This is a genomic window from Massilibacteroides sp. (assembly GCF_028705895.1).
Taxonomy (GTDB): domain Bacteria; phylum Bacteroidota; class Bacteroidia; order Bacteroidales; family Tannerellaceae; genus Massilibacteroides.
The window spans coordinates 1-115,343 of sequence record NZ_JAQWCQ010000002.1 but is presented as its reverse complement, the minus strand read 5'-3'; the positions used below and the strand labels follow the sequence as shown (position 1 = coordinate 115,343).

Genomic DNA, 115,343 nt, shown 5'->3' with positions numbered 1-115,343 from the left:
AGAATCCGACATTAGAGACAGTCTTCTTGGTCGTTTTTCATCTTCGGCTATAAATGAATCTATAAGTTGATGATGTTCAAGTTTCGCCGTTTCAGGTTCTTCGGATTTCGTTTGTTTGGACATTGACCAATAGATATAATCTGAAGAAACAGAAGAATTAAGCAACAGATCATTCAAATCAGAAGAAGTAGAAGTCTGCTGGCTCGACAAGAATTCTTCTATCAAGCCAAAAGCGTCTGTTCGTTCTTCTTCTTTTACCATTGTAATAGACGATTGATGAGGTAGTTTATCTTCAATCAAAAGAAATAATTTTCGTCTATCAGGGATGGATATAGCTAATCTTTTTAATTCGGATGGGAAAATCGGATCGTTAAGGACCGCCAGATTCTTCAGGTATAATATCTTAGCAACAGAAAAACACGGATAACGATCGACAATCTGTTTTAGACGAACTAATGTTTCATCCGTAAACAATGAAGCATCTTCTATAAGCTGATATGGAAAAGAAGTTTCCATTTACCAATTAGCTACTGTGGCATTATAAATCTGATCGGCTAATTCTTCTATAATCTCCTGGCAAAGTTCGTCTTGTACGTCCTGAGGCATCTGGTCATTTTGAAAAGTACGGTAGGCTGAAAAAGTTTGCTCAAAGTCTTCTTCGGGACTTACTTGATTTTGATAACGGACACGGATTGTAATTGTCAACTGTGTTTCCGATGCATAAGCATCTTCTTTTACGGCCAACTGCGAAAAAGCATAACCCGTAATTTCTCCTTCTAAAGACAGATCGCCATTATCGGGAGTGATTTGCAAACGTGTTTGTCGGATATATTTATCTTTTAGACCTTCAGTGAAAGACTGAGCCAAGGGAGGATACACCAAAGGGGCTTGATTCGGAAAATCACGAATTGTAATAGATTTAACTTTGGTATAATCAATCGAAGCCCCATTAAAGGTATAAGAGATTGAACATCCAGCCAAAATCAACAGGAAAAACATAAAAAAAGCGACTATATTCGTTTTATTTTGCATCGTCTTTAATTTATTCAAGGTTGTATTCTTTGATTTTTCGATACAAAGTACGTTCAGAAATTTTAAGTTCTGCAGCCGCACTTTTTCTTCTTCCATTATATTTTTCTAATGTTCTTCGAATCATTTCCTTTTCTGCATCTTCTAAAGAAAGGGTTTCTTCAACTGTTTCCGCCTCTTGGATCACATGATCCATATGATGTACTTTAGGGTGATGAGTATGGTGCGTAAAATTGGGTTCGTCTTCTTTTGTTGTTACGGCAATACTGCCCGACATAAGACCATGAACTAATTCTTTTAATTCGTTCACATCCTTTTTCATATCAAAAAGCACTTGATATAGTATTTCCCGTTCACTATTAAACATTTTATAGTCGGATGCGTTTTTCACTAAAACAGGCAATTTCTCTACTTGAGAATCAGGAAGATATTGTTTCAGAGTATCAGATGTAATTGTCCGTTCTTCTTCTATGACCGAAATACGCTCTGTCAAGTTCTTTAGTTCTCTGACATTGCCCGGCCATCGGTAAGATTGCAACAATTGTTTGGCATCATCACTTAGTTTAATGGCAGGCATACGATATTTTTCAGCACAATCACCTGCAAACTTGCGAAATAAAAGATAAATATCATCGGGACGCTCACGCAGGGATGGCACCATTATAGGCACAGTACTTAAACGATAAAACAAATCTTCTCTGAATTTACCCTCGGCAACGGCTTGTGTAAGATTAACATTCGTTGCTGCAACAATACGTACATTTGTCTTCAGGACTTTTGAAGAACCGACTTTAATAAATTCACCGGATTCCAATACACGAAGCAGTCGTGCTTGCGTAGGAATGGGCAACTCCCCTACTTCGTCCAAGAAAATAGTTCCTCCATCTGCGACTTCAAAATATCCCTTCCTGTCAGCTAACGCCCCGGTAAACGATCCTTTTTCGTGACCAAACAATTCTGAGTCTATTGTTCCTTCTGGGATAGCGCCACAGTTTACGGCAATATATTGTCCGTGCTTTCTTGCACTATTTAGATGTATAATCTGCGGAAAACTCTCTTTACCAACCCCACTCTCACCGGTTATCAACACCGACAGATCTGTTGGAGCCACCTGTAATGCCACATCAATCGCCCTATTTAAAAGAGGACTGTTTCCTATGATTCCAAAACGCTGCTTAATTTGTTGTACGTCGATCTTCATTTTGATAATACATCCTATTAAAAGTCCTGTTAAGCCACAAAATTACGAATCTTAATTCATAAATCCACTATTTACACGCGAATCTACTTTTGAGGGATATTTTTAGCGTTATACGTTGCTTCATAAAGATAGCTTGCTAAATCTTCGTCATCAAGATTTTGAATCTCTTCTACCGAAATCAGATTACCAATATAGACATCTGCTATTTTACCCCGTTTATTAAATGCTTCTGCAGGAATACGCAATGTCCTTATTCGCCAGTCGATCCGGCCTAACCAATAGAAAAAGCCTGTATTATAAAAATCAAAAAAAACAGGACAAATAGGAACTTTGGCTTTTTTTATTAGTTTAACCACACTATGAGTCCAAGCTAAGTCTTTTATTCTCTTTTCTTTTTTATTATAAAATGAAATTGCTCCTGCAGGGAAAAAGCCTACAGGTGAACCATGCCTCAGCCTGCTTAAAGATTCTCTAACTCCATTTACATTCTGAAGATTAGCTCCTTCTTTTTTAGAATCAGGCTTAACAGAAATAAAGTTATCTTCCATAGCTCCGATATTCTCCAGAACTCCGTTAACCATTACTTTAAAATCAGGTCGGATTGAGGCAAAGATATCAATCAGAATTATTCCGTCTAACGAACCAATGGGATGATTAGATATAGTAGCAAAAGCTCCTTTCGGAAGTTGGCCCAGAATTTCCTTATTATGTACGACATACTTGAGATCAATCAAAGGATCAGACAATAAAGCAGACGTAAACTCAGATCCACGCAAATGACAATTCCGGCTATGAACCTTATTCACTTTTTCAACACAAAATATTTTCAAGAACCAATTACCTAAAAAACGCCCTATCGTCGTGTTGAAAAAAGAACTGAGCTTTTGCAGATCATTAATATCAACAACAGTTTTTTTCATAAGCAAATTATTTCAAAAAAGCCGCACACATTTTTTCATGCCTATTCATTACGAATATCAGCACAAGATTAAGTACGATTATTTCATAGAGAAAATAAATCCAGACATGTCCGGTCAATACAATAATGAACATTACGATTGTGCGTCCATTAAATGTAAGCAAATCAATATATGGCATCAATGCTAAACTTCTCGAACGAAAATTTTGTCTTATATTGTCAGGGATATCATCTCCGAATTGAGCAGACAATTGCGCCAGCATTTTCTGCAAACAAGGAGTTGCTTTTACCTGTAGATAGGTATATCCTATATAAAGAAGATAAAAAGTCTTGTTTATACCCGGCTTCATAGCTTTATGTTTCTCCTTTACTTGTTGTAAGGATTGAAACTCCGATCCTTTTTCTTTACTAATAAAAAACAAATGTAATGTTTTATAATAATCTGTTATATTAGCCTGAATCAAATGAGATAATCCGGATAATACGGCAAGGCCAAAGAACCACGCGGTATCGTAAATATTCATCAGACGAAGCGCAAAACCAATATAGATAGAAGTAAACCATATATCGCCGGCCATTCCGTCTAAAATACGACCTATTGCTGATTTTATGCCTGTCATTCTGGCTAATTGACCATCTACACAATCCAGAATATTAGCAAAAACAAGGAGTAGAATACCGATTATAGTATATACTATATTGTTTACATAAAAGAAATACCCTACGACTCCACCTACAAAAATGGATATGATCGTAATGACATTAGGAGTTATCCCTGTATCTTTCAAAAGCCGTGCAATACGAAATCCGATAGGACGATAAAAAACACGATCAACTTTATTTTCTGTTTCAATTGATTTTAGCGACGCTTCGTACTCTTTATTAATATCTCCCATCAAATTAATTCTTTTATTTGTATAAATATCCTCCGTCAACTACGACGACTTCTCCGTTAAAATAAGTATTTTCTATCAACATAAGGAAAACATTCCCTATTTCTTCCGGTTTACAAAACCTTCCTACAGCTATTTTCGACTCAATATTTTTGCGGATTTCAGCAGGTTTCGTTTTCTGCCATTCGGTATCTACAAATCCCGGAGCAACCGCGTTCACTCTCAAATCATACGGAACTAAAAACTTCACCAGATTCTTAACCAAAGAATGTACGGCTGTTTTTGAGACACCATAAGCTAACGAAACGGAATGAGGCTCTATCCCCATCAAAGAACCGGTAAAGACAACAGAACCTCCTGCGTTTATCTTTCCTATTATTTTTTGTAAAAGAAAAACAGGGAAATGTACATTCGCAAAGAAAACTCTTTCCCAGTCTTTAAGTGTTATTTCTTCAAAAGTGTCGCGACAGGTAATTCCGGCATTTAAGATCAATGCATCAATCCTGAGATCATAATCTTCAATATATTTATCTATCTGCCCTATCGAGTCTGGCATTGTAATATCCGCTTGAAGAAGACGAGTCTCAACCTTATAATCCTTTAGAAGGGCAACAGCCGTATCTTCAGCGGACTTGTGGTCTGTAGAATAAGTCAGGATCAGATTATATCCTTTTTGTGCCAGCGTAGTAGCAATTGCACGTCCTATTCCTTTTGTCCCTCCAGTAATTAACGCAACTCTCTTCATAAAGCGTTATTCCACACTATGTTTAACCGTTACCGGCTTAGCTTTTTGTTGAAGCTTTAAATTTGCCTCGTAAGAATCGTGAATTGCTTTTTTTAGTGTGGATGAAGAGACACCTGTCCCGTAAGGAAAATAGAACACCTGTACACCTAAATCCTTCAGGTAATCATATTTACCGAACCAATCATCCCCTACAACAAATGCATCAATATTTAGCTTTTTCACAATTTCGGTATGATCCAAAGAGTGTTGGGGTATTACAATATCAGGAGTCTTTAATGCTTCTATTATCTGAAGTCTTTCATTGAAAGGGATAATAGGAGCTGCTTTATATGACGAAACTAATTCGTCCGTACTTACTCCTACTATCAAAATATCAGCTAAACTACGGGCATAATTGATCATTCGCAAATGATTATAATGAAACATATCAAATGTACCCGAAGTATATACAATCGTCTTATCCTTAAACATACAAATAGTATCGTTATAATTTATGATACAAACTTACACATTCTTTTTTTACAAAAAAAAATTAAGCTTCATCGTCTTTCGTCAAATCCAACTTCTCGTTATCACCGCCTTTATCAAAATACTGTTTACGTAAAGGGTTGGCTGTAGCTTCTTTATAAGCTATTCTACATCTGTACACATCCATCGCAGTATAGAGTGCCTGTCTGAATGAAACTTCTGATGCAATATTTTTTCCGGCAATATCATAAGCTGTACCATGAGCCGGAGATGTACGGACAATCGGCAATCCGGCAGTAAAATTAACGCCTTCTTCCATTGCCAGCGTTTTAAACGGTGCCAATCCCTGATCATGATACATAGCAAGAACACCGTCAAACTCTTCGTACATAGACGAGCCAAAAAAACCGTCGGCCGGATAAGGACCAAACGACATTACTCCTTTAGATTCGGCCTCTTGCATTGCAGGCAATATAACGGTCTCTTCCTCATTACCGATTAATCCTCTATCTCCGGCATGAGGATTTAAAGACAAAACCGCAATACGAGGTTTTATTACTCCAAAATCCTGAATTAATGATTTATTAAAAACCAGAAGTTTATCAACGATCGTTTCTTTATCAACTTTTTTCACGACTTCCGATAAAGGAATATGTCCTGTAACAAGGGCTACACGAAGCTCTTCTTTCATCAGAATCATCAATGCATTTGTCCCATTCTGATTGAAACATTTTTCAAGATATTCCGTATGTCCTGGAAAAGTAAAGTCGTCATTCTGAATATTATTTTTGTTGATCGGAGCTGTTACGAGAACATCAATCAGGCCTTTTTTCAGATCTGAGACTGCAGTTTCGAGCGCTTTATATGCAGCTTCTCCAGCAACTTTGGTTGACTGCGCTAATTCTACTTTAGTTTCATCATCAACACAATTTATAATATTCAACCTGTTTTCGCCAGCATCTTCCGCATTGGATATCACATTCATATTAACCGGTGCCAGATCCAGAGCTTTTCTATGATAAGCTGCTATTTTAGAAGAGCCATAAATGATAGGTGTACATAATTCTGCCACCCTATTATCTGAAAAAGTTTTTAAAATAACCTCATAACCAATACCATTAATATCGCCATGCGTTATCCCAACTTTAATTAGCCTGTTGTCCATCAATATTATCGTTTAATTGCTTTTTTTCTCATCCAACGATTTGTCAAGTGAGATATTAAATTCATCTTGTAAACGTAAGGTATATAGAGACGCCTCTCCGCGTCTGATAACATTTCTTTTATCAGATTCGGGCGCATATACAAAAACTTCAGCCACTATTACCTTATTATTTTTTTCATCTAAACGTGTCAAACTCACAAATGGTCCTCCCATCATATCTCCTACCATTTTCCATAGGCCTCTTGTTACTCCCGCATATTTTCCAAGGAATGTAATAGCCTTATAATCAATCGGAGCTCTTAATTCTGTTGCCATAAATGAATTGGGGTAGGCTCCCGGCAGATTTTCCCGTAATACAGAATCTCTTTTATTAATCAGATAATCCACAGTAAATGTGTTTTTATCTGAATATGGGAAGGAATAAACAACCACGTCCATCCTACTCGATGTTGCATTGTTGGATGTCCAGAAAAAATCCGTTGTATCACGGAATGATGTCATATCTGAAGGCACATTCAAACGTATCCCAAATTTAGCTTCTAATTTTTCCATTACAGGAACACTGTATTTTTCTTCAACAACGCTGAGTGCTCTTTTCATCTCCACTTTAGTAAAGAAGTCAACAATAGCATCGGGTTGATTCTGTAAAAAATCGATAAGCATTTTTTCATCTGGTGAAGAGACTTTCAAAACCACTTGATTCTGAGCCCATTTATTCACTTCATGATTTAAAGATACTTTTGTATATGTTGAAGCATTAATATTTATAATAACAATATTTTTTGCATATTGCAGAATACCATCAAAATGTTGAGGAATTATCTTGGTCAACTTCATAGCCGGTTCAGGGCGTGGTAAGAATGGAATTGGTGCCCCCATATTTTTCTGTAGTGCAGCTCCAACTTCATTATCCCAATATTTTTGATTCATTACAACTACTGCTTCATAAGGCCAACCTGTTCCTTGTGGTAAAACTAAACCTGAAGAATTACACCCTCCTAAAAACAGAATTAAAAGTAATGTGTTAATTAGCAAATAATGTGTTTTCATATTTATTCGATTTATATTTTACAAATATACTTTTTTTAATTAACAAAGATTAGATTCATCAGCTCTCTTTTGCGCTTGAGAGCATTCCACATGCCGCAAAAATATCTTCTCCCCGCGAAGATCTTATTGTACAGACAACACCTTTAGAATTCAACATGTCACGAAACTTCATCATTTTATTCATGTCAGGACTTGTCAAATCGACATTAGGAATAGCGTGAAAGCGTATCAGGTTCACGCGACATGGAATGCCCCGTAGCAAAGCAGCAAGTTCGTCAGCATGGCGAGAAGTATCATTAAGATCATTAAAAACAATATATTCAAAAGAGACTCTTCGTTGATGAGCAAAATCATATTTTCTAATCAAATCTATTACTTCATGCGAAGGATACGCCTTCTCAACCGGCATAAGATTAAGTCTTTCATTTGGAAATGGAGAATGAAGGCTCACGGCTAAGTGACAATCGCTTTCATCGAGAAATTGTTTTAAGCCTTTGGTTATACCTATTGTAGAAACGGTAATACGCTTTGGACTCCATGCATAACCATATGAAGAGGTTAGAATTTCCAGGACTTTAAATAATTCGTCTGTATTATCTAAAGGTTCACCCATTCCCATAAAAACCAGGTTTGTTAATTTTTCAGCATCAGGTACCGATCTGATCTGATTCATAATTTCATTGGATGTAAGATTTGCAGTAAATCCTTGTTTACCAGTCATACAAAACAAACAATTCATTTTACATCCCACCTGAGATGACACACACAAGGTTGCACGATCATCTGTCGGAATATATACAGTCTCAACGGTACGTTTTTTATTAACTTCAAAAAGGTATTTAACTGTTCCATCAATAGACTTCATTGAATGAACAGGCTCTGACACACCAACTTGATATAGTTCTTCCAGCTTAGTCCTGTTTGCCAATGAAATATTTGTCATATCTGAGATCAAAGATACTTTTTTCTTATAAAGCCAATCGGCAATCTGACCTGCAGCATAAACAGGCAATCCAACTTCGGAAACAATATTTTTTAGTTCTGACAAAGTTTTACCCAATAAAAACTTTTTTTCATCCATACCTTTAATTCCTATTTAGACAGACAAAGTTAAAAAAAACTGCCGCACATTTCTGCACGGCAGTCTTAATATCCTATTTATCTTTCGAATTAATAGAAGCGAATACGATTATCTTTTATTTCAGACATTTTCACAAGTTCCGCTGATAAACCATAGCCAATTCTATAAAGATTCGCCTGATTCAATTCTTCTATCAAATTTTTCTCATTATATTCTTCTGCGCTTTTTTCTCTATTATAGACCTTAAAGATATATACGCCATTCGTTCCTGCAACAGGTGCGTTCAATTCATTTATTTTTGCTAATGAAATATAAGCATTTAACTTAGGTTCAACACCCATACCTGCAATACTTCTCGTCGCAAAATTTATGAACTTAACAGTGTCAACAGCATTTCCTGTTACTCCGGCATATGCTTCTAATGAAGTAAAATTCTTTGAAGTAAGATCTTCTACAATTTTTTCACCTTTCTTCTGTATAGCTAATTCTCTTTTTAACTCTGCAGATAGAGAATTCAAGGATCTATAACCTTCTTTTAGTTTTCCCTGAACGGCTGCAACAACAAATCTATTATCACACTCGAAAATTTCGGACATATTACCTTTATCGTGTTCAAAGGCCCAACGTATTACCGGGCGACTATTTTGAATAAATCCTAAAGTCTGATCTTTAGCTGTTACCGTCACATTAGACGTTAAACTATAACCGGCTTCTTTTGCAGCTTCATCTAATTTGTCAGCTTTATTATTCTTTGCAACAAACTGATTCAAATCATTATATATATTACTATATGTTTTAGAACTTGGTGTTACCGTAAATTCAACATTAGCCAACTTATATTTTTCAACTGAAGAAGTTTTTTCGAGCACTTTAATAATATGTATTCCGTATAGACTTTCAACAATGCTTACTGAGTTTACCGGCAAAGAAAAGACTGCATTTTTAAACTCTTCATTTATATTACTCAATGCTGCAATTTCAGTAAACCAACCTAACTCACCATTGTTTTGAGCAGAATTAGTATCCAGCGAGTATTCTTTTGCCAATTCTCCAAAATTACCTCCTTTATCAAGAACTGTTTTCAAGCTATCAGCCTGAGCTGTTGACGTTGTAGCTAACATGATATGAGCTACTTTTACGGAATCTGGAGCTACAGTTTTATCAACAAATTTCATGAAGCGATATTTATTATCTTGGAAATCAATGTCCGACACGGTTCCGACTTCTGAAGTATTAACAAAAACTTTGGCTTTGGAATCAAGGCTCTTATTACTAACAAAAGCATTAACATAAGGAGTTTCAGATGCATCGTTTACAATATCGGCAACTTTATCTGAAGTGATCAACTCCTCACGAAGTTTTTCCGCTTCTCCTTTCGCTTTGTCATAATCTTCCTGACTTGGCGTAATATCTACTGATATATATTTAATAACACGTCCTTCGTCTTGTTTATATGCCTCTTTTCGTTGTTCGTACATTTTTTTAACCTCACTATCCGAAACAACTACAGCAGAGTCCGGAATAGTACTATAAGATTGATGCGTATATAAAATATCTGAATTTTCAGCTTTAGACTCAAACAGGTCTTTTGCATCTAACACATTAGCAGAAATAGTTTTTGCTAATAATGTACTAACTTTATTATTCAAAGCCTGCTGTTTGATATTCTTTTCCCAAAACAACCAAAAGTTTTTTGCCTGAATCAACTGTCCCTGTTGGTCTGCCGGGAATGTAGCAATATTATCATCATCTATTGTTTTAAGAAAATTCAATAAAGCTGCTTTATCAAAAGTTTTCGTTTCAGGATTTTGAAACATTGGCATTTGTTGAATCATCGGAGATACATTTTCCCCTTGTACCATATCAAACAACTCCTCAGGAGTTACGGTTATACCAATTTTTGAAGTAAGTTCTTTTAATAATGTTTCTTGTGTGATAGATTGAAACACTGATTCGCGTACCTGACTCATCAACTCTTCGGATAAATTATTCGAACCGGTCTGCATTTTATACACCTCAGTCATTTCATCCACTCGCGCCTGATAATCATGAATACTGATTACTTCTCCATTAATTTCGGCAATTTTTTCTTGAGATTGTCTAAAAAAGGTTGATCCGGAATTTAAGAAGTCTCCAATAATGAAGGCGAACAAAGCCACTCCGACAACAACAACCAAAAGTCCGGCCTTGTTTCTAATTTTTTCAAGCGTAGCCATTTATATTATTTGTTTTTTAAAGTTTATATTCTCCATTTTAAGCGCACGAAGATACAAAAAAAGAATTTATTATCTCTTTTATTCTATTTTTTTTAGCCGATGGTTAATCGACAGGCAATACAAGAGTCGAATCAGCAACTTCCGTCGTAGTATCAGAAGCCATTTCGTTCACAGGTAAAATGGCTTGTGAATCAAACACATTATATTTTGTCATATCTTGATTAGACTCGAAACCAATTCCAGTGATAATTTTATCTTCTCGTTCAACCCGGATATATTCATCTGAGTAAAATCTGCCGGCTTTCTGATCCCAAAAAAGATGATCCGTATCAAACTTCTCTCCTTTTAAACTTAGAACTTTCACATTTCCAATCAGTTCCCACAAATCCTTCTTTACATAACGATAAATGGTATCTGCTTTAATACTTGCATCTTTATTAAATAAAGAATCGAAACGTTCCAGGTATGCTCCTTTTGGAAACAACCAATAAGGTTCTTCTGCTTTATCATACACATACCATTCTTTAGCAATTATTTTATAGCGGATAACTCCTGAATCAGAGATTAATTCTGTAATATCTGTTGCTTTCATTGTATAAGTCGTTTCGGGATCAAAAACGACCTCAACAACTTCTGTTTTTTCTTTTCCACAAGAAAGCAGAAATAAAAGAAGCATAACAACTAATGTTATATTAGCTGTTATGCTTTGTGCATTATTCGTTTTACAAAGAAAACGCATTCTATACTTTTATATTATCTTACAACAGTACGTTCACCGATCCAACCTCCGATTGTGACAGCTTTACCTTTTTCCAAATCAGGATGCATGAAAATCTCTTCTGTAGAAGGGAAATAAGCACGATAAGTAGAAATCAGAGCAGAAGCATCAGCAGCACACGAAGAATCAACTTGTTTTGCTTTTTCGAATTTATCCACAGCAGCATAATAAACAGTTTTCTTCAACACCGCATCATTAGGATAAATTGAGCCGGCAGTTGCTGCATACATTTTACCGATTAATAAATAGGCATTTCCATAATTCGGATTGTTTTCTAAGGCTTTCAAACAGTATTGTCTTGCTTTTGAATAGCTATTCTGTTCAAAGCTCAACAATGCGATCAGATAGTAATCATCCGCTTTGGCTAATGCGTCAGTTTCCAAACTTGCCGCTTCTTCAAAGAATGAAATAGCTGCATTATAGTCTTTCTTTTTTACAGCTTGTTTACCAAGTCCTACAGCAGATTCTGCCGAAGGTTCTTTTGCATGAACATAACCGGATGCGGCAAAATAAGCTTCAATTTCCTGACAACGTACTCTGCGAAGCAAAGAGATCGTTTCCTTAAGAAACTCTATATTATCTTTATTCTGTTCTACTTTATCGGCATATAGATTCTGCAACAGATCGCAATCCGCAGCACCACTTCCTGCAAAGCTTGCATCAATACTACTTTTAAATGTAGTTAAAGCAGTTATTTCCTTTTCGTTATTGGCAGCTTTGGCCGCTTCTAACTGTGCTTCCAGAATTCCTGTAGATTTCAGATAGTTCTCAACAAACTCGCCCTTCTTTTCAGGATCAGCAATGAGTCGTTGATGTGAGGCAAACATGAAAAGATTTACGGCCAAAGGTTCAGTCTTTTGTCCAAATTCATCTACAACTTCTTTAAGCCAGCCATACATCATATTAAAGTCGGCATTTTCTCCTGCTAATTTCACATAGTCCTGCGCTTTACGAGAAACAATCCAATCTTTTCCATAACGACGATCATCCCCGAAATATTTTACGCGTTGATCATAAACAGCCATAAGTTTATTAAGATATTCAGTTTTTTTTGCCGGGTCTTTCTCATTTAAAAACTGCCATTCTACGATACGAACACCATAAAGATAGATGTCTTTAGTTGCTGCCGGACATTCATTATAAGCGATCTGCCAAGGTTCTAAAGCACTCTTGTAATCACCTGATTTAGCATAAGGGCCAAACAAGCTTATATTGGTTATACAACGAATACTATCTTCTCCTGAACCAAATCGGGTTCCATTATCGACTCCTTTTTGAGCGAAAGCACCGGACACAGATAACAGTAATCCGGTTGCCAATAATACTACTTTCGTTTTCATATTTTTTCTTTGAGTTTTAATTTTCTGTTATTTTAATTTGAATTTATAGAACCATTGTTCGTTGAACGTGTAGTTTACTGTTATTTTGAAGTATTGTTCATCGATCATGGATCTTGCCTGAGGCTTAATTCTCATATACTCAAACGAGAGATTCAAGAACGAACGGTTATCTATCAAAGGCAATCCAAATCCTATACTTGCTCCATAATCATCATATCCATTATCGTTTGTCCCTAAAGTGTTTGCATTAACTTTTTGATAAGAATTACCATAGTGAACACCCGCACGGTATCTTATACGTTTAAAAAAGGAACGTTCCATATAACCGGGAATAAACTCAATCCCTCCCGCTACACGATAACGATTATTGAACAAATCCGTTTCATCTCCAAAGGTAGCTTTATCCCATTCTTCGTAAAGAAAATCCAGCCCGGCTGTCAGTTTATTCTGTTTCACATACGATAATCCGAAACCATATGAAGCAGGAATATCGAAAACGGAATTAGACAACGTATCGATCGTCAGCACGGAACCTTCGAGAACCGAGTTATAAACCTTTGTATTCAATTTATTCGAAGGAGTATAAGCCAACCCGAATGTCATTTGTTCGGTTTTACTTAACGGATGTGTGTATTGAATACCTAAATCCAGTTTCAAATCATTCACTTTTATCTCCTGTTTCTTTTCTATCCCTAATGCCGACGTAGATGAAGGAAAGCTCAATAAGCTACTATGCGTAACGGAACCAAAAAGATAACCAACATTTGCACCAACTGAAAGACGCTTCTTCCATATATCCATAGACAGGCCGGCGTAGATATCGTTTAATCCTCCTTTGCCGGTAAAATTGTTAACAAATGTTTCCCCCTCAACTGTCTCTACATGGTTAAAATCATATCCGACATATGAAAAGGGTAAGATTCCGGCACTCATTGCCAACCTGTTTGTTATCGGAAATTGCAATGCGATATATTCGACATTACCATTCTTGTTTTTTTGTTTATTGGTTCCGTCATCAAACCAGGATAGCTGTCCGTAAACACCAAAATCAAAGAGAAATGTCATTGTATCAATGGCACTATATGATGCCGGATTCATGGGGTTTATTTGTTTGGACGATCTTAGTCCATAGCCAATTCCGCCCATAGCTCGTCCTGCTCCAAACGACTTATTTCCTAACTCTCCATAACCATAACGTGTATAAGGAGAATTCGTATTGTTCTGAGCAAATAAGGAGAACTGGACGAATAAAAAGCAGGTTATGATAAATACCTTATTAATTTTCAACATTATACTCTAAGATTCTATTTAATCCTGTCAACACTAAATTAATGTCTGCAAAGATGGAATTTTTTAATCGTCTTTCAAAATAATTCGAATGCCCTCCTGTTAAAAAAACCAAAAGAGAAGGGGATTTCCTTCGATAGTCTTCAATATAGCTATTCATTTCATATATAATACCATTTACTACCCCGGACTGAATCGAACTCACAGTATCAAAACCAATGGGTGGGATATCTTCTGTCTCTTTCACTAAGGGCAGCTGACTTGTATAATAATTTAATGCCTTGAAACGGGTTGTCATGCCCGGAGAGATCGACCCTCCGAGATAAACTCCTAAGGCATTGATAAAGTCATATGTAATAGCCGTTCCGGCATCAATAACAAGGATATCTCGTCCGGGATGCAGATAATTTGCACCTACAACTGCCGCAATGCGATCTTTGCCTAAAGTAGCCGGTGTTTTATATGTATTTATTATAGGTAAACGGGTTGTTTCATCTAAAAAAATAAAACGTTCAAGCCGTCCTTTCAGGTAGTTATTCAACTCGTCATCAACGGCTATCACAGTAGAAAGGATTCCCTGCGTTAATTGATATTTGTCAAACAACGGCATCAACGTCTGCTCTTCCAGTGTTTTATATTGAAGGTATTCTACTATTCTTTCATCGCTATAAACAGCAACTTTAGAGGATGAATTTCCTTGTTCTATTATAAGATTCACTTACTGTTAGATTATTTTGGCTACAAAGAAACATAAAAATAGTGACATAAAAAGAAGGATAACTTTTTCTTTTACTAAAAAACAATCAAAAACAAATCTCAATTAGCACACAGTAAAATTTAAAGGCGCCTCAGCAAACAAGTTGAGGCGCCTGGAAACGAAAGTTGAGGCGCCTCAACTTTCGTTTCCAGGCGCCTTAAAATTTTCTTATATCCAAAATTTCAAAAAGGTTCTTTCTTTTCTTCGGAATAAATCATGCGAACAAATACATAACTTCGTAATGGGAAGTAAACGAAAAAGATTAACTTTGCCACTTCTTATTTTTTATAAAAGACTTTTGTAAAAGACAATACATCAATAAAATATTACTAACGTGGCAGATACAAAGTACATCTTCGTTACAGGCGGTGTGGTTTCATCCTTAGGGAAAGGTATAATTTCCGCATCATTGGGAAAACTTCTTCAATCCAGAGGATATAAGGTTACGATCCAGAAATTTGATCCCTATATCAATATTGATCCGGGAACTCTTAATCCATATGAGCACGGGGAATGTTATGTGACAGTTGACGGTCATGAAGCAGATTTAGACTTAGGGCATTACGAACGATTTCTGAATGTTCCGACAACAAGAGCCAACAACATCACGACGGGACGCATATACCAAAGTGTGATTAATAAAGAGCGCAAGGGTGATTATTTAGGAAAAACCGTACAGGTAATTCCGCATATCACTGACGAAATAAAAAGAAATGTAAAACTTTTGGGCTCAAAATACAAATTTGACTTTGTAATCACAGAGATTGGAGGAACTGTAGGTGATATTGAATCGTTACCTTTTATAGAAAGTGTACGTCAGTTAAAATGGGAGTTAGGAAAAAATTGTCTTTGCATTCACTTAACCTATGTTCCTTATATTGCCGCCGCCAAGGAATACAAAACAAAACCTACGCAACATTCCGTTAAACAATTACAGGAGTTAGGTATTCAGCCGGATATTTTGGTATTGCGTACTGAACATGGGCTAAAGAAAGATATTTTACACAAGGTAGCTCTTTTCTGTAATGTTGCAGAAGATGCAGTGGTACAGTCTATAGATGTACCGACAATCTACGAAGTGCCACTCGTGTTGCAAAAACAAAATATGGACGTTACCGTTCTGAAAAAAATGGGATTGGAAGTAGGGCCTACTCCGGAGTTAACACAGTGGAAAGAGTTTCTACAAAAGAAAACTGCCGCAAAAGAAACGGTAAAGATAGGTTTGGTAGGAAAATATGTAGAACTTCAGGATGCATACAAATCAATTGACGAATCATTACTTCAGGCTGCAATATATAATGACCGGATTCTGGATCTGCGTCTTATTCATTCTGAAAAATTATCAGAAGAGAACGCAGCCGAACTCCTTTCGGATTTAGATGGAATATTGATTGCACCAGGTTTCGGACAGCGAGGTATTGAAGGAAAATTTGCAGCAATCAAATATGCAAGAGAGAACGACAAACCTTGTTTGGGAATCTGTCTGGGTATGCAGTGCATGGTGATAGAATTTGCGAGAAATGTATTAGGGCTTAAAGATGCCAATTCGACTGAGATGGAGCCGAACACACCTTATAAAGTGATAGACATGATGGAAGAACAGAAGAATATCACGAACATGGGAGGTTCCATGCGACTCGGAGCTTACGAATGTGTTCTTAAAAAAGGCTCAAAAGCTTTTCAGGCATACAAGAAAGCGCGTATTGAGGAAAGACATAGACACCGGTTTGAATTTAACGGAAGTTATAAAGAACAATTTGAAGAAGCCGGCATGATGTGTACAGGTGAAAACCCGGAAACCAAATTAGTAGAGGTAATTGAGATACCGAAACTCAAATGGTTTATCGGAGTCCAATTCCATCCTGAATACAGTAGCACCGTAGAAAACCCTAACCCGTTATTTGTAAGCTTTGTTAAAGCTGCGATTGAGAATAAATAAAAATCAGATAAATGGATAAAAACACAATTACCGGATTTGTATTGATTGGAATACTGCTTTTTGCGTTCACCTGGTTTAACCAGCCATCGCCGGAGCAGATCGAAGCCCAACAAAGATATAATGATTCTATTGCCAAGATAGAATTACAAAAACAACTTGAAGAACAAAAAAAATCAACAACATCTTCTTTGCCGTTAGAAGACACGTCTCTTCCTGACTCAGCAAAGGCCGCCCTTTTGGAGCAATCTTTTGGTGTGTTTTCTAAAGCAATGAGCGGGACGAATGAGACAATCACGTTGGAAAACGAATTGTTGGAAGTAAAGTTTAACACGAAAGGCGGAAACTTAGCCTATGCTCGTTTAAAGGAATATGACACCTATGATTCGTTACCTCTTGTTTTGTTTGATGAAACACAAACCTCATTGAACATTGCTTTAATAACGGCAGCGAATAAAGTAGTCAACACTTCGGATTTGCACTTTAAGCCGATCAAAGGTAGTGATCCGCATAGCTTGACAATGCGGTTAGAAGCAGGTGAAGGTTCATACCTCGATTTCATCTATACTCTCCCGGCGAATGAATACAGAATGGGATTTTCGGTTGAGAGCAAAGGGCTGAACGGAGTTCTGTCGCCAAGTACAAATGCATTAGAGATGTCCTGGCAACAATCTGCCCGTCAATTGGAAAAGGGACGTAAATATGAAGACAGATACACTGCCTTATATTATAAATATATGGATGACAAGGTGAAAAACCTGAGTGAGACCGGCAGTGACAACGAAAAGATTCCTGAACAAATAAAGTGGATTGCATACAAAAACAAGTTTTTCTCCACAGTATTGATTTCATCGGATGGCTTTGAATCAGTTGTTCTGGATTCCAGAGCAGTAGAAGATCCGGGCGTTCTGATGAAATTTGCATCATCGATGTCGGTTCCTTTCGACCTGCAAGGAAATACAGCCACCTCTTTACAATATTATATAGGGCCAAACAAATATGGTTTGTTACACTCATATGACAAGGGGCTCTCTTCTGACGAAAGGTTGAATCTTGAACGACTTGTTCCACTTGGAGCCAGTGTATTTCGTTATGTAAATAAATATTTCATTATACCGATATTTGACTTCTTAGGTCAGCATTTAAGCAGCTACGGATTAATAATCTTCCTGTTAACATTGATTGTAAAGATCGTACTTCTGCCATTGACCTATAAGTCTTATATGTCCTCAGCGAAAATGCGTGTACTTCGCCCTCAGGTTGAAGAATTAAACGCAAAATATCCGGGTCAGGAAAATGCGATGGAACGACAGAAAGCGACAATGGAACTCTATAGCCGTGCCGGAGCAAGCCCGATGAGTGGTTGCGTACCAATGCTTCTGCAGATGCCAATTTTGATTGCATTGTTTATGTTCTTCCCGTCAGCTATTGAGCTTCGTCATGAAAGTTTCCTTTGGGCAAGTGATTTATCTACGTACGATGCCATAGTCAGTTGGGATGCGCAGATTCCTATTATTTCTACTTATTTCGGAAACCATATCAGTTTATTCTGTTTATTAATGGTTATCGTAAACTTAGTTTACACCAAGTTTAACATGGAAATGAGTAACACAGGGCAACAACAAATGCCCGGGATGAAGGCTATGATGTATATGATGCCTTTGATGTTATTGGTATTCTTCAATCAATATGCATCAGGTCTGAACTATTATTATTTCATTTCAACATTGATGACTGTTGGTCAGACTCTTCTTTTCCGTTATACAATTAACGAAGAAAAACTTTTGGCTAAATTAGAAGAGAACAAAAAGAAACCAATGAAAAAATCCGGTTTCATGAAACGTCTTGAAGATGCGCAAAAGATGCAGGAGGAGCAATTACGAAAACAAAAAGAACAACGTAAACGTAAATAATATCATTTTATCAACAGGTCAGAACCGTCATTCGAGCTATTAACGAATGACGGTTTTTTGTTTTGTCGATCTCCCGAATATTAAAGCCGAACAGCCGAACAGACATCTAATGTTTCCGAAAGAGTTAACAAATCATACCACAGAAACGACAAAAGAGGTATATACACTCATCAGATAACAAAATCCCCCCTACTACTTTACATAAGCTATCCTATTAGCTTACTTGTAAATTTTACTTTTACACTCAAAATATTGTTAACAGTTAATACTAATAGAACTTTAATAAAAAGTGTTAGCCTCTAATAATATCGAAAGAATGTAATTTTATTCAACTTAAATCAATTCTTTATGGAAGAAAAATGTCGTACATTTTCTTTGTACAACCTATCTCGTGGTATTGTGCAAATGGTAATTGTTGCAACTCTTCTGCTTGTGTACAGCCTTCCGGCCATGGCGCAAACAGGGATGAAAGTAAAAGGAGTGGTCACCTCCGGAGCTGATGGTTTACCATTAATCGGTGTAAATGTGGTACAAAAAGGAACGACGAATGGTACAGTCACAGATTTTGACGGTAACTATGAGTTAACCATTCCTGCAAATGCCGAAATTGAGTTTTCCTATATCGGCTATCTAAACCAATCAATCAGAGTTCAATCCGGGCAAAGCACTTACAATGTTATTTTAAATGAAGACTCTCAATCTTTAGAAGAGGTTGTTGTAGTTGGTTATGGCGTTCAGAAAAAGAAACTCATAACCGGTGCAACAGTACAGGTTAGCGGAGATAACCTACAAAAACTAAGCACAACAAGTGCATTATCGGCTTTACAAAGTCAGACTCCGGGAGTTAATATCACACAGAGCTCCGGTCAGCCGGGTGAAGGCTTCAAAGTGACCATTCGTGGTTTAGGTACGGTGGGTAACTCCGGACCTCTTTATGTTATTGACGGAGTAGCAGGTGGTGACATCAACACACTTAACCCGTCTGACATTGAATCAATCGACGTATTAAAAGATGCTGCATCAGCAGCTATTTACGGAGCACGTGCAGCAAACGGTGTTATTCTTGTTACGACCAAACAAGGTAAAGCAGGTAAAACATCACTGTCTTACGATGGATACTTAGGATTCCAATATCTGGCAAAGACAGCCGATTTGTTGAATGCAAAAGAGTATATGACAATCGTTGATGAAATCCGTTTCAACGAAGGAAATGCCATGTACGACTGGGAAAATCAGCTTCCTTCCGATATCTACAATTCGATTATGGATGGTTCATGGCAAGGAACAAATTGGCTCGATGAAATTTATAATGAAGCTGCTCCTACTCAAAACCATGCAATTAATCTTACAGGTGGTAACGATCAGTCTAAATTTTCCATTGGTTTTTCTTATGCATCACAAGAAGGTATTTTAGGAAAACCGGTTCAATCAGATTACGAACGTTATACAGCTCGTATTAATTCAGACCACGTCCTATTGAAAGGAAATGGTTTTGATATAATTAAAATTGGTGAAACATTAAATTTTAATTATAACAACAAGTCAGGTATTGCAATCGGTGATATTTACTGGAATTCTATCCATGATATATTAATTGGTAACCCGCTATTACCGGCTTATGACTCAGAAGGAAATTATTACGATTATGATGATAAGGTCGCTGATGGTTGGAATTTTGACGGAAACACAGGTAACCCTTTAGCAGAAATGGCTTTATCAAGTAAAGGATTAAACAGATCTGATAATTACGGACTTCAGACAAGTGCTTATGTAGAAATACAGCCAATCAAAAATCTTGTATTTAAATCTCAGTTTGGTTTTAAGATGAGTGCATCACGTTATCGTTCATATGACGGCATACGTCATTTGTCTAACACCAACAACGTAACGATGGATAACACAGTACAGAATGCAAGTTCCGGTCATAACTGGACATTGGATAATACTGTTGCCTATAGCTTTAACCTTGAAGACTTACATCATTTCGACGTAGTAGTCGGACAATCTATGGAAAAATGGGGAATGGGTGCAAATGTGGAAGCTACCGGAAGAAACTCAATCTTCCCAGGTTCTTTAGATTATGCATGGGTTGATAACACTAAACCAACAGAATTATCTCAACGCAATGCTTCGGGCAGTCCATGGGGTGAAGGAGCAATCGCGTCATTCTTTGGTCGTGTAAACTACAACTACAAAGAAACTTATATGGCTTCTGCAACATTAAGAGCGGATGGTTCATCCAACTTCTCCAAAGGGAATCGTTGGGGTTATTTCCCTTCAGTTTCCGCAGGTTGGGTTGTATCAAATGAGGCATTCCTTGAGAACACAAAGGATTGGCTTGACTTCTTCAAATTAAGAGCAAGCTGGGGTCAGAACGGTAATGCAGATATCAGTAATTTCCAATACTTATCTACTATTGCATTCGACACAAGCAATGGCTATTACTTCTCTTCAGATAAAAAAACACAGACAGTCGGAGGTTATGCAGATATTCTTGCGAACCCTGACGTTACCTGGGAAACATCCGAACAGTTAAATATCGGTTTTGATTCTCGTTTTCTAAACGGACGACTTGGTCTTGTTTTTGATTGGTACACGAAAAAGACCAAAGACTGGTTGGTTGCAGCACCGATTCCTGCCGTATGGGGACTGAATGCACCTTATGTAAATGGTGGAGATGTTGAAAACAAGGGTATAGAAGTTGCATTAAACTGGAACGACAATATCGGAGACTTCTCTTATGGCGCAACAGTAAATTTTGCACATAATAAGAATGAAGTAACCCGTATTGAGAATACGGAACAGATCATTCACGGGGCAAGTAATGTATTAAGCCAAGGTACAACAGAGATGTATCGCGCTCAAAAAGGGTATCCAATTGGTTATTTCTATGGATACAAAACAGCCGGTGTATTCCAGAATTGGGATCAGGTAAACAACACCACAGCTAAATATGCAGGAGCTCAACCAGGAGACCTGATCTTTGTTGACACAAACAATGATAACCAGATAAATGAAGAGGATCGTACACAAATTGGTGATCCCAACCCTGATTATACGTTAGGTTTAAACCTAAATTTCGGTTACATGGGTTTCGATTTAAATATAACCGGTACAGGCGCATTTGGACATCAGATTGCAAAATCTTATCGTTCATTCGCAGACTCTCCTCTACAGAATTATACGACTGCTATCTTCGGACGTTGGACGGGTGAAGGCAGTTCGAATAAATTGCCTCGTTTAACTTCCGGTAGTCATACAAACTGGCAGAATATTTCTGACATCTACATTGAAGATGCCGACTATTTAAGAATTCAGAATATCACGTTAGGTTATGACTTCAAAAAGTTATTCCCTGCAATGCCTCTTGGACAAGCTCGCTTGTATCTGACTGCTCAGAATCTATTTACGTTTACCGGTTATTCCGGTATGGACCCGGAAGTTGGTTACGGAGGTGACACAAGCGGTGACGGAAAATGGGCTAAAGGTATAGATGTAGGTTTTTATCCTGCTCCAAGAACCTATCTGGTTGGTGTTAATCTAAAATTTTAATGAAGTATGAAAAAGATAATATATTTTTTAGCGGCAACATTTGCTTTTGCAGGTTGTGACAGTTTCTTAGATACGGATAGCTACACGAAAAAGAACACGAGTAATTATCCACAGACTGCAGATGACGCGATCCAAATGGTTACCGGTGTTTATGCAACGATGAATAAGGCCATGGAGAACGTACAAAACACGTATTTTTATGCTGCAGAATTAGCATCTGACGATCGTTTTGGCGGAGGCGGTGAGAATGATAAAGACATGCAGGTTCTTGATCACCTGTTATACACAAACATGGATCGATTTCAGACATACTGGTCAACACGTTATTCCGGTATCAATCGCGCCAATATGGCTTTAGCTAATTTAGACAAGGTAGAAGATGAAACTTTGCGGAATCAATTAATGGGTGAAGTTTTGATTCTGAGAGCCTTTTTCAATAATGAATTAGTCGAAATGTTCGGGAATATTCCATTGATTACCAATGTCCCAGCATCCGTTGATGAAGCGATTAATTATCCGGCTCAATCTTCTACTGATGACGTCTATGCTTTTATTGCAAGTGATTTAAAGAAAGCCATCGAAATTATGCCTTCAAAGCCTTGGAGAGAAGTTGTTTCCGGACAAGGACATCTCACTAAGTGGACGGCAGAAGCCTTATTAGCACGTGTGTTTTTATTCTATACAGGTTTTTACGGAAAAGATGCACTTCCTTTAATGGCCGAAGATGGAACGATCTCGGGTTCATTAACAAAAGCTGAAGTAATTACCGGTCTGGAAGATTGTATTGCCAATAGCGGACATGACCTTGTTCCTGATTTCCGCAGCTTATGGCCATATACAAACAAGGTTTCCAAACCGGATTATCCTTACGCAAGCGATGCACCGGATTGGATAAAAGACGGAGATAATGATGAGCAGGTTTTTGCGATTAAATGTTCTCATATGGCAGACTGGAGTACAACGATCGGATATTCAAACCAATACATGTTACATTTTGCGATTCGTAGCACGGGAGCAGGTGATCAGTATAAAAAACTTTTCCCATTCGGACAAGGATGGGGAGCAGGTCCGGTAAGTCCTAAATTATGGAACGAATGGAAAGCGGCCGAGCCTACTGATATCCGCCGTGAAGCATCTATTCTTGATGGCTCTGCTACGGAAGATTATGTGTATGGAGGTGACAAACAAATGGAAGAAACAGGTTTCTGGCAAAAGAAAATCATTGCTACTACTGCAGCTAAATCACGAAACGCAGATGGTATCGATGAATTATATAATAGCTTTACCTCATCTACAGAATATTATGGTGATGGAAAAGATGACGATTTCCAATTAGGACATGAAGTAGATGTTAATGTGATTCGTTTTGCAGATGTATTGCTTATGCATTCAGAACTGACACAAACTGCTGATGGCATGAATCGTGTCCGTGCAAGAGCGGGACTTCCGGCTGTTACTTATTCTGAGCAGGCATTACGAAATGAACGTCGTTGGGAGTTAGCCTTTGAAGGAACTCGCTGGAGTGATATCAGAAGATGGGGAATCGCAACGGAAGCACTTAGCAAACAAGTGGGAAGTACGATCTGGAATCGTGGTGTAGTAACATCTATGAAAGATCAAGGTGCAGGATATGCAGCCCGTTACGAAGCCACGAAAGGTTTTATGCCAATTCCTTCAACTGAGATAGAATTGTCTGGTGGTGTATTGAAACAGAATTCGGGCTGGGATGCATCAGCCTTATTTGTAAGTTGGAATGAATAGTTCATGTTAAACTTTAAATGTAATTGTTATGAGAAAGATATTTTTTATTTATTTCGTTCTGCTAAATAGTTGTCTTATTTTTGCTTTAGAAGAAAATGAAAGTAAAAGAAACAATCATGAGATATTAAAAGAGAGCAGTAATTCCAAAGTATCCTCAGTTAATCAATCACAGATAACCCTTGCAGTAACAGCAACAAATATAGATGGTGGACAGCTTGTTTTGAGAGGAAGTAATGGGGTATATGCAATTTCGAGTAATGCTTCAGGTCCTGTAGCTTACTATACTATTAATGCAGGGACTTATACGGTTTATGATATTAAAACGTCAACTTGTGAAGGGACTATCTATGTATCGTGTAATGGAACTCAAATTAATAATGGTTCAGTTGTTACTTTTACAACAGGTGGACATATAGGTTTTTATTGTAATTAAAAATATGATTATGAGAAAAGTAGTATATTCAATATTAAGCATGTTTTTCTTGATGGTATCTTGTGACCCAATGGAAGACAGGAATACCCTATCGGGAGCATTAACCGCAGATCAGATACAGGTCACAGCAATACCTCAAGTAATTGAAGGTAAGAATTCAAACTATATTGATCTGAATAGTGATGGAGTTGGCGTACTTTCATCATGGGATTATGGAAGTGGTATAACTGCAAAAACAAAGACAACTGTTCAGTTAGTATTGCAAGGAGAAAATCAGATCAAGTTTATGGGTCGAAACCATGACGGTTCAATGATTGAGAAGATATTGACCGTACAAGTGGATACATTGATCGATGTGCCTGCTGAGTGGGGATATTTCTGTGGTTCGGGAGAAAAAGTATGGACATGGGATGATACTCAACCTGAAGACGCAAATGAGAGTACTGGCCCAACCGTTTGGGGTAATGGTGGCTACAAAGGGAACGTTACTCCCGGATGGTGGAAAGTTGGATTAGATGGGATTGATAAGCAAGCTGCCGGTGAAGGTAAAGGAGCTGAAATGATATTTGCTGTTTCCGGTTCCAAGCTAACCATAAACAAAACAGATGGTACATCCGAATCCGGAACATTCTCTTTCGATATGACCAACCAGACATTAGATGATGGTGGCGCTGTTTGGGCAAAAGGAAAGTTGAGCACAAAGACGGTAAGCATGTTATGTGGTATTGCTCCGAATGAAGGAAATGTAAGAGTGTACGAATATGATATTTTAAGTCTGGATGATGATAAAATGGCATTAGCTCGTCCTGAACCGGGACAAGGCTCTTGGGGTACTGCTTGGTTCTGGATGTTTAAAGCTAAGTAAGTGAACAATTCTGAATGTAAGAAAGAATGGCGGATCTTATGGATTCGCCTTTCTTTTTCTTTATTTTGCATATAATATGATTGGCTTATGTACAAATATGTAGGAATTTTATTTTGCATCCTTCTGTTTTCGTGTCAAAGTGAGAAGAAAAAATTTGAGATTAACGGAGAAGTTATTGGAAAAGGATATGAAAACGAGATTATTTATCTTGTACCCTTAAAAGGAGCAACTGCTGAAACGGTTGACTCTACCTACATAAAAAACGGAAGATTTCACTTTTCCGTTAGTCTTGACTCTTCGGATATTCGAATTATCAGAACAAGACCAATTCTCCGACTAAAACTTGAGGAGCTATTAGTTGTAACAGAAGCCGGAACCGTACAAGTTGTTCTGGACTCGGTTAGCCGTGCTAAAGGTACGCCTCTGAATAATCTTTTGCAGGAGTGGAAAGAAAAAAAAACCGAATCTGACAGAAAACGAAATGAATTAAGTTTCACGAGAAGCGAAAACAAAGATTCAGTAGCCTTAAAGAAGGATTTATTAAAAACAGAGCGGAATTTTTCTGAATATAATTATAGTTTTGTAAAGGAGAATAAGAACAACATAGTAGGTCAATTCGTTTTTGGAATAACTAAAGGACTCTTTTCTCCGGAAGAACTACAGGACATAGAAGAACTCTAAAGCACAGAAAACAGTGGTCGGAAATCAGGATGAAATACGGATTGGAGGATTATTTGAATTAGCATTAATACTTATACTGGGAGTTTCCTGTCTCCTGTTTTTTCTGTATGTCATTCCTTACCATCTGCTTTATGAAGAGCAAATGCAGTTATTTCTGTTTTCATCGGACTACTTTTTATCTTACTTCTCCAAGCCGGGGTGGTTAGCCTGTTATATTGGAGATTTTCTCACCCAGTTCTATTATATAAAAGGCGGAGGTGCTATCGTAATCTCAGGAGTCTTAGGTGTAGTCTTGTTGATGCTATTTCTTGTTTTTTCACGCGTAGGAAAGCGAGATAGCTGGCTATATATCGTCCTTCCCGTTCTCGCATTATGGTTCTTACATACTGAAACAAACTACAGACTTTCATCTACAATCGCATTTTTCTTAGCTCTTTTCTTTTTTTTACTCTATTCATTGATACAAAAACAACACAAAGCAGGAATAACAGGTTTACTACTTTCCATCTTTTTGTATTCATTTATCGGCAGTCATTTTCTCACATTTATCTTCCTGGTCGTTATTTTCGATCTTTCCAAACGGCGTTATTCTTCTTTTCCATATTGGCTATTCTTAGTTGTCATTGGAATATGTTGTCCTTTATTCTGCAGAGAATATTATTTATTAACTGTCAGGCAAGCTTTTCTTTATCCGATGAATACTCTTTACGGTTTTCTGCCCTCTCTTTTTTTAGTCGGTTTGTTTATGATATATATTTTATCTTCGGACAACAAATCATTTCGTTACCAACAAAAAGAATCAGGCATTCTGCTTCTGTTTACGGTCGCTTTTATGGCCGGTATATTTCTAAACATTAATCAAACCCGGGAGAAACTTCTCTCTTTAGATATTGAAACCTATTCCGAAAACTGGGAGAAAGTGTCAAGAAAAGCAGAATCTTACCAAATGAAAAATCCGGTCGCTACTTATTTTACAAATATTGCCTGGATGAAACAAGGAATACTACCGGACAAATTATTATCCTGCTATCAACCATTCAGTGAAGGAATGTTTATCCCTGTTGGTCCGCATAGTAATCCGCTTGAAATCACATTCAGTGGAGAAATCTATTATCAATTAGGGGATATGAATATGGCACAACATTCTACAATGTTAGCCATGACATTCTCTCCTCAAAGCCGAAGTGCGCGTTTAATAAAACGGTTAGCCGAAATCAATTTAGTGATAGGTGATACTGCTGCAGTAAACAAATATCTGAGGATCTTGGATAAGACCTTGTTTTACACAAGTTATGCAAGTAATATGCGAACCATAATGGAGGAAGGAGAGCAGAATCCCTGGCTTATGCAAAAACGGTCTTTGATAGCCACCTACGATACGTTGAGAACAGCCGCAGATGCTACCGCTTCCTTAACGATGTTAATAGAAAGCAATCCATCTAACAAAGCCGCATTAGATTATTTACTTTGTTATCATTTACTGAATAAAAACATTCCATCATTTATGGAGGCTTTTGATAAATGGTACAAAGAAAAAGAATATCCTCTGCCGAAATTTTATAGTGAAGCCTTGTTAATTGGCTTAGCCCAAAAGAAAGTTTCCGCCAAAACATTAGAATCTTACCATATTCCAAACGAGCTTACCGCGACTTTTATGACTTATACAAAACGTTATCAGGAAGCTGAAGGAAACGGTGTAGGTTTACAAAAGGATTATGGGGATACGTATTGGTTTTATTATCATTATGCACAAAAGAAAAAATGATGAAAAAGTGGATTATACATATACTTCTGTTTGTTTTCGTTTTCTCTGCTTGCGAACGTCCTTCTTCTATCGTAGAAAGTGATGCCCTACCTCCTATTTATCCGGATTATACGAATATTGTAATTCCCGTGAATATAGCTCCATTAAATTTTTTACTACGTGACAGTGTTGAGAGTACTGAAATAGTCATAGAAGGTAAAAATAATTCGTTCACCATGTATGAAGACGAGATCGTACAGTTTTCAGAAAAGAAATGGAAACGATTGGTTACATCAGAATCAGGGAACAAAATAACAATACGAATTACAGCCAAATCAAATGGGAAATGGATTCGTTATGCCCCGTTCTACTGGAAAATAGTTCCGGACAAGCTTGATCCGTATTTAAGTTACCGGCTAATCGAACCCGGATACGAAGTATGGAATAAGATACAACTTTGCGAACGCCGTATTGAAACATTTGACGAATGTGTTTTAGCAGACAATAACCTCACCGACGGGAGTTGCATGAATTGTCATATTTACGGAAATCAGGACGCTTCTTTATCCATGTTTCACCTAAGAGGTAAAAATGGCGGAACGATTTTAAATCGAGATGGGAAACTTCGAAAAATAAACACGAAGGCTGAAGGGCAGATATCTCCGGCAATCTATGGGAATTTTCATCCGTCCGGAAAATATGCCGTATTCTCTACGAACACGATTATCCCTGAATTTCATTCTTTAAAGAATGAAAGACTTGAGGTTTATGATACAGAATCCGATATAATTATTATTGATCTGGAATCGAACAAAGTCTTCTCTTCTCCACTCTTATCGGGTAAAGCAAATCTGGAAACATTTCCTGTATTCTCTACAGATGGAGCAAAACTTTATTTCTGTACTGCTCCTGCCGTACCTTTACCGGATAGTGTACGGTCGTTGAAATATAATTTATGCAGTATTGATTTTCACGCTTCAAACGGCAGTTTCGGAACACAGATAGACACGCTATTCAATGGCATTGAACAAAACAAATCAGTGTGTCATCCCAAAACATCGCCAGACGGACATTTTCTACTTTATACAGTAGCTGATTACGGAACCTTTCCTATCTGGCATCAGGAAACGGATCTACAAATGATTGACCTAAGAACAGGCAATATAGATTCATTGACTATTGTCAACTCTGACCGATCAGATTCTTATCATTCCTGGTCATCCAACAGTCGTTGGTTTGTGTTTGCCAGCAAGCGAGACGATGGATTATACGGGAAGCCATACTTTTGTTATGTTGACAAAAATGGAGAAGTGCACAAACCGTTCGTACTTCCACAACGTAATCCCACGAAGTATGACAATTTCCTGAAGTCTTTCAATATACCGGAACTTTCCAAAGGACCTGTTCCATTCAATGCCGTTGATATAGAAAAAATCCGCAAAGAGCAAATTGCAGAAACAGTAAGTAACCGCTAAAAGAATATTAATTATGTATAAACCATGGACAAAAATAAATGGATGGCCTTCTATATTATTAGGTTTATTGATTTTTGTTTTTTACTATTTTTACTACCCATACCATCTGCATTATCAGGAGCAGTTTCAATTGTTTCTGAATAGCTCGGAGTACTTATCGGAGCAGGCAGGAAAGCCCGGAGGTCTATCTGAATATATTGCCGGCTATTTCATCCAGTTCTTTTCATATAGATGGTATGGAGCATTAACTATGGGAGTACTACTCGGGCTTATGTCCTCTCTTATAGCAATAACGGCATTAGGGTTCGGAAGAAAAAAAGCATTTGAATTGCTTGCCTGTATCCCTCCGGTCCTATATTGGTCCCTTTTTTGCGATGAAAACTACATGCTTGCCGGACTGATTGCCTTGTTACTCTCTTTACTTCCGCTGCCTTTATATCAGAAAATTAAGTCCTATCCCTTGCGAATAAGTTATTTATTGGTGATGCTTCCCGCCTTATACTGGTTTGCCGGGGGGATGTTTATGGTATTCGGCACAATTGTTATTGCTTGGGAATTTCTGAAAACAGAAGATACAACATTAAAAAAATGGAGTGTTCTCTTCATTTCTTGTTTGCTTTTCATCGGCCTCCCCTTCCTTGCTAAATTAGTAGTAGTTCAATACCCCATAGAAAGATTAGTGAGTGGCGTTACATTTTATCGTTATCCTCAATATCCGGTATGGCCTGTTGTTGTGATTGCCTTGTCAACGGTAATCATACCGGTTCTGTTTTTTTTCATACCTGATTATGAAAAGAAACAAAGAGTCTTTGCCGTCATCTTTCAATTGGCCATAATCATTTCAGGAAGTGGGTATTTGATCAGTATGATGGTCAACAAAGAAAAAGAAGAAGTAATGACTTATGACTATCATGTCCGAATGCGGAATTGGGATAAGATAATAGAGATGGCAGACAAGAAAGCTCCCTCTTCTTCCCTCTCTGTGTCTTGTCTGAATCTGGCTCTTTGTAAGAAGGGAATCATGGGCGACCGGATGTTTCACTATTATCAAAATGGGCTTGCCGGGTTATTTCCGAGTTTTGCAAGAGATTACACTATTCCATTTATAGCCGGAGAAATCTATTACCATTTGGGGTTTGTCAATACTGCCCAACGATATGCCTTCGAAGCAATGGAAGCTCTGCCGGACTATCAAAAAAGCGTACGGGCAATCAAACGATTAGCAGAAACAAATATTATTAATGGCGAATATAACGTTGCTCGTAAATATCTGAAACTATTACAGAAAACGACTCTCTATAAGCATTGGGCAGATAAAACGATGTTGTATCTGAGCGATGAAGCAAAGATTGAAGCGGATCCCGAATGGGGTACATTACGAAAATACCGCACCAAGGTTGATTTTCTTTTCAGCGAACCTGAAAAAGATATGATGTTAGGTATTTTATTACAACAAAACCCAACTCATCGTATGGCGTTTGAATACCTGATGGCTTACTGTTTACTTACGAAGGATTTAAAACATTTCCATTCGTACTATCCTTTAGGAAAAGAAATCAACTACAAATCGATTCCTCTGCATTATCAAGAAGCGTTGATCTATATCTGGGGACTTAATCACGAGGATCCGACTAAAAACATCCCGTATCCGATTAATGACAAAATAAAAAATGATGTTCGAACATATGGAAACATCTATACCTCTCAACAAAATCCGGAGCCGATGCTGCGAAAACAGTTTTCGGGCACTTTCTGGTATTATCTCCATTTTAGAAAACATAATAAAGCAACCTATGAAGAACTATATGATGTATATGCTGACAATACTTCTCCTGTCAGCCCAGGCGTGTAATGAAGCTGTTGTTCCCACAGAAACAAAACAAGATATCCCTATTGTTTTTCCGGATTACGCGGGGGTAACAATACCTGCCAGTATAGCTCCCCTTAATTTTTCAGTTCAGGACGAATTTTCACGGATAGATGCTGTTTTTGAAGGCAGCGAGACAGGCATAATCCACATTCAGAATAAAGAAGCTATCGAAATTCCTGAAAAAGAATGGAAAGGATTATTAGAAAAAAACACAGGAGGTTCGTTGAAGGTTACTGTTTCCCTAAAAAAAGAAAAAGGCTGGATACAATATGCTCCTTTTAGCATTTATATCAGCCCCTACCCGATTGATTACGGTCTGGTTTATCGTTTGATTGCACCGGGATATGAAGTATATAGTAAAATGGGAATTTATCAACGAACCCTTTCTGACTTTACACAAACAACCCTGATTGAAAATACAATTCTGCCTGCAAGTTGTGTGAATTGTCACTCCTTCAATCAGAATAATCCGAAATATATGAATCTGCATATACGTGGAGAATTTGGCGCAACAATGTTATCTGTAAATGGTAACACCGAGTTATATACGACTAAGACAGAAGAAACGCTGTCCAACTGCGTTTACCCATACTGGCATCCTTCAGGTAAATATATTGCTTATTCGGTAAACAAAACGCAACAAGGTTTTCATGAAATAAAAAACAAACGAATAGAAGTTGTCGATCTGGCTTCTGATCTTGTGGTTTATGACATCGAAAAAAATCAACTATTCTCCAGTCCGTTACTAAAAAATGATTCGGTATTTGAAACTTTCCCGGCATTTTCACCCGATGGCAAAAGCCTTTATTTCTGTTCTGCTGATTATAAGACTTTGCCGCTGGAATATGACCAGATTAAATACAGTCTTTGCCGGATTGATTTTAATCCGGAAGCGGGAGGTTTCGGACAGGTAGTGGACACGTTGGTATCAGCCTCAACCACCAATAAAAGTGTTTCATTTCCGCGTCCTTCCTTCGATGGTAGATATCTGATGTACACCTTATCAGATTATGGTAATTTCTCCATCTGGCATAAAGAAGCGGATCTTTGGTTGGTCGATTTACAGACAGGAACGACCAGAGAGCTAACGGAAGTAAACAGTAATGATGTAGAAAGCTATCACAACTGGAGTAGTAATTCACGATGGTTTGTATTCAGCAGTCGCCGGTTAGATGGCCTATATACGCGTCCTTTTATTGCCTCGATCGACGAACAAGGGAATGTATCAAAACCATTCCTTTTACCTCAAAAAAAGGTATCTCATTATGACAATCTGCTTCAATCGTTCAATATTCCCGAATTTGTAACATCCCCTGTTTCATTTGATATTAGAACTGTTGAGAAAAAAGCATTAAAGAAAGAAAGAACACCGTTTGAATTCAGAAAGAATTGACATATTATGAACATAAACTTCACAAAAAACAGAGCATTCTTTACCCTATTCCTGATAACCCTGTTATTCTTATTCGGCAGATGTAGCAGTGATAATGAAAACAGAGTGCAGGAGGAAAAAGAAGAAGAAGAAAATATAGAAACCTTACCTCCTGATAAACAGGGTATGGAAAGTGATTCGCAGGAGCTTGCTGAGAATATAGTTTTAGGATGGAATGCCGGAAATTCGTTGGAAGTACCGCTTAGTAATGGCGGGGAAACGGGCTGGGGAAATCCTAAAATTTCAAAGGATTTAATTACGGCTGTAAAAAAGGCAGGATTTAACGCTATTCGTATCCCATGCGCGTGGAACAGTTATCTGGAGGAAGGCAGTGAATATCGTATCAGAACGTCCTGGATGGAAAGAGTAAAAGAGGTTGTAGATTATTGTATTGAGAATGACATGTATGTGATACTAAATAGTCATTGGGATGGCGGATGGTTGGAAAATAATCCCACCTATAGTCAGCAAGCGATAGTTGTAAAAAAACAAAAAGCAATCTGGAAACAGATAGCGACAGCCTTTAATGATTACGATGAGCGATTACTTTTTGCCGGAACCAATGAGGTACATGTATCTAATGTCTATACCGCTCCTACCAAAGAAAACAACGAAGTCCTGCAATCCTACAACCAAGCGTTTGTTGATGCTGTCCGTGAAACAGGAGGTAAAAATACCTATCGCCATCTGATTGTTCAGACTTACAATACCAACATCCAGTTTGGGATTGATTATCTTACAATGCCGAGCGATCCGACTCCCAATCGCCTGTTTGTGGAAGTACATTATTATGATCCGTATGACTTTGCGTTAAATGAAAACAGCGATATTTATTTCTGGGGCAAGCCGTATAGCCAATACGGAAAAACAGACAGTTGGGGACAAGAAGATTTTCTGGAAGAAATTTTCGCGAAGGTAAAACAACAGTTTACCGACAAAGGATACCCTGTTATTCTGGGAGAATACGGAGCCATCCGTCGTCTTTCCCTAAAAGAAAATACACAAGAGAATCATTTAAAATCAAGAGCTTACTATCTCTCAAAAGTAACAGAGATTGCTAAGAAAAACGGATTGGTTCCTTTTTATTGGGATAATGGGCATGCCGGAGACAATGGTCTGGCGTTATTCAATCGTTCGGATGCCACTTTGGTAGATAAACAAGCCATTGACGCTTTATTGGAAGGAGCAAAATAAGACCTGCCTACCTTTGCTGTCAAACAGCAATAGAATAAAGAAAAAAATATAAAGGTTATTTTTCCAATTATAAAGGTTATTTTTGGAAAAATATCCTTTATATTTTTACGCCTATTTTTACTTTGATTTTCAAAGACAAAAAAATGGACTTTTTTAGGGACTATCAGACCTTGTTTTTATCCTCTATCCCCCCCTTTTCTGTTGATCGGATAATACCTAAAAAGAATTCCGGCATTGACTCGATTTCTCCGGTTTATAAACAATATAGATGCCGACTTCCTGAAACAAGAAAAGAGTTCGGTTAGAATTAATAAATTCTGTTTATATCATTATTAAAGATTAATGGCATAGATTTTGATACTTCTAAGTGTTAGTTTATTAAATTTGCATTGTAGTATATACGTAATAAAAAAACGCTATGAAGAATAATTATACCAAAAGGGTGACAGACGTGATAGAATATAGCAGGGAAGAAGCAATAAGGCTTCAGAACAGCTATATAGGTCCGGAACATCTCATGCTGGGTATCCTGAGGGATGGAACCGGAAGGGCGATTGAGGCGTTGCAAGATATGAATGTTAATATATCCGCTATAAAGAAACAAATTGAAGAGGAAATTAGAAATACAATAGATTCGGATACTCCGATTCAGAATGAAATAGCAATAAGTAAGACATCTGAACGTGTTCTGAGAATGAGCATGCTGGAGTCGCGTGTGTTTAAAAGTGATGATACGGATACGGAACATCTGATGCTGGCTATACTGAAAGAGCAGTTTAATGTTGCCGCACGCGTGCTGAATGAATACGGAGTGTTTTATCGTGAGTTATTCAACAACTTAATAATTGGAACTCCTTTAGAACATTTAAAAAGGAAAGACGAAAATACAGAAACAGAAGAAATCAGCGATGGTTATACGGATGATGAGGACGAAGATGAAGATGAAAGTTTTTCTTCCAGAAAGGAAACTTCTCAACCTTCTTCGGGCACTTCTGCACAGTCTAAATCGCCGAATGATACCCCTGTTTTAGATAATTTCGGGACAGACATGACACGTGCCGCTGCAGAAAACCGGTTAGACCCTATTGTGGGACGTGAGAAAGAGATTGAAAGACTTGCTCAGATATTAAGCCGCCGGAAAAAGAATAATCCGGTGCTGATTGGTGAACCGGGTGTTGGTAAATCGGCTATCGTAGAAGGTTTGGCTCTGCGAATCGTGCAACGTAAAGTTTCTCGTATCCTGTTTGATAAACGCGTAGTGAGTCTTGATATGGCATCCATCGTCGCGGGAACAAAATACAGAGGACAGTTTGAAGAACGTATCAAAGCGATTTTGAACGAGTTGTCTAAGAATCCGCATATTATTCTGTTCATTGATGAAATACACACTATAGTTGGAGCTGGTTCGGCTTCGGGATCAATGGATGCCGCGAATATGCTGAAGCCGGCATTGGCTCGTGGTGAGATTCAATGTATCGGTGCAACAACATTGGATGAGTATCGCAAGAACATAGAAAAAGACGGTGCTTTGGAACGTCGTTTTCAAAAAGTAATCGTTGATCCGACAACGGCTGAAGAAACGTTGCAGATATTGAAAAATATCAAAGAAAGGTATGAAGAACATCATAATGTGATTTATACTGACGATGCGTTATTAGCGTGCGTAAAACTGACTGAACGTTATATCAGCGACCGGAATTTTCCGGACAAGGCTATTGATGCATTGGACGAAGCCGGCTCGCGCGTACATATATCTAATATAACAGTGCCGAAGAGTATTGAGGAATTAGAAGGAAAGATCGAAGAAACGAAGCAACAGAAAATAGCGGCTGTTAAATCTCAGAACTTTGAACTTGCTGCAAGTTTCCGTGATCAGGAACGTCAATTATTAATGCAGCTTGATGCCGCTAAATCCAAATGGGAACGCGAAATGCAGGAACATCGGGAAACGGTAGATGAGGAAAAAGTTGCAGAAGTGGTAGCAATGATGTCCGGCGTACCGGTACAACGTATAGCAAAGGCGGAAAATCTGAAATTGCTCGAAATGGGTGAGGTATTGAAACAAAAGGTAGTCGGGCAGGACGAAGCGGTTCAAAAGATTGTAAAGGCAATACAACGTAATCGCGTAGGGTTGAAAGATCCGAACAAGCCTATCGGCACGTTTATGTTTCTTGGTCCGACAGGAGTCGGAAAGACGCACTTGGCCAAAAAGCTGGCAGAATATCTGTTCGACTCAAGCGATTCGTTGATTCGTATTGACATGAGCGAATATTTAGAGAAGTTTGCCGTCTCCCGTTTGATTGGAGCGCCTCCGGGATATGTCGGATACGAAGAAGGTGGTCAGCTGACAGAAAAAGTACGTAGAAAACCGTACTCTGTTGTCTTGCTGGATGAAATAGAAAAAGCGCATCCGGACGTATTTAACCTCTTATTGCAGGTACTTGATGAAGGACGGCTGACTGACAGTCTTGGCAGACGTATAGACTTCAAGAATACGATCCTGATTCTGACCTCGAATATCGGAACACGTCAATTAAAAGATTTCGGAAGAGGTGTAGGATTCAACACACAAGGTGGTGATGATGTAGATAAAGATTTCTCCCGTAGTGTTATCCAGAAAGCGCTAAACAAAGCGTTTGCCCCCGAATTTCTGAATCGTATCGATGATATAATCATGTTTGATCAGCTTGATAAAGAAGCTATCCATAAAATTATCGACATCGAGTTGGGAGGTCTGTACAAACGTGTTTCTCAATTAGGATATACGTTACAAATTACAGATGACGCGAAAGACTTTATTGCCACCAAAGGGTATGATGTGCAATTTGGAGCCCGTCCTCTAAAGAGAGCAATCCAGAAATATTTAGAAGACGAAATGGCAGAAATGATTATTCGAGCTTCAGTAAACGAAGGAGATACGATTGTAGTAGGTTTTGACAAAGAAAACCAAAAAATAACAACAGAAGTATCTCAATCATTGCCCCAACAAGAATGATGGACAAGGTAGAGACAAGAGGTGTCTTGTCTCTACAACAATGATATAAAAACAGGTCAAAATGTCAGACAGTCATGTCTGGCATTTTTTTTGTCTTTATCCGGGTAATTACAGAAAACAATAACATTAAAACATAAAAGACATTTTATTATGGCAAAACAAGGAAACATAGGTGTTACCTCGGAAAACATTTTCCCTATTATTAAAAAATTCTTGTATAGTGATCACGAAATCTTTCTTCGCGAATTAGTTTCAAATGCAGTGGATGCAACCCAAAAACTAAAGACACTATCGTCGGTCGGCGAATTTAAGGGAGAACTGGGAGATCTGACTGTTCATGTTAAGCTGGGAGAAAACACAATTACGATTTCAGACCGCGGTATTGGAATGACAGCAGAAGAGATTGATAAATACATTAATCAGATCGCATTCTCAGGTGCTGAAGAGTTTGTGGAAAAATATAAAAACAATGCAGCTGCTATTATCGGACATTTCGGTCTGGGATTTTATTCTTCTTTCATGGTTTCTAAAAAGGTAGAAATCGTAACGAAATCGTATAAAGAAGGTGCAGCCGCTGTTAAATGGAGCTGCGATGGCACTCCGGAATATTCATTAGAAGAAACCGAAAAGGCAGATAGAGGTACGGATATTATCTTATACATTGACGATGAGAACAAAGATTTTCTGACTAAAGAGAAAATCAATGGTTTGCTGACAAAATATTGCCGTTTCCTTCCTGTAGAAATCGCATTCGGCAAAAAACAAGAATGGAAAGATGGGAAGTACGTAGATACAGAAAACGATAATATCATCAACGAAACTAAACCGGCCTGGATCCGTAAGCCTTCGGAACTAAAAGACAAGGATTACAAGAAGTTCTATCAGGATCTTTATCCGATGAGTGAAGAACCTCTGTTCTGGATTCACCTGAATGTGGACTATCCGTTCAACCTTACCGGAATCCTTTATTTCCCTCGTATTAAGAGTAATATAGATCTGAACAGAAATAAAATACAATTATACAGCAATCAGGTATTTGTTACCGATTCAGTAGAAGGCATTGTTCCTGAGTTTCTGACTTTATTACATGGTGTGCTTGATTCTCCGGACATTCCGCTAAATGTATCCCGTTCTTATTTGCAGAGTGATCAGAACGTTAAAAAGATATCAAGCCATATCACGAAGAAGGTAGCCGACAGATTAGAAGAAATCTTCAAAGCTGATCGTAAACAGTTTGAAGAGAAATGGGACAGCCTGAAACTATTCATCCAGTACGGAATGCTTAGTGATGAAAAGTTCTATGACCGGGGGGCTAAATTCGCCTTATTAAAAGATGTGGATGGCGCTTACTATACATTCGACGAATATAAAAAGCTGGTTCAGTCTGAACAAACAGATAAAGAAGGTAATTTAGTTTATCTCTATACAAACAGTAAAGACGATCAATACAGCTATATCCAGGCTGCTAAAGATAAGGGATATAATGTATTGATTATGGATGGGCAATTGGATTCGCATGTAATCAGTCAGTTAGAGCAGAAATTCGAGAAAACGCGTTTTGTTCGTGTGGACAGCGATACGATCGAAAACATCATCAAGAAAGAAGATACAGGTAAAGTATCATTGACTGAAGACCAGCAAAAATCATTGACAGAAGTATTCAAAACGTCTATGCCTAAATTAGACAAGACGGAATTCATGGTAACATTTGAGGCTCTTGGAGAAAATGCCAATCCGGTAATGCTGACTCAGAGCGAATATATGAGAAGAATGCGTGAAATGTCGGCCATGCAGCCCGGCATGTCATTCTATGGAGAATTGCCTGATAGCTATAACTTAGTATTAAATACAGACCATACATTGGTAAAGAAAGTTCTGGAAGAAACAGAACAGGCTTGTAAAGAACAGATTACTCCTATTCTGAATGACCTGAAAGGATGGCAAACCCGCCAAACTGATTTGCGCGAAAGTCAGAATAAGAAGAAAGAGGAAGAAATAACAGAACAAGAAAAAGAGGATATGAAATCAACTAATCAGAAAATTGACGAGTTGACGAATCAATACGAATCTATTCTTGCCGAATATGCGCCTAAAAACAAACTGATCAGTCAATTGATTGACCTTGCTTTACTCAGCAACGGGATGTTGAAAGGCGAAGCGCTGAGCAAATTCATCAAACGTAGCGTTCAGTTAATCGGATAAATTCTTTCAATTATACCAAACTCATAGTAAGGCTGCCTAATTTCTGGCAGCCTTTTCTGTTTTATTTCCCGGAATAATCGTTATTTTTGATGAGTAAAATATTCTTTATGGTTCGAAAAACGTTAATTTTTCTTCTATTAATTTCTTCCGTATCTATTAATGCTCAGAAAGTAGGTCTGGTATTAAGCGGAGGTGGAGCAAAAGGTGCTGCTCATATAGGAGTAATCAAGGCGTTAGAGGAAAACAACATACCAATCGATTATATTACGGGAACATCTATCGGTGCGATAATCGGGAGTCTTTACGCCATGGGCTACACTCCGGACGAAATGCTTGAATTACTCCTCTCCGATGAGTTTGGTTATTGGCAGACAGGGACTGTTCAGGACGATTATATTTACTATTTTAAAAAACCTGACCCTAACCCGGAGTTTTTACATTTTTCAATTGATTACACCGATTCCATTCAGGTTCGCACAAATCTTCTTCCGGGAAGCCTTATAAATCCGATTCAAATGAACCAGGCCTTCATTTCATTATTTGCTCAGGCAACTGCTAAGGCGGGGTGGAATTTTGATAACCTGTTCGTTCCTTTTCGTTGTGTAGGTTCAGATATTTACAACAAGAAACCGATCATATTTAAGAATGGAGATTTAGGAGATGCCGTTCGGGCATCAATGACTTTCCCTCTTGTTTTTAAACCTATCTGGAAAGATGGAGTGCCTTTGTTTGACGGAGGTATTTACGATAACTTCCCCATCAACCCGATGCGCGAAGCTTTCCAACCTGATTTTATTTTCGGTTCAGCGGTTGCGGGAACAAAAGTAAAGCCATCACAAAATCTGTATAATCAAATTGAAACAATGATTATGCAAAAAACAGACTATGAAGTACCCGAAGAAGAAGGTATGATGGTCAAATTTGACCTTTCTACTGTTTCTCTGCTCGATTTTCCTAAGGCAAAAGAATTAATGGAAATCGGATACAGGAAAACACTCACGAAAATTGACTCTATCAAGCAACGGGTAACCCGCGAAATGCCGCTCGATTCATTAAATGAAAGAAGACATCAATACAAGGAAGGTTTGCCTCCTCTTATTTTCAAAAACATTTATATTTCCGGCGTTTCCGATTTACAAAAAAAATATATAGAAGCTCAATTACACCGGGATATTGATGATGAATTCACAATGGAGGAATTTCGTCGTGCTTATTTCAAAATGTTGACTTCTTCAAAAATAAAGGAAATTACCCCTCACGCGATTTATAACAGAAAAGAAAAAAAATTCGACCTTTATTTAGATATTGTAATCAAAGAAGAATTAGATATAGCATTTGGAGGAAACATTTCTTCACATCAAGCAAACCAATTATTTGCAGGACTCAGTTATCAATCTTTAGGTGCTTACGCCACAGATCTCAACGCAAACTTTCAGGTAGGAAATTCCTTCAGTGGTTGGTTGTTAAACGGCAGAATGTATTTGCAGACGCGTATCCCTATGTATATCAATCTACAAACGGCTTATTCTTATAAAAAATACTCAGAAAGCCAATCTCTTTTCTACGAAGATGTGGTACCCGCTATCATAAAGCAACAAGAATTATTTGCTAAACTTAAATTAGGGTTCCCTTTCTTGACTTCAGCCAAGGCAGAGGTTGGTTTTACTTATGGACGAGCTACGGATTTGTATTTTCAAAGTTCGAATATCTCTTTTCCGAATGCTTCATCAGACAAAAGTACGTATGATCTATTCAGCGGTTCACTTAACATCGAAGAGAATACGCTTGATGCCAAACAATATCCTATTGCAGGCGAGAAATTATCCATTAACGCGCAATATGTTACCGGCCTTGAAAAATACCATCCGGCGTCAGGAGATTATACCGATACGTATAGTTCTAAAACGCATAGCTGGCTGATGATAAAAGGACATATCCAACATTACAGAGCGCTAAACAATCGTTTTAATTTAGGATACATGGCAGAAGTAGTGGTTTCCAGTAAAAACTTAATGAATAATTATACCTCTTCCATCCTGCAGGCTCCTGCATTTACACCAACTCCGCATAGTATTATTGCTTTCAACGAGGCATTCAGAGCAAACCAATATATTGCAACAGGAATATCTCCGATTATTAAATTAAGTAAACTATTACATTTCAGGACAGACCTCTATGCCTTTTGTCCCATTTATGAAATTCAAAAAGAGATCTCGGTCGTTGAGAACAAAACACTCTTCACTCCGGATTATGGTCCGTTCTTAAAATCATTCAAATATATGGGAGAAGCAGCTATCGTTTTTCAATTACCGTTTGCTTCTATCAGTTTATATGCTAACGGATATAGTTATCCGAAGAAAAATTTTAACTTTGGATTGAATATTGGATATCTGATATTTAACCCAAAGATGTTGGATTAATCGTAAAAACATAACTTATTCTTTTGGGAGAGTAAAAGAAAATACTACCTTTGCACTCGCATTAAGCATATTGGCCGCGTAGCTCAACTGAATAGAGTAGCTGACTACGGATCAGCCGGTTACAGGTTTGAATCCTGTCGCGGTCACCTATTTTCTTTGACATGTTTAAACATTTTTGGCCGCGTAGCTCAACTGAATAGAGTAGCTGACTACGGATCAGCCGGTTACAGGTTTGAATCCTGTCGCGGTCACCTATTTTTTCTTTGACATGTTTAAACATTTTTGGCCGCGTAGCTCAACTGAATAGAGTAGCTGACTACGGATCAGCCGGTTACAGGTTTGAATCCTGTCGCGGTCACGTTTTATATAACACAAAGCAACGTTGGAATTAGTTATTTCCAACGTTTTTTATTTATCTTAATCGCCATTTTAGAGGTACGGATAGAAACATATGGCTACCAAGAAAAACATACGGATTAATTTTCCTGCTTCAGAAAAAGTTTATATTCGGGGTGAAATGAACCGGATACAAGTTGGCGTGCGGAGAGTAACTCTTTCCGATACTGTTTTCATTGATAAAAACGGAAAAAAAAGTGTAAAGAAAAACAATCCGGTAATTCTTTATGATACAACGGGACCGTATTCTGACTCTAAAATTGAGCTAACTACATCGACAGGAATCCCCAGAATAAAAGAGGAATGGAATATTCGAAGAAAAGATCAGATTCGGATTAACAACAAATTGATCGCTAAACAGGGCAAAAATATCACCCAAATGTTTTATGCCAAGCGAAGAATTATTACGCCGGAAATGGAATATGTTGCCATTCGTGAGAATCAGCAGGTTGAAGAACTTGGACTAAAGTCTCATATCACTCCCGATTTTGTTCGCAAAGAAATTGCAGCCGGACGTGCAGTAATCCCGTCAAACATCAATCATCCGGAAGCCGAACCAATGATTATCGGTAAAAACTTCTTAGTAAAAGTTGCCACCCGAATTTGTTATGAACAGGCAGCATTAGTTCCGGAAAAAGAAATGGAGAAAATTGCCTGGTTTTGTAAATGGGGAAATGATTTGTTTCTGGAAAACGAAGAAGATGCCCAACACACCGATACCCGTGAATTCATTTTGCGCCACTCTCCTATCCCTTATGCCTCTACTCCGATTTTTGACGCGTTGAAACAAGTCGGTACTATCGATAATCTTACCTGGAAAGTATTTCGTGAAGTCATTGTCAATCAAGCGGAACAAGGAGTAGATTGCTTCTGTATTCATGCAGGGTTATTAAAAAAACATTCTAAGCATACAGATGTACGACTGACAGGAATTACTGATCCTGCCGGACTTCTCCTTAAAGAATGGATGAAGATTACTAATAAAGAAAATTTTCTCTACACTCACTTTACTGATATATGTGAGATACTCAAACAATATGATATTACATTGGTGTTGAGCAGTGCACTACGTTCGGCATCTATATATGATTCAAATGATGCCGCTCAATTTGCAGAACTCCGGGTTTTGGGAGAGGTAGCAAAAAGAGCGAAGGAGCATTTTATACAAACTATCGTAGAAGGTCCGGGACATACACCATTAAATAAAATACAGGAAGGGATTAAAGAACAGCAATATATTTGTCAACAGATTCCTTTTTTCTCTTCGACTCCGGTAAGCACTGACATTGCTCCGGGACAGGAGTACATTTCTTCTGCAATTGGTGCAGCGCAAATAGCATGGCAAGGAGTTTCTTTAATTGCAGATCAGACATCATACTCGGACAAAGAAAGAATAAAAGACAAACTTATCGCCCACAAAATAGCAGCACATTCCGCAGATATTGCTAAAGGACATCCCGGATCACAAGTTCGTGATAACGCTTTAAGTAAAGCCCGGTTTGATGGTAGGAAAAAAGATGTATGCAACTTATCTGTCGATCCTGCAAAAACAGCCAAGTTTATATAATATTTTGAATTAAGCCTTCCTGAAGCAGTTTTGTTTTAGCAGATTCATACCCTTCCGTATAAAGCGCAGCTAATTTAGACACACTCCTTTCCGTACGTGTCACATTCAATTTCTGAAGGGGGCGAATTACAATAACATCCTTGTTCTGCTCTAATGATTCCACATATTCGATCTGTTCATTATAACTCTTATATCGAAGTTGTAATTGTTGCCTTAATTCCGGATATTTTTTATAAACAAAGCCGGGAAGATAAAAATCTTTATTCTTCTTTCTATATCCCTTATTTCGTGTTAGTACTACTATATTTTTTCTGTTTCCATCCAACATTGATTTACAAACAGGTATAGAATCACATACTCCTCCATCAACCATCGGTACACCATCTACATAAGTGAGTGGACACATCACAGGTAACGAACAAGAAGCACGAACAATTGAAACTAAGCGTTTTTCATCCGACTTTTCTTCAAAATATTCCGCTTTACCTGTTAAGCAATTACTGGCAACAACAACAAAGCGTTCTCTAACATCAAAATATTTTTTAAAATCAAAGGGGTAATACTTTTCAGGAAAAGCATTAAAAAGAAAGTCCATATCAATCACCCCCTTACCTCTTAACATGGGCAATAGTCCGACATATTTATATTCTTTCATTAAGTCCACATACGAATAACGAGAACGCCCTCTTTGACGTGAGAGATAAGAGATGCCATTGCTTGCTCCGGCAGAAACGCCTATTGTATAAGGAAACCAGATTTGATTATCCATAAAAAAATCAAGCACTCCAGCCGTAAATGCGCATCGCATCCCTCCTCCCTCTAAGACTAATCCGGTATAACCTTCCATATACACTGAAATATAAATTAAAAAACAAACATACGTTTTTTATTATGTTGAAAAGTTTTGGCAACCACCCATCATAAAAACCTATTAAAAATCATTTAATATTAAACAGTGAAGAAAGTTGTTCTTTCGTATAAAGTTGTTGAATAAGAATCAACACCTCTCGCTGTTTAATAGTCAGAATATATTCATTCAATAAATCATCTTCTATATACAAAATCATCAGATTTACAAAACGAACAATTGAGCCAACCATCTTTAACGAATTAATTATTGAGGCTCCTCCGTCATTTATATTTTTCAATTCATCGTCAGAAAAAAGAGAATAAATTTCTGATAAATCCAGATTATTATAAACCAAAATCTGAGATTTTTCAAGAGCTTTTATTTCACATCTCATATTCTGAGGAAGAAAAAACATTTCTTCAGAATTAACACTTACTTCATTCGCTTCACATCGAATTGCTAATTTCCCTTCTTTAAGAAAAAATAAAGAATTTGAAAAATCACCATCATCAATGATTAATTCATCTTTTTTTAAGGTTAAATAGTTAAACCTAAGAGTCTTTTTTTCCATACATTTATTACTATCGTTTGCCTGATACAAATTCAATTTATTAATCAATAGAGAATCAGCAAAGATGTTTTATATTAATAAGAATTTAATTAAACGCTTCTTTTACTCGATAAAAATATAATTTTTTAAAGAGACTACTATTATTTTTGATCTGTGTTTTTTTGTTTTAGTTCCATTTCACAATCAAACCTTCAATTTTATTTTCGACATTCAAACAAATCAACATATAAAAGCTCTAAAAACTCCATTTTCAAACAAAACCGGTTTATTAGATACTTTTTTCATAAAAAAATATTCTTTCACTACGAAGAAGGCGAATGAGATAATCACACATTGTTTTAGCGGATATATATAATAGTTGAGACCAAAATGAAACAAAAAATATTTGTACTTTTGCATCTTTAATTCTTGAACGATATAATAATGTCTTACTATAAAATAATAAAAGCTACCGTTTTAGCTCTATCTCTTTTATTTCTTAACAACTCTGTTTACGCGCAAAACATTTTATCTGATTTTTCTTATAACACGAAAGATGTTGATAGCATCCGTGCGGAGTTAGACAAAGGGGCAACATTTACTGCATTTAAAGACAATTCAGGGCTTATTGGAACAACGATAGGCTCAAAACCAACAAGCACCAACTCTGATGCAAAATTTCAATTAAGCATCATGCAACGTTTCACAAACAGTAATTTATTGTGGAACTCTCATTTCTTCTTTCAACTGACAGTAAGTACCTTTTTAAATGTATTCGAACCTTCTTTTCCTTTACATGACATGAGTATTAATCCCGGATTCGGATTTAATAAGTACTTATTTAAAGATGGGAAATATGTAGGACAGGGATATGTTATGCTGGAACATGAGTCAAACGGATTTGACAGCATTCAGTCACGTAGCTGGAATAAGATCTCTGCAGCTGCAACCGTCCAAATGACCAGAAACTGGGAGTTTCAGGCTAAAGGATGGATACCTATTGTTGACGGACGTTATTCTCAGGACATCTTACAATATATGGGGTTATTCTATGTCGGTTCAACCTTTAGCACTAATAATAAGAGGTTAAACCTATCAGTAATGCTTACTCCTACTTATAGGAAACGTCTCGGAATTAATTCGCAATGTGAATTAAATTTCAGAGTAATGAAAAAACAGCCCGTTTATGCGATCATACAATACTATAACGGCTACGGAGAAAATCTATTAGACTACAATATATATAAAAGCAGACTTCGTATAGGTTTTGCATTCAAGCCAAGAGACTTTAACAGATTCTAAGGTAATCTATTCACAAGGCTCTTCTTGTTTCTTCCGAAAAGCACGTGCACCGAGAAACTGCCCTAACACAGCTAAGGCTATAAATAAGGGTATATATAAACGAGGAGTCCCCAGCCAAATTCTCATTGCAATAATAAAAGGAATAGATGCATGAACCACTAACCACCAAGGTAGAGACAGTTTTTTATAGCGCGTTCGCCATCGCCCTAAAGGTATATTTAGTAAGAATGCAAGTATTGAGACAGCTATAATTTCTATAGTCATTGAATTAATCTTTATTCAGCAGCGACAAATATACAAATATCCTTATTACCTCACCAATCCTGCAAAGAAAGCACTACGGAAAGTTCATTTCCTAACAATTCAATATAAAATATTGTAGAATAAACAAAAAACGAAATCATGCTACACAACATCTTTTTAATCTATCAGCAAATGCAGAAGAGAAGTAATTTTACAAGCGTTTAATAACTTTATAATATACATGAAAAACAAAATAGCTCTATCAGGTTTGCATGTGACTAATTTTTGCAAACAAATAGATGGAAAAAACACGACGCTATGCATATTATCAAATAAAAATGGCGTAGAACTTACTATTACGAATTACGGCGCTAAGATAGTATCTCTTATGGTTCCTGATAAAAACGGGAAATTAACGGATGTAGTGACCGGACATAATAGTATTGAAGAGTACCTCACTTCGCAAGAGCCTTATTTCGGAGCAGTATGCGGTCGTTATGGGAATCGTATAGCAAAAGGTAAATTTGTATTAGATGGTATCGAATACGATAAACTTGCGATAAACAATGGACCGAATAATTTACACGGAGGAATAAAAGGGTTCAACTTCAAAGTATGGGATATAGAAGAAGTAACTGATCAGTCAGTAACCCTAAAATATATCTCTGCAGACGGAGAAGAAGGTTTTCCGGGGGAATTAATCACAACAGTGACCTATTCTCTGACAGATAATAATGAGGTAGAGATCTCGTACCATGCGGTAACAGACAAACCAACGGTTTTAAATCTCACCAACCATTCTTATTTCAATCTTTCCGGAGCCGGGGATCCTTCTATCGGAGATCATTTATTAACGATAAATGCGGATTATTATCTGCCAACAGATAGTACGGCAATTCCTTACGGACAGAAAGAGAAAGTAGCAGGAACTCCAATGGACTTCCGCACTCCGCACGAGGTTGGATCACGTATTAATGAAGATTTTGAACAACTTGAATTCGGAAACGGGTATGATCATACCTATATATTAAATAAAGAAGGGAACGAATTGTCTTTCTGTGCACGATGTGTATCTCCTAAAACGGGTATTATAATGGAAACTTATACAACGGAACCGGGAGTGCAACTATACACAGGCAATTGGATGACGGGGCATTTCGCAGGAAAATGCAGACAACGCTATCCGGCCCGTGCCGCTTTATGCTTGGAAACCCAACATTTTCCGGACAGTCCGAACAAACCGGAGTATCCATCAACAGTTCTTCGTCCCGGAGAAGAGTTTATTAGCAAAACAATTTATAAATTTGCCATTCAATCATTGTAATCTATTAACAATCTAAATAATCTAAAAAATGACACAACAGAACAAACAAAATTATTTGCTACCCATAATCATTATGGTGTTCTTGTTTGGTATGATCTCATTCGTTACCAACTTAGCAGCCCCTATGGGCAAAATCTTAACCACCCAATTTGATGTATCCCCTGCAATGGGATTATTGGGTAACTTGGCAAACTTTATTGCTTATGCTGTAATGGGTATTCCGGGTGGAATCATGTTAGAAAGATTAGGTTATAAGAAAACAGCATTAATTGCTATTGCAATTGGATTGATTGGTGTTTTTATTCAATATTTATCAGGAGGTCAACAAAGTTTCGTTATTTATTTAATTGGTGCATTCGTTGCGGGATTCTCCATGTGTCTTCTTAACATGGTGGTTAACCCAATGTTGAACACTCTCGGTGGAGGTGGTAACAAAGGTAACCAGTTAATTCAGGTAGGTGGTTCTTTCAACTCTGTTATGGGAACATTAACTCCTATGTTAGTAGGTGTCCTTGTAGGTGAAATCACAAAATCAACAAGTATTGCAGACGTTTATCCTGTACTTTATATTGCTATGGGTGTATTTGCATTTGCATTCATTGTATTGTCAGTATCAACTTTACCGGAACCGCATGCAGAAAAAGCAAAAGAGCCGCTAAGCACATTAATGTTAGGTGCATTAAAGTTCCGTCACTTTGTACTTGGAGCTATTGCAATCTTCGTTTACGTAGGTGTTGAAGTAGGTACTCCGGGTGTTCTTGACCTTTGGTTAGTTAAAGAAATTGGCATCGCTCCTACTATTTCCGGATTTGTTTGCGGAACATATTGGTTCCTTATGCTTATCGGTCGTTTGGTCGGTGCTTCCATTGGTAGCAAAGTATCCAGTAAGATAATGCTTACCGTGACCTCTGCTATAGGAGCTCTTCTTGTTGCATTGGCGATGTTCTTACCGGTTTCAACATTAGTAAATGTACCGGTATTACAAACAGATGCACTCGGAGCATTAGGATTCGGTTTTGCAGAAGTTCCAATCAACGCACTCTTCTTGTTATTAGTAGGCTTGTGTACATCTATCATGTGGGGTGGTATCTTTAACCTTGCGGTTGAAGGTTTAGGAAAATATTTAGCTGCAGCTTCGGGTCTTTTCATGGTACTTGTTTGCGGTGGTGGTATTTTACCTTGGATACAAGGACTTATCGTTCCTGTAGCAGGTTATCAATTCTCTTATATCGTAATTTTACTTGGTCTTGCCTATCTGTTATATTATGCATTGATCGGTAGTAAAAACGTAAACAAAGATATTCCTGTAGAATAATCAATAAAAAAATCTAAATATTTTTTATGAGAAGAAATTATCTGATACCTTTAAACAGTATTAGATAATTTCTTCTTAATTTATAACAATGTTAAACTTTTAATTCTATAACCATGCTTAATAAAATAAGATCAAAATTCAACGAGCTTTATAAAACAGAAGGTAGCGTTTATACTTCTCCGGGACGTATTAACTTGATTGGAGAACACACGGACTATAATGGAGGTTTTGTATTTCCGGGTGCAATAGACAAAGGAATGATTGCCGAAATCAAATTGAACGGAACAGATAAGATTCGTGCATATGCACTGGATTTAAATGAATCTGCAGAATTTGGTTTCAATGAAGAGGATGCACCAAAGGCAAGTTGGGCAAGATATATTTTCGGCGTATGCCGTGAAATAATCAAAAGAGGCGGTAGTATTAAAGGTTTTGATACCGTATTTGCGGGGGATGTTCCACTTGGAGCAGGTATGTCATCTTCTGCTGCCTTGGAAAGTACATATGCATTTGCATTAAACGATATGCTTTCTTTGGGCATCGACAAGTTTGAATTAGCAAAAATAGGACAATCTACTGAACATAATTATGTAGGCGTTAAATGCGGTATTATGGATCAGTTTGCCTCCGTCTTCGGCAAAAAAGGCAGTCTTATGCTCTTGGATTGCCGTTCATTGGAATACAAATATTACCCATTCGATCCGAAAGGCTACAAATTAGTTCTTCTTGATTCTGTAGTAAAGCACGAATTGGCTTCCTCAGCCTATAATAAACGTAGAGAATCTTGTGAAAACGTCGCAAAAGCGATTCGTAAGAACCATCCGGAAGTAGAATTCTTGCGTGATGCATCGATGGAAATGCTTAACGAAGTGAAGAATGAGGTAAGCGCAGAAGATTATATGCGTGCAGAATACGTTATTGAAGAAGTTGCCCGTGTGATGGACGTTTGCGCTGCTCTTGAAAAAGGAGATTACGAAACGGTCGGCGAAAAAATGTACGGAACTCATCACGGAATGAGTAAGCTTTACGAGGTAAGCTGCGAAGAACTTGACTTCCTGAACGACATTGCCAAGAAATGCGGAGTAACCGGATCACGCGTAATGGGTGGTGGTTTCGGTGGATGTACAATCAACCTTGTTAAGGAAGAGAAGTACGATGCTTTTGTTAAAGAAGCATTCTCAGCATACAAAGAAAAATTTGGTCACGAGCCTAAATTATATGATGTCGTTATCAGCGATGGAGCGCGAAAACTCTGCTAAAAACTTAAAATAAGTGATTTAAATATTTTTCTAAATAAGCCATGTCCACAACGATATGGCTTATTTTTTACCTATACCACTATAGCGAATTATCTATAAGACAATGAGTCATATGGAGAGATTGATTATCTTTGCATAAAAACTCAAAATAATCCATACATTATGAATGATATCAAGACAATGAACAGCGCAGCGGATAATATTCGTATTCTTGCTGCATCTATGGTAGAAAAAGCTAAGTCAGGACACCCCGGAGGTGCAATGGGTGGAGCAGATTTCGTAAATGTATTATTCTCAGAATTTCTTATATACGATCCCAAGAATCCTAAGTGGACAGGAAGAGACCGTTTCTTTTTAGATCCGGGGCACATGTCTCCGATGCTTTATTCCGTATTAGCTCTTACAGGCAAATATACAATGGATGAATTAGCTGCTTTTCGTCAATGGGGCAGTGTAACTCCCGGACATCCGGAAGTCGATATTGAACGTGGCGTAGAAAACACATCCGGTCCATTAGGTCAGGGGCATACCTATGCTGTAGGTGCTGCTATTGCTGCCAAATTCCTGAAAGCACGTTTAGGAGATCAGATGGGTCAGACCATTTATGCCTATATTTCTGACGGTGGTGTTCAGGAAGAAATTTCGCAAGGTGCCGGACGTATTGCCGGTACGTTAGGATTAGATAATCTGATTATGTTCTACGATTCCAATAATATACAACTTTCTACGACTGTAGAAGAGGTGACGATTGAGAAGGTAGCAATGAAATATGAAGCCTGGGGATGGAACGTTATTTCTATCAACGGAAATGATGTGAAAGAAATCCGTGAAGCATTAACAAAAGCAAAAGCTGTAACCGGACAACCAACTCTTATTATCGGAAACACGATCATGGGGAAAGGCGCTGTTGACGCATCACAGGGTAGTTACGAAAACAAAGTTTCCACTCATGGACAGCCATTATCTGCAGCGGGTGCATCTATTGCCGATACAGTAAAAAGATTAGGCGGTGATCCTGAAAATCCGTTCAGGATTCTTCCGGAAGTAGCCGAACTTTATGCTAATCGCGCGAAAGAATTAGAGGTTATCCTTGCTGAACGCTACAAAGCAGAGGAAGCGTGGGCAACAGCTAATCCTGAATTAGCTGTTAAGAAAGAGAAATGGTTCTCTAAAGAGGTTCCGGCTATTGACTGGGCTGCTATTGAACAGAAGCCCGGACAGGCAACAAGAGCCGCATCGGCAACCGTATTGGGTGTATTAGCTACTCAAGTAGAGAATATGATCTGTGCATCAGCCGACTTATCTAATTCTGATAAAACGGACGGTTTCCTTAAAAAGACCAAGTCTTTTCGTAAAGACGATTTCAGCGGAGCCTTTTTCCAGGCCGGTGTATCGGAATTGTCAATGGCTTGTATCTGTATAGGGATGTCGCTTCATGGAGGTGTAATTGCAGCTTGTGGTACTTTCTTCGTTTTCTCTGATTATATGAAGCCGGCTATTCGTATGGCTGCTTTAATGGAACAGCCGGTGAAGTTCATTTGGACACATGACGCTTTCCGTGTTGGTGAAGACGGCCCAACGCATGAACCGGTTGAACAGGAAGCTCAGATCCGTTTGATGGAAAAATTGCAAAATCACAAAGGACATAATTCAATGCTTGTGCTTCGTCCGGCGGATGTAAGAGAAACAACGGTTGCCTGGAAGTTAGCTATGGAGAACACTGCTACGCCTACCGGACTGATCCTTTCAAGACAAAATATAGTTGACCTACCGGCTAAAAGCAGTCGCTATGAAGAAGCTCTTCAGGCCGAAAAAGGAGCATATATCGTAGAAACAGATGCTAACCCTGATGTCGTTCTTGTCGCTTCCGGTTCGGAAGTTGCCACATTGGTTGAGGGAGCTGCTTTATTACGTGCAGACGGAGTTAATGTACGCATTGTCTCTGTACCTTCTGAAGGGTTGTTCCGCAATCAGAGTAAAGAATATCAGGAAGCTGTTATTCCTGCATCAAGCAAGGTATTCGGATTAACCGCCGGATTACCGGTTACGCTTGAAGGATTAGTAGGAAGCCGGGGTAAAGTATGGGGATTAGCTTCTTTCGGGTTCTCCGCACCTTATAAAGTATTGGATGAAAAACTTGGATTTACGGGAAAGAACGTATATCAACAAGTGAAAGAACTATTAGCATAACAATCATGATTTGAGGGTGTGTAAAAACACCCTCATAACCTCCAAGAAATAAGAAATGAAAACGATCGGTTTAAGCAGTGACCACGCCGGCTACGAATTGAAAGAATTTGTTAAGCAGATTCTGGACAAAAAGGGGATTCCTTACAAAGACTATGGAGCTCAATCTACTGAAAGCTCCGATTATCCGGACTTTGCTCATCCGTTGGCCTTTGCTGTAGAGAAAGGAGAAGTAGAAAAAGGTATTGCTGTTTGTGGAACAGGAAATGGCATAGCTATGACACTCAACAAACACATGGGCATTCGGGCAGGATTAAGCTGGAATGCTGAGATCGCAAAATTATGTCGCGCACACAATGATGCGAATATTCTTGTCATGCCGGGAAGATTTATTAGTAAAGAAGAAGCCGAAAAAACTGTTGAAGCCTTTCTGAACACTGAATTCGAAGGAGGAAGACATCAACGAAGGATAGACAAAATTCCTTTTTAATAGAGAAATATTGAGCCCATTGTAAAAAGGCAGAATCTTTAACCGGATTCTGCCTTTTTTTATCACATTCAGCGTATAGTATAACTAATTCCCCCGATCAACCAAAAACCGGCCTGCGGCACATTTCCTAAATCATAGAACTTCGTGTCATACAAGTTGTTTGCACTCAAATGCAGCATAAACTCTTTTAGTTGCCAGTTTATTCGTAAATCAAGTGTAGAAAAAGGTTCGTAATTTGCAAATTCGCCTTTTATGCCTTTATCATAACGCGTATAGCCTCCCATACGTTTCTGCCAACGGAAATTCCAGTTAACAGTTACATTTTTAACGATAGGATGTTCTAATTTAAGGGTTACCTTATCCCGAAGGTAGTTCAACGCATAATTGGATATCAGATTTCCGGATGATTTATCCTGATTCAGACGAGCATAACCGGCATGTAGAACGGTCTGCTCCGGTAAGACGGGAATTACCTCGTGGAGTGCAAACCGCGCACCCAGTTCAATTCCTTTTTTATCTAATTTCGTAATATTTCGTGACTCCCACTTCGCGTCCACATTGGGTTTCACCCAATCAATAATGTTCTTTCCTTTCATCAGATAGGCAGTGGCATACAAACTCATAAACCAGGTATTATATTTCACGCCAAGCTCAAATGCTTCCGAGTTTTCCGGTTTTAAATCTGTATTACCAATATGAGTAGCGGTGGTATAATACAAGTCCGTAAACGTAGGCATGCGGGTTGCTTTATTCCAGGAAGCAAACGTTTTCAGGTTATCTAATATCCGATAACTTACATTGATTGAAGGATAGAATTTATATGAACCTCGCAAGGATGTATTGTAATTGGCCAACAGCCCGGCAGTTAATGTAAACCGACTTAACAAGACATTGTGTTCAAGCGCAAAACTCACATTCGTGCGATCGTCTGATTTTGTATAATGCCCATCTGTTTCAGTCATCGTTTTGCCGAGTACATTACTCAGCACGCCTTCATTTCGCAGTTCACTCCCCAAACTCGTTATACCCAAAGATGAAGTATATTGGATATTCAGATTTGCACCATAGACATCACTTCGATGATAATTATGCCCCACATACCATGACGGAAGATCGGGCGTACCGTCACGGTAAAGCTGAAATTCATCATAGTGGCGATTCCAATAAATAACAGGGATAAATTTCAATCGATCACCCGTTTCTCCTCGCACAGAAGCAAAATAAGAACTTGTTTTATCGTATTGATTCGGATAAGCAGCAGAATAAAAGGTATTAGCGCCATACCGTTTATCATTATATCCCAACTGTATATCTACAGTTGATTTTTCTTCGGGTTTAAGTCGGGTTTGCCAAAGCAGGTTCCAAATATCGTAATCGCTGTTTGCCGTATAGCCATCCGATGTATTATATCCTGCCGAAAGTTGGCTTGAAGCAAGTTCGGAAGTCAATGCTCCACTGGCTTGCACTCCCCAGAGACCATGGCTACCTGCCTCTATATTGGCATAGGCTTTATGATCAGGGGTCTTTTTCGTAATAATGTTGATTCCACCGGAAAATGCGCTGGCTCCATAGGTAATGGAAGAAGGACCGTGAATGATCTCTATGCGCTCTACATCTGAAAGATTGACTGGGATATCAAAACTATAATGTCCGGTTTGAGGATTGGAGAGGTTGACTCCGTTGAGAAGAATTGCCGTTTGATCGAATGATCCGCCACGTATGGAGATGTCGGCTTGCACTCCGTGGCCTCCGCGCTGCACTACGTCAATATTGGCAGCATAATTGAGTAAATCCTGAATACTTCGGACAGGCGATTGCTGGATTTCTTCTTTTGTAATTACGGTCACTAAACGAGCAGCCTGATTCATTGCCAACTCTACGCGCGAGGCTGTGACCGTCACTTCATCCAACTCATGCTCTGTTTCCGCACTTGACACTCCGGCAATCACATTTGTTTGTGCCGATACGGTTCCTGCAGCAGCAAAAGTAAGCACACAATTAGCGACAACACCAATCGTCACTTCCTTACGCAGACTACAAAATGCACTGTAAGCCTTTCCTGAAAATTGTTTGAATCGGAACGACCTCAGCTTGTTAAACATTTCTTGTTTCATAAAATTAAATTTTGTTTTACTAATAATTAGTCCGGCAAAAGTACAATAATTGAATAACATATGCTGTCCGACGTGGAAGGTTATTCAATCAGGCTCACTATATTTGTAAACTATGCAAGAGAAATGTCATTTATATAAAGGAGCCGTTTTTTATTTTACGGACTCGCCTGTAAACAGAAAGGATTCATACGTTTATATCCCCAACGGAGCACTTGTAATCACTGAAGGAAAGATTCTTGAAACGGGGTCGTATGATGCGGTTAAGTCTAAGTACATGTCTATTCCGGAAACAGACTATAGCGGGAAAATTCTTATGCCGGGATTAATCGACGCGCACATACATTATTCGCAAACGGAAATTATCGGCATGTATGGAAAGCAACTGTTAGATTGGCTGAACGATTATACATTTCCCGCCGAAATGAATTTCAATTCTCCGGAACACGCCTTCAGAATTGCAGATACATTTATCCACGAATTATTAAGAAACGGTACGACTACCTGCGTGGCCTACCCTACGGTTCATCCTGTTTCGGTTGAAGCGTTATTTCAAACAGCGTCTTCCATAAACATGCGTATTATCACCGGAAAAGTTCTGATGGATAAAAATGCACCGGATGGGCTGACCGATAATGTTGTCGAGGGAGAAAAAGAAAGCCGTCAATTAATTGAAAAATGGCATAAGAACGGACGGAATTTATATGCCGTAACTCCTCGTTTTGCGATTACGAGTTCGATGGAACAAATGCAAATGGCTGCTCATTTGCATAAAGCCTATCCCGATACTTATATTCAAACGCATCTATCAGAAAATCTGAATGAAATAACTTCTACGTTAAATTTGCATAAAGGCCATTCAGACTACCTGAATGTATATGAAAAGGCAGGGCTACTGACCGACCGCACTCTCTTGGGTCATTGTATTCATCTATCAGAAAGCGAACTAAAACGAATCTCCAACGCAGGAGCCATTATAGCCCACTGTCCTACCTCCAATTTATTCCTCGGCAGCGGACTGTTTGATATGCAAAAAGCCAATGCTGCTGAAGCACAAACCGTATTAGGAAGTGATGTCGGTGCAGGCACCTCCTTTTCGATGTTTAAAACAATGGGGGAATCATACAAAATAATGCAGACACTTGGTTATCCGATGTCCGCATTAGAAACCTTCTATAAATCGACATTGGGAACAGCAAAAGCACTTAAATTAGAAGATAAGATAGGTAGTTTCCGCACAGGTTCAGAAGCAGATTTCATCGTAGTAGATCCTGCCGTAACCCCCACCCAGCAGCTAAGAAAAGAATACTTGATGCGTGCCAACAAATGGACAATCGAAAATCAACTGTTCGGTTTGCAAATAACCGGCGATGATCGGAATATCTCAGCTACATATATACTGGGAGTTAAAAAATCAGATACAAGGTCGTCGCATCTCGCATTAGAAAAATAGGTTGGATGTCGGAGACAAAAAAAATTCAAGGCGCTTGGTAATGAAAGTTGAGGCGCCTCAACATACGTTTCCAGGCTCTTCAACTTGTTTGCTGAGGCGCCTCAAAATTTTTAATGCCAGTAATTAAATTCAGTTAATCTTTGAAAAACCAATCAATCTGTCATATCGCGCACCGATCGGACGATAATAAACTAAAATCAGATATTCGTTTTCTGTCTCTGCGAAGTCACCTTCAATAGGAAAGGTCTGTCCCTTTGTTTCTCCGTCAGGCACAAATAAGTATTGATAATTATAATTACCTTGTTTCAGCAAAAGGCTTTTTTCATATTGTTTTCTTTCGCTGTTATATTCCATCCTGCTGCTTTCGTTGAATTGATTATTCATAAACAAACCATCCAGATACACCTTTCCGGCAGGAATTTCATCGGCCTCTAAGGAGAAGTGAACAATATGATAATCCGCTTCTACATCCGGATCTTCACAATTACTGCATTGAACAAAGAAGCGTCCATTCTGATCCTGGTCATATTGATATGAGCCCTGATTCCGTATTTGATCCGGATATAAGGTTACATGATAATACGGATTATGAAACTGAATATTCTGCACATTCATCCCGTTATATTTATTACTGAGAAACTCCATACGACGATATTCATTTCCGGCTTTGAAGATGAGTTCAGGGGTATGACTATAGAGTAGTTCATTCTGCGAAATAGCGGAAGGTTTTAATCCGGTAACCGCATTATCTCGCCGTCCATTCTGATAAACAAAAAGCTTCAAATCCGTCACAGGGTGTGGAATCTGGAAGTTTTTATTACGTATAACAAACGAAAGTTGCTGATGATGTTTATTGACATCAATATCTGTAATCCCAGTTACCTCAGCATCTACGGGAACAACCGATTCGGTCACAAAAAAGCAAGCAGTAAACAGAACTTTACTCCGATCAGCTTCGTCAAATACCTGAACAGCATAATTACCCGACAGTTTAAAGGTTACATCTTCATTTGGCAGAAAAAAACGGTAATTGGTATAAGCCGTAGTCGTCGCTAATGAATTCGCAAAGTCCTCGATCTCCATCTGTTGGAATCCGGTCATATATTCCGTTGACACAAGACCCGATGGCGTCCAATCCGCATTACAATGAATAATCGAGTAAAGATATCTTGAATAGTTATCCCCGATTACATCAAAATTAATTTCCAACTGCTCATTTCCTCCCAATTCGATCATCGGATCAGAAATAAGTTCATCACCTGCATGAAGTTGCAGACTATGGATTAACGGGCTACTTACAGACGTGTTAAAACGAGTCTGAGCCGTCAATGAGCCTCCACCAATCATACAAAAAACAAAGAAGAAAAAAACAAGTTTCATCGGTATTCTATATTTTAATTGACTACTTGGCAAAATTATGGAATTATTTCATTATTTATTTCTCTTTCGCTGCTCTTAAACATAAATAAATGTGTACTTTTGCGAGAAAATTACATAAAACATTTTTAGTTCTATCATGGCAAATGTGATTAAGCTCAAAAAAGGTTTAGACATTCAACTGATCGGCAAGCCAACGGAGACAGTTCTAACCGGGGAACACAGCGGAAATTATGCAATTGTTCCTGATAATTTTAACGGTATTACTCCCAAGGTTATTGTCCATGAAGGAGATAAAGTCAAAGCCGGTTCTGTTCTGATTATAGACAAGACCTATCCCGAAATCAAATTCGTATCTCCGGTAAGTGGTGAAGTCACTGCGGTTAATCGTGGAGAAAAGCGTAAAGTGCTAAGCGTTGTAGTTAAGCCGGATGCGGAAAACCAATATGAAGATTTCGGCAAGAAAAATGTCTCTACCCTCAAACCTGAGGATATTAAAGAAGCGATTCTAAATGGTGGCCTCTGGCCTTGTATCAAACAACGTCCTTACGACATGATTGCTCGTCCGGACCAAACTCCCCGTGATATCTTTGTTTCAGCCTTCTACTCTGCACCTCTTGCTCCTAATATTGAATACACAATCAAAGGGCAGGAAAATGACTTCCAGACAGGATTAGACGCTCTTGCAAAACTGACTGACGGTAAATTGTATGTAGGATTAAAGCAAGGCTCATCAATCAAGGTTAAAAATGCCGAGGTTGTTGAATTTAACGGTCCTCATCCGGCAGGAAACGTAGGGGTACAAATCAACAATATCAAACCGGTAAATAAAGGGGAAGTGGTATGGACACTTTATGCCGATGATGTGATACTTATAGGTCGTCTTCTAAACAACGGCATAGCTGATTTCTCTCGTTTAGTAGCTCTTACAGGTTCTGAATTGTCAAAAACAGGCTATATCAAAGCTATTCCGGGATGTGAAATAAACAGTTTGGTCGGTGACAAGCTTCAACCATCAAAAGGCAATATCCGTATTATTAGTGGAAATATACTGACCGGCACAAAAGTTTCCCAAACAGATTATCTTGGTTTTTACGACAATCAGATTACTACAATTCCTGAAGGAGACGATGTTCACGAATTCTTCGGATGGGCAACATTGGGAGTCAATAAATTCAGTGCAGGAGGAACATTCCTCAGCGGTTTATTAGGAGGAGTTAAAAAAGCGCGTATAATTGATGCCCGTATAAAGGGAGGAAAGCGTGCAATGATCATGTCTAATGAATATGACAAGGTGTTCCCGATGGATATTTTCCCAGAATACTTGTTAAAAGCAATTATCACTTTTGATATTGATAAGATGGAGAATCTGGGTATCTATGAGGTTGCACCGGAAGATTTCGCACTTTGTGAAGTAGTGGATACTTCCAAAATAGAAATCCAAAAGATCGTTCGTAACGGATTGGATCTTCTTTATAAGGAAATGAATTAATAATATAATAAAACAGAATACATTGAAAGCGTTAAGAAATTATCTCGACAAGATTAAGCCTAATTTTGAAGAGGGGGGAAAGCTGGCGATGTTTCGCTCTGTATTTGATGGATTCGAAACGTTTTTGTTTACACCGAATACGACATCAAAATCAGGAGTACACATCCATGACAGCATAGATTCTAAACGTACCATGACTGTAGTAATCATTGCATTGATTCCCGCACTGTTATTTGGTATGTATAATGTCGGTTATCAACACAACCTGGCTATCGGAGCTGATCCGGGTTTTCTTTCGACATTTATTTTTGGTTTTTTGGCTGTATTGCCTAAAATTATTGTTTCATATGTAGTAGGTCTCGGAATTGAGTTCGCTGTAGCTCAGGTTAAAAAGGAAGAGATACAGGAAGGATTTCTTGTTTCGGGGATACTGATTCCTATGATTGTTCCGATTGACACTCCACTGTGGATGATTGCGGTTGCAACGGCTTTTGCAGTTGTCTTTGCGAAGGAAGTTTTCGGAGGTACCGGATACAATGTTTTTAATGTTGCATTGGTAACACGTGCATTTTTATTCTTCGCCTATCCAGCAGCAATGTCGGGAGAAAAGGTCTTTGTCAGAACATCCGAAACATTTGGTTTGGGATCCGGCAATGTAGTTGATGCTTTTTCCGGAGCTACGCCATTAGGACAGATAGCGACTGCAACAACAAACAATACAACAGTTACTGACGTGCTGGGAAATCCTCTTTCTTATATGGATATGTTTATTGGTTTAATACCGGGTTCAATCGGAGAAACATCTAAATTAGCAATCCTTATAGGTGCTGTTATTTTATTAATTACAGGAATAGCAAGCTGGAAGACTATGATCTCTGTATTTATCGGAGGCGGAATTACTGCAGCCTTGTTTAACCTTGCGGGGACAACAGCAGCTATGTCTTTAGGTCCTGTTGAGCATATTCTACTCGGAGGGTTTGCTTTCGGAGCTGTGTTTATGGCAACAGATCCTGTTACTTCGGCACGTACTGAAAAAGGGAAATATATTTATGGTTTTCTTGTAGGCTTCATGGCAGTAGTGATCAGAGTACTCAATCCGGGTTATCCTGAAGGTATGATGTTAGCGATTCTTCTGATGAATGTCTTTGCTCCGTTAATTGACTATTATGTAGTTGATGCAAATATTAGAAAACGCCTAAAAAGAGCAATCAAGTAAAAAAGCGAAAGAATTATGAATAGAGAAAGTAATCTATATACCGTTATTTATGCGGGCGTATTAGTTGTCTTTGTAGCAGCGGCTTTGGCTTTTACCAATCAAGCTCTAAAAGAGACGCAAAAGAAAAACGAAGAAATAGACAAGAAGATTCAAATCCTGCGTTGTTTAAATGTTACTGCTGAAGCCGATGAGGTTGAAGCTAAATACAACGAGTTGATTCAAGAAAGTTTCCTTGTAAACAAAGATGGAAGTAAAGCTGAAGGAGACGCTTTCAGTGAAGACATTGCTAAAGCTTATTCTAACGGAACAGCGCTTCCTGTTTTTGTCGCGAAAGTGGATGGGGCAACCAAATTCATTATTGCAATGAGAGGAACCGGATTATGGGGACCTCTTTGGGGGTATATGGCTTTAAATGATGACAAGAACACAGTCTATGGCGCAGATTTCAGCCATGCTGGTGAAACTCCGGGATTAGGTGCTGAAATATCCACACCTCATTTTGGTAAACAATTCTCTGGAAAAGAAATATTCAAGAATGGCACATTTAAGAGTATTGCTATTGTTAAGCCAGGAAAAACGGCTGATGGACAAGACTATGTAGATGGTATTTCCGGTGGAACAATCACCAGTCAGGGAGTAGATAAGATGATCTATAGTAGTTTAAATAATTATGTTGAATTTCTTAAAACAAAATAACTGAGCAGTCATGAATTTATTTTCTGGAAAAAACAAAGAAATATTACTAAGCCCGCTTAGTAAAAAGAATCCGGTGGTTGTGCAGATGCTTGGTATTTGTTCGGCACTGGCAGTTACCGCGAAATTAGAGCCTTCTATTGTTATGGCTGTGTCTGTGGTTATTGTGATTGCCTTTGCGAATGTGATTATTTCACTAATCCGAAAAACAATACCAAATCGTATTCGTATTATTGTACAATTAGTTGTTGCAGCAGTTCTCGTAACTTTAGTCAGTGAAGTCCTGAAAGCGTATGCGTATGAGATGAGTAAACAGTTATCAGTCTTCATTGGTCTGATTCTTACCAACTGTATTTTGATGGGACGAATGGAGGCTTTCGGGCTTAGTAATGGTCCTTGGGAATCATTCTTAGATGGTATCGGTCATGGTGCCGGATATGGACTTATCTTAATTATTGTAGGTTTCTTTCGTGAATTGTTAGGTAGTGGAACTCTTTTAGGTATTCAGGTTGTTCCACAGTTTTTGTATGATTTGGGATACGTTAATAATGGATTAATGATTCTTCCTCCAATGGCTCTTATTACTATTGCCGTGATCATCTGGATCCATCGTGCAAGAAATAAAGATTTGCAGGAAAATTAATTATCTACAATTAGTATTAACGAATTAAGAAACAAACAATAGAGATGACAATACTTATGACAGGTGGGCTCACAATCATTGTAAGTGTAGTGGTGTTCTTTACGCTGACAATGGTGCTTGTAGCCACACTTCTATATGCAAAAGCAAAATTGATTCCATCCGGTAATGTTAAGCTGGTTGTGAATGGAGAAAAAGAATTCAGTGTTCCTCAAGGTGGTACCCTTTTGAATACACTTCAGTCTCAAGGTATTTATTTATCCTCTGCCTGTGGTGGTGGTGGTAGTTGCGGCCAATGTCGTTGCCAGGTAATGGAAGGAGGAGGGAATATCCTTCCTACAGAAGTTGGATTCTTCTCCCGTAAACAAATCAAGGATCATTGGAGATTGGGTTGCCAGACGAAAGTAAAGGCTGACTTGCAGGTTCAGGTTCCTGAGGAAGTATTCGGAGTGAACGAATGGGAATGTACGGTGGTATCCAACCACAATGTTGCTTCTTTCATCAAAGAATTTACAGTAAAACTTCCGGAAGGAGAAGCCATGAACTTCAAATCCGGCAGCTATGCGCAGATCAGTATCCCTAAATTCGACATTAAGTTTGCCGATATGGATGTGGATGATCGTTTCAGAGCAGAATGGGATAAGTTTAAACTATGGCCGTTGACTTGTAAGAACGACGAAGAAACAATCCGTGCGTACTCCATGGCGAACTATCCTGCCGAAGGAAATATTATTACCCTTAACGTGCGTATTGCTACTCCACCGTTTGATAGAGCGGCAGGAGGATGGAAAGCCGGCGTTAAACCGGGTATTGCATCTTCTTATATCTTCTCATTAAAACCGGGAGATAAAGTGAAGATGTCCGGTCCTTACGGAGACTTTCATATTCTGGATACCAAACGTGAAATGCTATACATCGGTGGTGGTGCTGGTATGGCTCCGCTTCGCGCTCACTTATTGCATTTATTCAAGACGCTTAAGACTACAGACCGTAAGGTGAGTTATTGGTATGGAGCTCGTTCTAAAAATGAAATTTTCTACGAAGAAGATTTCCGTGAAATAGAAAGAGAATTCCCGAACTTCAAGTTCAATATCGCCTTATCAGAACCACGTCCGGAAGATAATTGGACAGGTTATGTAGGTTTTATCCATCAGGTCATTTATGAACACTATCTGAAAGACCATGATGCACCGGAAGATATTGAATACTACATGTGCGGTCCGGGTCCGATGTCTAATGCCGTAAAAGTGATGTTAGACAATCTTGGTGTACCTCGTGAAATGTTATTATTTGACGACTTCGGAGCTTAATAAGCTTTATACCTATACAATAAAGGCCGGTTTCAACTTGAGACCGGCCTTTAATATTAAGTTATATTATCGAAACTTATTGTCTTAACAAGAATTGTTTAAACTCATCAAATTCTTTATCCAGTTCAACGCTTTGTTTCGTTCCCTTCATAAATGCTTGTAATTTGGCAGGTATTTCAATATCTGATCCAAGAATACGATCTACCGTTTCTTTAAATTTAGCAGGATGAGCTGTTTCAAGAAAAACTCCTGTTTCACCGGTTTGCAGCTTATTATCTATCAACGCCTGATAACCGCAAGCTCCATGCGGATCTAAGGTATAACCTGTTTCACGGTAAACCGACTGCATTGTTTCAGCTATTTGTTCATCCGTATAGCGATAGCCTTTTATATCAGCACAGATAGCCTTATGTACATCGCCTGCAGATTTATATAAATCAAGAATACGGGCAAAATTACTCGGATCACCAACATCCATTGCATTCGCAATTGTGGACACAGAAGAACGAGGAGTATATTTTCCGGTATTCAGGTATTCTAAGAAAACATCATTACGATTGTTGGCCGCAACAAAACGCTTAATAGGTAATCCCATACGTGCAGCAAATAAACCGGCTGTTATATTACCGAAATTACCACTCGGAACACTAATCACTAATTCCCCTGCTCTACCCTCTCTGTCTAATTGAGCATAGGCATTAAAGTAGTAAAAGGATTGAGGAAGAAAACGCGCCACATTGATTGAATTAGCTGAAGTCAAAGCCATGTGTTCATTCAAGGCTTGATCCATAAACGCATTCTTCACCAGCGCCTGACAATCATCAAACGTACCATCTATTTCAAGAGCGGTAATATTTTGTCCAAGTGTAGTAAACTGACATTCCTGTATCGGGCTGACCCTCCCTTTCGGATAAAGCACAAACACGCGAATGCCCGGAACGCCAAGAAAACCATTGGCAACCGCACTTCCCGTATCACCGGAGGTAGCAACTAAAACATTGACATCACCAAGACCTTTTTTCTTAATAAAATAGCCCAATAAACGTGCCATAAACCGTCCACCAACATCCTTAAATGCCAATGTCGGGCCATGGAATAATTCCAGACTATAGATAGAATCCGTAATAGGAACTACCGGCGTTTCAAAAGACAACGTATCTTTCACCAAATCGTCTAATGTATCCGGATCAACGTCCTCACCAAAGAAAGCACGTGCCACAAGACAGGCTATTTCGTGAAACGACTTGTCTTTCAGTCCGTCAATTGTAGTTCCGTCAAACTTCTTTATTCCTTCGGGCATGAACAATCCCTTGTCTCCGGCCAAGCCCTTAATCACTGCTTCTTCTAAAGAAACAGCAGGAACTTTGCCATTTGTACTGTAGTATTTCATGTTTTTCGTATTATTTCAAAAACTCACGGATAAACTGGTCTTTCTCCAACGTTCCGTATTTCCCTCCCTTTGCTGCAAACTCATCATACCGTGTCACCTCATCCGGAGTTTGTCCGGGTTTGTATATAACAAAAGGAATAGGCTTATTGGTATGCGTACGAATTGCACAAGGCGTAGGATGATCAGGCAACAGCGCAATAGCAACCGGCTCACTCCATTTCTGAAGCGTTTCATAGATCGTTCGCAACACGCGATTATCCAGATCTTCAATTGTTCTGATCTTTAACTTTACATCGCCTTCGTGCCCGGCCTCATCACTTGCTTCAATATGCAGATATACAAAATCATTCGTTTTCAGAGCCTCTAAAGCAGCCTGAGCCTTACCTTCGTAATTCGTGTCATACAAGCCTGTAGCCCCATCTACATGAATCACTTCCAACCCTGCATACGTACCAATTCCGCGAATCAGATCGACAGCAGAAATAACAGCGCCTTTCTTAATACCATATAAATCCTGCATCGTTTCCATAGCCGGACGATAACCGGGCGACCAAGGCCAAATGCTATTAGCCGGGTCTTTGCCTGCAGCTATACGTTTCAGATTTACGGGATGATTTTTAAGTAGCTCCTGTGATTTAAGAATTAAATCATTAAGCAAGTCAGCAGTACCTTTTGCCTCCGGCGTTTCCGGTTTAATCATTAACGGGCGAAAAGGTTTAAGCGGCACATCATGCGGAGGAGTACAATCTAAATGTTTATTTCCGCCTTTTATCACCAACAAATGACGATAAGACACGCCGGTATAAAAATGAACTTTATCAGAACCTAATTTATCATTCAGGAAACGGATTAACTCATCCGCTTCTTCTGTCGAAATATGACCGGAAGAATGATTCTTCAAAATCTCGCCTTCCGTACAGATCAAGTTACAACGCATAGCCAGTTCACCCGGCTGTAGTTCCACGCCAATACTCGCAGCTTCCAGAACACCGCGACCTTCATAAACCTTGGGTAAATCATACCCTAAAACTGCCAGATTAGCGACCTCGCTCCCTGGATGAAATCCATCCGGAACGGTCTTCAACATACCGGAGACTCCCAGTTCAGCCAACTTATCCATATAAGGAGTAGCCGCAAACTGCAAGGGAGTCTTGCCAGCCAGAGAGTCGATAGGCTCATCGGCCATCCCATCTCCCAGAATAATAATATGTTTCATCTTTTTACCTCTTAATCTATACTATACTAAATGTTTGCTATTGAAATAATATCTGCAAACACTCCCGCAGCCGTCACGTTGTCACCAGCGCCATAGCCTTTAATGATCATAGGGTATTCATGGTATCGTTCGGTAGAAATCATGATAATATTGTTGCTTCCCGCCAACTCATAAAATGGGTGTTGAGTTCCAACTTCCTGTAATCCTACTTCACAAATACCTCGTTCCATTTTGGCCACAAAGCGGAAATGTTTGTTTTCAGTTTCCAGCTTCTGGCGTTTAAGTTCAAATTCGTCGTCAAGTTCTTTGATCTTATTCCAGAAATCATCCAAAGAACCATCAAAATAGCTCTCGGGTATGAATAGAACACGTTTCACGTCCTCCTGGTTCACCTTATAACCAGCTTCGCGAGCAAGAATCACTAATTTGCGCACGACATCCTTTCCGCTCAGATCAATTCGAGGATCAGGTTCGGCATAATGCGCTTCCTTTGCCATCAGAATAGCCCGGCTTAATGGAATTTCCGCACTTAACGTATTAAAAATATAATTAAGCGATCCTGACAATACGGCTTCTAATTTAAGAATATGGTCACCACTATTAATCAGGTCATTCATTGTGTTTATAATCGGAAGACCGGCTCCTACATTCGTTTCAAACAAGAACTTCACTCCGCGTTTACGAGCAGTTTCTTTCAGATTTACATAATTTTCGTACGAAGACGAAGCCGCAATTTTATTGGCAGCCACTACCGAAACGTTATTATTCAGCAAGGTTTCATACAAACCAGCCACATCCGGATTAGCCGTACAATCCACAAATACGGAATTGAAAATATTCATCTTCAGAATCTCCTCACAAAGCAAAGAGGGCGAATTCGGCTGTCCATTCTGCACTAACTCTTCCTTATAATTATCTAAGTTAAGTCCCTCTCGCTGAAAAATAGCACGATTACTGCGGGCTATACCTACTACGCGTACTTTCAAAGCATTCTGTACCATCAGTTTCGGCTGCTGGATACGTATCTGCTCCAATAGCTTCCCTCCGACAGTACCCACACCTGCAATAAACAGATTAAGCACCTTATATTCAGACAAGAAAAATGAATCATGAATAGAGTTTAGAGCCTTTCTCAAATACTTTAGTTTGATAACAAATGAAATATTCGTTTCCGAAGCTCCTTGAGCACAAGCGATCACACTTATACCCGCGCGACCTAAAGTACCGAACAATTTGCCTGCGATACCGGGCGTACGTTTCATATTTTCCCCCACGATAGCTACCGTCGCTAAATCCCGTTCTGCAATAATATCATTTATTTCACCTTGCGAGCGTTCCAGCGCAAACTCCTCGTTAAGCACCTCAACAGCTACATCAGCATCTGCATTACGGACGGCAAACGTAGTATTGTTTTCCGAGCTGGCTTGTGACACCATAAAGACACTCACCCCACTCTTTGCTAAGGTTTTGAAGATGCGGTAATTCACACCGATAACACCAACCATACCCAAGCCCTGAACGGTAATAAGACAAGTATCATTGATGGAAGAAATTCCTTTAATTATTGCTTTTCCACTTTCCTGTACACGTTCTTTAGAAATATACGTACCGGGAGCATCGGGATTGAACGTATTCAGAATACGAATGGGAATATTTTTATGATAAACCGGATAGATCGTTGGCGGATAAATCACTTTAGCTCCGAAATTACACAGCTCCATAGCTTCTGTAAAACTAAGCCGCTCGATAACATATGCCGAACTGATCACTCTTGGATCGGCAGTCATAAAACCATCTACATCCGTCCATATTTCCAGAACGGAAGCACCCAGTGCCGTAGCCAGAATAGAGGCTGTATAATCAGATCCTCCTCTGCCAAGGTTAGTCACTTCCCCATTTTCTTTGCTTGAAGAAATAAAACCGGGTACTAAAGATACCTCAGGTAGCGGATTAAACGTTTCGTGGATTAATTCATTTGTCAAATCAAAATCCACAATATGTTTGTTAAACTGTTGCTCCGTTTTAATAAACTTACGGGAATCAAACAGTTTTGCGTCATTAATAACATTTGAAATAATAAGCGAAGAAATTCTTTCGCCATAACTTACTATTGTATCGGAAGTCTTGACCGATAAATCTTTGATAAGATATACGCCTCTGAAAATATTTCCTAATTCATCTAAGAGCACCATGACTCTTTTTTGTGTTTCAGCACATCGTGTTGGATCAGAGATAACTCCTTCGATAACATTTAAATGGCGGGTAACAATCTCAGAAAAAGAACTTTCATAACCTATATCACCTTTTGATGCCATTTCCGAAGTTGCCAGTAATTTATCGGTGATTCCTCCCAAAGCGGAGACTACAACAATTACAGGCTCATCAACAGCCTCTACAATTCTTTTTACATTTAAAATACTCTCCACGGAACCTACGGACGTTCCGCCGAATTTCATTACCTTCATCGTATATTAATTAGATTATACTTTTGTTGATTGAACCGGACAGTCTATTTGTCCGAAAGAAAAGGGTGCAATAATGACATATTGCTACAAGGCGGGACTTTGTCTCCGCAATTGTTTATTTGTAGAAGCTAACCCCCCAAGGGGTCATCAATGCCCATGTGTAATACGCTATGTTCAAGTTTTTTTGATTCGTCATTATAATTTAATTGTGCATTGGAGAGACAATATTACGCATTATTTTTTAAATTACGGCTAAAATATCGTGAGAACACAGAAAAAACAGACTTTCTGTACATCTTTCAGACTTTCTGATAAAAAAATGAGGCACAAGTCATATCACATGACCCGTACCCCCTCACTACTTATTGATAATCTCATTAGTGGTAATTGTTCTACAATTTCACAGCCTGTTTTGTGCCATCATACCTAATTGTAGCACATGAAACGGGTTTTGAATCAAATCCTTTTGCCTTTTCCTGACTTATATAAACTACCTCAAAAACTCTTTCTTTTGTCATTTCGTCAAAAGAGCCGGCTCTGTCACCTATTACAAGTTCTTTTGTTTTGTCATTATATGAAATTGGGATATTGGTATATTTTCCTTTTTCATAATCATAATTTGTTCCTTCGTCTTCATATAATGTAAATGCTGCGTCAGCTCCGGCATAGACATATAAGGTAACCTTCATATCCGGTTTTTCGGAGGTATATTGTATATCTTCACCGATCGGAATGATGGATCCGGCTTTTACAAACAATGGCATACGTTCATACGGCGCATCGGCTTCTATTGTTTTGCCTCCTTCGAAATAAGTACCGCTATAGAAATCATACCAAGCTGTATTTTTCGGTAAATATACCTCACGGCTTCTGGCCTGATATTCATATACCGGAGCGGCCAGAAGCGAAGGCCCGAACATATATTGATCACCCAAATCATTTACTTTCATATCGTATCCGAAATCCATCACCATAGGACGCATAATGGTATAGTCGTTGAAATAAACCCAGCCCGTCATAGAATAGATATAAGGCATCAGGCTATAACGTAGTTTATTGTAGTAAACCATCGTCTGATAGGCTTTATGAGATTCCGGAGCTATATTATATACTTCACGGAATGGGTATTGACCATGCGAACGGAACAAAGGGACAAAAGCACCAAACTGTGTCCAGCGAGCATTCAATTCACGCCATTCATCTAAGTCCGCACTACCTTCTTTGGCCTGCTCAAAACGTTTTTGCACACTAAACCCGCCTATATCCATCGTCCAATACGGATTTCCGGACATCGAGTGATTTAATCCTGCCGGAATCTGCGCCTTATAATCTTCCCAACAAGTGCCTATATCCCCGCTCCAGGTTACCGCACCATATTTCTGAAGTCCGGAAAATCCGGAACGGGTAAGCAGGAACACGCGCGTATCATTATCGGCCTCACGTTGACCAGTATAGATCGCCATCGCATTCATCAAAGCATAGGTGTTAAAATACTTGGTTGATGGTCCCATTGCGGTAGGGTTCATCAGTTCTTTTCGGTATTCAATGCTCGCATTAGAAAGTATATCCGGTTCTGAAGCATCCATCCACCAGGCATCAAAGCCTTTTGAATAGATATGCTCTTTCATCTGATTCCAAAACAGATCTCTTGCGCCCTGGCTATAAGCATCATAGAATGATCCGATATATCCTTTTCCAATCCAGTCCCGAATACTGTCTTTGGTGGCACGTTGATACATCCAGCCTTTTTCATCAAATTCCTTATAATGTTCCGTAGAAGCATAAAACTTCGGCCACACGGAGATCATGATCTTGGCATTTTGTTTATGTACTTCGTCCACCATACCTTTAGGATCAGGGAATCGGGCAGCGTCAAACTCATGACTACCCCAGGCATCTTCCGGCCAGTAGCTCCAGTCTAACACAATATTATCAATCGGAATTCTTCTCTTCCGAAATTCTTTTAAAGCATCCAAGAGTTCATCCTGCGTCTTATATCGTTCACGACTTTGCCAGAAACCCATCGCCCATTTAGGCATCACCTGCGCTTTGCCCGTCAACTTACGATATCCTTTCATTACCTCATCCATGGATTCTCCTTTGATAAAGTAGTAGTCAATCTGATCACCCATTTCAGAAGATAGAGCCAGTTTATTCTGTTCCACATCGTCAACAGGCGATAGCGCCTTCAGTCCGATATAAGAAACCCCACCGTCCGGCTGCCATTCCAACTTAATATGATGGCGTTTTCCGGCCTCCATCTTTACATTAAATTTAGCAACAGAAGGATTCCACGCCGTACGCCAACGATCCGCCATCAGTTTACCATCTATCCACACCTTTGTATAACCGGCATAATATAAAAGGAAACGGTAAATACCGGATTCTTTAGACTGAAGATTTCCTTCCCAAATGATTGTAGAATTATTAAAGGGGAAATTTTCCGGAAATTGTTTGATCGTTTCCAGATTCTCATAATCTATTTTACTTTCCGTCCGTTCTACAAAAACGTTAGAAGAATCAGAATCTATAAGATAAGTAGCGGTTAAACCACCCTCCTCTCCTTTCTGATTATAAAGTTTAAATTGAGATAACTGTTCATAATCCCGATTATCTCCAAACTTAGTTACCGAATAATTATCCCAATAAATGCCATAATTCTTGTTTGACATCAAGAAAGGAATAGCCACCTTTGTATTGTATTGAAAAAGAATCTCGTTTTTACCCTTATAATTAAATTCATCCGCCTGATGCTGACCGAGTCCATAAAAAGCCTCGTCTGAAGGAGATTCAAAGACCTGGCGTATTTCATATCCGGGAGTACCGTCCACCTTGATGGCTTTAAAAGATTTACCTCCTCCCTGATTTTCTTTCAAAAGAACATTTCCCTCTTTATCTGTGAACCAAACTTCACCGGAAGTTAAAGAAACATATGCTTTTAAAGAAGTAGTTTCAACTATTACCTCGCCATTTTCTTCCACTGCCGTCCATTCAGAGACAACAGGAAGTTTTTGAGCAACAAGACTTTCTTCGGAAGAAAAAGCTTTAGGAGTTGCTGACACGCGTATAATTTCAGGCGCTACAACCTGCAAACGGACTGATTTAGTCGAAGTATTGTCCGTCGTCTTTAAGTTTACAACTACCCCATCTGATGTTTTTTCCCAGGAAACCCCACAAGATATTAAGGTAAACAAGAATGCCAGGAGGCATAATGACTGTCTGATCATCGTATTAGTTTTTAATAAAATCAAATCATTTACACAAAAGCAAAAATAGTGGATACCAACGGCTCTCCATTAGCAATATGTTAATAGAGATACGCTGATTTGTTACATAGCGAGGTACATTTTGTTTCCAAACAACGGCTTATTTGTAAACAAACAGAATCAGATCAAATAGTATATCCTTAAAACAATCTTCAGAGGAGTAGTATTTTTGAAAATTTGTAGTGGAATTTTTGAAAATTTGTCCTTCTCAAAAAAAATTAAAGGCGCTTGGAAACGAAAGTTGAGGCTCTTGGTTTTGAAAGTTGAAGAGCCTGGAAACGTATGTTGAGGCGCCTGAGAATTTTCAAAACTACTATTTAAATTCACATTTCAATCATAAACGATTTAGAATCAATTCAATAAACACAGTATAAAAACAGAGGAATATACATAAATCTGCAAAGTGATCCGTTTTAACGGAAAGATGAGTTGCTCCCACTTAGTACGGCATGATACAATATCTGCTAAATATCACTTTTAAAGTTCTCTGCTTTTTACAGGGGGGTCAAGGTTAATAAATAAAAATACCTGTACTTTTGTTTATAAAAATATTATATATTCATCATAATGAACAAACATGAAGATATAACAATATTTGAAACATTGTTTATGCAATTGTATAAACCATTATTAGCTTATGCTTTTCGTTTCGTTAATGACAAAAATATTTCAGAAGATATTGTACAGGATGTGTTTTGTAAATTATGGCAACAGCGTGAACATATTCGTTTTGAGGACAATGCAGTAAAAAGCTATCTCTTTAAATCAGTCTATACACATGCATTAAATGTGCTGAACAAAAAGCCACAGAGTACCTATTCCTTAGAATCAGAGAACCACGCTGTTCTATTGGAACAGTATATATCTTCTTACATGATTAACTCGGAACAAAGCTTATTATTGAAAGAATTAGAAACAGAAATAAGATCTTACATCAAGACTCTTCCTCCTCAATGTCAAAAAATTTTCATTTTAAGTCGAAAATATGGTTTAAAAAATCGTCAGATAGCAGAACAGTTGAATATTAGCATTAAAGCAGTAGAAAAACAAATTAGTAAAGCATTGTTCAACCTAAAGAAACACCTTTATCAAAAAGAATTATTACCTTTTTTCATCTTAGTTATTTGGAATTATATAGATATCTTTTTTAAATAATAGCATAAAGAAGGTAGGGTAAATAGTCTTTTTTTTGTATTATATATAACGAAGAAAAATTACACGTGGAAGCAAATGATATAAACGACATAATAATCCGTTATTTGGATGATTCAGCTGATCTTGAGGAGAAAGCATTATTACTCTGGTGGCTGAAGCAATCAGATAAAAATAGAAGTGATTTTTCTATTACGCGTGACCTGTGGTTATCTTGTAATGTCGCAACTGAAAATGAATTGGAAGTTGATATCGCTTTGTCAAAACTAAAAAAACGTATTTTTCAGGAACAAGAACGAATCAGCATTCACCCGCATTTAGAAAAAAAATCGAATTCCAGATTCTTACGTTGGACACAAATTGCAGCAGTGAGTTTAATATTGATAGGAGCCGGTTTTGGACTTGGGATTTGGAAAAAACAAACAATGTTACCTGAGATTATAACGCTTAATCAAATAATAACAGCAAAAGGGAGTAAAGGTCAAACCACATTACCTGATGGTTCTATTGTTTGGCTAAATTCTGAAAGTAAACTTACCTATCCTAAACTGTTTGCAGGAAATAAACGTTTGGTAACGTTAGAAGGAGGAGCTTATTTTGAAGTAGCAAAAGAAACAGAAAGACCTTTTATTGTACAAACAGAAGGGATCAATATTGAAGTACTTGGTACATGTTTTAATATAGACAGCTACCTACATAGTGAATCAATTAAAACGGCATTATTAAGTGGGAGCATTAAAATTTCCGGAAAAGAAATGGAAGACCCCATTTACCTGAAACCTAACGAATTGTTTAAATATAAAAAAGAAGATCATAGAGTCTCTGTAGAAAAGGCAAACGTAAGTTTATATACAGATTGGATAAAAGATCGCATGACGTTCGACAACAGTTACCTATCAGATATTTTGATCTCTATGGAAGGGCGTTATAATATGGACATATTATGTTCTGACCCAGAACTTGCTTCCGTTCGTTTATCCCTAACTATTCGTCAAGAAAATTTAGAAGAGGTTCTGAAAGCTTTGACAGTTATCATTCCAATACAATATGAGATTAGCGGAAGAAAAGTAATAATTAAACCTAAAAAATAAACTTTGGTATAACTCTAAATTAAATGCGTATGAAACAAGGAAAATAAAAAATTTATATAAAAATATAGGTGAATGCAGCAAACATCCACCTATAAGATAAAATTAATTAACCTATCGCTGCTTTTTTGAAGAGAGTTCAGCGAATAAGTCTAACTAAAAATCCATGTAAAAATATGAAGTATTTTCATAGGACAGGAATATTATGCCCTGTCTTAACACAAAAAAACGTTCGGATTATGAAGTTAATCCTTTTTATTTCAGTAATAATGCTATTTAGACTTTCTGCCACGGAATCACATGGACAAAGTACTAGAATTAGCCTTAAAGTTAACAATTTAACCCTTAAGGAAGTTTTAAAGGGAATTGAAAGTCGGAGTGAATATACATTCTATTATAAAGATGACGTAATTGACACAAACAAGAAAATAAGTATAAATGCTGAGGATGAGAGTATATCAGATATATTATTAAGCATTTTACCAAATTGTGATTTTCAAGTATCAAACAAGAACATCCTTATTACACTAAAACAGAAGTCATCAAGCACAGTACAGGAAGGGAAAAAGATTACAGGGGTTGTTCAGGACATAAAGGGAGAACCTATTATTGGTGCAAATATATTAGTTAAAGGGACCTCTAATGGTGTCATTACAGATATGGATGGGAAGTTCACCTTGTTTAACGTATCAGCAGATGAATTTCTAAAAATCTCATATATAGGTTATCTGGATCAGGAGATTCGTGTAGGATCTTCTGATTCTTTTCTCAATATTGTATTAAAAGAAAACTTACAAGCATTAGAGGAAGTTGTTGTTGTTGGTTACGCCTCACAGAAAAAGGTTAACCTAACAGGATCTGTTGCAAGTATAAATTTTGAAGATGACAAGATGGAACGTCCTGTAACAACCATAGCTTCTTCACTTTCCGGTATGGCTGCAGGTATTAATGTTATGAACACCAGTAGTCAGCCAAACGCAGAAGCGGCCTCAGTACTTATCCGCGGCGCAGGTACGCTAAATAATTCAGCACCTTTAGTTTTGGTCGATGGAATGGAGATGGGTTTAAACGAAATAAACCCAAATGATGTTTCGTCTATTTCTATATTAAAAGATGCTGCTTCTTGCGCTATCTATGGTAATCGTGGAGCTAACGGAGTAATTCTTGTTACAACTAAACGTGGTACGGATGGGAATATTAATGTCTCTTATTCTGGAAAATTTTCATATAACACTCCATCCAAGATAATACGTCAGGTAACAAATTATGCGGATTATATGGAATTTGTCAATGAAGCATATACAAACTCAGGACAAGCTGCAAAATTCTCGCAATCCACAATCAATGAATGGCGTGAAGCTGATAAAAATCCAAATTCATTAAATGAGTATAATTATCCAAATTATGTATCTCATCCTAATACAGATTGGTACGATGAAGTATATCAGCCCAAATGGATGCAGGAGCATACTGTTAGCTTAGTCGGTTCTGAAAAACGCACGTCTTATTCGCTCTCAGGAACATTCTTAGACAACCCAGGTATGGTTATAGAATCCGGAGTAAAGAAATATTACTTCCGTAGCGATATTGAATCAAAAGTAACAGATTTTCTCACAGTAGGAATGCGTGCTTGGGGTTATAACACGGATCAAGAACGTAATAGTATTAGTGATTTGTGGGGATTAAATATGCAAAAAGTTACTCCTGGTGTATATCCATATTATGATGGAATGTACGGAGGTCCGGAAACAAGCGAAGAAGACGGGCAAGCTGGTAATCCATTACTTAACATGAGTAGGAGTCAAGGTTTTTATAAGCAAAGCAAATATTATGTTAATCCATATGTAGAAGTTAAATTTCTTAAAGACTTCAAATTCTCGGCAAACCTCTATTATGACCATTTTACAAATCATCATAAATTCTTACCATCAGAATATAAACAACAGTATAGCTTCAACAGAGGAATGTCTTTAAATACCCCACCAACATCTACGGATTTAAGTACATACAGAGTCTATGATTGGGAACAACGTGACAAAAGTTGGAAAACAAATTTCTTACTAAGCTGGTCACACTCTTTTAGTTTACATGACATTAGTGCTATGACAGGATACGAAGAATACCGAAAATGGGGCGATGAAGTAGATATTAGCAAAGAGGGTATGTCAAGTATTAGTCTAACAGATTTTGATGCAATGACAGATCCATATTATATAAAAGGTAAGTCATTTGAATATTCTTCTCGTTCTCTATTTGGTCGTATAAACTATACATTTGACAATCGTTACCTTTTGGAACTGAATATGCGCTACGATGGTTCATCTCGTTTTTCTCCTGATTCACGTTGGGGATTTTTCCCTTCTCTATCAGCAGGATGGCGTATTTCTGAAGAAGAATTCATGAAAAGCATTGATTGGTTAGACAATTTAAAATTACGTGGATCATGGGGTAAATTAGGTAATAATTCTATTGGCAATTATGAATGGCAGGCGCTTTACGGTTCAGGTTATAACTATATCTTTAATAATAACAAGACCAATGGATTAACAATGACGACCTTCTCTAATTATAATTTAGAGTGGGAAGAAACTGCTATTACTAATATCGGTATGGACTTCAGTTTGTTAAGAAACAGACTAAATGGGACTTTTGAACTTTATAATAAAAAGACCTCCGGCATTTTATACCGTCCCACATTATCAGAAACATTAAACCAATTTACGGCTCCATTACAAAACTTAGCAGGTGTAAACAACAAAGGAATAGAATTGACATTAGGTTGGAATGATAGAGTTGGTGATGTTTCTTATTCTATTTCAACTAATTTCACATACAACAAAAACAGAGTAACTAAGTACAAAGGCAAACTTATTCGTGAGTGGAGAACGGATGAGAACGGAAACAAAGTGTGGTATCAGAACATTGGTGATGTATCTAATGGTGGTACTACCCGTATTCTGGAAGGACATATGATGAATGAGTTCTATATGCTTAATGTATATAGCGGTAACGGTCAATATTTTAATGCAGATGGTTCTGTTAACATTAATGGTGGACCAAAGGATGGTATGATCCGTACAGAAAGTGATATGAACTGGGTACAAGCTATGTTTGACTCTGGTTATAAATTTTATCCAAATCAAGGTATTGGTAAAGACAAAATTTGGTATGGAGACATGATTTATGCTGACTATAACGAAGATGGTATTTATGGAAACGACAACGATTATACTTTCCAGAATGTATCTAGCACTCCAAAGTATTATTATGGTTTACAGGCCAGTGTCTTATGGAAAGGGATTGATTTTTCTATGAGTTGGGCTGGGGCTGCTGGATTTAAGATTGATTACTACAAACAAACACAAAACAGTGTAAATATTACTCATGGATATGGTATAGGAAAAGATGTTGCATACGACCATTATTTCTATGATCCGGAAAACCCGAATGACCCACGTACAAATATCACTTCTCAGACTCCTCGTTTAGTTGGTACTCAAAATAGCGGACAAGCCAATGCAAATAGCTCATGGCATTTGCACAATGGTAACTATATGAAATTAAAAAACCTCACAATTGGCTATACGTTCCCTAAAAGTCTGATCAACAAGGCTTACATTCAAAATGCACGTATATATATATCTGGTGAAAACTTACTTACAATTACGAGTTTCGAAGGTACAGATCCAGAGAGAATGGGAGGAGATGGTTATCTACCGACACGTCAATTCGCTATGGGAGTAAATGTTACATTCTAAAAAATGAGAGTATTATGAAAAAAAATAGATTTAATATTATATATAAAACGACAAAACTTATTTTAGTCATGCTTTGTTCGGGATTCTTCTTTACCGGATGCGTTGATATGGATTTAACTCCCAAAAATCAGCCCAGTGAAGGAGAAGTGTGGAATGATGCAACCATGGCTGAACAAACTGTTACGGGTGTATATGCAGGATTAAATGCACTAATATCAGATTCATACAATATGTGGTTTGATTGTTTTGCGAGTGTTATGGATAGGGATGCCAATTGGCGTAACTTTGGTATGTTATTTGGTTGGCAGACTACATCCGGGGATGGTCCTAAATGGATTTGGCATGATAATTACAAATACATCATTCGTGCAAATGATGTTATATCTAATTTACCTCAGGTCTCAGGTATCCCCGAAGCTACTAAAGCAAGATTAATTTCGGAGTGTAAGTTTCTGCGCGCTTATTGGTATTTTCAGTTGAATATTGTATTCGGAGGTGTACCCTATTATACAGAACCAATAAAAAACATAGAAGAAGCAGAGGGAGAACGTCTTTCTAAAACGCAAACATGGGAAAAGATTATTGAAGATCTGACAGTATGTATTAATGAAACCAATTTACCAGATAAATATTCAAGTGGTGACACTAATTATGGACATGTAACAAAAGGTGCAGCTTATGCTTTGCGTGGAAAAGTGTATCTATGGATGGAAAATTGGGAAGCAGCTGAAGCCGATTTCAAAAAAGTAGGTGACTGTGGTTACAACCTTTTTACAGGAAGTAGTGATGCTTATAAACGTTTATTCAAAGAAGCCAACGAGCAGTGTGATGAAATGATCTTTTCTATCCAATGTATAGAAGAAAGTGGCTATTGGAATGGTAAGAACAGAGGGTACGGAAATCGATGTACTTACGGTTCAATGTGGAATAATTACTTAGTAAATCCGGATTTCGTGGATACTTATGAAGTAGCAGATGGCAGTAAATTTGATTGGAGCGATATCATTCCAGAATACTATTCATTGTCAGTCTCAGAACGTCGTGTGTTTTTCTTACGTGACAATCTGACGGAAACCGAAATTGCTAATGCAAAAGAACAAGGTGCTAACATGAACTATTATCTTCCAAATGGTAACGAAGCACGCATTCGTAAAGCATACGAGAATCGTGATCCTCGTTTAGAAATGAGTGTCATAACACCTTATGCACAATATCTTGGAGGAGATGGTGGTACAGACAATTATTTTACCAGCCGTTATCCTTTTCGTAGTCAATGGATTGAGCAACATAACCCAGACGGCACAACAACGCGTCTCCCTAATGATATCAGAACAGATACGCAAGCAATGTTTTATTACTTGAATCGTAAATTTGTGAGTGAAGGGACATCCGAAGGAAACAACTGGGGATTAGGAATAGACATGCCTTTAATTCGATATGCAGATGTACTACTCAATCTTGCAGAAGCATTGAATGAGCAAGGAAAAACAGATGAGGCTATTTCTATTGTCAATCAGGTTCGTGCGCGTGCAGGAGCTCAGCTATTGAATTCTAACGAACCAACAACAGTAACAGGGCAAGCAGATATGCGCGAACGGATTAGAAATGAACGATATTGGGAATTATTGGGTGAAGACCTGATCTATTTCGATGAATTACGGTGGGGAACATGGAAAGAAAAGAAATTCTCGACCTACAACAACGTTGGAGCCCAAGAAGTAAACGGTCTTCGTCAAATATGGGGACAGGCGACGTATCATTATAGCTGGGGAGGAGAGCACTATTGGTTGTATCCTATACCAGAAAATGAAATGCAAAAGAATCCCAATATGGTGCAAAATACCGGATGGGAATAATCTAAAAACCAACTGAAAAAATTGCATAACACGTCTCAAATGAAGACATTTGTTACGCAATTTTTTCAGTAAACAAACATTACATAAAAGAACATATCGTATGAAGTTTTTCACTACCTTATTCTGCTGTATTCTTTTTGCAGCTTGCGCTAAAAGCGATAACACAGGAAATTCCGGTAAAGAGCCTGTTCCTGAAGTTGATGACAGTCAAATAGCTTATCACAATCCGGTAATTAGAATAGCAGCCCCCGATCCAACGGTCATCCGGGTTAAAGACGGAACGTACTATTTGTATGCAACCGAAGATATTCGTAATGTCCCGATTTTTAAGTCTGAAAACATGATCGACTGGGAAGAAGTGGGTACGGCCTTTACAAAAGAGAGTCGCCCGGACTTTATCGATAATAAAGAAAATCTGCATGCAGCAATATGGGCGCCGGAAATTCAATACGTTAAAAATAAATATGTTTTATTTTATTCGTTGGCCAAATGGGGTAATCATTGGGTAAGCACGGTAGGCTATGCTGTTTCCGATTCACCGGAAGGCCCTTTTGAGGTACAAGGGAAAGTGTTTGATAGCCATGATGTAAATGTAGAAAACTCCATTGATCAGTTTTTCTATGAAGAGGATGGAAAATATTATATGCTTTGGGGAAGTTTCTTTGGGATTTTCATCATGGAGTTAGAGATTACGGATGACATGAAAATTACACCGAAGCTCGAAACGAAGCATCAAATTGCAGGGAATGCATATGAAGGAATAAATCTATGGAAGCGCGACGGCTATTATTATCTGTTCGGATCTACGGGGAGTTGTTGTGAAGGAAAAAACAGCACTTACACAACGGTAGTAGGGCGTTCGAAAGATTTATTAGGCCCCTACGTGAACAAAAAAGGCGAGAAGATGTTGGAAAATGCACACGAGATTGTGTTAAAGAAAAATGATCGTTTCGTGGGTACCGGACATAATGCAATCTTGCAGGAAGATGATGAAAAAAACACCTGGATGTTTTATCACGCCTTTGAGTTAGCTGAATTAAGCAAACAACGTCAGGTCTTATTAGACCGTGTGTTGTGGGATGATCAGGGATGGCCATACGTAGAAAAACAAGAACCTTCATACGGAGCTTTTCGTCCTGTTATCAACAAATAAGAATTTATACCGACAGTATTTATGAAAAACAAGAAATTACTATTTTCCCTATTAGTTATTCTTTTCAGTTCTACAGGATGTAAAGGAGAGACTAATAACGAGAAATCAGAACAGGAAAAACCGAATTCTGTAACTGTGCTATCGAATAGACTGCCTATTGCAGATCCTTACATTTTACTTCATGACAATGTATATTATAGTTATGGAACGGCTGTAGGAAACGGTTTTGACGTCTATTCATCAAATGATCTTGAACATTGGGTGCGTGCCTCCTCTCTTTCTCTAAGCCATACAAACTCGTACGGCGAGAAGTTCTTTTGGGCGCCGGAAGTATATTATGTAGAAAAGGAGAAAAAATTTTATATGTTCTATTCTGCAGAAGAACATATCTGTGTTGCAACATCAGACTCTCCATTGGGTCCGTTTATACAAGACGAGAAAAAGCCGATACGGGAGGAAAAGAGCATTGACACCTCTGTTTTCTTTGATGATAACGGTAAAGCTTATCTGTATTTTGTTCGCTTCAACGATGGCAACGTCATCTGGTGTGCGGAACTAAAAGACAATTTAAAGGAGATAAAAGAAGAAACGCTGACAGAATGTTTCAGGGCGGAGGAACCTTGGGAATTGATTTTGCCGAAAGTTGTAGAAGGGCCTTCTATATTCAAGCAGGATGGTGTTTATTATATGTTGTATTCTGCCAATGGATATACAAGCCAGGATTATGCGGTAGGTTTCGCCACATCAGATTCACCCTATGGACCATGGGTAAAGTATGAAGGGAATCCTGTTTTGCACAAATACGCGGAATTGGAAGGTGTCGGACACGGTGCTCCTTTTTATGACAAAGACGGAAAGATGCATTACATATTTCATGCTCATAACAGTTCTACTGAAGTACAACCGCGGACATCATTTATTGTTGACATGTCAATAAATGACGGTATTATATCGTTGGGTAATAACCTTATCCGTCCGATGGTGGTTGACAAACTTCCGGACAACAAATAGTTCTGTTTTATAATTTCACAATTCATCCCGGCTGAATTATTATTTATTCAGTCGGGATGTTTTTTTTATCTTTACCCAACTTTCTGGACTGAGAATTAAAATAATCAATAAAACTCTTTTTGAATGAACGTAGTAAAGCTTTTCTTTTTTTATTCAATGATCTCTTTTTTATTCGTTGGTTGTAAATTTCAAAGCGCAAAATCGATTGAGGAGGTTAGTACCTATACAAATCCGGTGATTGCCGGTGATTTCCCTGATCCGACTGTTATTAAAGTTGGCGATACTTATTATGCGGCAACTTCGTCATCCGAATGGGCATTGCCTTATCGTTTATTCCAATCGAAGGATCTGGTTAATTGGGAATATATCGGTCCGTTGTTTAAAGAAGTGCCGGAATGGGTTATGGGAAGTTTTTGGGCGCCGGAACTTTATTATCATAATGAAACATTCTACGTTTACTATACAGCCCGAAGAAAATCGGACAAACGTTCTTATATAGGAGTAGCCACCAGCAAAGATCCGAAGGAGGGATTTACCGATCGGGGACTTATCATCGAATGGACAAGCGAAGCTATAGATGCCTATGTTATCGACATAGACAACAAGCCTTATATTACATGGAAAGCATATGGTTTGGATGAAAGACCGATAGAAATATTGGGAGCTGAACTGTCGGAAGACAGACTTAAGGTAACCGGTGAAGCGTTCAGTATGATTACAGCAGAAAGCGATACATGGGAGTACGGAGGCTTTGAAGGACAATGCATTGTAAAGCATGGAGATTATCTTTATATGTTTTACGCCGGTGCAGGTTGTTGCGGAAGAAATTGTAATTATGCGACGGGCGTGGCTCGTTCTAAAACAATAGATGGACAGTGGGAACGATACGAAGGGAATCCTATTCTGTTCGGCGGAGAAACATGGAAATGCTCCGGTCATGGTACATTAGTAGAAACTCCGGACCACCGTTTCTTTTATTTATATCATGCGTATAACGCTGAAACAAATGTACATATCGGACGACAGGTCATGTTGGATGAAATTGTATGGGATGAACAGACAGGCTGGCCTAAATTCAGATATGGTGATACACCTTCTTTACAGGCGGAAACTCCTTTTGCCAATACGATACAACATGCTATTCCGGATTTTAAGGATGACTTTTCATCTTCTACCCTAAAAAAAGAATGGATCTGGGATGTCAGTAAAGATAAACCTCAAACAAAACTTACAAACAAATCAGTACTAGTCAATGCAGATGAAACACCTACCGGAGCATTCTTAGGCCTACAGCTCAAAACAGGCAATTATACTTTTGAGGTAAATGTGGAAAATCAACAGGCAGTGTATTCCGGAATAGCCCTCTACGGTAGCCATAAGGAAGCGATTGGTATATCTGTAAAAGGCTCCATTATAGAATTATGGTCTGTCGAAGAGGGTAAACGTGCGGTTATTACTCAGGCAGAAACAGACCAGCAGGAAATCACCTTGTATCTTTCAACGAGGCATGGCAATGAGTGTCAGTTCGGATGGAAAGATAAAGAAGGGGAACATCCTATCGGTCAGCTACAGAATATCGACCGGTTGCCGCAATGGGACAGACCGGCAAATCCGGGTATTCAGGCTTATGGAAATGGAAATGCTGTATTCAAGAATGTATCTTTAAAATGGGAATAGAGTGATTCTCTTTGAAATATACCATATCTATGGTATTTATCAACAGCATTTCTTCTTGTACATTTGTTGCATAAATAAGTAAGACTATAAAAACGAAATAATTATGGCAAAGATTGCAAAGAAATTAACAGATTTAGTTGGGAACACCCCCTTACTTGAACTTTCAAATTATAATGCTCATAAGAATATTAAAGCAAAGCTAATCGCAAAATTAGAATATTTTAATCCTGCAGGTAGTGTGAAAGACCGTATTGCGTTAGCAATGATCGAAGACGCAGAGCAAAAAGGTCTGCTGAAAGAAGGGTCAACAATTATTGAACCGACCAGTGGTAATACCGGAGTTGGTTTGGCTTTTGTGGCATCTGCCAAAGGATACAATTTGATTCTTACGATGCCGGAAACGATGAGCATCGAACGTCGGAATTTATTAAAAGCTTTAGGTGCTAATTTAGTATTAACTCCGGGCACTGAAGGTATGAAAGGAGCTATTGCTAAGGCAGAAGCCTTACGCCAGGAAACTCCCGGAGCCATTATTCTTCAACAATTTGAAAATGAAGCGAACCCCGAAGTACACAAACGCACTACGGCTTTAGAGGTATGGAATGATACGGATGGCAAAGTGGATATTTTTGTGGCTGGTGTCGGAACAGGGGGAACGATTAGTGGAGTTGGAGAAAAACTAAAGGAACTGAATCCGAATGTTAAGATAGTTGCTGTTGAGCCGGCTGATTCTCCTGTACTTTCAGGTGGAACTCCGGGACCGCACAAAATACAAGGTATAGGTGCAGGATTTGTACCTAAAACTTATCATGGAAATGCTGTAGATCAAATCATCAAAGTATCAAACGATGATGCGATACGTACAAGCAGGGAATTATCAAAAAAAGAAGGTCTGTTAGTGGGAATTTCTTCCGGTGCTGCCACATATGCTGCTACTCAATTAGCGCTTCTTCCTGAAAACGAAGGCAAGACAATTGTAGCTTTGCTGCCTGATACAGGTGAACGTTATCTGTCAACTGTTCTTTATGCTTTTGATGAATATCCGCTATAAGCCCCCAGTAAAACATATATTATTTAAGGCGCACAAAATTGTGCGTCTTTTTTTGTATTTTCGTGTGTACTTATGTTTAAACTATGCTTATACTCCTTTCTCCGGCTAAAACGATGAGTGGAACATCAAAGACAAATGCTCCTGCTATTACTGTTCCTTTTTTTCAGAATGAAGCGAATGAAATTGCTGTAAATATGGCGCAGTTCTCCATAAAAGAACTGGAGACAAAACTCAAACTGAGTCCCAAATTAGCATTGGAAAGTTTTCAGCGTTTTCAGGAATTTTATTCTCCCGACACACCCTCTCTTCAGGCGATTTTAGCTTATACGGGAGTTGTTTTCAAGCACATCAATCCACAGGATTTTCAAACGGAAGATTTCCTTTTTGCACAGGATCACCTTCGTTTTGTTTCTATTTGCTATGGGGTATTACGTCCTTTTGACGGCATAAAACCCTACCGTATGGAATACGATATTCGCCTGCCGGAATTGGGAACAGGAAATATGTATGCTTATTGGCGTGAAAGACAAACGACGCATTTGATCGAAGAAGTAAAAAAGACCGGAGGAATCCTTTTTAATTTGGCAAGCATGGATGTTCAACCGGCATTTGATTGGAAAAAAGTAGAAGAATCCGTTCGTGTTATTACTCCGGATTTCAAAGTGGTTAAAAACGGTAAAGCCAAAACGGTTGTTATCTATGCGAAGATGGCACGTGGACAAATGACACGACATATTATTAAAAACAAAATTATTGATCCTGAACAGTTAAAAGGGTTTTCGTGGGAGGGCTATCATTATATGGATGAGGAATCGGATGAAAACCACTGGACTTTTTTGCAATAAATGTATTTTACTTTCGTTTTTATAGTGATAGAAAACTAATTAGAAATGAAAAAAACATTCGTTTTCCTCTTCCTTTTCCTGGTTGTACTTTACGGTAAACAAGGATATGAGTTTTTTACCTCAAACGTAGTAAATGCGTGTTTGTTATCCGGAAATCTATCCGATATAGCAGAAGAAGTGATTGCTATCCCTCTCCAAAAAAGTAAAGAATACAATATCCGTAATGCCAAGCATATACGACAAGAAGGGGATAATCTCTTCCTTGTCTGCAATGAAACAATCTATCGTTTTAACAGGAAAGGTGAATTTATGAATGCCATCACAAATCCGGAAGAGATTAAAGTAGGTGGTTACATAATTGACAAACGAAAACAAGAACTTATCGCTTTTGGCAACGATAATGATATTCATTATTACACCTTCAGCGGTGAATTAGTGGAAACCAAGAAACTTAAAAACAACCTGTCCGGCGATCGGGTCTATTCGATGACAATGCGCGGCGAACAAATATGGACGGCTGAGGAGTCTGTTACGTATAACTCCGACACCAATCAAATAAAGATGGAAGTGTCAGCCGTAAAATATGATACTTCTTTTACTGAATTAGAAAGAAAGAGAATTGTATCTGCTGATATGGGACGGGAGAAATCTATAACGACTTGTCAGAATGCGGAGCTTTGCATTAATAAAGACACAGGGGACATATACTTGTATAACCCACCGCTATCTCCGGAATATTTATTGAGTGACACATTATACTTACGGCATCATTATGCTCTCAAAAATCCAGATTGCATAACGATGTATCCGATGCGAATGGGGAGCCGCTTCTGGTTGGCCATGACAGAACACAATCCTGAACCTTTGCAGAATTACCTGTTTTGCTATGATACTTATACGAATAAAGTATGGCAATTGACTGATGGTTTTGATGATAATTATTATGGAACGGGTACTATCAAGCACCTCTATGCGATGGACAATTATAATCAACATTATTATTACTGTAAATCCGGAGCAGAGGTTAGTAAGTCTTTCCCCGAAGAGAAGGATGATCTAATTGTGTTTATCGTTAAACTGAAAGCATAAGCGATTAATCGGACAATAACAAAAAAGGAGATGTCTCAAGTGAAACATCTCCTTTTTTGTTATTTTATGCGGTCTCTATTTTGCCACTCTTTCCAACCATTTCAACATGGCTAACATGGTGAACATAGACACAAGACAAGCTACGACAAAAACAGACCAGGTTGCCCAGATAGGAATACTCTGATACAAGATTACGCCAATGAATAACAACTGATTACCCAAAGCTGTTGCACCAAGCCAACATCCTTGCATAATACCCTGTAAGTGCGGAGGCGCTACTTTGGATACAAAGGCTATTCCCAGCGGACTGATGAAGAGTTCAGCAATGGTAAGAATCAGATAAGTTCCGATTAACAGAAATGGCGTTACACGCGCAGCATCATTCAAGCCACCGGCAGCGATTCTTTCGGCATCTGTAGGAAGGCCTAAAGAACCGATTGTCATAACGGCAAATGCTAATGCTGCTATACCCATACCAACAGCAATTTTCTTCGGTGTTGACATTTCGATACCTTTTGCCTTCATCCATCCAAAGAAAGCGATAACAATAGGGGTCAGGAATACGACGAAGAATGGATTAAAAGTCTGGAACACTTCAGCTCCTTCCAAAGAGGTAAATCCAAGATCAAGTTTTAACAGCTTGGTAAAATCGTTCGCAAACAAAGTCAGCGTTTGGCCGTTTTGGTGAAATGAAAACCAGAAAAATATAACTACTGCAAAAACCGCAAACAATGCATATAAACGCTGTTTAACTTCTGCCGCATCCATTTTTACTTCTTCAGTCTGACTTCCTGTTTTCTGAACAGCTTTCATTGCAGGATCAGGCAAACCGTTCTTACTAATAATAAAGACAACCAAAGAAATCAACATAGCAGCAATAGCTAAACCAAAAGAATAATGGTATCCTGTTAAAAACACATTCAGGTATTCATGCGCAAAAGCCGCAATATCTGATGTATTTCCGCCTACAGTAGCCGCTAATTCAGTCAAACGATCCATTGCCTGCGGAGAGATAGTTCCACTAACATATTGATTACATAGGGCAGGAAGGTCAGCATTAAAATCAAATCCGTTACTTTTAACCCACCAGTTTCTTAATCCCACAGCCATAAGCGGAGCAAACATCGCTCCGACATTAATAAACATATAGAATATCTGGAAACCGGTTTCGCGTTTATCGGAATATTTCGGGTCATCGTATAACTGACCGACTACAGCCTGAAGGTTTCCCTTAAACAAACCATTACCAAAAGCAATAGCAAATAATCCTAAACAAGTTACACCTAATATCAGATTATATCTTTCAGCAGGAATCGGAGTCTCTGTAGGAATTGCAAGAATTACATACCCCAATGTCATTAAAATCAATCCTACGAGTATTGTTCCTTTGTATTTCTTCGTTTTATCAGCGATTAAGCCTCCCACTAAAGCTAACAGATAAATACCGGCATAGAAAAACGAATAGATAAGAGAACCTGTGGATCCTTCAAATCCGAATTTGTTATTCAGGAACAACAAGAGAATAGCCATCATTACGTAAAAGCCAAAGCGCTCCCCCATATTTGACAGAGAGGCGGCTAACAATCCTTTAGGATGATTTTTTAACATTGTTTTTTAGGTATTATAGTTTATACTTATTGAATTATCTGCTTTATCGCACCGGTTTCCGGGTAGAAATAAACTTTCACAGGAGACTTTTTATCTTCAAACATTACCGGAGCAAGTCCTTCTTGCGTCCCGAACTGGGTTATCTGAACTTCACCTTTATATAAGGTTCTTTTATTCATAGTTATCTCTACATTGGCTTTTCCCGGAAGGTTATAAATAATCCCTTTCATTGATTTAGCTTTGCGAGCAGCCTCTTTTTCATCCAACACCGGAGCTCGTTCCGTTGCTTTCAGGTTCAGATAAACAGGAGTACCACCCAAATCATCCGCATCTACAATACCCAAAAGTGAAGAAAAACGGAAAATCACCTCTTTGTCTAAATCATCATTCGGTATAATGGTTACATCGTAATCAGAAACTTCTTCAACAACAATTCCTGTAAATAGATTCGTCAAAGCTTTTTCCTGTTCTTCTAATTGCTGTATGACCAATTTCATGGCTTCTCCATCAGGAGGAAGATTGTCCGCATCACCGGTCAGGATATTCAGACGACTTTCACGGATCCTATAAATCTGTTTTGCCGCCACTTCCGCCTGCTTAGCCACAGACCCTGCCATCAGAAGTTCTTCGGAATAAACAGAAGCATCTGCAACCTTTACCGGTTGTTTCTTATTCTTTTTAGCAATTTCCAATTCGGATTCCTGAGGAGTATATTCCGCATTAATGGAACACAACAGACCTTCTTCAGTAAGATAGGCATAAGGAGCGACTGTCCCTGATTTAAATTCTACAATATACGTCTGGTCAGAATCCGGAATTCCTTTATTAAAAAGAGAGACCTTAAGTAATTCATAGTACACCTTATCTTCTGTAACAATATCTTTTACTCCCAGATACTTTTCAGCATACTTATAATAGGGTCCGGCCTTACATGTATATTTCTTCACTTCAGCATTTACGATCAGCGAAGTTTTCGGCAACGAGTAAGTTATTCCAAAATTATTACTTTTCAGCGCATTTCTTTTCACCACTTTTGTCTGCGAGAAAAGAGGTAGTGAAATCAATAAACTTACCGCTATTATTAAATTCTTCATTTCCAATTTGTATTATATCAATATAAAGATTCTACAAATCTATAAAAAAAGTCTATAACTTGCATAACAAGCCCTTATAAGAAGCATATACTATCAAACATAAAATCAACACAAATTCCTGTCTGACCTGATTTAACTCGTTTGTAAGAGAAAAATACCATTTATTTTGTATTTTTGCACTATACAACAAATAAAGTCCAATATATGAAAGCCTTGTTCTCCCTCTTTGTTGCAGCTATATTAAGTAGTGTTTTCACCCTACAGGCTCAGGAAACAGAAACGCTTGTTCTTATTGACACTGATATGGGGAAAATAAAGGTGAAACTTTATAATGAAACGCCTCAACACCGCGATAATTTCATTAAACACATCAACGAGAAGACGTATGACGGGTTACTCTTTCACCGGGTGATCAAGCAATTTATGATTCAGGCAGGAGATGTTACTTCTAAAGATGCTCCAATGGATAAAGAACTTGGAAGTGGGGATTTAGGTTATACTGTACCTGCTGAAATCGTTTATCCTCAATATTTCCATAAATGGGGAGCTTTGGGCGCTGCGCGCACAGGCGATGAAGAAAACCCCGAAAGAGCTTCTTCGGCGACTCAGTTTTATATTGTGACAGGAAAATTCTTCACAGAAATGGAGTTAAACAAGATGGAAAAAGAAAAAAACATCAAACTGACGCCGGAAGAACGTGATGCTTATATGCATTTAGGCGGTGCGCCTCATTTAGATAATAAATATACTGTTTTCGGGGAGGTAGTAAGCGGAATGAAGGTGGTTGACAAAATTCAGTTTGTCCCAACTAACGAAAAAGACAGACCGCTTAAAAATATCAAGATTAAATCCGTAACGATAGTCAAAAAATAACGAATACGGAGGTTGCTGCAAACTTCATGTCCAAACTTTCAACGTATAAGAGTCATTATAAACAAATAATAAGACTCGGCATTCCTATTATGCTGGGGCAGTTGGGTATTATCATTGTCGGATTTGCCGATAATATTATGGTTGGTCATCATAGTATGGAAGAGTTAGCCGCTGCTTCATTCGTTAATAATTTCTTTACGTTAGCCTCTATTTTCGGAATGGGATTTTCCTATGGGTTGACTCCCATTATCAGCCAATTGACAGCTCAAAAAGAACTTCACTCGGCAGGAGCCACTTTAAAGAACAGCCTGTTCAGCAATTTTCTTATCAGCATTGGGTTGGTTATTGCCATGACAATTCTTTTATTAAACATACACAACCTTAATCAGCCTGAAGAATTAATCCCTCTGATTATACCTTATTTTCTATTGCAACTTATTTCCATTCCTTTTGTGATGTTGTTTAACGGTTTCAAACAATTCAACGATGGTATGGGGGATACGTTAACTCCAATGTGGATTATGCTTGGAGCTAATGTGGTGAATATAATCGGGAATTATCTTTTCATCTATGGAAAGTTCGGGTGTCCGGAGATGGGATTGAATGGAGCAGGCGTAGCAACGTTGGTTTCGCGTGTATTAATGCTCGCTATATTCTGTTTCTTATTCTTCTTTCATCCGAAATACAGAACATTCCGCAACGGATTCAGAGAGGCATTTATCAATCGGGAATCACAAGGTTTACTTTTCCGGATGGGTTTTCCGGTTGGAGTACAAATGGGAGTTGAGAGCGCCTCATTCAGTTTAAGCGTACTTATGATGGGATGGATAGGCAGTATTGCCCTGGCAGCACATCAGATTGTCGGAGTAGTCACAACGATCGGTTTTATGGTTTACTACGGAATAGGTGCAGCCGTAGCCATTCGGGTAAGTATGTGCAGAGGACAGAATGATCCACTAAACATACGTCGTTCGGCCTTCGCGGGATTGCATATTATGATGTTATTTGCCTGTATGGTTATGCTTATCATCTTCATATGCCGTAATTTTATGGGATACCTGTTCACTGACAATGAGGATGTGGTTAAGATGGTAGCATTGTTAGCCTTTCCGGTCATTCTATATCAGATTGGAGACGGATTACAGATATTATTTGCCAATGCATTGAGAGGTATTGCAGATGTAAAATTCCTCGCGTATTCAGCCTTTGTTTGTCATTTCGGGATAGCTTTGCCAATAGGTTATTTCTGTGGTTTTGTGATGGATTGGGGGGCTTTAGGCATTTGGTGCGGATTCCCAATTAGTCTAACGGTATTAGGACTTGTTCTCTGGTCCCGGTTTAATAGAAAAACAAAACAAATGATTGAAACAAAATGAAAACAGCAAATTATAAGGGACATCTGGCTATGTTGGGTGCAAATATCCTTTGGGGATTAATGGCACCAATATCCAAAAGTGTTTTATCTTCTGAATTGGTGGATGCCATATCGCTCACAACATTTCGCTTAGTAGGTGCCGCTACTCTATTTTGGATTGCGTCTTGTTTTACAAAAAAGGAAGAAGTAAGCTCTCAGGATATGGTACGGCTCTTTTTTGCAGCCTTACTCGCCATCGTATTCAACCAAGGCTCGTACGTAATGGGTGTATCACTCACCTCTCCTATTAATGCAACGATTATAACAACTACAAGTCCGATCATCACCATGATAATTGCAGCACTTTATCTGAAAGAACCCATCACAGGAATGAAGATTTCCGGACTATTTATTGGGGCATCAGGTGCTTTACTCCTCATTTTAAGCAGTAATCAGGCAATAGCGGGTAGTGCAGGAAATATCTGGGGAGATTTACTTTGTTTTATGGCTCAATTCAGTTATTCAATTTATTTTGTTTTGTTCAAAGGGCTGATCAGCCGCTATTCTCCTGTTACGCTGATGAAATGGATGTTTATGTACGCCTCGATCTGCTGTATCCCGTTTTCTTACGATCATATAACAGCTATCGACTTTACAAGTTTGTCTCCCACTATTTATTGGGGCATAATATATGTTGTTGTAGGCGGGACATTTATCCCCTATTTTCTTGTTCCGATCGGGCAACGCCTGTTGCGTCCTACGGTGGCGATTATGTACAATTACATGCAACCGATAGTCGCTTCTACAGTAGCCATTCTTTGGGGTATGGATACTTTCGGATTAGTAAAATCACTTGCCGTTGTGCTCGTCTTTTCCGGAGTTTATTTTGTAACGAAGAGTAAATCAAAAGCACAAATGGAGACAGAAATGGAAATAAAAAAAGCCGGATCAAAGTCCGGCAGTGATACTATGCCATAAATTATCATCGGGCACAGAAGCGACAATTTTAACAGGCTGTTTAGACACGGGATGAATAAACTCCGCACTACGTGAATGCAGACTGATACCTCCATCTTTATTTGAGCGATCCGCGCCATATTTCAAATCGCCCTTAATCGGACATCCTATCTTTGCCAACTGACAGCGTATCTGGTGATGACGTCCTGTCTTCAAATCAACTTCAAGCAAATAATAGTTATCCGAAGCAGCAATAAGTTTATAATGCAGAATTGCTTTTTTAGCGTCCGGTTTTTCGGTATCGTAAGCATAACTCTTGTTCTGTTTCTCATTTCGAACCAACCAATGAACAAGTTCACCCTCTTCCTTCGGCGGACGTTTTTTTACAATAGCCCAATAAGTCTTCCTGATTTCACCGTTCCGAAACATCTCATTCAGACGAGGCAGCGCCTTGCTCGTTTTGGCAAATAAAACAAGACCGCTTACCGGGCGGTCCAAACGATGAGTAACCCCGACATAAACATTTCCGGGTTTGCAATACTTCTCTTTCAGCCACACTTTAAGCATGTCTGAAAGAGGAGTATCACCTGTTTTATCTCCTTGAACAATCTCGCTACAGGTTTTATTTACAGCGATCAGATGATTGTCTTCGTAGATAACTTCCATATTATGTATTCATTCCTCCGCAAACATGGATAACCTGTCCGGTCACATAAGAAGAAAGATCAGAAGCTAAATACAAAGCAGTATTTGCCACATCCTCCGGCGTACCGCCACGACGTAAAGGAATTTGTTTAGCCCATTCAGCTTTCACTTCTTCCGAAAGAACGGCAGTCATGTCCGTAATAATAAAACCCGGAGCAATCGCATTCGCGCGGATTCCACGTGAGCCAAGCTCCTTTGCCACACTCTTTGCCAATCCTATCATACCAGCCTTGGATGCAGAATAATTACTTTGTCCGGCATTCCCTGAAACACCTACAACAGAAGCCATATTAATAATGCTACCTGTTCTTTGTTTCATCATAACCGGAGTAAGCGCATGAACAAAATTAAAGGCAGATTTCAGGTTTACATTAATAACCATATCCCATTGTTGTTCAGTCATACGCATCATCAAACCATCACGCGTAATACCCGCATTATTCACCAGAATATCTACACGACCAAAATCTTTCACTATTTCAGCAACAACATTGTGGGCATCTTCAAAATTAGCGGCATTAGAAGCGTAACCTTTTGCTTTTACACCAAAGGCTTCTATTTCTTTCTGGGTAGCCAGACCGTTTTCATCGATATTCAAATCGGTAAATGCAACATTCGCTCCTTCCGAGGCAAATTTTAGCGCAATCGCCTTACCAATACCACGAGCAGCTCCGGTAACTAAGGCCACTTTTCCTTCCAGTAACTTCATAATTTTATTATTAAATTGTTCAACATTTAATCAAACAAGCTCCGGCCGAATATCCCCCACCGAATACGGTCAGGCAGATTATATCTCCGGATTTATACTTATCCGTATTCTGCGCATAAACCAAAGCACAACTAACCGAACCGGTATTACCCAATTCTTCTATATTATGTAATACCTTTTCTTCCGGCAGGTTCAACTGCTTTGCGATATTAGCCATAATACGCATATTCGCCTGATGACCGATCAAATAAGTCAGGTCATCTAATGAATAGCCATTGTTTTCCAGCAATCGAAGTGCATTTTTCGGCATATACGTACAAGCCTGAATAAACACATCTTTCCCTTCCGGCATCATGATACCACCATCTCTCGGGCGAAGCTGTACTCCTTCAGGGCCTTTACTTATATGCCCAAGACCTTCGGTATAAACCTCTACAATCTGAGGTTCATTCTCAGCCTGACGTTCTTTTGAAATAAAGAAAGCCACTGCTGCATCTCCCCATAGGTGCCCCGCTTTGGGGTCTGTCTCATTATAATAAGCAGAATTTTTATCTGCAGAAACAATCAATGCTTTTGAGGCTTTCCCCATAGCAAAATATCCTTCCACCACTTCAAGCGCATTAACAAAAGAAGAACAGGCTGAGGAAAGATACAGCGCCTTAGCATTTTCAATAGAAAATTCTCGTTGAGACACATGCGCACCGGTCGCTACTGTATCATAAGGAGAATACGACGCAGAAATAATCAAATCCACCTCTTTTATATCATAAGGTAAATTCGGGATCGCATTTCTGATCGCCTCTAATCCCATCGTATTAATATTCTCATCCTCTCTCGCCTTCGAACGGGTCATTATCCCCGTTCTTTGTTCAATCCACTCACTTGTTAAGCCATTTAAATTAAGGAAGTGTTGATTGTGTACCCTCTCTTCAGGCACATAATACCCAGTTGCGTTAATAAACATCCTAATATCTTTACTTAATCCTTATTCCGTTGAATATTAAATTCATCACGTTATCTCGTCTCTTAATTCTCTGTGATATCGTATCCCCCATCCGCCCACGTATATAAGGAACTTCAAGTCCTTTCAATGCATGATGTAGTACAAGGGCTGTAATATCTACATCGGGCATACTGAAAACACCTTCCTTCACACCATCGGCAAGAATACTTTTGATTATTTCAATCTCACGCAGGTCAAAACTTTTTCTTACTTTTTCCACACGCCAGATGTCCCTGAAAAAAGTTGCGCGTAATGTCCCATTTCTAAAAACAATAGCCTTTACAGCATCCAACCTTGCATAAATAAAAGACAATAGTTTCTCATCAGCCGGCAATTCTTTTGCTGCTACCTCAAGCAACATCTTATGTAGTCTATCCAATTCGGATTCGACAACGGCCAGATATATTTCATTTTTGCTTTTAAAATAAGTATAAAGGGTTCGTCTTCCTTTACGCGAGGCTTGTGCAATATCATTCATAGTTGTATTGTCCACTCCTGACCTTGCAAATAATTGCCTGGCCACATCAACAAGCATATCTCGTGTCTTAGAAACTGTCATCGGCATTATACTGCACAATTTGATTGAATATGTGCGCAAAGTACTCAAAAAAGATTGTATCTTCCAAGAAGATTAAAAAAAACTTGCATTTAATTTGTTTCATTCAGAATATTCCTTACCTTTGCACTCGCAATCACAGAGGTGACAGCAACTAAATCGCGGAGTGGAGCAGTGGTAGCTCGTTGGGCTCATAACCCAAAGGTCGTAAGTTCGAGTCTTGCCTCCGCAACTATCAAGAAAAGCAATCGATTATCGGTTGCTTTTTTTGTTATATACTATCCGCAAAAAGGCCTGATCTATAGCAGGCTTTCATCCTTAAAACCAAACTGTATAGCTTAAGTTTATGACATTGGTTTAGAGACTACGCTGAGCAGAGGCTTCCAACAAAATCAATATCGTTCATATTCTTGATTTACAACACATTAAAATCAATCGAATAGTTTTGGTTTCTTGTGTTTTATTTTGACAAATAGCTACTTTTTCCAGCCTTTTACTTACGCGTGAAAAAATGTCCATCCTTGTTTTTTGATTTATAGCATCGTTTTAGACCAATAAATATTGTATTTAGACTAAAACAGCCCGTTTTTTTCAGAAAATATAAAGGATATTTTCTGAAAAATATCCTTTATATTCAAAAAAAGAATAGAATCTTTTTCCAAAAAGAATAGGGAGATTTTATCCATTGCCTTTTTTTGTTCAATTTTGATAATTCAAAAAAAACGGGCATGCCGTATCGTACGTTTTAAGTGCGGTTTTTCAGTGTTTGTTTTTCGGGTACATATATTGTCATTTTGTTTAATAAAGCGCGTTAAAACAACGCTATTGAAGCCGACGACAATTTGTCTGAAAATGACAAATTTTGCTATTATTTTGTTTTTTATTTTGCTTTTTTATATTTGCTGTCCATGATTCGTTTTACCTTATCGAGGTAATCCCATTAAAAACGACATAATCCAAGTGTAATAACAACCGGGGTTTCGGACTGATCCCCGAAAACAACTCTTGTAATAAACTGATAATCAATGATGTATTTTAGAAAAGAATATAAAGGATATTTTTTCAATTATATCCTTTATATTTTTCGCGTAATACTATTCGCAAAATTTCGTTTACAATGACACAAATAAGTAGCATAATTTTAGTATTATTACCGTCCCAAATAATTATACAATTTGAAGATGAAAGTGATTGTAAACAAAAAAGAGATTGAAATTTTTAATGGAGCAAAGGTTGCTGATGCTATACGGCTGTATTATAGTTTAAAAACAAAGAAAACTACGTCAGAATTCCCAATCGTGGAAGATGCATTCGGTAATGGTCTTGATGCGGACGGCAGACTTTCAGAGGGAGATAGGTTATTTATTAAAGAAAACGAGGATGAAAAGTAAAATTCTTTTATTTATTGGTCTGGCTATTGCCTTTGGCAGTTGTAAGACAAGCAAAAAAACAGTTGCCAAAGAGAGTGAAAATCAAACAGTAGAAATACTTGCGGTTAATGATATCCATGCCAATATAGATAATTTCCCTCGTTTTGGCTTTATGGTGGATAGTTTACGGGCTATCTATCCGGATCTGTTACTTTTTTCTGCGGGAGATAATCAGACCGGCAATCCGGCAAATGATCAATATAGTCCCAAGGGATTACCCATGATAGAACTTATGAATGCCCTGAAATTTGACGTGACAGCGGTGGGAAATCATGAGTTTGACGCGGGACAAAAAGGATTTGCTTTTTTAACTGAACAATCTCACTTTCCTTATCTCTGTGCCAACGTCAGCAATTACGAGGCAAGCGGAATAAAAATAAAGCCTTATCATATTATATCTATGGATAACGGGGTCAAATTAGCGATATTCAGTCTCTTATCCATCAATAGCGGGGGCATCCCCGACTCCCACCCGATGCATTTGGAGGGATTACAGTTCCAGCGTCCGGAAAATATCTGCCCTGATTATTATGATCTGGCAAAAAAGAACAATTGTGATGCGTTGATCTTATTAAGTCACGTAGGCTTCGAAGGGGATGTTAAATTGGCAGAACAAGCACCTCAGGGATCAATTGACCTCATCATCGGAGGACATACACACACGACGGTTAAAGACGAAAAATACATCAATAATATATTAATTACGCAATCCGGGAGTAAATTAAGATATATCTCGCTCATCAAGTTGACAATAAAAGATAAACAGGTGATTGGACGCAGCATGGAATTGCTCCCTATCAACAAAAAAGGGAATGAACGTGCAGACATACGTAGCATGGTAGATAAATACAACGACAACCCATCATTAAACGTCACCGTCGCTGTCGCCGAAGACGATTTTTCTTCACCTGATAAAGTGGGCTATCTGATGGTAGATGCCTTACGTTCTAAAACAAATGCAGATATTGCGTTAATTAATCCGGGCGGAATACGTATAGGTTATTTAGACAAAGGCAATGTCACAGTAATGGATGTTTACAAAATGGATCCGTTCGGTAATGAAATTACATTATTTAATCTCACAGGAGAGGAACTCAAATCTCTGCACATTTCAGCATTCAAATCGGATGTTAAATCGCCCATGTGTCCTTCTGGTATCCAATCGGTATATACATTAAATCCGGATGGTTCGATAAAAGAGATTGAATTCTTTACTGAATCGGGAGAGCCATTGGATATGAACAAGACCTATTTGGTTGCAATGAATAGCTACATGTCTGCTGCCTATCGCTTCGATCATAAAGATCCGGGAAAGTCGCTTTTCAGGACAACAGCAGAGAGCATGATCGAATATCTCAAGGAACTAAGAACAATACCGAGTTACCGGAATGAACAACGGACAAAGGTCATAAAAGAATAGAACCTTTGTTATTCTTTTTCATAAAAGAAATATCTTCAAAGTAATTAAGAAACGCTTTGAGGATATTTTTTATGAGATCAATTCAGAATCAAAAATAGTCCGGAAGCCAATAAGGCTCCGGTAAAAGGGCCTAATATAGGAACCCAGGAATAAGCCCAGTCGCTGTCTCGCTTTCCTTTAATCGGAAGTATAGCGTGAGCTATACGCGGTCCGAGATCACGAGCAGGGTTGATAGCATAGCCGGTAGTTCCACCTAACGACATACCAATCGCCACGATCAGCAGCGCCACAGGATAAGGACCGGATATTTCCGCCCCTGCCACATACAATATTCCAAAAACAAGTAGAAACGTTCCGATCACTTCACTTATAAAATTATAGGTATAGTTACGGATAGCAGGTATTGTACAGAAAACACCCAATTTCGTAGTACTGTCTTCTTCCACATCAAAATGTGGTTTATAAAACAGATAAACCAAGCAGGCGCCCAAAACCCCTCCGAGTATCTGAGCAACGATATAGCCAATCACATTGCCTTGAAACAGCCCGGCAGCCGCAAGTCCCACAGTTAAAGCAGGATTCAGATGTGCTCCTGAATAAGGAGCTGAGATAAACGCTGCAACAAAAACAGCCAGTCCCCAGGCAATGGATATAACAATCCAGCCGGAGTTATGCCCCTTTGTTCCCTTCAGAATAACATTAGCAACGACCCCATCTCCCAGCAAAATCAATATAGCCGTGCCGATAAATTCGAATAATAAATCTTGTCCCATGCGATAAAATAATATTTAGGGTTATTTAATCCAGGATTGTGAACGATGCACAGCCTCGTTCCATTGTTTTTTTGCCAGATGCATATCCATTTTTGTATCCGGTTCAAACTTCACATCAACATGCCATTGTGCTTTTATTTCATCAAGACTTTCCCAGAATCCAACAGCCAGACCAGCCAGATAGGCAGCTCCTAACGCTGTTGTTTCTGTCGTTTGCGGACGAATAACCGTCTGCCCCAACACATCAGCCTGAAATTGCATTAACAAATTATTCATTGCCGCACCACCATCTACACGAAGTTCCTTCAAGCCTACTCCGGCATCAAGAATCATCGCATTGATTACATCCATGGTTTGATAAGCAATACCTTCCAACGCTGCACGGGCAATATGCCCCGCAGTTGTGCCCCGCGAAATACCTACAATTGTACCTCTTGCATATTGATCCCAATAAGGAGCACCAAGTCCGGTCAATGCCGGTACAAAATAAACTCCGCCATTGTCTTTTACTGTAAGAGCTAATTTTTCTACTTCTGCAGACGATTGAATAATATTCAACCCGTCACGTAACCATTGCACAATAGCCCCTCCGACAAAGATGCTACCTTCCAACGCATAATTCACCTGTCCGTTCAGTTTCCAGGCAACGGTTGTTATCAGGTTATTTTTGGAAGTCACCGTCTTATCGCCCGTATTCATTAATATAAAACAACCGGTACCATAGGTATTTTTCACCATACCCGGCTCCACACACATCTGCCCGAAAAGAGCAGCCTGCTGATCTCCGGCTATCCCCGAAATGGGCACTTTGGTAGCAAAAATAGTAGTCTTCGTGTGTCCGTATATCTCACTTGATTCGCAAACCTTAGGTAAGATTGCTTTAGGAATATTGAAGAGTTTCAACAGCTCGTCATCCCATTCCATCGTATGAATATTGTATAACATCGTACGTGAAGCATTCGATACATCCGTTATATGCACTTCACCTCGGGTTAACTGCCAGACCAACCAGGTATCGACTGTTCCGAATGCCAATTTTCCCGCTTCAGCTTTTGCGCGAGCACCTTCAACATTATCTAAAATCCACTTGATCTTGGTAGCACTAAAATAAGCATCAATGATCAGTCCGGTTTTGTCTTTAATAAACTGAATTAAACCATCGTTCTTCAGGTTATCGCAATATTCGGATGTTCGTCTATCTTGCCATACGATTGCATTATACACAGGTTCACCGGTCTCTTTATCCCAAACAATCGTCGTTTCCCGCTGATTAGTAATACCAATACCGGCAATATTCAAACCGTTTATTCCTATTTTAGTGATGGCTTCTGCTGCTACAGCCGCCTGGGAAGACCATATTTCACGCGGGTCATGCTCTACCCAACCGCTTTGCGGAAAATACTGAGTAAATTCTTTTTGAGCAACTGAGCATATTTTACCTTTTCGATCAAAGACAATCGCTCTTGAACTCGTCGTTCCCGCATCAAAGGCTAAAATGTATTTTTCCATTGTATTTTTCAATATCAGGTTAACTAAAAATCAAAATTATAAATATTTCGGCAGATTGTACTTTAGATACAATCATTAAGATTCTAAGAGGTAGTTTTTTGCCAACAAAACAAAATCATTTACCTGCTCGTTACACCATTCTTCTGTCTTCGCCATTTCTTTCATCATTATATCAGCAACCTTAGGAGCCATCGCTATCGCAGCTCGTGCATCTAAGAAAGTTACCCGTAATCTGCGGGACAAAATATCATCTACCGTCATCGCCATCTCTTCACGTATTCCCCAAATCACTTCGGCCACCGTGTAATCATAATCCGGATGTAACTTCTCTTCATTTCCAGCAACTTCCGTTTCGATTGCTTTTATTTTAGGATAGTCGCTTCCATATACATAGGAAAAATCAGAGCGATCTACATTTTCTTTATAGCCATGAATTTTTATTTCTTTCGTGCGACAAGGCGCTTTGGGTAGTCCGCAAACAAGAATAGCTCTATTTACAGCATCTTCCGCCATATCTCTGTAAGTAGTCCATTTTCCACCCGTAATGGTTATTAACCCACTCGATGAAACAACAATCTTGTGACTACGCGATATTTCTTTTGTCTTTTCGCCATTCGCTGATTTCTTGGGCGCTGCCAATGGACGTAAACCGGCAAAGACCGATAATACATCTTCTCGTTTAGGTTGTTTAGTCAAATACTGGCCGGAAGTTTTCAGTATAAAATCAACTTCTTCTTCCAACGCCTTAGGTTCCAAAACAAACTCATTCATAGGCGTATCGGTCGTACCTAAAACAACCTTATTGTGCCAGGGCACCCCGAACATCACGCGACCATCACTCGTTTTGGGAATCATAATAGCAGTATCACCACCCAAGAAGGATTTATCTACGACCAAGTGTACTCCCTGGCTTGGGCGTACGATGTTTTCTTTTTCCGGTGCATCCATCTGCATCAGATCATCCACAAATATACCGGTTGCATTAATCACAGACCGGGTTTTTAAACCGAATGATTGTCCGGATAATTTATCCGTAGCCATCACGCCGGATATATTGCCATTGGCATCTTTCGTAAGTGCTGTTACTTTAACATAATTGACAACCGTTGCACCTTGTTCAACCGCAGTCTGCAGCAAATTTATCCCCATACGAGAATCATCAAACTGTCCGTCGTGGTAAACAACTCCTCCGCGCAACCCCTTTTGAGAGATACCGGGTATTTCACGAATAACATCCTTCTTACGCATCGGCAATGAACGTCCGAAACTACGTCGCCCGGCCAACACATCATACATAGTCAGTCCGATTGTATAGAACGCTTTCTCCCACCAACGGTAAGAACCGATAATAAAACGCTGATCTTTCACCAAGTGCGGAGCGTTCTTTCGCATAAGCCCCCTCTCACTTAAAGCTTCTACAACAAGCCCGACATCCCCCTGCGCCAGATAACGCACGCCGCCATGCACAAGTTTAGTGCTCCGGCTCGATGTTGCTTTCGTAAAGTCTGATTGTTCAAGCAAAGCAACTTTATAACCGCGCGAAGCAGCGTCAAGTGCAATACCTATACCTGTTGCTCCACCTCCTACTACCACCATATCCCACATGGTCGTACTGTCCGAGATCTTCCTGATGTGATTTTCTCTTTTCATTTATATTACGTGTTTAGTCTTACTATTTAGTACAGCATGTATATTTATATTCACAAAGATAAATATGTTTTCGAAATATCAAAACAATAACGAAAGAATAAATACCGAATATGAAAGAATTCGAAACTATTCAAAACAAAAAAAACTGAAAGAAAAAGCTCTGTCAAAACATTTCACTCTTTTAGTTATATATTCCGAACGAATCACATATCTTTGCGTCACGTAACACCAAGAATATAATCATGCGTAGTATTGCAGAAAGACATCAATATATATTAGAACAAATCCAGCTCAAGGGACACGTAAAGGTTCTGGAACTAAGCGAAGCCTTGCACGTTTCGGAAGTTACGATACGAAAGGATCTGAAACACCTTGAAGGAAGAAAGATGCTTTATCGAAATCACGGAAGTGCCAGCAGCATGAGTTCTATAATTAACGACCGGCATATCGATGTTAAGGAAAAGATGAACCAGGAAGAAAAATCGGGTATTGCCTGCGTCGCCGGACAGTTTGTTGAAGAGAATGACAAAATAATTATTGCATCGGGAACTACCTTATTGGCTTTGGCTGATGCTCTCAGCACAATTGAATTTCCGATTACAGTCATTACATCATCCGTAAAAGTATCGTTAACGCTATGCTATAATCCGAACATAGAAGTAATTCAGTTAGGAGGAATTATGCGTAAGAACTCAGTCTCAATTATCGGGCATTATGCCGATAATATTTTAGAGAGTTTATCATGCAATAAATTATTTTTGGGGGTTGATGGCATCGATTTGGATTACGGACTGACGACCAGCAATATGAGTGAGGCACGCATTAATCAACAAATGATCGATGCTTCACAAGAAATCATAGTTCTAACGGATTCATCCAAATTCGGGAAAAGAGGGTTTTGTAAAATATGCGACATAGATAAGGTGCATCACATCATAACGGATAAAAACGCACCGTCCCGCATGATTGAACAACTTCGTGAAAAAGAAATAAAGGTGACGCTTGTTTAAGCCTCACCTTTTAAGATACGATTAACCGATTCCCGCCAGTCTTCTTTGTTTTCAGGTTGATAAGTAACAAATCCAAGTTGCTCTCCTTGTTCAACATTCAATTTACCATCATCTATAAATAACGTCTCCGAAGGAATCATTCCGGAATCCTTTATCATTAATTCAAAAATACGAGGATTAGGTTTCGTTACTTTCATCTCAAACGAAGCATAAAACTTCTCGCAATAAGCCGTAACAGGAAGTCCCGACTCTGAGAAGCGAGACGTTTTTGCCCACTCGTATACCACAGGATTCGTGTTGCTAAGAATATAAACTTTATACTTCTTTTTCAAGTCCAAAATGTAATCCAGTTTATATTGCGGAACAGCCTGTATAAATCCCATCCAGCCATAAGCAACATCTTCTGCGGTCAAGTCCTTACCAATCATTTCGCTTAATTGCGACCGAAACTCTTCCAGACTTACGGATCCGTTTTCAAAACCTAAGAAAAGGCCTCTCTGTTCGTAAGGGTCAAGCATTTCCTCGACATTATCAACCCCCAACTCCCTAAAACGCCTTACAGAACATTCTCTATCCAAATCAATGATCACACCGCCTAAATCAAATACGATATTTTTAATCTCCGCCATTATTATTTGTGTTTAATGAAAAGGGCAGGTTGTTTGCCTGCCCTCTTTTATGTAAAATAGATCTATTCCAAACTATGAATAACCAAGCCTGACCTTAATTTGGGTTCAAACCAGGTGGTTTTCGGAGGCATTATATTGCCGGTATCTGCAATGTCGATCAGTTGCTTCATGGAAACCGGATAGAGCGCCAAAGCGACTTTCATTTCTCCGTTATCTACACGACGTTTTAGCTCTCCGAGTCCTCGAATTCCTCCTACAAAATCAATCCGTTTATCCGAACGCAAATCTTTTATTCCAAGTATTTCATCCAATATAAGATTTGAAGAGATCGTTACGTCTAACACACCGATCGGATCATTATCATTGTATGTACCGGGTTTTGCTGTCAACGAATACCATTTACCGGATAAGTAAAGTGAGAAATTATGCAGTGCTGCCGGTTTGTAGATTTCTACACCTTTCTCTTCTACAATAAAATCAGCAGAAAGTTTAGACAGGAATTCAGCATCAGACAATCCGTTCAGATCCTTCACTACGCGGTTATAATCGATGATAGTCAGCTGACTGGCAGGGAAACAAACAGCCATAAAGTAATTATACTCTTCATCACCACGATGATTCGGGTTCTGTTTTGCTTTTTCTGCACCGACCAATGCTGCTGCCGCCGAACGATGATGACCGTCTGCAATATACAATGAAGGAATCGCAGCGAATAATTCTGTAATACGTTTGATATCGTTATCCTCATTAATAAGCCAGAACGTATGACCGAAACCATCTAAAGGAGCAACAAAGTCGTACTCAGGGGCTTTGTCTGTATATTTTTTGACAATACCATCCAACTCCGTATTGTCCGGATAAGCAAAGAATACCGGTTCGATATTAGCATTATTAATGCGAACATGTTTCATTCGGTCTTCTTCTTTATCGCGCCTTGTCAGTTCATGTTTCTTTATATTTCCATTGAGATAATCTTCAACGGAAGCACAAACAACTAATCCGTATTGCGTATGGCCGTTCATTGTTTGAGCATAAACATAATACATCTCTTTCTGATCCTGAACTAACCAGCCTTTTTTCTGAAATAACTTAAAGTTTTCTACGGCCTTTTCATACACAGCGGGATCATGTTCATCCGTACCTGTCGGAAAATCAATCTCCGGCTTAATAATTCTATACAAGGATTTTTCATTTCCCTTTGCTTCTTCGCGCGCTTCTTCTGAGTTTAGCACATCGTATGGACGAGAAGCCACCTGCTCAACTAAATCCACAGGTGGTCTAATCCCTTTAAATGGTTTTATTACCGCCATTACACGTTATTTTGTTTGACAATAGTTATTTATTCACTCTGAATTGCTCGTTTCCATTCTTCAGGAAATCCACAATCTGGTTTGCGGCAGCCAGACCAGCGTTTATATTTGCTTCTGCCGTCTGTGCTCCCATCTTTTTGGGTGTGGCAAAATACCGGTCGGGATAAGTTGCCAGAAGTTCAGCGTGATTAGCCGGTTGGATATCCGTTAGATATTTAAAATCCGGACGCTCTGCAAACATTTTTGCTAAGCCTTCTTCATCTATTACTTCCTTACGAGCGGTGTTCACAATAACAGCTCCTTTCGGCATAGAACTCATAAAATCGTAGTTAATCGATTTCTTGGTTTCCGGCGTTGCAGGGATATGCAAGGATACAATCTGACAGGTTTTGAATAATTCCTCTGTCGAACTTAGCGCTTTCACACCATCGTTTTCAATGGTAACCGTAGAAGCATACGCATCAAATGCATATTGTTTCAAACCGAAACCCTTACCAATACGTGCCACATTACGGCCTACGTGACCATAAGCAAGTATTCCCAGTTTCTTATCTTTAAGTTCAGTTCCCGGCAGACCGTTGTAGAAGCCACGAATACCGTAAACCAACATACCAAAAACCAATTCAGCTACGGCATTAGCATTCTGTCCCGGTGTATTCATCACACACACATTGTGAGAAGTCGCCGCTACAAGATCAACATTGTCATAGCCTGCACCAGCACGGACTACAATTTTTAATTGTTTTGCTGCATTAAAAACCTCTTTGTCTATGATATCGCTACGGATAATGATAGCCTCCGCATCTTTAACGGCATCCAACAACTGAGATTTATCTGTATATTTTTCAAGCAGAGCTAATTCAAAGCCTGCATTTTCTACTATTTCACGTATGCCTGCAACGGCTACTGCCGCAAAAGGTTTGTCTGTAGCAATTAGTATTTTTCCCATAATCAATGTTTGTTTTCAAAGTCTTTCATCACCTGAATCAATGCTTCTACACTGCTCTTTGGCATGGCGTTATAAATTGAAGCACGGAATCCTCCAACAGAACGATGTCCTTTAATCCCAACCATTCCGGCTGCTGAAGCAAAAGTATTAAAATCAGCTTCTAATTCTTTATACTCGTCATTCATTACAAAACAAACATTCATAATAGAACGATCTTCTACGGCAGCAGTACCCTTGAATAACTTATTCCGATCAATTTCATCATATAAAATTGCCGCCTTGTCAAGATTTCTTTGCTCCAAAACTTTAATTCCTCCCAATTCCTTATACATCTTCAAAGTCTGGAGACTGGAATAAATAGGAAGAACGGGAGGAGTATTGAACATTGACTCTTTAGCAATATGCGTGTTATAATTCAGCATCGTTGGAATAGGACGATCCACATGCCCCAAAGCATCCTGACGAACAATAACCAATGCAACACCCGCCGGACCAAGATTTTTTTGTGCGCCGGCATAAATCACCGCGTATTTAGAAACATCGATCGGACGTGAAAAAATGTCGGAAGACATGTCAGACACCAAAGGAACTTTTACATCCGGATCATATCTCATTTCTGTTCCGAAAATGGTATTGTTTGACGTAAAATGGAAATAGTCCGAATCTTCCGGGACTGAATAGCCTTTTGGAATATATGTATAGTTTGCATCTTTCGACGAGGCAACAACATCTACTTCACCGAAATACTTTGCTTCTTTAATGGCATTAGAAGCCCATGTCCCCGTGTCAAGATAAGAAGCTTTTTTGTTTAATAGATTGAAAGGAACCATACAAAATTGCATGCTTGCGCCCCCTCCGAGAAAAACCACTTCGTATCCAGCCGGAACATCTAAAAGTTCTTTAACTAAGGCGCGTGCCTCGTCACTTACAGCCACGAATTCTTTACTTCTATGCGAAACTTCGAGTAAGGATAGCCCTGTACCAGCAAAATTCTCTACTGCTGCAGCGGTATTCTTTATTGTATACTCGCTTAGGATAGAAGGACCCGCATAAAAATTGTGCTTCTTCATACTTATTTATGAATTTAATTTTATAAAAGTGTTATATGTTATCCGCAAACCGGACAAATTCTCAAAAACAGGCGGCTAATGTACGCTTTTTTCCTAAAGCAACCATCATTTAGTTATTAAAATACAAACAAAGGCGGCATTTTAACACTAATAACGTTCTCCCCATAACGCTTTCATATATTCAGATAGTTTCTTTTCAGCCGGACTATCTTGTCCTAACCAGAACCGTTCATCCAATATTTCACGAGGAAGATAATCTTGTTTCACAAAATGGTTAGGAAAATCATGGGCATATTTATAATCATTACCATAATTAAGTTCCGCCATTAGCTTTGTCGGAGCATTTCTCAAATGAAGAGGAACGGGCAGATTTCCTGTCTTATTTACAAAATCAATAGCCTTATCAATAGCAAGATAAGCCGAATTACTTTTGGGACTGCATGCCAGATATACAGTTGTTTCCGCAAGAACAATACGCCCCTCCGGCCAACCGATCTTTCTTAAGGTATCAAAACAGGCATTCGCTAAAAGCAAGGCATTCGGGTTAGCTAATCCTACATCTTCGGCTGCTGAGATAACCAAACGACGGGCTATAAATTCAGGATCTTCTCCACCGGCAACCATTCTGGCCAGCCAGTAAATCGCAGCATCCGGATCACTTCCGCGTATTGATTTGATGAAAGCAGAAATTATATCATAATGTATCTCGCCTCCTTTATCATAAGCAGCCGGATTCTCCTGTAAACGTTCCACTACTTTAGCATCCGTTATTTCCACACGTTTGCCATCTTCTGCAGAGACAAGTAATTCTAAAATATTTAACAGCTTACGGGCATCTCCACCGGAATATCGTACAATGGCGTCTGTTTCTGTCAGAACGATCTCTCTTTCTTTTAATAAAATGTCATGTTTGATCGCATGGTCAAGCAGTCCCAACAGATCCGCTTTATCAAGTGGTTTTAAAACATAAACCTGACAACGGGACAGAAGCGGTCGGATAACTTCGAAAGACGGATTCTCGGTCGTTGCTCCAATCAGAGTAAAAACTCCCGTCTCCACGGCATTCAGCAACGAATCTTGCTGTGATTTACTGAAACGATGTATTTCATCAATAAAAAGCAATGGTGAAGTCGTATTAAAAAATTGATTACTTTTTGCTTTTTCAATAACTTCACGAACATCCTTCACGCCTGAACTGATTGCACTAAGTGTATAAAACGGAGCCTCTAATTTATTCGCAATAATTTGAGCTAAAGTAGTTTTTCCCACTCCGGGAGGCCCCCAAAGGATAAAAGAAGGTACCCGTCCTGCGTCAATCATCCTGCGCAACACGGCTCCTTCACCGACCAAGTGTTTTTGTCCGATGTAATCATCCAGCGTTTTCGGGCGTAATCTTTCAGCTAAAGGTTGATTCGTCATGTAACAAAATTCGTATAATTTATTCATTTGACAAAGAAAGAAGAGTAAAAACACATATACGTATCTGTAGTTTCAGTTTTATTTTAATTGAAACTATTTGTATCTTTCGTTCCAAATAAAACATAAACTCTATTTTTTATGACAAAAACATTACATTTAGTTTTGCTATGGATCAGTCTGTTTTCTTTTCCGCCTATTTCACAAGCTTTTGCAAGTGAATCTTCAGACAATCATTCCAACCTCATTCCTTTATCTGAAATTTATATCCGGGATCCGTGTATTCTCGCAGATAAAAAAACGAATACATATTATTTATATCGTTCGGCAAGTGCAAAAAGTTCAGAGGGAACAGAGATTGGCGGTGTAGAAGTTTTTAAAAGCAAAGACCTGAAAAACTGGGAAGGACCGATGAGAGTATTCACTGTTCCGGAAGCAAACTGGATAAATGGAAATGTCTGGGCTCCGGAAGTACATGAATATAATGGGAAATATTATTTATTTGCGACTTTGAATAGTAAGATCATCTGGAAAAAGAAACAAGAGGGATGGGCGGACTATTTGTTCCGCGGTACTCAGATATTTCACGCGGATTCTCCGGAAGGTCCGTTTTTACCCTTTGGATTAACGCCACACACACCAATGGATCGCATGGCACTTGACGGCACACTTTGGGTAGAAGATGGCACACCTTATATGATCTATTGTCATGAATGGGTGCAGATTGCAGACGGCACAATGGAATTAGTTGAATTAGCAAAAGATTTATCTGCTCCTGTAGGAAATTCAATGACATTGTTCTGTGCATCGGCGGCTGACTGGTCAACCGGGTCAAAACATGAAGCTCCGCTACCTACTTCGTATGTTACCGACGGATGTTTCCTTTACCGAAGCAAAACGAACAAACTACTTATGATCTGGTCAAGCTTCATGAATGGAGAATACGCCATCGGTATTGCAGAATCCGCTACGGGCAAAGTGGCAGGTCCCTGGAAACAACAAGCAACCCCATTGTTTCACAAAAATGGAGGACACGGAATGATATTTAAATCTTTTGACGGGAAATTATATATCACGTTTCACGGTCCAAACTCCCCCGCCGGAGCTGAAAGAGCACATATCTATGAACTTGAAGATATAGGAGACACTTTAATCCTGAAAAAAGAAATTAGAGAATAGTCTATAGCCTACACTCTCTTTACCTCTTCAATATTTTTCAATTCAGCCAGCTTCTTTATCACCTCTTCAAGTGCAATCATGCTATTTGATGATAGGATAAGATGCCCCACGAGAACGGTCTTTTGTGTATTTACATTTATTTGATCCAGGCTTACATCAGCAGCATTATCGATTAAACGTACTATATCCAACATATTCTCCGGAGCATTTTGTCCGGTGATTCGAAGTGATATTTCGTAATGTTCTTCAGTTGGAACATCTTCTGTCAGCTCATTCTTTAACTTTCTCCAGATCTGGTTAATAGCATTATCGGTTGTGACAAACTTAATCCATTCTTTCTGGGGCGTTTGCTCGGGCGAGGTAATTAGATCAATACGGTCTCCATTATTTAGCTTATAGCGAATGGGAACAACTTTCCCATTCACGATCCCCGACACACAATTATAGCCTATTTGAGGACTTAACATAAAAGCAAAATCAAGTACGCTGGCCCCATAGGGTATTTTATGAAGCTCACCTTTCGTTGTGAAAACAAACAGTTCTTCATTAAACAAGTCAACCGATAAAGCTGTAGATAATTCTTTTTTACTTTTTGATTTGTGCAGCAATGCCTCATTTAGTTTAACTAACAACGAATCAAACTGTTCCTGATCCCGTACTCCCTTATACTTCCAATGCGAAGCCATACCCTGTTCGGCTATTTCGTCCATACGTTTTGATCTGATCTGAACTTCTACCCAATGCGATTGCAATCCCATAACGGTTATATGCAGAGACTCATAGCCGTTTGGCTTCGGATTAGTTATCCAGTCTTTCATACGACTCTCATTGGGCTGATATATCTCAGTGACTATCGAATAAATCTTCCAACAGACATCCCTCTCTTTATCCGAATCAACATCAGCAATTATCCGTATCGCCTTCAGATCATATATTTGATCAAAGGAGATATTTGAATCTATCATTTTCTTATAAATCGAAGCGATAGATTTGTTTCGTCCCTTCAACGTATAGCTGATTCCCAACTCCTTCATTTTTTGGTGTATAGGATAAGCAAATTCTTCTATATACCGTTCACGCATAGCCTCAGTATCGGTCAGTCTTTTGGATATATCATAATAGGTATCGGGATGATTGTATTTAAAACAAAGATCTTCCAACTCATTCTTAAGCTCACTAAATCCAAGCTTATGAGCAAAGGCAATATAAACGGTTGCCGTTTCATCAACAATACGTTTCTGAAAACTTATCTTGTAAGTATCAATCTGCCTCATTAATATCAACCGGAATATAAGATTAAGATAGATAACCCGAATATCTTCAGCAAACGTAAGGGTAAGTTTAAGATAATTTTCAGATGCCATGTTGTTTTCTTTATTATAAAGATTACTGACATTCAGAAAACCGTTAACAAGAACCATCACCTCTTCTCCGAACCCTGAAATTATTTCATCCACTTTCAGACTACCGTATTTAACGCAAGGGAACAATGTCACCGCAATAAATTCACTTGACAAGAAGTTCGATTTAGTAAACATATACAGTAGCATATTAAAAATAATATCGGATATATTATGTAGTGTTTCATTAGGGCCAAAGGCTCCCGAGTCAAAGCTTCGTTTCAGAATCGGAGAAATCTTTCTCAACTCCTCATCAGAGATACGTTTGCTTAATATACCGATGTAATCCGTATGTGAAGGATATATTTCAACGGCTGATTTATTAATTATTAGTTTATGTGTATTCATTGATTCGTGTTTTCATGCTATTAGTTAAAACAAAGAAACAGATTTTCTTTTTAACATATGATGGAGAGCACACTCATTAATACGCTGTTAACATCTTTTGATTTTTATACCAAATTCAGCAAACTCAAAATAAAACCTATCCTTTTTGATGCGTTTTTTATTCTCATAAAATAAAATTCAAGGCTTGAAACAAGACACAAAACGAACAAAAAACGGGAATTCACTAAATATTTTATCAAACAATATAGTTTATGTTATAAACTTATTTATATTTGCAAAACAATAAATAAGTTTACAATATAAACCATAATAAAAAAGAAATGAAAAATTTATTAATCTCCACATTCGTGCTATTAGCGACCTTTTTAAGTACAAAATCGGTTTGCGGACAAACGGCTGAGTTGACAATCGAAGTAAAGGGAATAAAGGAAGCAAAAGGGACAATCTTGATTGCTGTTAGTGACAGTAAAAAAGCCGAAACTCCCATTTACGACATGAAGAATATTACTCAGAAGGGAACAATTGTTTGTCTCCTCAAAAATATTCCGATAGGGAATGTAGATCTCTCTTTATTTCAGGACCTGAACGGGAACTATAAATTGGATATGGACGAACAAAATATTCCGATTGAACCTTGTTTCAAAAAAGAGAACATCAAGATTAATGATACGGACAATAAACTGACCGTTAAATTAATCAATGTAAAAGAGATGATGGAGTCTAAAGCTGAATAAGAATGAGAATACTTATTACATCTATACTTATTGGTTGTCTATCCTGTATTTCGGGATATTCCTTCTCGCAAACCTATTTTGGCCACGTAGTGAATAATCAGAATGAACCTGTAGAATTTGCAACGGTAGTCCTTTTAAAGGCAGATGAACAAGCAGCTACAGCAATTACCGATACGGCGGGAGTATTTTCGATCTCTACTGAAGAGGGAAAATATCATATCAGAATACAGAATATCACATACAAACCATTGGACAAGGAAATTGAGATTACAAGAGAAGGACGTAATCTTGGACTATTCAGGATGGAAGATGCGTTGATCAATACGGGGGAAGTCGTTGTTACTGCCTCCCCCATCACACGAGAATCGGATCGGTTTGTGATGAGGATAAGCGACAACTCACCTTCGTTCATGAATAAGGACATTTCTGAGGTGTTGCAACTTGCACCTGGTGTATGGGTCGATGAGAAAGGCATCTCTATTAATGGAACGGCTGGCGCTAAGGTATTCATTAACGACAGGGAACTAAAACTTTCTTCTACCGAACTCATCAGTTATTTACGCAATTATCGTTCTTCTGATATTGCGAAAATAGAGGTAATACCACAAGCCGGCGCGGAATATAGTGCGGACTCAAAAGGAGGAATCATACAGATCACATTGCGAAAACGACAGGGAAACGGGATAAATGGTAGTCTTAATCTACAGTCTTCTCAAGGGAAATATTATCAAAACTACCGCCCTTCCGCTTCCATAAATGCGTTAACTGGAAGATGGGCATTAAGCGGAGCCATAATTGGTGAAATATCACCAAAGAACAAAAACAAGATGAATGAACATCGTATCTATAAGAAAAATGAGGATATGTTCTTTGATTCGTATTCTTCAATGAACAAAAAACCGAAATCGGCAACTGCTCGTTTTGGCGCAATATACGACATTGACAAAAGAAATAGTATCGGAGCTGAATTGGAAATCTGGTCTAAAAAAGTAAACAATCCTTCTTATTCAGAGACTACAGGAAAAACGGATAATCTGACTGTTCATAGCACGAGTGTTTATCAGCAGATAGAAAAAGATCGGAACGGATCGCTCACGATGAACTTCAATCATAGGATAGACACTCTCGGCTCTATTTTTAAAGTGGTAGCTGATTTTATAGATAAGAAAGTCACCGGTAATAACGATTACCATTCTATATATAATACGTCTTATGGAACATTAGATTCGGTTTACCGTAATAGTTCGACTTCCGACTATCGTATTTATACTACAGATATAATGTTGGAAAAACGGTTGAAAAACGGATTTAAATATAATGCAGGAATACGTTATTCGCGAAATGAAATGACAAATAGCACCTTTTATGAAGGAGAGATAAACTCGGAATGGCAACCTATAGATAAATACAACTATTCTTTGGACTACATAGAAAATATCAGTGCCGCCTATGGAACATTTTCTTTTAAAGCAGGTCATATAGATATAGTTGCCGGTTTACGGGGAGAATACACTAAGGCGACCGGAAAGGACAGTTTCAACAAGGATTACGTTGACTTGTTTCCGAATCTCAATCTCACATATTCATTCAACTCTATGAAAACCGTCATGCTCATCGGACAATATGCCAGAAATATACAACGACCGAACTTCTGGCATTTGAATTCCAACCGTATCCAATATTCTGACTATTCGTATATGATAGGTAATCCGATGCTTCGCCCCACTTATATAAACAGGATAAGTCTGACTGCAGTCTATAAGTATCGTCACACATTAACAATAGGAACAAATCTTCACAAAGATCTGATACGTGAGGTTAGTAAAACAGATTCCGAAAATCCAGAAGTAAAATATTTTATTCCGGAAAATCATTACATGGAAAATCATCACTTTATAGCAATAAGTAGTCCGATAAGTTTCACAAATTGGCTTACACTGAATACAAACCTTGTTGGAGTTAAGCAAGATATAAAGGGGGTTAAAACGGACAAAACCATGAGCCATTATCTGTATTTCATCAACTCTACAGCAAACCTAACTCTTCCGGCGTCATTCTTCTTAGAAGTTTCCTATAGCGGAACAAGCCGTTTGTATTCAGCAAACTCAGGGATAGAACCTCTTCATCTATTTCATGCGCAACTAAAAAAGAAATTATTCCGCGACCGGATAAACCTATCCATAGGCATACACAATATCTTCGATAAAAGAACAGCCTATTTTGCCAATATGGAAGACTACACTTCGAGGACAAGAGGGGTCGAAGCATGGAATTCAAGAGCCGTAAAAATTTCGTTACAATACACCTTCAATTCAGGTAAAATACTAAAAAAACGAGTAATCGAGAGTCAATCGAATGCAGAAAAAGCAAGGATGCAACGTTCTTCAGAGATAAAATAATTTATTATATAAACCTAAACAATTATATTTACATTTAAATCCGATAAAACTTATGGAAAAGATGAATGACAGAAAACTAAACGAGAAAGAAAGTTTAGAACTTATTGCGAAAATGATTCGTAATACCCAACAAAAAATGGAAGAAGGCAGTGGAACAATGTTCCTCATTTGGGGCTATGCTACGGTTCTCGTCACAATGCTTGTTTGGATTTTAGTACTTTACACAAATGATTTCAGATACCAGTTTTGTTGGTTTCTGCTTCCTATCACCGGCACAATTGGTGCAATAATTTATAAAAACAAGCTGAACAAGAAACCCCGGGTTTCTACGTACATAGACCGTATAATCAATTATGTATGGATTGTTATCGGAGCTTCCGGATTTATTCTATCGATGGTATCCATATTGTATTATACCTTCCCCATCCTCTTCGTCATTGTTCTGATAATGGGAATCGGCACCACGTTGACCGGATTAATTGTCAATTTTCGTCCTTTGGCCATTTGGGGAATCATCGGAATGGCTCTCTCCCTCATATTGACTTTCTTAGATTGGAAAATGCAATTACCCGTGTTTGCTGCCATATTTTTATTTATGATGGTCATACCGGGACATTATCTGAATTATAAAGCGAAAGGAAGCAATGTTTAAAGAATTAGATCCATTATTTTTATCAGAACTACGGCTTGCAGTAATGTCAATTCTGATTTCTGTAGAAGAAGCCGACTTTGTCTATCTCAGAGAAAAGACAAATGCGACGGCGGGCAACCTAAGTGTTCAGATCGATAAGCTCCAACAAGCAGGTTACATCAATGTCCGCAAAACCTTCAAAGGAAAACGCCCCCAAACAATCTGTAATATTACGCCTGAAGGAATAAATGCCTTTGAAAAATACGTAGAAGCACTAAAAGGATATATTAATATTAAAAGTGAAGAATAATATATAACTATACAAAAATAACATTATTGACATTTTTAAAGCGTCAAAACCAGTTGATAGAAAATATTATCAAAAAAGCAAAAAAGATTGCATCACTGCAACCTTTCTTGTTTAGTATAGCTC

At 38.5% G+C, this 115,343-nt stretch carries 88 protein-coding genes and 4 tRNA genes (1 of these 92 running past the window's edge); 53 read left to right on the top strand and 39 right to left on the bottom strand.

Features of this window, described 5'->3' with window-relative positions; genetic code table 11:
• The 15 genes from PHT93_RS01130 to PHT93_RS01060 all read right to left on the bottom strand — a co-directional run.
• On the bottom strand, window positions 1-516 hold the 5' portion of the coding sequence (locus tag PHT93_RS01130; protein ID WP_300238445.1) for a hypothetical protein. The gene continues 240 nt to the left of window position 1, outside the view; only the first 516 of its 756 coding nucleotides appear in the window; its start codon is at window positions 514-516; its stop codon lies off the left edge, out of view.
• The gene (locus PHT93_RS01125; protein WP_300238459.1) at window positions 517-1,032 is read right to left on the bottom strand and encodes an LptE family protein; all 516 of its coding nucleotides are present in this window, start codon (window positions 1,030-1,032) and stop codon (window positions 517-519) included.
• Between the two features lie 10 nt (window positions 1,033-1,042).
• Window positions 1,043-2,230, bottom strand: a complete 1,188-nt coding sequence (locus PHT93_RS01120; RefSeq protein ID WP_300238443.1) for a sigma-54 dependent transcriptional regulator — start codon at window positions 2,228-2,230, stop codon at window positions 1,043-1,045.
• Window positions 2,231-2,313: 83 nt separating this feature from the next.
• The gene (locus PHT93_RS01115) at window positions 2,314-3,150 is read right to left on the bottom strand and encodes a lysophospholipid acyltransferase family protein (RefSeq protein WP_300238440.1); all 837 of its coding nucleotides are present in this window, start codon (window positions 3,148-3,150) and stop codon (window positions 2,314-2,316) included.
• A gap of 7 nt (window positions 3,151-3,157) precedes the next feature.
• The gene (locus PHT93_RS01110; RefSeq protein ID WP_300238437.1) at window positions 3,158-4,045 is read right to left on the bottom strand and encodes a CDP-alcohol phosphatidyltransferase family protein; all 888 of its coding nucleotides are present in this window, start codon (window positions 4,043-4,045) and stop codon (window positions 3,158-3,160) included.
• A 13-nt stretch (window positions 4,046-4,058) separates the two neighbouring features.
• Complete coding sequence (locus PHT93_RS01105; RefSeq protein ID WP_300238435.1) at window positions 4,059-4,787, bottom strand: SDR family oxidoreductase; 729 nt, start codon at window positions 4,785-4,787, stop codon at window positions 4,059-4,061.
• 6 nt (window positions 4,788-4,793) lie between these two features.
• Window positions 4,794-5,258, bottom strand: a complete 465-nt coding sequence (locus tag PHT93_RS01100) for an adenylyltransferase/cytidyltransferase family protein (protein ID WP_300238432.1) — start codon at window positions 5,256-5,258, stop codon at window positions 4,794-4,796.
• A gap of 61 nt (window positions 5,259-5,319) precedes the next feature.
• The gene (gene pdxA / locus PHT93_RS01095) at window positions 5,320-6,420 is read right to left on the bottom strand and encodes a 4-hydroxythreonine-4-phosphate dehydrogenase PdxA (protein ID WP_300238430.1); all 1,101 of its coding nucleotides are present in this window, start codon (window positions 6,418-6,420) and stop codon (window positions 5,320-5,322) included.
• A gap of 12 nt (window positions 6,421-6,432) precedes the next feature.
• Window positions 6,433-7,470, bottom strand: a complete 1,038-nt coding sequence (locus tag PHT93_RS01090; protein ID WP_300238428.1) for a DUF4837 family protein — start codon at window positions 7,468-7,470, stop codon at window positions 6,433-6,435.
• 58 nt (window positions 7,471-7,528) lie between these two features.
• Window positions 7,529-8,551: a 23S rRNA (adenine(2503)-C(2))-methyltransferase RlmN gene (gene rlmN / locus PHT93_RS01085; RefSeq protein ID WP_300238425.1), complete on the bottom strand. Its 1,023-nt coding sequence runs from the start codon at window positions 8,549-8,551 to the stop codon at window positions 7,529-7,531.
• 89 nt (window positions 8,552-8,640) lie between these two features.
• Complete coding sequence (locus PHT93_RS01080) at window positions 8,641-10,767, bottom strand: SurA N-terminal domain-containing protein (protein WP_300238423.1); 2,127 nt, start codon at window positions 10,765-10,767, stop codon at window positions 8,641-8,643.
• A 103-nt stretch (window positions 10,768-10,870) separates the two neighbouring features.
• Window positions 10,871-11,506, bottom strand: coding sequence for an LPS export ABC transporter periplasmic protein LptC (gene lptC, locus PHT93_RS01075; protein WP_300238421.1), 636 nt, complete (start codon window positions 11,504-11,506; stop codon window positions 10,871-10,873).
• A gap of 14 nt (window positions 11,507-11,520) precedes the next feature.
• A complete protein-coding gene (locus PHT93_RS01070; protein WP_300238419.1) occupies window positions 11,521-12,885 on the bottom strand; it encodes a hypothetical protein in 1,365 nt (454 codons plus the stop codon).
• 27 nt (window positions 12,886-12,912) lie between these two features.
• A complete protein-coding gene (locus tag PHT93_RS01065; protein WP_300238417.1) occupies window positions 12,913-14,175 on the bottom strand; it encodes a hypothetical protein in 1,263 nt (420 codons plus the stop codon).
• Window positions 14,162-14,890 carry a type III pantothenate kinase gene (locus tag PHT93_RS01060; RefSeq protein WP_300238416.1) on the bottom strand — a complete coding sequence of 243 codons (729 nt, stop codon included), beginning with the start codon at window positions 14,888-14,890 and terminating at the stop codon, window positions 14,162-14,164. The genes PHT93_RS01065 and PHT93_RS01060 overlap by 14 nt, the downstream gene beginning before the upstream one ends.
• 373 nt (window positions 14,891-15,263) lie before the next feature.
• On the opposite strand from PHT93_RS01060, the gene PHT93_RS01055 reads away from it, so the two are divergent.
• The 19 genes from PHT93_RS01055 to PHT93_RS00965 all read left to right on the top strand — a co-directional run bounded on the left by PHT93_RS01055 (window position 15,264) and on the right by PHT93_RS00965 (window position 43,365).
• Window positions 15,264-16,868 (top strand): CTP synthase, encoded by a 1,605-nt coding sequence (locus PHT93_RS01055; RefSeq protein ID WP_300238413.1) that lies wholly within the window; start codon window positions 15,264-15,266, stop codon window positions 16,866-16,868.
• A gap of 11 nt (window positions 16,869-16,879) precedes the next feature.
• The gene (gene yidC, locus PHT93_RS01050; protein ID WP_300238411.1) at window positions 16,880-18,778 is read left to right on the top strand and encodes a membrane protein insertase YidC; all 1,899 of its coding nucleotides are present in this window, start codon (window positions 16,880-16,882) and stop codon (window positions 18,776-18,778) included.
• A 348-nt stretch (window positions 18,779-19,126) separates the two neighbouring features.
• On the top strand, window positions 19,127-22,330 hold the full coding sequence (locus PHT93_RS01045) for a TonB-dependent receptor (RefSeq protein WP_300238409.1): 3,204 nt from the start codon (window positions 19,127-19,129) through the stop codon (window positions 22,328-22,330).
• Window positions 22,331-22,336: 6 nt separating this feature from the next.
• Window positions 22,337-24,091 carry a RagB/SusD family nutrient uptake outer membrane protein gene (locus PHT93_RS01040; RefSeq protein ID WP_300238407.1) on the top strand — a complete coding sequence of 585 codons (1,755 nt, stop codon included), beginning with the start codon at window positions 22,337-22,339 and terminating at the stop codon, window positions 24,089-24,091.
• A gap of 28 nt (window positions 24,092-24,119) precedes the next feature.
• The gene (locus PHT93_RS01035) at window positions 24,120-24,524 is read left to right on the top strand and encodes a hypothetical protein (RefSeq protein ID WP_300238405.1); all 405 of its coding nucleotides are present in this window, start codon (window positions 24,120-24,122) and stop codon (window positions 24,522-24,524) included.
• 10 nt (window positions 24,525-24,534) lie between these two features.
• Window positions 24,535-25,389 carry a hypothetical protein gene (locus PHT93_RS01030; protein ID WP_300238402.1) on the top strand — a complete coding sequence of 285 codons (855 nt, stop codon included), beginning with the start codon at window positions 24,535-24,537 and terminating at the stop codon, window positions 25,387-25,389.
• An 87-nt stretch (window positions 25,390-25,476) separates the two neighbouring features.
• A complete protein-coding gene (locus PHT93_RS01025; protein ID WP_300238399.1) occupies window positions 25,477-26,070 on the top strand; it encodes a DUF4369 domain-containing protein in 594 nt (197 codons plus the stop codon).
• A 13-nt stretch (window positions 26,071-26,083) separates the two neighbouring features.
• Entirely contained in the window at window positions 26,084-27,835 is a 1,752-nt protein-coding gene (locus PHT93_RS01020) for a DUF6057 family protein (RefSeq protein WP_300238397.1), read from the top strand.
• A complete protein-coding gene (locus PHT93_RS01015) occupies window positions 27,835-29,289 on the top strand; it encodes a DUF3716 domain-containing protein (protein ID WP_300238395.1) in 1,455 nt (484 codons plus the stop codon). The genes PHT93_RS01020 and PHT93_RS01015 overlap by 1 nt, the downstream gene beginning before the upstream one ends.
• A 13-nt stretch (window positions 29,290-29,302) precedes the next feature.
• Window positions 29,303-31,141 carry a DUF6057 family protein gene (locus PHT93_RS01010; RefSeq protein WP_300238393.1) on the top strand — a complete coding sequence of 613 codons (1,839 nt, stop codon included), beginning with the start codon at window positions 29,303-29,305 and terminating at the stop codon, window positions 31,139-31,141.
• The gene (locus PHT93_RS01005; protein WP_300238390.1) at window positions 31,083-32,552 is read left to right on the top strand and encodes a hypothetical protein; all 1,470 of its coding nucleotides are present in this window, start codon (window positions 31,083-31,085) and stop codon (window positions 32,550-32,552) included. Before PHT93_RS01010 ends, PHT93_RS01005 begins: the two co-directional genes overlap by 59 nt.
• Window positions 32,553-32,558: 6 nt before the next feature.
• Window positions 32,559-33,785, top strand: a complete 1,227-nt coding sequence (locus PHT93_RS01000; protein ID WP_300238387.1) for a glycoside hydrolase family 5 protein — start codon at window positions 32,559-32,561, stop codon at window positions 33,783-33,785.
• A 418-nt stretch (window positions 33,786-34,203) separates the two neighbouring features.
• Complete coding sequence (locus PHT93_RS00995; protein ID WP_300238385.1) at window positions 34,204-36,780, top strand: ATP-dependent Clp protease ATP-binding subunit; 2,577 nt, start codon at window positions 34,204-34,206, stop codon at window positions 36,778-36,780.
• A 150-nt stretch (window positions 36,781-36,930) separates the two neighbouring features.
• Entirely contained in the window at window positions 36,931-38,982 is a 2,052-nt protein-coding gene (gene htpG / locus PHT93_RS00990; protein WP_300238383.1) for a molecular chaperone HtpG, read from the top strand.
• 107 nt (window positions 38,983-39,089) lie between these two features.
• On the top strand, window positions 39,090-41,402 hold the full coding sequence (locus tag PHT93_RS00985) for a patatin-like phospholipase family protein (protein WP_300238456.1): 2,313 nt from the start codon (window positions 39,090-39,092) through the stop codon (window positions 41,400-41,402).
• Between the two features lie 72 nt (window positions 41,403-41,474).
• Window positions 41,475-41,548: transfer RNA gene (locus tag PHT93_RS00980), tRNA-Arg, on the top strand.
• A gap of 31 nt (window positions 41,549-41,579) precedes the next feature.
• Window positions 41,580-41,653 (top strand) — tRNA-Arg (locus tag PHT93_RS00975).
• Window positions 41,654-41,686: 33 nt separating this feature from the next.
• Window positions 41,687-41,760: transfer RNA gene (locus PHT93_RS00970), tRNA-Arg, on the top strand.
• 93 nt (window positions 41,761-41,853) lie between these two features.
• Complete coding sequence (locus PHT93_RS00965; RefSeq protein WP_300238381.1) at window positions 41,854-43,365, top strand: phosphomethylpyrimidine synthase ThiC; 1,512 nt, start codon at window positions 41,854-41,856, stop codon at window positions 43,363-43,365.
• Here the strand turns inward: PHT93_RS00965 and PHT93_RS00960 are convergent.
• Both PHT93_RS00960 and PHT93_RS00955 read right to left on the bottom strand, forming a co-directional pair.
• Window positions 43,358-44,218 (bottom strand): patatin family protein, encoded by an 861-nt coding sequence (locus PHT93_RS00960; protein WP_300238379.1) that lies wholly within the window; start codon window positions 44,216-44,218, stop codon window positions 43,358-43,360. The genes PHT93_RS00965 and PHT93_RS00960 overlap by 8 nt on opposite strands.
• An 85-nt stretch (window positions 44,219-44,303) precedes the next feature.
• Window positions 44,304-44,786, bottom strand: coding sequence for a hypothetical protein (locus PHT93_RS00955; RefSeq protein WP_300238377.1), 483 nt, complete (start codon window positions 44,784-44,786; stop codon window positions 44,304-44,306).
• 423 nt (window positions 44,787-45,209) lie between these two features.
• On the opposite strand from PHT93_RS00955, the gene PHT93_RS00950 reads away from it, so the two are divergent.
• A complete protein-coding gene (locus PHT93_RS00950) occupies window positions 45,210-46,067 on the top strand; it encodes a phospholipase A (protein WP_300238374.1) in 858 nt (285 codons plus the stop codon).
• 6 nt (window positions 46,068-46,073) lie between these two features.
• Here the strand turns inward: PHT93_RS00950 and PHT93_RS00945 are convergent, their stop codons facing one another.
• Window positions 46,074-46,331: a hypothetical protein gene (locus PHT93_RS00945; protein ID WP_300238372.1), complete on the bottom strand. Its 258-nt coding sequence runs from the start codon at window positions 46,329-46,331 to the stop codon at window positions 46,074-46,076.
• A 220-nt stretch (window positions 46,332-46,551) separates the two neighbouring features.
• On the opposite strand from PHT93_RS00945, the gene PHT93_RS00940 reads away from it, so the two are divergent.
• The 5 genes from PHT93_RS00940 to rpiB all read left to right on the top strand — a co-directional run bounded on the left by PHT93_RS00940 (window position 46,552) and on the right by rpiB (window position 52,885).
• A complete protein-coding gene (locus PHT93_RS00940) occupies window positions 46,552-47,634 on the top strand; it encodes an aldose epimerase family protein (RefSeq protein ID WP_300238369.1) in 1,083 nt (360 codons plus the stop codon).
• Window positions 47,635-47,662: 28 nt separating this feature from the next.
• On the top strand, window positions 47,663-48,949 hold the full coding sequence (locus PHT93_RS00935) for an MFS transporter (protein WP_300238366.1): 1,287 nt from the start codon (window positions 47,663-47,665) through the stop codon (window positions 48,947-48,949).
• A 113-nt stretch (window positions 48,950-49,062) separates the two neighbouring features.
• Window positions 49,063-50,208, top strand: a complete 1,146-nt coding sequence (gene galK / locus PHT93_RS00930; RefSeq protein WP_300238364.1) for a galactokinase — start codon at window positions 49,063-49,065, stop codon at window positions 50,206-50,208.
• A 162-nt stretch (window positions 50,209-50,370) separates the two neighbouring features.
• Window positions 50,371-52,398, top strand: coding sequence for a transketolase (locus PHT93_RS00925; RefSeq protein ID WP_300238362.1), 2,028 nt, complete (start codon window positions 50,371-50,373; stop codon window positions 52,396-52,398).
• A 55-nt stretch (window positions 52,399-52,453) separates the two neighbouring features.
• Window positions 52,454-52,885, top strand: coding sequence for a ribose 5-phosphate isomerase B (gene rpiB, locus PHT93_RS00920; protein WP_300238360.1), 432 nt, complete (start codon window positions 52,454-52,456; stop codon window positions 52,883-52,885).
• Between the two features lie 68 nt (window positions 52,886-52,953).
• Here rpiB and PHT93_RS00915 read toward each other — a convergent pair whose 3' ends face one another.
• Entirely contained in the window at window positions 52,954-54,999 is a 2,046-nt protein-coding gene (locus tag PHT93_RS00915) for a TonB-dependent receptor (RefSeq protein WP_300238357.1), read from the bottom strand.
• Window positions 55,000-55,111: 112 nt separating this feature from the next.
• Here PHT93_RS00915 and guaD point away from each other — a divergent pair, with 112 nt between their 5' ends.
• Window positions 55,112-56,449 (top strand): guanine deaminase, encoded by a 1,338-nt coding sequence (guaD, locus tag PHT93_RS00910; protein ID WP_300238354.1) that lies wholly within the window; start codon window positions 55,112-55,114, stop codon window positions 56,447-56,449.
• Window positions 56,450-56,578: 129 nt separating this feature from the next.
• Here the strand turns inward: guaD and PHT93_RS00905 are convergent, their stop codons facing one another.
• Window positions 56,579-57,829 carry a DUF5103 domain-containing protein gene (locus PHT93_RS00905; RefSeq protein ID WP_300238352.1) on the bottom strand — a complete coding sequence of 417 codons (1,251 nt, stop codon included), beginning with the start codon at window positions 57,827-57,829 and terminating at the stop codon, window positions 56,579-56,581.
• A gap of 136 nt (window positions 57,830-57,965) precedes the next feature.
• Between PHT93_RS00905 and PHT93_RS00900 the strand changes: the two genes are divergently transcribed.
• Genes PHT93_RS00900 through nqrF form a run of 5 tightly spaced genes read left to right on the top strand, consistent with a single transcriptional unit; the run spans window position 57,966 to window position 63,177 of the window.
• Window positions 57,966-59,318 (top strand): Na(+)-translocating NADH-quinone reductase subunit A, encoded by a 1,353-nt coding sequence (locus PHT93_RS00900; RefSeq protein ID WP_300238350.1) that lies wholly within the window; start codon window positions 57,966-57,968, stop codon window positions 59,316-59,318.
• 22 nt (window positions 59,319-59,340) lie between these two features.
• Complete coding sequence (locus PHT93_RS00895; protein ID WP_300238348.1) at window positions 59,341-60,534, top strand: NADH:ubiquinone reductase (Na(+)-transporting) subunit B; 1,194 nt, start codon at window positions 59,341-59,343, stop codon at window positions 60,532-60,534.
• Window positions 60,535-60,549: 15 nt separating this feature from the next.
• Window positions 60,550-61,230 (top strand): NADH:ubiquinone reductase (Na(+)-transporting) subunit C, encoded by a 681-nt coding sequence (nqrC, locus tag PHT93_RS00890; protein WP_300238346.1) that lies wholly within the window; start codon window positions 60,550-60,552, stop codon window positions 61,228-61,230.
• 10 nt (window positions 61,231-61,240) lie between these two features.
• A complete protein-coding gene (locus PHT93_RS00885) occupies window positions 61,241-61,870 on the top strand; it encodes an NADH:ubiquinone reductase (Na(+)-transporting) subunit D (RefSeq protein ID WP_300238343.1) in 630 nt (209 codons plus the stop codon).
• 44 nt (window positions 61,871-61,914) lie between these two features.
• Window positions 61,915-63,177 carry an NADH:ubiquinone reductase (Na(+)-transporting) subunit F gene (nqrF, locus tag PHT93_RS00880; protein ID WP_300238341.1) on the top strand — a complete coding sequence of 421 codons (1,263 nt, stop codon included), beginning with the start codon at window positions 61,915-61,917 and terminating at the stop codon, window positions 63,175-63,177.
• A 76-nt stretch (window positions 63,178-63,253) separates the two neighbouring features.
• Here nqrF and thrC read toward each other — a convergent pair whose 3' ends face one another.
• The 4 genes from thrC to PHT93_RS00860 all read right to left on the bottom strand — a co-directional run bounded on the left by thrC (window position 63,254) and on the right by PHT93_RS00860 (window position 71,475).
• Complete coding sequence (gene thrC, locus PHT93_RS00875) at window positions 63,254-64,567, bottom strand: threonine synthase (protein WP_300238339.1); 1,314 nt, start codon at window positions 64,565-64,567, stop codon at window positions 63,254-63,256.
• A 10-nt stretch (window positions 64,568-64,577) separates the two neighbouring features.
• Window positions 64,578-65,783, bottom strand: coding sequence for a cofactor-independent phosphoglycerate mutase (locus tag PHT93_RS00870; protein ID WP_300238336.1), 1,206 nt, complete (start codon window positions 65,781-65,783; stop codon window positions 64,578-64,580).
• Between the two features lie 26 nt (window positions 65,784-65,809).
• Complete coding sequence (thrA, locus tag PHT93_RS00865) at window positions 65,810-68,248, bottom strand: bifunctional aspartate kinase/homoserine dehydrogenase I (RefSeq protein WP_300238333.1); 2,439 nt, start codon at window positions 68,246-68,248, stop codon at window positions 65,810-65,812.
• Window positions 68,249-68,640: 392 nt separating this feature from the next.
• Window positions 68,641-71,475 (bottom strand): TIM-barrel domain-containing protein, encoded by a 2,835-nt coding sequence (locus tag PHT93_RS00860; RefSeq protein ID WP_300238330.1) that lies wholly within the window; start codon window positions 71,473-71,475, stop codon window positions 68,641-68,643.
• Between the two features lie 606 nt (window positions 71,476-72,081).
• Here PHT93_RS00860 and PHT93_RS00855 point away from each other — a divergent pair.
• The 10 genes from PHT93_RS00855 (at window position 72,082) to PHT93_RS00810 (ending at window position 86,194) form a co-directional block, all read left to right on the top strand.
• The gene (locus PHT93_RS00855; RefSeq protein WP_300238328.1) at window positions 72,082-72,669 is read left to right on the top strand and encodes an RNA polymerase sigma-70 factor; all 588 of its coding nucleotides are present in this window, start codon (window positions 72,082-72,084) and stop codon (window positions 72,667-72,669) included.
• A gap of 65 nt (window positions 72,670-72,734) precedes the next feature.
• Window positions 72,735-73,757: a FecR domain-containing protein gene (locus tag PHT93_RS00850; protein ID WP_300238324.1), complete on the top strand. Its 1,023-nt coding sequence runs from the start codon at window positions 72,735-72,737 to the stop codon at window positions 73,755-73,757.
• Window positions 73,758-73,993: 236 nt separating this feature from the next.
• Entirely contained in the window at window positions 73,994-77,512 is a 3,519-nt protein-coding gene (locus PHT93_RS00845; protein WP_300238322.1) for a TonB-dependent receptor, read from the top strand.
• A gap of 14 nt (window positions 77,513-77,526) precedes the next feature.
• Window positions 77,527-79,368, top strand: a complete 1,842-nt coding sequence (locus PHT93_RS00840; protein WP_300238320.1) for a RagB/SusD family nutrient uptake outer membrane protein — start codon at window positions 77,527-77,529, stop codon at window positions 79,366-79,368.
• Between the two features lie 100 nt (window positions 79,369-79,468).
• On the top strand, window positions 79,469-80,521 hold the full coding sequence (locus PHT93_RS00835; RefSeq protein ID WP_300238318.1) for a family 43 glycosylhydrolase: 1,053 nt from the start codon (window positions 79,469-79,471) through the stop codon (window positions 80,519-80,521).
• Between the two features lie 21 nt (window positions 80,522-80,542).
• Window positions 80,543-81,532, top strand: a complete 990-nt coding sequence (locus tag PHT93_RS00830) for a glycoside hydrolase family 43 protein (protein ID WP_300238316.1) — start codon at window positions 80,543-80,545, stop codon at window positions 81,530-81,532.
• A gap of 123 nt (window positions 81,533-81,655) precedes the next feature.
• Entirely contained in the window at window positions 81,656-83,209 is a 1,554-nt protein-coding gene (locus tag PHT93_RS00825; RefSeq protein ID WP_300238313.1) for a glycoside hydrolase family 43 protein, read from the top strand.
• Between the two features lie 103 nt (window positions 83,210-83,312).
• Window positions 83,313-84,260: a cysteine synthase A gene (gene cysK / locus PHT93_RS00820; RefSeq protein ID WP_300238310.1), complete on the top strand. Its 948-nt coding sequence runs from the start codon at window positions 83,313-83,315 to the stop codon at window positions 84,258-84,260.
• An 83-nt stretch (window positions 84,261-84,343) separates the two neighbouring features.
• Window positions 84,344-85,105 carry a peroxide stress protein YaaA gene (yaaA, locus tag PHT93_RS00815; RefSeq protein WP_300238307.1) on the top strand — a complete coding sequence of 254 codons (762 nt, stop codon included), beginning with the start codon at window positions 84,344-84,346 and terminating at the stop codon, window positions 85,103-85,105.
• Between the two features lie 45 nt (window positions 85,106-85,150).
• Window positions 85,151-86,194: a 6-bladed beta-propeller gene (locus PHT93_RS00810; protein WP_300238304.1), complete on the top strand. Its 1,044-nt coding sequence runs from the start codon at window positions 85,151-85,153 to the stop codon at window positions 86,192-86,194.
• 75 nt (window positions 86,195-86,269) lie between these two features.
• Here PHT93_RS00810 and PHT93_RS00805 read toward each other — a convergent pair whose 3' ends face one another.
• Together PHT93_RS00805 and PHT93_RS00800 are read right to left on the bottom strand one after the other, a co-directional pair.
• Window positions 86,270-87,802, bottom strand: a complete 1,533-nt coding sequence (locus PHT93_RS00805) for a peptide MFS transporter (protein ID WP_300238301.1) — start codon at window positions 87,800-87,802, stop codon at window positions 86,270-86,272.
• A gap of 26 nt (window positions 87,803-87,828) precedes the next feature.
• Window positions 87,829-88,896 (bottom strand): DUF4831 family protein, encoded by a 1,068-nt coding sequence (locus tag PHT93_RS00800; RefSeq protein WP_300238298.1) that lies wholly within the window; start codon window positions 88,894-88,896, stop codon window positions 87,829-87,831.
• 204 nt (window positions 88,897-89,100) lie between these two features.
• On the opposite strand from PHT93_RS00800, the gene PHT93_RS00795 reads away from it, so the two are divergent.
• Genes PHT93_RS00795 through PHT93_RS00785 form a run of 3 tightly spaced genes read left to right on the top strand, consistent with a single transcriptional unit; the run spans window position 89,101 to window position 92,101 of the window.
• Window positions 89,101-89,769: a peptidylprolyl isomerase gene (locus PHT93_RS00795; protein ID WP_300238296.1), complete on the top strand. Its 669-nt coding sequence runs from the start codon at window positions 89,101-89,103 to the stop codon at window positions 89,767-89,769.
• 26 nt (window positions 89,770-89,795) lie between these two features.
• Window positions 89,796-91,145, top strand: coding sequence for an MATE family efflux transporter (locus tag PHT93_RS00790; protein ID WP_300238294.1), 1,350 nt, complete (start codon window positions 89,796-89,798; stop codon window positions 91,143-91,145).
• Window positions 91,142-92,101: a DMT family transporter gene (locus PHT93_RS00785; RefSeq protein WP_300238292.1), complete on the top strand. Its 960-nt coding sequence runs from the start codon at window positions 91,142-91,144 to the stop codon at window positions 92,099-92,101. The genes PHT93_RS00790 and PHT93_RS00785 overlap by 4 nt, the downstream gene beginning before the upstream one ends.
• Here PHT93_RS00785 and PHT93_RS00780 read toward each other — a convergent pair.
• The 4 genes from PHT93_RS00780 to PHT93_RS00765 are packed head-to-tail and all read right to left on the bottom strand — an operon-like array spanning window position 92,072 to window position 95,062.
• Window positions 92,072-92,746 carry an RNA pseudouridine synthase gene (locus PHT93_RS00780; RefSeq protein WP_300238289.1) on the bottom strand — a complete coding sequence of 225 codons (675 nt, stop codon included), beginning with the start codon at window positions 92,744-92,746 and terminating at the stop codon, window positions 92,072-92,074. The two genes, PHT93_RS00785 and PHT93_RS00780, sit on opposite strands and share 30 nt — an antisense overlap.
• Window position 92,747: 1 nt before the next feature.
• Window positions 92,748-93,494: a 3-oxoacyl-[acyl-carrier-protein] reductase gene (gene fabG, locus PHT93_RS00775; protein ID WP_300238287.1), complete on the bottom strand. Its 747-nt coding sequence runs from the start codon at window positions 93,492-93,494 to the stop codon at window positions 92,748-92,750.
• A 19-nt stretch (window positions 93,495-93,513) separates the two neighbouring features.
• Entirely contained in the window at window positions 93,514-94,458 is a 945-nt protein-coding gene (locus PHT93_RS00770; RefSeq protein WP_300238285.1) for a ketoacyl-ACP synthase III, read from the bottom strand.
• A gap of 10 nt (window positions 94,459-94,468) precedes the next feature.
• Window positions 94,469-95,062 (bottom strand): TetR/AcrR family transcriptional regulator, encoded by a 594-nt coding sequence (locus PHT93_RS00765; protein WP_300238282.1) that lies wholly within the window; start codon window positions 95,060-95,062, stop codon window positions 94,469-94,471.
• 151 nt (window positions 95,063-95,213) lie between these two features.
• Here PHT93_RS00765 and PHT93_RS00760 point away from each other — a divergent pair.
• From PHT93_RS00760 to PHT93_RS00750, 3 genes are all read left to right on the top strand, one after another.
• Window positions 95,214-95,285, top strand: a tRNA-Met gene (locus PHT93_RS00760).
• 949 nt (window positions 95,286-96,234) lie between these two features.
• Entirely contained in the window at window positions 96,235-96,444 is a 210-nt protein-coding gene (locus PHT93_RS00755) for a hypothetical protein (protein ID WP_300238279.1), read from the top strand.
• A complete protein-coding gene (locus tag PHT93_RS00750) occupies window positions 96,434-97,903 on the top strand; it encodes a bifunctional UDP-sugar hydrolase/5'-nucleotidase (protein ID WP_300238277.1) in 1,470 nt (489 codons plus the stop codon). The genes PHT93_RS00755 and PHT93_RS00750 overlap by 11 nt, the downstream gene beginning before the upstream one ends.
• Before the next feature lie 77 nt (window positions 97,904-97,980).
• On the opposite strand, the gene PHT93_RS00745 is transcribed toward PHT93_RS00750, so the two are convergent.
• The 3 genes from PHT93_RS00745 to PHT93_RS00735 all read right to left on the bottom strand — a co-directional run bounded on the left by PHT93_RS00745 (window position 97,981) and on the right by PHT93_RS00735 (window position 101,835).
• Window positions 97,981-98,676 (bottom strand): MIP/aquaporin family protein, encoded by a 696-nt coding sequence (locus PHT93_RS00745; RefSeq protein ID WP_300238276.1) that lies wholly within the window; start codon window positions 98,674-98,676, stop codon window positions 97,981-97,983.
• Window positions 98,677-98,697: 21 nt separating this feature from the next.
• Window positions 98,698-100,185, bottom strand: a complete 1,488-nt coding sequence (gene glpK / locus PHT93_RS00740; RefSeq protein ID WP_300238274.1) for a glycerol kinase GlpK — start codon at window positions 100,183-100,185, stop codon at window positions 98,698-98,700.
• A 75-nt stretch (window positions 100,186-100,260) separates the two neighbouring features.
• Complete coding sequence (locus PHT93_RS00735; RefSeq protein WP_300238271.1) at window positions 100,261-101,835, bottom strand: glycerol-3-phosphate dehydrogenase/oxidase; 1,575 nt, start codon at window positions 101,833-101,835, stop codon at window positions 100,261-100,263.
• Between the two features lie 242 nt (window positions 101,836-102,077).
• On the opposite strand from PHT93_RS00735, the gene PHT93_RS00730 reads away from it, so the two are divergent.
• Window positions 102,078-102,845 (top strand): DeoR/GlpR family DNA-binding transcription regulator, encoded by a 768-nt coding sequence (locus tag PHT93_RS00730; RefSeq protein ID WP_300238269.1) that lies wholly within the window; start codon window positions 102,078-102,080, stop codon window positions 102,843-102,845.
• Here PHT93_RS00730 and PHT93_RS00725 read toward each other — a convergent pair.
• The 5 genes from PHT93_RS00725 to PHT93_RS00705 all read right to left on the bottom strand — a co-directional run bounded on the left by PHT93_RS00725 (window position 102,842) and on the right by PHT93_RS00705 (window position 108,222).
• Window positions 102,842-103,474, bottom strand: a complete 633-nt coding sequence (locus tag PHT93_RS00725; RefSeq protein WP_300238267.1) for an HAD family phosphatase — start codon at window positions 103,472-103,474, stop codon at window positions 102,842-102,844. The genes PHT93_RS00730 and PHT93_RS00725 overlap by 4 nt on opposite strands.
• A gap of 62 nt (window positions 103,475-103,536) precedes the next feature.
• Complete coding sequence (locus tag PHT93_RS00720; protein WP_300238265.1) at window positions 103,537-104,784, bottom strand: DUF1015 domain-containing protein; 1,248 nt, start codon at window positions 104,782-104,784, stop codon at window positions 103,537-103,539.
• A 25-nt stretch (window positions 104,785-104,809) separates the two neighbouring features.
• On the bottom strand, window positions 104,810-105,733 hold the full coding sequence (locus tag PHT93_RS00715) for an NAD(P)-dependent oxidoreductase (RefSeq protein WP_300238263.1): 924 nt from the start codon (window positions 105,731-105,733) through the stop codon (window positions 104,810-104,812).
• 2 nt (window positions 105,734-105,735) lie between these two features.
• Window positions 105,736-106,803 carry a 3-phosphoserine/phosphohydroxythreonine transaminase gene (gene serC / locus PHT93_RS00710; protein ID WP_300238261.1) on the bottom strand — a complete coding sequence of 356 codons (1,068 nt, stop codon included), beginning with the start codon at window positions 106,801-106,803 and terminating at the stop codon, window positions 105,736-105,738.
• A 147-nt stretch (window positions 106,804-106,950) separates the two neighbouring features.
• Window positions 106,951-108,222 (bottom strand): replication-associated recombination protein A, encoded by a 1,272-nt coding sequence (locus tag PHT93_RS00705; RefSeq protein ID WP_300238259.1) that lies wholly within the window; start codon window positions 108,220-108,222, stop codon window positions 106,951-106,953.
• Window positions 108,223-108,360: 138 nt separating this feature from the next.
• On the opposite strand from PHT93_RS00705, the gene PHT93_RS00700 reads away from it, so the two are divergent.
• Complete coding sequence (locus PHT93_RS00700; protein WP_300238257.1) at window positions 108,361-109,398, top strand: glycoside hydrolase family 43 protein; 1,038 nt, start codon at window positions 108,361-108,363, stop codon at window positions 109,396-109,398.
• An 8-nt stretch (window positions 109,399-109,406) separates the two neighbouring features.
• On the opposite strand, the gene PHT93_RS00695 is transcribed toward PHT93_RS00700, so the two are convergent.
• Window positions 109,407-111,146, bottom strand: a complete 1,740-nt coding sequence (locus PHT93_RS00695; RefSeq protein WP_300238255.1) for an HD domain-containing protein — start codon at window positions 111,144-111,146, stop codon at window positions 109,407-109,409.
• A 320-nt stretch (window positions 111,147-111,466) separates the two neighbouring features.
• Here PHT93_RS00695 and PHT93_RS00690 point away from each other — a divergent pair, with 320 nt between their 5' ends.
• Genes PHT93_RS00690 through PHT93_RS00675 form a run of 4 tightly spaced genes read left to right on the top strand, consistent with a single transcriptional unit; the run spans window position 111,467 to window position 115,220 of the window.
• Window positions 111,467-111,880 carry a DUF2141 domain-containing protein gene (locus tag PHT93_RS00690; RefSeq protein WP_300238253.1) on the top strand — a complete coding sequence of 138 codons (414 nt, stop codon included), beginning with the start codon at window positions 111,467-111,469 and terminating at the stop codon, window positions 111,878-111,880.
• Between the two features lie 2 nt (window positions 111,881-111,882).
• The gene (locus tag PHT93_RS00685; RefSeq protein WP_300238250.1) at window positions 111,883-114,279 is read left to right on the top strand and encodes an outer membrane beta-barrel protein; all 2,397 of its coding nucleotides are present in this window, start codon (window positions 111,883-111,885) and stop codon (window positions 114,277-114,279) included.
• 52 nt (window positions 114,280-114,331) lie between these two features.
• On the top strand, window positions 114,332-114,931 hold the full coding sequence (locus tag PHT93_RS00680; protein ID WP_300238248.1) for a hypothetical protein: 600 nt from the start codon (window positions 114,332-114,334) through the stop codon (window positions 114,929-114,931).
• Entirely contained in the window at window positions 114,924-115,220 is a 297-nt protein-coding gene (locus PHT93_RS00675; RefSeq protein ID WP_300238246.1) for a transcriptional regulator, read from the top strand. The genes PHT93_RS00680 and PHT93_RS00675 overlap by 8 nt, the downstream gene beginning before the upstream one ends.
• Window positions 115,221-115,343 lie beyond the last annotated feature (123 nt).

Bases quoted from the DNA above. Each gene is read 5' to 3' on its own strand.
- PHT93_RS01125 (WP_300238459.1), bottom strand. From the start codon at position 1,032: ATGCAAAATAAAACGAATATAGTCGCTTTTTTTATGTTTTTCCTGTTG.
- PHT93_RS01120 (WP_300238443.1), bottom strand. From the start codon at position 2,230: ATGAAGATCGACGTACAACAAATTAAGCAGCGTTTTGGAATCATAGGA.
- PHT93_RS01115 (WP_300238440.1), bottom strand. From the start codon at position 3,150: ATGAAAAAAACTGTTGTTGATATTAATGATCTGCAAAAGCTCAGTTCT.
- PHT93_RS01110 (WP_300238437.1), bottom strand. From the start codon at position 4,045: ATGGGAGATATTAATAAAGAGTACGAAGCGTCGCTAAAATCAATTGAA.
- PHT93_RS01105 (WP_300238435.1), bottom strand. From the start codon at position 4,787: ATGAAGAGAGTTGCGTTAATTACTGGAGGGACAAAAGGAATAGGACGT.
- PHT93_RS01100 (WP_300238432.1), bottom strand. From the start codon at position 5,258: ATGTTTAAGGATAAGACGATTGTATATACTTCGGGTACATTTGATATG.
- pdxA (WP_300238430.1), bottom strand. From the start codon at position 6,420: ATGGACAACAGGCTAATTAAAGTTGGGATAACGCATGGCGATATTAAT.
- PHT93_RS01090 (WP_300238428.1), bottom strand. From the start codon at position 7,470: ATGAAAACACATTATTTGCTAATTAACACATTACTTTTAATTCTGTTT.
- rlmN (WP_300238425.1), bottom strand. From the start codon at position 8,551: ATGGATGAAAAAAAGTTTTTATTGGGTAAAACTTTGTCAGAACTAAAA.
- PHT93_RS01080 (WP_300238423.1), bottom strand. From the start codon at position 10,767: ATGGCTACGCTTGAAAAAATTAGAAACAAGGCCGGACTTTTGGTTGTT.
- lptC (WP_300238421.1), bottom strand. From the start codon at position 11,506: ATGCGTTTTCTTTGTAAAACGAATAATGCACAAAGCATAACAGCTAAT.
- PHT93_RS01070 (WP_300238419.1), bottom strand. From the start codon at position 12,885: ATGAAAACGAAAGTAGTATTATTGGCAACCGGATTACTGTTATCTGTG.
- PHT93_RS01065 (WP_300238417.1), bottom strand. From the start codon at position 14,175: ATGTTGAAAATTAATAAGGTATTTATCATAACCTGCTTTTTATTCGTC.
- yidC (WP_300238411.1), top strand. From the start codon at position 16,880: ATGGATAAAAACACAATTACCGGATTTGTATTGATTGGAATACTGCTT.
- PHT93_RS01045 (WP_300238409.1), top strand. From the start codon at position 19,127: ATGGAAGAAAAATGTCGTACATTTTCTTTGTACAACCTATCTCGTGGT.
- PHT93_RS01040 (WP_300238407.1), top strand. From the start codon at position 22,337: ATGAAAAAGATAATATATTTTTTAGCGGCAACATTTGCTTTTGCAGGT.
- PHT93_RS01035 (WP_300238405.1), top strand. From the start codon at position 24,120: ATGAGAAAGATATTTTTTATTTATTTCGTTCTGCTAAATAGTTGTCTT.
- PHT93_RS01030 (WP_300238402.1), top strand. From the start codon at position 24,535: ATGAGAAAAGTAGTATATTCAATATTAAGCATGTTTTTCTTGATGGTA.
- PHT93_RS01025 (WP_300238399.1), top strand. From the start codon at position 25,477: ATGTACAAATATGTAGGAATTTTATTTTGCATCCTTCTGTTTTCGTGT.
- PHT93_RS01015 (WP_300238395.1), top strand. From the start codon at position 27,835: ATGAAAAAGTGGATTATACATATACTTCTGTTTGTTTTCGTTTTCTCT.
- PHT93_RS01010 (WP_300238393.1), top strand. From the start codon at position 29,303: ATGTATAAACCATGGACAAAAATAAATGGATGGCCTTCTATATTATTA.
- PHT93_RS01005 (WP_300238390.1), top strand. From the start codon at position 31,083: ATGAAGAACTATATGATGTATATGCTGACAATACTTCTCCTGTCAGCC.
- PHT93_RS01000 (WP_300238387.1), top strand. From the start codon at position 32,559: ATGAACATAAACTTCACAAAAAACAGAGCATTCTTTACCCTATTCCTG.
- PHT93_RS00995 (WP_300238385.1), top strand. From the start codon at position 34,204: ATGAAGAATAATTATACCAAAAGGGTGACAGACGTGATAGAATATAGC.
- htpG (WP_300238383.1), top strand. From the start codon at position 36,931: ATGGCAAAACAAGGAAACATAGGTGTTACCTCGGAAAACATTTTCCCT.
- PHT93_RS00985 (WP_300238456.1), top strand. From the start codon at position 39,090: ATGGTTCGAAAAACGTTAATTTTTCTTCTATTAATTTCTTCCGTATCT.
- PHT93_RS00965 (WP_300238381.1), top strand. From the start codon at position 41,854: ATGGCTACCAAGAAAAACATACGGATTAATTTTCCTGCTTCAGAAAAA.
- PHT93_RS00955 (WP_300238377.1), bottom strand. From the start codon at position 44,786: ATGGAAAAAAAGACTCTTAGGTTTAACTATTTAACCTTAAAAAAAGAT.
- PHT93_RS00950 (WP_300238374.1), top strand. From the start codon at position 45,210: ATGTCTTACTATAAAATAATAAAAGCTACCGTTTTAGCTCTATCTCTT.
- PHT93_RS00945 (WP_300238372.1), bottom strand. From the start codon at position 46,331: ATGACTATAGAAATTATAGCTGTCTCAATACTTGCATTCTTACTAAAT.
- PHT93_RS00940 (WP_300238369.1), top strand. From the start codon at position 46,552: ATGAAAAACAAAATAGCTCTATCAGGTTTGCATGTGACTAATTTTTGC.
- PHT93_RS00935 (WP_300238366.1), top strand. From the start codon at position 47,663: ATGACACAACAGAACAAACAAAATTATTTGCTACCCATAATCATTATG.
- galK (WP_300238364.1), top strand. From the start codon at position 49,063: ATGCTTAATAAAATAAGATCAAAATTCAACGAGCTTTATAAAACAGAA.
- PHT93_RS00925 (WP_300238362.1), top strand. From the start codon at position 50,371: ATGAATGATATCAAGACAATGAACAGCGCAGCGGATAATATTCGTATT.
- rpiB (WP_300238360.1), top strand. From the start codon at position 52,454: ATGAAAACGATCGGTTTAAGCAGTGACCACGCCGGCTACGAATTGAAA.
- PHT93_RS00915 (WP_300238357.1), bottom strand. From the start codon at position 54,999: ATGAAACAAGAAATGTTTAACAAGCTGAGGTCGTTCCGATTCAAACAA.
- guaD (WP_300238354.1), top strand. From the start codon at position 55,112: ATGCAAGAGAAATGTCATTTATATAAAGGAGCCGTTTTTTATTTTACG.
- PHT93_RS00905 (WP_300238352.1), bottom strand. From the start codon at position 57,829: ATGAAACTTGTTTTTTTCTTCTTTGTTTTTTGTATGATTGGTGGAGGC.
- PHT93_RS00900 (WP_300238350.1), top strand. From the start codon at position 57,966: ATGGCAAATGTGATTAAGCTCAAAAAAGGTTTAGACATTCAACTGATC.
- nqrC (WP_300238346.1), top strand. From the start codon at position 60,550: ATGAATAGAGAAAGTAATCTATATACCGTTATTTATGCGGGCGTATTA.
- PHT93_RS00885 (WP_300238343.1), top strand. From the start codon at position 61,241: ATGAATTTATTTTCTGGAAAAAACAAAGAAATATTACTAAGCCCGCTT.
- nqrF (WP_300238341.1), top strand. From the start codon at position 61,915: ATGACAATACTTATGACAGGTGGGCTCACAATCATTGTAAGTGTAGTG.
- thrC (WP_300238339.1), bottom strand. From the start codon at position 64,567: ATGAAATACTACAGTACAAATGGCAAAGTTCCTGCTGTTTCTTTAGAA.
- PHT93_RS00870 (WP_300238336.1), bottom strand. From the start codon at position 65,783: ATGAAACATATTATTATTCTGGGAGATGGGATGGCCGATGAGCCTATC.
- thrA (WP_300238333.1), bottom strand. From the start codon at position 68,248: ATGAAGGTAATGAAATTCGGCGGAACGTCCGTAGGTTCCGTGGAGAGT.
- PHT93_RS00860 (WP_300238330.1), bottom strand. From the start codon at position 71,475: ATGATCAGACAGTCATTATGCCTCCTGGCATTCTTGTTTACCTTAATA.
- PHT93_RS00855 (WP_300238328.1), top strand. From the start codon at position 72,082: ATGAACAAACATGAAGATATAACAATATTTGAAACATTGTTTATGCAA.
- PHT93_RS00845 (WP_300238322.1), top strand. From the start codon at position 73,994: ATGAAGTTAATCCTTTTTATTTCAGTAATAATGCTATTTAGACTTTCT.
- PHT93_RS00840 (WP_300238320.1), top strand. From the start codon at position 77,527: ATGAAAAAAAATAGATTTAATATTATATATAAAACGACAAAACTTATT.
- PHT93_RS00835 (WP_300238318.1), top strand. From the start codon at position 79,469: ATGAAGTTTTTCACTACCTTATTCTGCTGTATTCTTTTTGCAGCTTGC.
- PHT93_RS00830 (WP_300238316.1), top strand. From the start codon at position 80,543: ATGAAAAACAAGAAATTACTATTTTCCCTATTAGTTATTCTTTTCAGT.
- PHT93_RS00825 (WP_300238313.1), top strand. From the start codon at position 81,656: ATGAACGTAGTAAAGCTTTTCTTTTTTTATTCAATGATCTCTTTTTTA.
- cysK (WP_300238310.1), top strand. From the start codon at position 83,313: ATGGCAAAGATTGCAAAGAAATTAACAGATTTAGTTGGGAACACCCCC.
- yaaA (WP_300238307.1), top strand. From the start codon at position 84,344: ATGCTTATACTCCTTTCTCCGGCTAAAACGATGAGTGGAACATCAAAG.
- PHT93_RS00810 (WP_300238304.1), top strand. From the start codon at position 85,151: ATGAAAAAAACATTCGTTTTCCTCTTCCTTTTCCTGGTTGTACTTTAC.
- PHT93_RS00805 (WP_300238301.1), bottom strand. From the start codon at position 87,802: ATGTTAAAAAATCATCCTAAAGGATTGTTAGCCGCCTCTCTGTCAAAT.
- PHT93_RS00800 (WP_300238298.1), bottom strand. From the start codon at position 88,896: ATGAAGAATTTAATAATAGCGGTAAGTTTATTGATTTCACTACCTCTT.
- PHT93_RS00795 (WP_300238296.1), top strand. From the start codon at position 89,101: ATGAAAGCCTTGTTCTCCCTCTTTGTTGCAGCTATATTAAGTAGTGTT.
- PHT93_RS00790 (WP_300238294.1), top strand. From the start codon at position 89,796: ATGTCCAAACTTTCAACGTATAAGAGTCATTATAAACAAATAATAAGA.
- PHT93_RS00785 (WP_300238292.1), top strand. From the start codon at position 91,142: ATGAAAACAGCAAATTATAAGGGACATCTGGCTATGTTGGGTGCAAAT.
- PHT93_RS00780 (WP_300238289.1), bottom strand. From the start codon at position 92,746: ATGGAAGTTATCTACGAAGACAATCATCTGATCGCTGTAAATAAAACC.
- fabG (WP_300238287.1), bottom strand. From the start codon at position 93,494: ATGAAGTTACTGGAAGGAAAAGTGGCCTTAGTTACCGGAGCTGCTCGT.
- PHT93_RS00770 (WP_300238285.1), bottom strand. From the start codon at position 94,458: ATGTTTATTAACGCAACTGGGTATTATGTGCCTGAAGAGAGGGTACAC.
- PHT93_RS00765 (WP_300238282.1), bottom strand. From the start codon at position 95,062: ATGCCGATGACAGTTTCTAAGACACGAGATATGCTTGTTGATGTGGCC.
- PHT93_RS00755 (WP_300238279.1), top strand. From the start codon at position 96,235: ATGAAAGTGATTGTAAACAAAAAAGAGATTGAAATTTTTAATGGAGCA.
- PHT93_RS00750 (WP_300238277.1), top strand. From the start codon at position 96,434: ATGAAAAGTAAAATTCTTTTATTTATTGGTCTGGCTATTGCCTTTGGC.
- PHT93_RS00745 (WP_300238276.1), bottom strand. From the start codon at position 98,676: ATGGGACAAGATTTATTATTCGAATTTATCGGCACGGCTATATTGATT.
- glpK (WP_300238274.1), bottom strand. From the start codon at position 100,185: ATGGAAAAATACATTTTAGCCTTTGATGCGGGAACGACGAGTTCAAGA.
- PHT93_RS00735 (WP_300238271.1), bottom strand. From the start codon at position 101,835: ATGAAAAGAGAAAATCACATCAGGAAGATCTCGGACAGTACGACCATG.
- PHT93_RS00730 (WP_300238269.1), top strand. From the start codon at position 102,078: ATGCGTAGTATTGCAGAAAGACATCAATATATATTAGAACAAATCCAG.
- PHT93_RS00725 (WP_300238267.1), bottom strand. From the start codon at position 103,474: ATGGCGGAGATTAAAAATATCGTATTTGATTTAGGCGGTGTGATCATT.
- PHT93_RS00720 (WP_300238265.1), bottom strand. From the start codon at position 104,784: ATGGCGGTAATAAAACCATTTAAAGGGATTAGACCACCTGTGGATTTA.
- PHT93_RS00715 (WP_300238263.1), bottom strand. From the start codon at position 105,733: ATGGGAAAAATACTAATTGCTACAGACAAACCTTTTGCGGCAGTAGCC.
- serC (WP_300238261.1), bottom strand. From the start codon at position 106,803: ATGAAGAAGCACAATTTTTATGCGGGTCCTTCTATCCTAAGCGAGTAT.
- PHT93_RS00705 (WP_300238259.1), bottom strand. From the start codon at position 108,222: ATGACGAATCAACCTTTAGCTGAAAGATTACGCCCGAAAACGCTGGAT.
- PHT93_RS00700 (WP_300238257.1), top strand. From the start codon at position 108,361: ATGACAAAAACATTACATTTAGTTTTGCTATGGATCAGTCTGTTTTCT.
- PHT93_RS00695 (WP_300238255.1), bottom strand. From the start codon at position 111,146: ATGAATACACATAAACTAATAATTAATAAATCAGCCGTTGAAATATAT.
- PHT93_RS00690 (WP_300238253.1), top strand. From the start codon at position 111,467: ATGAAAAATTTATTAATCTCCACATTCGTGCTATTAGCGACCTTTTTA.
- PHT93_RS00685 (WP_300238250.1), top strand. From the start codon at position 111,883: ATGAGAATACTTATTACATCTATACTTATTGGTTGTCTATCCTGTATT.
- PHT93_RS00680 (WP_300238248.1), top strand. From the start codon at position 114,332: ATGGAAAAGATGAATGACAGAAAACTAAACGAGAAAGAAAGTTTAGAA.
- PHT93_RS00675 (WP_300238246.1), top strand. From the start codon at position 114,924: ATGTTTAAAGAATTAGATCCATTATTTTTATCAGAACTACGGCTTGCA.